The organism is Streptomyces sp. NPDC030143 (assembly GCF_055573695.1).
Genome location: NZ_JBVIAY010000002.1, coordinates 137,976 through 251,197 on the forward strand (window position 1 = coordinate 137,976; position 113,222 = coordinate 251,197).

The window sequence follows — 113,222 nt, forward strand, 5'->3', positions numbered from 1 at the left end:
GTCGGAGGGAAAGTGGAGGTCCTCACCCTTGGAAAAGCCGAGGGCGGGGGGGGAAGGGGGGGGGGGGGGGGGGGGGGGGCCCCCCCCCCCCCCCCGCCGCACGTCGTCCTCCCGGGGGAGAGGGACCGCCCGCCAGGGGGTGTTTCGAAAGTCCCGCACAGCACCCACGGCGCCCGGCACGCCCTCTCGCCGCACCGGCCGAAAACACGAGTACACCCAGTACGAGCGCTTTCGTCCGGCACGCCGAGAGCACGCACCGGACACCGCGGGCACCGCACAGGACTTTCGAAACACCCCCTAGGAAGCCGCCCGCTCCAGTGACGCCAGGACCCGCACGCCCCGGTCGGGCCGGGTGTCCAGGCCCGGCAGCAGACCGGGCACCGCGATGCTGGGCAGGATGTGCGACCACATCACCGACAGCCGCTCGCCGAGGTCCGCGCGGTCCGTCAGCGCCCGCGACATCAGCTGGATTCCGGTGAACGAGCCGACCAGCAGCTCCACCGTCTCCCGAGGCCGCACCGTCGGCAGCAACTCGCCCCGCTCCCGCGCCGCTTCCAGCAGTTCGTTCAGCGCCCGGGCCCACTGCCGGAACGGCTCTCCGTGGTCCACCCCGGACGGCGTCTCCTGATCCACCGCGAGCCGCACACTGCCCCGCAACAGGGCGTTGTCCAACAGCCGCTGCCCCACCACGAACGTCATGTCGACGATCTCCTGGAGCTTGCACGGCTGCGGCGGGACCGAGCCGAACGGCACCTGCTCGTCCAGCACCGCCTGCGCCAGCGACTCCTTGGACGCGAAGTGGAAGTACAGGGCGCCCTTGGTGACCTCGGCGCGCTCCAGGACCATGGCGATGGTCGTCGAGGTGTAGCCGTGCTCGTCGAAGACCGCGCCGGCCGCCTCCAGGATCGCCCTGCGCGTCCTGATGGCGCGCTCCTGTTTCGCCATATGAGCCCCTCCACGGCACCGAGTCCGGCCGACGCCCCGCGATCGTCCGCGAGGTCGGCCCGATCATAGGATGCCGCTGACCGATCTCATTGAAAACAAACCGGTCGCCTCGTACTCTGACGCTCACCGGAGCGGACGGTTCGCCGTCTGCCGTGGCCTTGGGGGACCGTGGGGAGAGACATGACTCGACCTCGGCAGCTTGCCGACGCTCCGTCCCTGACCGCAACCGTGCCGCGCCAGCTCGTCCACCGGGCCGCCGTCGCGGAGACCCTCCTCACCGGCTGGCGGCGCACGGGTGCCGACCGCTTCGCGGTGACCGCCCAGTGGCCCCGGGCACACGGGTTACACGTGTCTCCGGACTGGACGCACTACGACCCGCTGCTCGTCGTCGAGACGATCCGGCAGAGCGGCACCCTGATCACCCACACGGAGTACGACGTCCCCCTGGACCGGAAATTCGTTCTCCAGGAGATGCAAGTCAACACGGTGGACGGCACGTTGGCCGTCGGCCCGCTGCCGGCCGAACCGGAGGTCGAACTCGACTTCACCGACGTCCAGTACCGCGGACGCCACCCCGCCGCCGTCCGCTACACCGCGCACGTCCTGCGTGGCGGCGAGCGCGTGGCCCGCGCGGACGTCGCGTTCACCTGCGTCAGCGGCCCCGTCTACCGCAGACTGCGCGGCGGCCGCACCCCGGACGGCGTGAGCGCGGTGCCCGTCCCGCCCCCTGCGCCCGCCGCCGCCGTCGGCCGTGCCCTGACCTCGGACGTCGTCCTCGCCGTGCCCGACGCCGACCGGCCCGGCCGTCGACAGCTCAGAGTAGATACCGCACACCCCGTTTTCTTCGACCATCCCCTCGACCACGTCCCCGGCATGCTCCTGCTGGAGGCCGCCCGCCAGACCGCACTGCTGGAGACGGGCGGCAAAGGCTCCCCGGTGGCCTACCACGCCCGCTTCCACCGGTACGGCGAGCTGGACGAACCCATCTGGATAACGGCCGAACGGGATCACCCGGGGCAGGTCCGAGTCCGCGGGACGCAACGAGAGTCCGCCGTGTTCGAGTGTCTCGTCGGTACCGCCGTACGGTGAGCTATGGTGTACGGGGGGTAAGAAACAAACGGCACGACCCGTTCTTTACCGGCTCGGGAGCAGTCGATGGCGAGGCAGTTACGCGCGGAACAGACCCGCGCCACGATCATCACGGCCGCGGCCGACCTGTTCGACCGGCACGGCTACGAGTCGACGAGTCTCAGTGACATCGTCGAACACGCCCATGTCACCAAGGGCGCCCTGTACTTCCACTTCGCGGCCAAGGAGGACCTGGCCCACGCGATCATGGAATTGCAGTCGCAGGCCTCCCGGCGGGTCGCCGTCGAGATCGACGAGCGGGGCTATCCCGCCCTGGAGGCGCTGATGCGCCTGACGTTCGGCATGGCACGGCTGTCGGTCGAGGGTCCGATCGCCCGGGCGGGCCTGCGGCTCGCCACCGGAGGGGTCGCGGTCCGCGGGCCCGTGCCGCACCCGTTCGCCGAGTGGCTGGAGCTGATCTCGCGGCGGCTCGTCGGCGCGGTCAAGGAGTCCGACATCCACCCGGACGTCGACGTGGACGCCGTCGCCCACTCGCTGGTCTGCTTCTTCGTCGGCACCCGGGTCGTCGGCCGATCCCGTGAGCCCGCCGTCCGGCTCCCGCGCCGCATGGCCGAGATGTGGCACGTCCTCATCCGGGGCCTGGTACCGGTACCGCGCCGCCCGCGCTATCTCAGCCTCGCGGTCCGGCTGGAGCGGGAGATCCTCGCAGGGGTGTGAGGCGGCGCCCCGGCGGGCGGCACTCGGCGCGGATCCCCGGCGCCCGGCCCAGGGCTCGCACCGCCGCGGCGCGCACTCCGCGGCTCACAGCCCCGATGCGCGGACCTCGGCGGCTCGCAGGCCCCCGGCGCGCGGACCTCCGCGCGGGGCGCTGTGCCCGGTCCGCACCGCTCGGCGCGCGGCGCTGTGCCCGGTCCGCACCGCTCGGCGCACTGCCCGGGATCAGGACGTACGGCACAGGCGCGCGCCCGGGGCCACGCCACACCCGGGGCGCCCCGCCGCGCCCCCGCGATACGGTGACCGCATGGCCCCCGCCCCCGCCCCGCCCGTGATCGTCGGCGACGAGCCCGGCTCCTTCCCCCACTCCGTCCTGGCCGAACGGCACCCCGCGATCATCCGGCGGGTACGGGACGCCTTCCCGTACGACCCCGACGTCCACCATGCCCTGGACGTCCTCCTGGAGAGCTGCGCCGAGGGCGTGATCGAGGATCTGCCCGCCGACGCCCACGACCGGGACCGGTGGCGGGCCTGGGGGCTGGACGCGTACGCGGGACGGTCCTGGTTCGACGTGCCGTGGCTGTGGTCCGAGAGCTACTTCTACCGTCGTCTCCTCGACGCCGTCGGCTTCTTCGGCCCCGGCCCCTGGCAGGGCATCGACCAGTTCCGCCCCTTCAAGCTCGCCGAACTCGACGCACCCGAGACCGACGAGGAACTCGCCGCCCTGGACGACCTGGCCTCCCGCCCGGCCGAGGAACGGGCCCGCGCCCTGCTGCACGGATCGCTGTGGGGCAACCGCGCGGACCTCGGCTTCCGGCTGTCCGACGCCGGCGCCGAGGGCCGCGCCGCCGCGCCGGGCCTGGTCGCCGACGACGGCGAGGCCCTGTGGTCCCTGCTCCCGCCCGGCCGGCCCGGCACCGGCACACTGTGCCTGGTCGCCGACAACGCGGGCCGCGAACTGGTCCCCGACCTCCTCCTCGCCGCCCACCTCCTCGCCCACGAACACACCGACCGGATCGTCCTGCACGTCAAGCCGTACCCGTACTACGTCTCCGACGCCACCCCGGCGGACGTCGTCGACGCCCTGCGCAGACTGTCGTCCGCGCGGGGCGAGGCCGCCGTCCACGGCCGGCGCCTGTGGGCGGCGATGGCGGACGGCACCCTCACGGTACGCGCCCACCCCTTCGCCGCCGCCCCGCTGCCGTACGCGGGGATGCCGGACGACCTGCGCGCGGAGTTCGCCGCCGCGGCCCTCACCGTCGTCAAGGGCGACCTCAACTACCGTCGCCTCGTGGGCGACCGGCGCTGGCCGCCGACGACCCCCTTCGCGGACGTCACGACCCACTTCCCCGGCCCGGTGGCGGCCCTGCGCACCCTCAAGTCCGACGTGATCACCGGCCTGACCCCGGCCACGGAGGGCGCACTGGTCGCCGCCGAGGACCAGCGCTGGCGAACGAGTGGAGCGCACGCGCTGATCCAGCTGAGGAAGTGACCCGCACCCGACCCGCCCTCCGGGGGAAGTTCACGCGATGGTGTGATCATGTGCCGCCCCGTGGATGGCCGTCGGAGGGCGAGGGTAGGGCCCGGCCATGACCCAGCCGTTCGAACTCCCGCACTTCTACATGCCGTATCCCGCGCGGCTGAACCCGCACGTCGACGAGGCACGCGCCCACTCGACGCGGTGGGCGCGCGAGATGGGCATGCTGGAGGGGTCCGGGATCTGGGAGCAGGCCGACCTCGACGCGCACGACTACGGCCTGCTCTGCGCCTACACCCACCCCGACTGCGACGGGCCCGCCCTGTCGCTGATCACCGACTGGTACGTGTGGGTGTTCTTCTTCGACGACCACTTCCTCGACATGTTCAAGCGCACCCCCGACCGCTCCGCCGGCAAGGCGCATCTGGACCGGCTGCCGCTGTTCATGCCGCTGGACCTGTCGACTCCCGTGCCGGAGCCGCAGAACCCCGTCGAGGCGGGCCTCGCCGACCTGTGGGCCCGTACCGTGCCGGCGATGTCCGTCGACTGGCGCCGCCGGTTCGCCGTCGCCACCGAGCACCTGCTCAACGAGTCGATGTGGGAGCTGTCCAACATCGACGAGGGGCGGATCGCCAACCCCGTCGAGTACATCGAGATGCGCCGCAAGGTGGGCGGCGCCCCCTGGTCGGCCGGGCTCGTGGAGTACGCGACCGCCGAGGTCCCCGCCTCCGTCGCCGCGTCGAGGCCGCTGCGCGTGCTGATGGAGACGTTCTCCGACGCCGTCCACCTGCGCAACGACCTGTTCTCCTACCAGCGCGAGGTCGAGGACGAGGGCGAGAACAGCAACGGCGTGCTCGTCCTGGAGACCTTCTTCGGCTGCACCACCCAGCAGGCCGCCGACACCGTCAACGACATCCTCACCTCCCGTCTCCACCAGTTCGAGCACACCGCCCTGACCGAAGTGCCCGCGCTGGCCCTGGAGAAGGGCCTCACCCCGGGCGAGGTCGCCGCCGTCGCCGCCTACACCAAGGGACTCCAGGACTGGCAGTCCGGCGGTCACGAATGGCACATGCGCTCCAGCCGCTACATGAACAAGGGCGCCACCTCCGCCTCCCCGTGGCAGCGGCTCACCGGGCCCGGCACCTCCGCCGCCGACGTCGGCGCCCTGCTCGCCTCGGCCGCCGCGGAACGTCTGCGCGCCTACACGCACGTGCCGTACGAGAAGGTCGGCCCGTCCCTGCTGCCCGACTTCCACATGCCGTTCCGGGTGGAGCTGAGCCCGCACCTCGACCGGGCCCGGGACCACCTCCTCGAGTGGACCCGCCGCACGGGCATGCTGGCGGAGGGCGTGTGGGACGAGGACAAGCTCCTCTCGTGCGACCTCGCGCTGTGCTCCGCCGGCCTCGACCCCGACGCCACGCCCGAGGCCCTCGACCTCAGTGCCGCCTGGCTCGCCTTCGGCACCTACGGCGACGACTACTACCCGCTCGTCTACGGCCACCGCCGCGACCTGGCCGCCGCCCGGCTGACGACGGCCCGGCTGTCGGCGTGCATGCCCGTCGACGGCGAGGAGACCACCGTCGTCCCCGTCAACGCCATGGAACGCGCGCTGATCGACCTGTGGGCGCGCACCACCGCGCAGATGAGCGCCGAGCAGAAGCGCACCCTGCGGGCCGCCGTCGACGTGATGACCGAGAGCTGGGTGTGGGAGCTGTCCAACCAGCTCCAGAACCGCGTCCCCGACCCGGTCGACTACCTGGAGATGCGGCGCGCCACCTTCGGTTCCGACCTCACCCTCAGCCTGTGCCGCATGGGCCACGGCCCCGCCGTCCCGCCGGAGATCTACCGCAGCGGCCCGGTCCGCTCCCTGGAGAACGCGGCGATCGACTACGCCTGCCTCACCAACGACGTCTTCTCGTACCAGAAGGAGATCGAGTACGAGGGCGAGATCCACAACGCGATTCTCGTCGTGCAGAACTTCTTCGGCTGCGACTACCCGACCGCGCTGGGCGTCGTCCACGACCTGATGACCCAGCGCATGCAGCAGTTCGAGCACGTCGTCGCCCACGAACTGCCCGTGCTGTACGACGACTTCGACCTCTCGGCGGAGGGCCGCGCCGCCATGGACGGCTATGTGGCCGACCTGGAGAACTGGCTGGCGGGCATCCTGAACTGGCACCGCGCGGTCGACCGTTACAAGTCCGCCTACCTGGCCCGGCGTTCGCACGGCTTCCTCCCCGACCGCCCGCCGGCCGTCCCCGCGCTGCCGCTGGGCTGAGGTCCTCGCACGGTGCCCGCCCGGGCCGAGCGGCAAGGACCCCTGAGACGTCACACGGCCCGGGCCGCCGGGCGGCGTGCGGCGTGCTCGACCGCGGCCCGCGCCAGCCCCCGGACCATCGGGTGCGGGCGCGAGCCGTCGCCGGACAGCTCCGGCTGGAAGAGCGAGGTCAGGAAGAACGGGTGCCCGGGCAGTTCGGCCATCCGCACCTGACCGGCCGCGTCCCGCCCGCAGAAGCGCAGCCCGTGCGCGCGCAGCGCGTCCAGGTGGCGGGAGGGGCCGTAGTGGCAGGAGTAGCGCTCGACGGTGCGTTCGGCGCCGAACAGGGAGTGCGCGAGCGACCCCGGCTCCAGCAGCACCGTGTCCTCGTGACCGGCCAGGGAACAGGCCAGCGGTTCGATGAGGAAGTCGTCGGCGTCGGGGTCGTTCTCGGCGTGCGCCACCCCGGTCAGCCCGCAGACGCCCCGGGCGAACTCCAGCAGCGCGTGCTGGAAGCCGCCGCACGTGCCGAGGAAGGGGATGCCCTCCTCGCGGGCGGTGCGGATCGCGGACAGGACCCCCCGCTCGCTGCGGTAGGGACTCCCCGGCACCACCCACACGGCGTCGAAGCCGCGTACGGCGTCCTCGGCCTCGGCGTCGCCCGAGCCGATCCAGTAGGCGTCCAGCACCAGCCGGTCCCGGGCGGCGAGCGCCTCCAGCAGGAGCGGGATGCGGCTGTGCGAGACGACGGTGGGGGAGTGGTCGCCGACCAGGGCGACCTTGGCGATCTGAGCTGCGCTGTCGGTCATGGCACCATCCTCCAAGCGCCCCGCACTTCACGTCCAACGATGATTGCTGCACACCCGATAAGCAGAACTGATGGCACCGGTGCACGCTGTGCGCATGGATCCGCACCTCCTGCGCACCTACGTCACCGTGGCCCGCCTCGCCTCCTTCTCCGAGGCCGCCCGCACCCTCGGCTACACCCAGTCCGCCGTCTCCCAGCACATCGCGGCCCTGGAACAGGACCTCGGCGCGCCGCTGCTCACCCGCCGCCCCGTCGCGCCCACGGCGGCCGGCGAGCGGCTCCTGGAACACGCCGGACCGCTGCTGCTGCGCCTGGACGCGGCCCGCGCGGACGTCGCCCGGATCGCCGCCGCGCCCGCGCACGGCCTGACGCTGGCCACCGCACCGACCGCCCTCGTCCCCGCCGTCCTCACCGTGCTCCCGCCCGCCGGGGTGACCGTGCGCGTCCTGGCCCGCGACGCGGTGCCCGCCGCCGTCGCCACCGGCACGGCCGACCTCGGCCTCGTCGACGGTCTGGCCGCGCCCAGCGACCCGCTGCGCCTTCCCGACGTGGCGCCGCTGACCACCTACGGGGTCGGTGAGCAAGAGGTCTGCGTCCTGCTGCCCGCCGGCCACCCCCTCGCCCGGCGCCCCGGACTGCGTCTCGGCGACCTCGCCGACGCCCGCTGGCTGGACGCCCCCGACACCGGGCTGCCCCTGTCCCACCTGCGCGCCGCCCACGGGGGCCACGGCTTCCGCGCCTCCCTGCGCTACGACGGCACCGACGTCCACGTCCTGACCGCGCTGGCCGCCGCCGGGCACGGCCTGGCCCTGCTGCCCCGCACGGCCGCCGCGGGCGTCCCCGGCACGATCGCCGTGCCCGTCACGGCGCCCCGGGTCGTCCACCGCACCGAACTCGTCCACAGCGGCACCCCGGCGGGCGCGGCACGGTCGCTGCTGGAGGCGTTGTCCGCCGCACCCGCGTGAGCAGCCCCTCCGCCCGTGCGGCTACCGCCCTGCGGCCCGAGTCAGTCTCACTCGTTCGTGGCTCGTGGTGCGCCGGTGCGCCGGGTAGTGCACCAGCCGGAGGCGATCCATGGAACAGACCGCGTTGCGTCCCAAACCCCTGCCGGGTCAGCACCCCGGCGACGACGGCACCCCGGCCGCCCGGGCCCCGCGCCCGCACGCCGCACGCCGTCGCGGCCGACGGCTGGGCACCCTGCTGTTCGGCCTGTTCGTCGGCACGGTCCTGGTCCTCGCCGGCGTGGGCCTCGGCACCGTCGGGGCGACCGTGATCGGCATGAGCAGACTCGCCGAACTCCAACGGCAGACGGGCCGGGCCGGACCGCTCCCCCCGCAGGGCACGTCGACCCCGGCCCGCCCGAACCCGTCCCCCGAGACCCCCGCGCGGGCACCCGTCGACGCCACCCTGGGCGTGGAGGCGGTCGACGCGGAACGGGCGGGCGCCATGGTCGTCGCCGTCCACGTCCCGGGCCCCGGCTACGCGGCCGGGCTGGTCCGCGGGGACGTCGTGCTCCGGTTCGGCCGGACGCGGGTCGACTCGGCGACGGACCTCGCACGGGCGGTCGACACGGCACGCCCGGGCAAGGAGGTGACGCTGACGGTCCGACACCGCGACGGTGGCCTCCAGCGGCTGGTGGCGGTGCCGGGGGTCGTCGTCTGAGCAGGTCGACGGTCGGTGTTCGCGGGCGGGGTTCGCGGGGGTGCGGGGCGACGGTCGGGTCTGTCTTCGCGGGCGGGGTGCGGTCTGTGCGGGGCGACCGTCCGGGTCGCGCTGGGGGCGGCCGGCGTGGGACGGTCCGCGGGCCGCCGTCGGACCGGGACGGGGCCGGAGCGGCGGACGGACCCCCACGGGACGTGCGGCGTGCCGCGCGGGTGGGGAGGTCGGCGGAAAAGCCGTGCAAACCGGCTCGCGTCGCCCCCGCTGTCCGGGCAGGATGCTGCCCGTGACCCCGTCAGCACCCCGACCGTCGATCGCCGCTCCAGGGAGGCCCGGATGACCGGCAGCACGCCCGCGCCCTTCACCGCCGACGACTACCTGGCCCGAATGCGGCGGGCCGCGCGCGCGGCCGGCGACGCCGGGCTGGCCGGACTCCTGGTGGCACCCGGCCCCGACCTCGTCTGGCTCACCGGCTACACGCCCCCCGCGGTCACCGAACGGCTGACCCTGCTCGTCCTCGCCCCGGACCGCGACCCCGTCCTCGTCGTGCCGTCCCTGGAGGCACCCGACGCCGCGGAGGCGCCCGGCGCCCCCGCGCTGACCCTGCGGGACTGGACCGACGGCAAGGACCCCTACGCCGCCACCGCGGGGCTCCTCGACGCGGGCGGACGGTTCGGCGTCAGCGACAACGCCTGGGCACTGCACCTGCTGCGCCTGCAAAGGGCCCTGCCGGGCAGCTCCTACGCCTCCCTCACCGAGGCGCTGCCGATGCTGCGCGCCGTCAAGGACCCGGTCGAGCTGGAGCTGATGGCGGCCGCCGGAGCGGCAGCGGACGCCGCGTTCGAGGAGATCCGCACGGTGCCCTTCGCCGGCCGTCGCGAATCCGACGTCGGCGCCGACCTCGCCGACCTGCTGCGCCGCTTCGGGCACTCCCAGGTCGACTTCACCATCGTCGCCTCGGGACCCAACGGGGCCAACCCGCACCACGAGGTCGGCGACCGCGTCATCGAGGACGGCGACATGGTCGTCCTCGACTTCGGCGGTCTCAAGGACGGCTACGGCTCCGACACCTCCCGCACGGTCCACGTCGGCGAGCCCACCGAGGAGGAGCGCCGGGTCCACGACCTCGTGCGCGAGGCCCAGGAGGCGGGCTTCCGGGCGGTGCGGCCCGGCGTAGCCTGCCAGGAGGTCGACCGGGCGGCCCGCGCGGTCATCGCCGACGCCGGCTACGGCGAGTACTTCATCCACCGCACCGGCCACGGCATCGGCGTGACCACGCACGAGCCGCCGTACATGATCGAGGGTGAGGAGCAGCCGCTCGTGCCCGGCATGTGCTTCTCCGTGGAACCCGGCGTCTACCTGCCCGGCCGCTTCGGGGTCCGCATCGAGGACATCGTCACGGTCACACAGGACGGCGGACGCCGGCTGAACGACACCACCCGCGACCTGGTCATAGTGGGGTGAGCCGCCCCCACGAGTCCCCGGCACCCCACCGAAACGGCAACGGCGCGACCATGACCCAGCCACCCACCCCCACCACGGACACCGTCCGCCGACTCGTCCGTGCGCTCCTGAGGGAGGGCGAGGAGGGCGCCGCGGGCGGCAGCGCCGGTCCCGACGTGCGGCCCGTCGCCGAGGGGACCGGCCACTCCACCTGGTGGGTCGGCACCCGCCACGTGCTGCGCCTCGCCCCCGACCGCGATGCCTCCGCCCGCCAGCGCCGCGAACTGCGGCTGCGCGACCTGGTCCGCCCGCACGTCCCGGTCGCGGTGCCGACGAGCGTCGCCCACGGCGAATGGTCCCCGGGCCTGTCGTACACCCTGGACACCAAGGTGCCCGGCGGCACCGCGGAGGACCACGAGGTGTCGGCCGTCGGCGAGGCCGACCTGGCCGGGCTGCTCGGCGGCCTGCGCGAGGTGCCGGCCCGCCAGGCCGAGACCCTCGGCGTGGGGCGTGCCGTTCCGCGCTCCCTGGAGGCGCTGCGCCGCATGGCGGTGGCCGCCGCCGAACGCCTGGCCCGGGCCGACGAGTTCGACCCGGCTCGGCTGCACCAGCTCACCCGGCCGGGCGCCGTCCAGCTCGCCGCCCAGCCCGCCGGTGCCGTCCTCGTCCACCACGCCCTGCGCGGAGAGCACCTGGTCGTCAGCGCCGACGGCCGGGTGCGCGGCGTCCTCGACTGGACCGAGGCGGTGCTCGGCGACCCGGCCGAGGACATCGCGGGCCTCGCGCTCGCCGTCGGCTCGGGCGCCGCCGTCCGGGCCGCCACCCTCGCCGGCTACGGCGCCCGCCCCTGCCTGCGCGGCCTGTGGCTCGCCCGCTGCGACACCGTCGTCCGCCTCGCCGACCGCCTCGACGGCCAGGGCGCGGACCCGGTGTCCCTGCTCCACACCCAGCTGCGGCGCGCCTGGGAGGCGATCCTGCTGGAACGGGTCACGGAGTTCCGTGAGGACGACGAGACGTAGGCGATCGCATCACCGACGCCGGCCGTCGTCGCTCCAGCAACCCGCCCCCGTCCGGCTGCCGTTCCCTCCTCGTCCAGGTTCCGGCTCCCGTCCGGCTGCCGTTGCGCCTCGCCCAGCTCCCGGCTCCCGTTCGGCTGCCGTTGCGCCTGCTCCGGTGTCCCGCCGTTCGGCTGCCGCGGCTGACGGTTCGGGTGCCCGCCCCGTCCGGCTGTCGTCGCTCCGGCGTCCCGCCGTCCCGCCGACAGCCGCTCCTGCCTCCCGCACCCACCGCCCGGCCGCCGCTGATCCCGCTCCGGTGCCCCGCCCCGCCCTCCCCGCTACTCCTGCTCCAGGACCACGCACGACTCCCCGGGTACGTGCAGCAGCCCGTCCGGCCCGGGGGCCCGCACCGGTTCCCACGCCGCGAGCACGCGCGCGGGGCGCGGTCCCAGGGGGATCGCCGCGGGTGCCCCGCCGAGGTTCACCGCCACGCGCACGTCGCCGCGGCGGAAGGCCAGCCAGCGGGCCTGCGTGTCGTAGGCGACCTTGAGGTCGGCGAGGTCGGGGTCGGTGAGGTCGGCCCGGTCGTGCCGCAGGGCGATCAGACGCCGGTACCAGGCCAGCACGCGCGCGTGGGGCTCGCGCTGCGGCTCCGACCAGTCCAGGCAGGAGCGGTCGCGCGTCGCCGGGTCCTGCGGGTCGGGCACGTCCTCCTCCGCCCAGCCGTGCGCGGCGAACTCCCGGCGCCGGCCCCGCCGTACCGCCTCCGCGAGCTCGGGGTCGGTGTGGTCGGTGAAGAACTGCCAGGGCGTGCCCGCCGCCCACTCCTCGCCCATGAACAGCATCGGGGTGAAGGGCGCCGTGAGCGTCAGGGTGGCCGCGCAGGCCAGCAGCCCGGGAGAGAGGGACGCCGCGAGACGGTCGCCCTGGGCGCGGTTGCCGACCTGGTCGTGGGTCTGGGCGTAGCCGAGGAGCCGGTGCCCGGCCAGCCGGGCGCGGTCCAGCGGGCGCCCGTGGCGGCGGCCCCGGAAGCTCGAGTACGTGCCGTCGTGGAAGTACCCGCCCGTGAGGGTCCGGGCCAGCGCGGCGAACGGGTCGCGCGCGAAGTCGGCGTAGTAGCCCTGGGACTCGCCGGTCAGCGCGGTGTGCAGGGCATGGTGGAAGTCGTCGTTCCACTGCGCGTGCAGACCGAGCCCGCCCTCCCGGCGGGGCGTGATCAGCCGCGGGTCGTTCAGGTCGGACTCGGCGATCAGGAACAGCGGCCGGCCCGTCTCGGCGGCGAGCGCGTCCACGGACGCCGCCAGCTCCTCCAGGAACGGGTACGCGCGCGTGTCGGCCAGCGCGTGCACCGCGTCCAGCCGCAGCCCGTCCAGCCGGTAGTCGCGCAGCCACGCCAGCGCGCTGCCCAGCAGGTACGCGCGCACCTCGTCGGAGCCGGGCGCGTCCAGGTTGACCGCGGAACCCCACGGCGTGTGGTGCGTGTCCGTGAAGTACGGGCCGAACGCGGGCAGATGATTGCCCGAGGGGCCCAGGTGGTTGTGCACGACGTCCAGCACCACACCGAGCCCGCGTTCATGGGCCCGGTCGACGAACCGCTTCAGCGCCTCGGGCCCGCCGTACGGCTCGTGCACCGCCCACAGCGACACCCCCTCGTACCCCCAGCCGTGCCGGCCGGGGAAGGGACACAGCGGCATCAACTCCACATGGGTGACGCCGAGCTCGACGAGGTGGTCGAGGCGTTCCGCCGCCGCGTCCAGGGTGCCCTCGGGGGTGTAGGTGCCCACGTGCAGCTCGTACAGGACCGCCCCCGGCAGCGGCCGCCCCGGCCAGGGGGCGCGCCAGGCGTACCGGCCGTGGTCGACGACCGCGCTCGGTCCGTCCGGCCCGTCGGGCTGGCGGCGGGATCGGGGGTCCGGCAGCACCGGGCCGTCGTCCACCGCGAAGCCGTACCGCGTGCCGTCGACCGCATCCGCCTCACCGGTCCACCATCCCGCCCGTTCCCGATCGCGCTCCATCGCGCGCGTGACGCCGTCGCACTGGAGCGTCACCCGTTCGGCCTGCGGTGCCCACACCTCGAACTGCACGGACGGTTCCCCTTCGTCTGCCCACCGTGACGTAGCCGGTCCCATCGTGCTCCACACGCCATCGATCTGCCGGTGGAACACCCGGGGAGGTGCCCGGGACCACCGTTCCCCCGTTTTCTGGACACGACGGTTTCACTGACCGACAATCACGAACGTGACGTCGTCCTTCGAGTTCAACACGTACCCCGCTCGGCTCTCCGACTCGGAGCGCGACAAGGCGCTGAAGGTGCTCCGGGACGGCGTCGCCATGGGCCGCCTGTCGCACGACACCTTCGTGCGACGCATGGAGCTGGCCCTCGCCGCCCGCCGTTCGGACGAACTCGCCGTGCTCACCGCGGACCTGCCCCGGGAGAGTCGTCTCTCCCGCCTGGTGTTCGGCACGGTCGAGGCGGTCTCCGGGTTCACCTTCCGGCTGCGCCACGCCTGGCGGGCCGAGCGACTGCCCAAGCTGCTGCTGCCGCACCCCACCCAGCACGCGCTGCGCATCGGCCGGGACCCCGCGAACGGCCTGCGGCTGACCCACGAGTCCGTCTCGCGCGTGCACGCCGAACTCAGCCTCCAGGGCGGCCTGTGGGTGCTGCGCGACCTGGGTTCCACCAACGGCACCACCGTCAACGGCCGCCGGGTCGTGGGCGCGGCCGTCGTCCGCGAGGGCGACCAGGTCTCCTTCGGGCGGATGGCGTACCGCCTCTCCGCCAACTGACCGGATCAACTCCCCCGGCTCCGGCTGTGTTCACGTACCTTCCGCGTCATGACTCACTGTGCGTGCACCGGACCCGCCCGGTGAGCCGACGGCGCCGCATCGGGGAGGTGTGCCCTGCCGCCCCTCGAGCGCTACCCCACCGTGGACGACCTCGCGGCCCGGGCGGCCGCGCTCGCCGCCGCCCACCCCCGTGACACCCTGCTGAGCCGGGTCGGCGTCTCCCGCGCCGGCACGCCCCTGTGGCTGCTCTCCGTCGGCCACGGCCGCCGGCCCGCCCTCGTCGTCGCCGGACCGCACGGCGACGAGCCGGTGGGCGGCGCCACCGCCCTGCGGCCGGCCGAACACGTCCTCGCCGAGCCGCGGCTCACCGGGAGCGCCGACGCCACCTGGCACCTGCTGCTCTGCCTCGACCCCGACGGCTCGCGCCGCAACGAGGGCCGGCTGTCCGGTCCCCATCCCCTCGGCCCCCTGTACTGGCCCGCGCTGGGACCCGCCGTCTACCGGATCCCGCCGCCGCGCCCGCGCGACCTGGTCGCCGCCATCACCGCCGTCGAGTCGACCTGGTACCACCCGCACCGCCACGGCACGGTCACCGCCGTCGTCGAGGCGCCCATGTGGGGCGTGCGAGGCCTCGAGGACGCCTCCCCGCCCGTCGGCCGGGACGCGGTGCTGCGGGCCCGTGAGTCGGCGGCTGCGCCACGACAGCCGCCTCGTGGAACGCCTCCTGGCCCGGGTGCGGCCGGGGCTGGCCGGTGTCCCCGACGCGGCGCGCCTGCTCGCACCGGTCGACGACTACGTCCTGGTCCGCCCGGCCCTCGCCGACGCCTGGGACCCCGACGGCGGCGACCCAGGACACCCGCTGCCGCCGTTCAGCACCGCCCATCTGACCTCCCTGCGCATCGCCGGGCGGCGGATCGCGGTACGGACGGCGGGCCTGCTGTCCCAGCTCGTCACCCGTGCGGGGCACGATCCGGCCGGGGCGCTCGCGCAGCTGGACGCGCTCATCGACGCCCGGTGCGCCGACTTCCACGACGGCTGCGGGGCGCGCTGGATCCCGGTCGAGCGCCAGGTGGAGTACCAGGCGGGAGTGGTGCTCGACGCGTTCGAACTGGCCGCACGCCGTGCCGCCCGCGCACGATCGGGTGAGTCGGACTGGGGAACCGGGGCCGCCGTGCCGATGCACCGGGAATGACACACTTCCCCACCCCCCACCCGACGGCCCTCCGGCGCACCCCGCTGAGGACGGCCGTCCGGCGCACCCTCCCGGCCGTGGCCGGGCTCCTCCTCGCGGCCGCCGCGGCGGCCCCCGCCCAGGCCGTCACGTCCCCCGAGGACCTCCTGACCGGCAACTGGCTGGAGCTCACGATCAGCGAGGGCGAGTCCCGCTCCGGCGCCTCCCGCGGCACGCTCCTGCTGTGCGACCCGCCCCACGGGCACTCCCGCGCCGCCGAGGCCTGCGCGGAGCTGACGGCGGCCGGCGGCGACGTGGGCTCCATCCCGCCGCGCAAGGACACCATCTGCTCCCTCGTGTACGCGCCGGTCACCGTCCACGCGACCGGCCGGTGGAACGGCAGCCCCGTCGAGTACACGCGGACCTTCGCCAACGCCTGTGTGATGGGCGCGGAGACGGGCGCGGTGTTCGCCCTGGACGAGGACGAGGCCCCCGCCATGGCCGGGCTGCCGGGGATCTGACGCGGGCGCGGCTCCGGACACGCGCGCGTGGCCGTGTCCGGAGCCGGCCCGTCGGCACGGGGTCCGGGTCCGGTCTCGGCCGTCGGGGGAGCATCGGAACGGAATTCAGCGGTAGCGGCTGACACGGTGCCGCGTCAGCGCGCGGGTTCCGTTGTCGCCGTGCGCGGGCCGGGGAATTCGCCTGCCCGGAGGGCGGTGAAGTCGGCATGGGCCTGCTCGACGGCTTCTGGGTACGTCTCGCGTTCGGCGTGCTCGGCGAGCGCCCGACAGATGCCGGCGACGGAGGGGCTGCGGTCCTTGCGCGACCCGGACGCCGTCGACCTCGACGATGACGACGACGGCCAGGAGGAGCGAGCGCCGCATCCGTCGTCCGGGGCGGGTCGTTGCGCTCCGGGATCACCACCGCCGACCGGCGGCTACGGCTGGACCGCGGACGCCGCTGTCGGTGATTCCCCGGGTGAACACAGAGGTGCGGCTCGTCCGGTGCGGGACGCGCCGACGCAGGTTCGAGTCAGCCGATGGAGGAGATGCCGCCCTCGCGGGCGTCGAGCAGCTCGTCCCAGTGCTCGGACGCCCACCGGCACGTGGCGGCCAGCGGCTCCAGCGTGCTGCGGCCCAGCGGTGTCAGCGCGTACTCCACCCGCAGTTTCGGGTCGGCGTGCACCGTGCGTGACACGAACCCGTTCCGCTCCAAGCCGCGGAGCGACTGGGTGAGCGCCTTCGGGGTGACGCGGCCCAGTGGCACGCGGAGTTCGGAGTATCTGCGCGGGCCGTCCTCCAGGCAGCGGAGGACCAGGGATGCCCATTTGTCACCGAAGCGGAAAGGCAGCAGCGAGGACGGGCACAGCTCGTCGAACAAGTCGGGTGGAGTTCCTCACCTCTCTCGGCGCTGTTCCCCTCACCTACGGCCCCGGCCTCGCGCAGCGTCTCTCCGCTCTCGCTCCGCACGGCGTCGACATCGTGCTCGACACCGCGGCCTCCGGATCCCTGGACGACCTCGTCGCGATCACGGGCGACCCGACGCGCGTCGCGACGGTCGCCGACCACGCAGGCGGGCAGCGCCTGGGCACGCATGTGGTCAACGCGGAGAACGACTCCACCCTCCTGTCCGCGGCCACGAAACTGGGTCGGCAAGGCCGCTACACACCCCGTATCGAACAGACCTATCCCCTGGAGCGGATCGTCGACGCCCACGCACACGCCGAACGCGGACGCACACGCGGAAAGATTGTGATCTGCATCTGAAGCGGGGGCATGGGCTCGGTGGTCGGCGTCCCGCGACCCGCTCAGCCCCAGTGACACAGGCGGCCCGGGCCGGTGCGACAGCGGCGGTGTACACGGCCGCCCCCCTCACCGGACCGTTTACGAACGCCCGCACCGATGAACCCGGTCAGCCTCCAAGGCCACCTGCGTGAGATCGGCGTTCCTCCACAGCGCGGCAGGACCTCCGCGATCCGCAAGCTCGTCCTCCAGGCCCCGGCCCCCGTCATCGCGAAGGCACTCGGCTGTCACGACAGGACCACCACCCGCCCGGTCACCGAAGCCGGCGGCACCTGGAGCCGATACGCCACCGGCCACCACACACGGTGATTGACCGGCCGATCAGTCACCGTCGCGTGGGCCTTGCACGCTGGGTTAGGCGGTCGACGGTCAGACGACGGCCGGCTGAACCGTCAAGGTTCCTTCGGCGGTGTCCATCGTGGCCCGAGTGCCGAGCGGGATGGTCGGAGGATGCAGGCCGTGTCCGGCAGGGAGTCCACCGAGAACGGGAACACCCAGGCGCGTCAGCCGGTCGCGCAGGACGTCGGCGATGCCCCATCCCCCCAGGGTTGGATCATCGGCGTCCCGGTCGAAGCCGAGGAACTGGCCAAGTGCGACACCGCACAGCCCCTCCAGGGCCCCGGTACGGGTCAGCTGGGTCAGTGCGCGGTCGACCTCTCCCAGCCCTGTGCCTCTCTGGTGTTCGAGAAAGAGGATCGCCCCCTTGAGGCTCGGCAGACCGGCTCCGGCTTCGGTGCGGATCGCGTCAAGGTTGCCGCCGACCAGGACACCGGTCGCGGTGCCCTCGACGGTGACCGCCGCGCTGGCTTGGCTGGTGTCCCGGTGGATGATCACAGGGTCGGTGGTCATCAGCGCACGGCGAAGGGCTTCGGCTGACGCCGGCCCGGACCATGCGTCGCTCCAGTTGGCGAACGGGCCGTGCAGCGAGGCCAGACCGCATCGCGCCCATACGGCAAGGTGGAGGTGGGTGATGTCGCTGAAGCCGACCAAGGGTTTCGGGTCGCGCCGCAGGGCGTCGATGTCCAGGTCGCCGACGATGCGGTATGCGCCCTTGCCGCCCCGGGTGGCAAGCACCGCGCGGACGCCGGGGTCACCGAACGCGGAGTTCAGGTCGAAGACGCGATCCTCATCTCGGCCAGCCATATACCCCCACTGGTCGAAGACGTGCTCTCCCAACTCGACCCGCAGCCCCCATGACGTCAGTAGCTCGACGCCACGGGCGACTCCCTCGCGGCTGGGTGGACTGGCCGGAGAGACGATCCGCACTCGATCCCCGGGCCGCAACCGCGGCGACTGCACGGTCCGATGACTGTCGCAGGTGTCCATACCGGGATCTTCCTACACCCGCCGAGCCGATGGTGAGCCGTCTGCATCGATCACTCACCGTCAATGCAGCCAGGCTGCCGTCAGCCAATACGCGACACCTGGACATGCGGGCTCACCAGTCCCGAGTGCCGTCTCCTACGCCGCGCCCTCGCGCGCGTGCAGCGCCGCCGCGACGACCGTGCGGGACTGGTGCTCGACCTGGTGCTCCAGGGGCACCCAGCGGGCGCGGAAGCGTACGGCGAAGGAGTCGCTCCAGGCCCCGACGAGGTGTTCCAGCCGGGGCGCCGCCGGGTCGTCGTGCTCCTCGAGGACCCGGCGCAGCATCGCCGCCGCCCGCAGCGGCAGGCGGCGCGCGAAGGCGTCCACGCTGCCGACGTAGGCCATGGTCGTGTCCGCCGGGGGACCGTGCGTCCAGTCGGCGGCCAGGCCGGGCACCACGCCCAGCACCCAGCGGGCGGCCCGCAGCAGGGGCTCGTCGACGCCCTCCAGACGCGGCAGCGCGTCGTCGAGCACCCGCTCCACCTCCCGCGCGTCCCGCAGCAGCCGGACCGCCAGTCGCCGGGTCTCCGCGACCGGGTCGGGGTGCGGGGCGGGGTCGTCCACCATGTCGCTCGCCCACATCGGCACCTCGACGACCGCGGTGAGGCCGCCGTAGCGGTGGGCGTGGTACCAGGTGCTGTGCCGCGCGTCGTCCGGCATGCTCGGGTAGGCCGCGCCCGCCCCGGCCGCCGGCATCACGTGCACGCCCGGCCCGGACGCCGGCCAGCCCGCCGCGTCGGAGGCGCCCGTCTCGACCGGGATGTGCAACTGCGCCGCCGACTTGGCGAACGGCTCGGCCAGCCCCGGGATGTCCTTCGTCAGCTGCACCCAGCTGCCGCCCAGGTCGGTGCCGTGCAGTGTCACCTGGAGGTAGGGCCGCAGCTCGTCGATGACGCCGGTCAGCGCCCGCGTCTCGGGCGGCAGCCGGTCGGGCGGCAGCACGGCCGGGGACCACTCGGGCTGTTCCGGGCCCGCGGGCCGGAAGAACCCCAGGTGGTACTCGCGCAGGCTGCGCGGCGCCGGCGTCACGTGCAGGCTCGCCCCGTCGGGGTCCGCGCACAGCAGGAAGTGCCAGGACGTGCCGTCCCGCAACTCCCTCTCGGCCAGCACCCGTTCGACGAGCGCGAGGAGCGTCGAGCCGCCCGTCGGCTCGTTCGCGTGGGCCCCGGCGACCACCAGCACGGCCCGCCGGGCGTGCCCGACGGACAGCAGGTGCAGCGGCCGGCCCGCTCGGGAGAGCCCCACCTGCCGCAGCGCGCACAGACCGGGGTGGAGCGTGGCCAGTGCCTCGGCGGCGCAGGTCAGCTCGGTCACGGTGGGGTAGCGCAGCTCCGGCAGGAGACTCACCCCCGTCATGTCCGCCCGGCCTTCGCTTCCGCAGTACCCCACGGACTCCGTGCGCTGTCAAGGACGCGGCCGGAAGCCTTCCGGGGGCGCCCGGAAGCATCCATGCCGAAGCCCTTCCGCGGTACGCCCACGCCCGTGGGCCGGTCGTCGCCGGGGTGGCGGTGTGGGGCGGGTCACGGCCGTCCTGCCCGCACGGGGGCGGGTGTTCCGCGGCCGGTTCCTCGGGGCCGCAGGTGCGGTACGTGGCCGGCGTCCGGTCGTGGCCGGGGGCGCCCGGAAGCATCCGCGCCGAAGCCCTTCCGCGGTACGCCCACGCCCGTGGGCCGGTCGTCGCCGGGGTGGCGGTGCGGGGCGGGTCACGACCGTCCTGCCCGCACGGGTGCGGGTGTTCCGCCGGCGGCTCGGGGCCGGGGACACGGTCACCCGAACGACGTCCGGTCACCGCCGAAGGAGGCCCCGGTAGGCCCTCGTCGCGGGGCCGGGCTCAGCTCACGCGTTCCAGCAGGGTCACCGGCATCCGGGCGAACAGGTCCGTCAGGGGTGCGTGGCCGGTGAACGTCCGGCCCGGGGTGAGGACGTCGGTCCAGGTTCCCGGGGGGAGGGGCAGACGGGTGTCCCGCCAGCCGCCCGCCTCCGCCAGGCGCAGGGACAGCCGGGTCACGGCGGTGACGACCTCACCGGAGCGGGCGAAGGCCAGACAGTGCTCCGCCGCCGGCCCCTCGGCGGCCAGCGGCTCGTACGAGGCCGACGCCCCGAAGACGTCCGGCCGCCGCCGGCGCAGCCGCAGGGCCGCCGCCGTCACCTCGGCCTTGGGGCCGGGCCGCTCGGGCGGGAAGGGCACCGGACGCCGGTTGTCCGGGTCCACCAGCGCCCGGTACTCGTCCTCCGTGCCCTGGTAGACGTCCGGCACCCCCGGCATCGTCAGATGCACCAGCGCCGCGCCCAGCACGTTCGCCCCGATGTGCGGGGCCAGGGCGTCGCGCAGCGCGGCCACGCGCTCGCCGGGCACCCCGCACGGTCCCAGCGCCACGAACGCGGCCACCGCCTCCTCGTACGGCGGCTCCTGCTCCGTCCAGCTCGTGTACAGGCCGGCCTCGCGCACATGCTTCAGCAGCGCCTCCCGGACGCGCTCCGGGTCCGCCGGGCCGAGCCCGAACACCGTCTGCCAGGCCGCCCACGCCGCCTGCCCGTCCGGCACGCCCTCCTCGGCCCGCGTCACCTGCTCCAGGACGTCCGCCCAGCGCGCCGGGCACTCCGTCAGCACGGCCAGCGCCGCCCGCACGTCGGCGCTGCGCTTGGTGTCGTGCGTCGAGACGACCGTCCCGGTGAGCGGCCACTCGCGTTGCACGCGCGCGCAGTACGCGTGGAACGCGGCCGGGGACACGCCCTGGCGGCCCGGATCGCCGCCCACCTCGTTCGCCGACAGCAGCGGCACGTACCGGTAGAACGCCGTGTCCTCCACCGACTTCGCCCGCAGCGCGGACGCCGTCTGCGCGAACCGGGTCCGGAACTCCACCTCTGCCGGCCCCGCGTCCCGCCCCAGCAGCAGCCCGCGCACCACGTCCACCGCGCCCGCCTCCTCCGGCACGGTGAACGCCTGCCGCGCCTCCCGCGCGGCCTCCTCGGTGACGACGGCGGCCGCGTCACCCGAGGTGTACGGGCGGTAGACCTCCATCCGCACGAGCAGTTCCTCCAGCGCCGTGCGCAACGCCCAGGGCGCCCGGTCCCGCAGCGCCGGGTCCGGCGAGCCGGCGCACACCCGGACCGCCGCCCGGGTCAGCCGGTCCAGCTCGGTCGCCAGCTCGTGCGAGAGCACCGCGTACGCCGCCCGTCGCGCGGTGGCCGCCCAGTCCCCGCCCCGGTCCGTCTGCGGGGCCGCGAAGCGCCGGTACAGCGCGAGCAGCTCCCCGGCGCCCTCCGGGTCGGTGAACAGCCCGTCGATCCGGCGCAGGGCGTCGTACCCGGTGGTGCCGGCGACCGGCCAGGACGACGGCAGCCGCTCGCCGTCCGCGAGGATCTTCTCGACGACCGTCCAGCGGCCCCCGCTCGCCTCGTGCAGCCGTGTCAGATAGGCGTCGGGGTCGGCGAGTCCGTCCGGGTGGTCGACGCGCAGCCCGTCGACCACGCCCTCGTGCAGCAGCCGCAGGACCGTCGCGTGCGTGGCCTCGAAGACCTCCGGGTCCTCCACCCGCACCCCGATCAGCTCCGAGATGCTGAAGAACCGCCGGTAGTTCAGCTCGGTGCGGGCCAGCCGCCACCACACCGGCCGGTACCACTGGGCGTCCAGCAGGTGCGGCAGCGGCAGGTCCCCCGTGCCCTCGCGCAGCGGGAAGACGTGGTCGTGGTAGCGCAGCACGTCCCCGTCGACGCGCAGATCGTCCAGGACCTCGCCCAGCGGCCCGCCCAGCACCGGCAGCAGCACCTGCCCGTCCTGGGCCTCCCAGTCGATGTCGAACCAGCGCGCGTACCGCGACTTCGGCCCCTCCCGCAGCACCTCCCACAGCGCCCGGTTGTGCCGCGGCGCCATCGCCATGTGGTTCGGGACGATGTCCACCACCAGCCCGAGCCCGTTCTCCCGCGCGGTGCGCGCCAGCGCCCGCAGCCCCTCCTCGCCGCCGAGCTCCTCCCGCACGCGCGCGGGGTCCACCACGTCGTAGCCGTGCGACGAGCCGGGGACGGCCTCCAGGACGGGCGACAGGTGCAGGTGCGACACCCCGAGCGAGGCCAGGTACGGCACGGCGGCCGCGGCGGCCCCGAACGGGAAGCCGGGCTGGAGCTGGAGCCGGTAGGTGGCCGTGGGCACGACGGGGGCGGGACGCGTGGAGGTCATGGAGACCTACGTACCCGCCCTGCCCCCTTTCGTGTCATCACACCCTCCGGGTGGGCGCCCCCGAGGAGCCCGCCGTCAGGCCGGCCGCTGGAGCACCGTCATGCTCCGGTCCACCAGGGTCAGCCGGTCACCGGCCGCGACCTTCGCGCCCGTCCCCGGTTCGACCGCCACCGGGTCCGCCGTGTCGACGACGACCTGCCACTGCCGCCCGTGGTCGACCGGCACCACGAACTCCAGCGGCCGGGCGGAGGCGTTGAACATCAGCAGGAACGAGTCGTCGCTGATGCGCTCCCCGCGCGGCCCCGGCTCGGAGATCGCGTTGCCGTTGAGGAACACCGTCAGCGCCGAGGACGCCGAGTTCCAGTCGCGCTGGGTCATCTCCCGGCCCTCGGGCGTGAACCAGGCGATGTCCGACAGCTCGTCGTGGGTGCCCTCCACGGGACGTCCGTGGAAGAAGCGGCGCCGGCGGAAGACCGGGTGGTCCCGGCGCAGCCGCACGATGGCCCGCGTGAAGTCGAGCAGCTCGCGCCCGCTGCCCTCGGCGTCCGGCCACTCCACCCACGACAGTTCGCTGTCCTGGCAGTAGGCGTTGTTGTTGCCGCGCTGGGTGCGTGCCACCTCGTCGCCGTGACTGATCATCGGCACGCCCTGGGACAGCATCAACGTGGCGAGGAAGTTGCGCATCTGCCGGGCACGCAGCTCCAGCACCTGCGGGTCGTCGGTCTCGCCCTCCACGCCGCAGTTCCAGGACCGGTTGTGGCTCTCGCCGTCCCGGTTGTCCTCGCCGTTGGCCTCGTTGTGCTTGTCGTCGTAGGACACCAGGTCGTGCAGCGTGAACCCGTCGTGGCAGGTCACGAAGTTGATCGAGGCCAGCGGGCGGCGTCCGTCGTCCTGGTACAGGTCGGACGAGCCGGTCAGCCGGGAGGCGAACTCGGCGAGCGCGCGCGGCTCGCCCCGCCACACGTCCCGCACGGTGTCGCGGTACTTGCCGTTCCACTCGGTCCACAGCGGCGGGAAGTTGCCCACCTGGTAGCCGCCCTCGCCCACGTCCCACGGCTCGGCGATCAGCTTCACCTGGGAGACGACCGGATCCTGCTGCACCAGGTCGAAGAACGACGACAGCCGGTCCACCTCGTGGAACTGACGGGCCAGCGTCGCCGCGAGGTCGAAGCGGAACCCGTCGACGTGCATCTCGGTGACCCAGTACCGCAGCGAGTCCATGATCATCTGTAGGACGTGCGGCGACCGCATGAGCAGCGAGTTCCCGGTCCCCGTGGTGTCCATGTAGTAGCGCGGGTCGTCGGTCAGCCGGTAGTACTGCGGGTTGTCGATGCCCCGGAAGGACAGCGTCGGACCCAGGTGGTTGCCCTCGGCGGTGTGGTTGTAGACCACGTCGAGGATCACCTCGATCCCCGCCTCGTGCAGCGCCCGCACCGCCGACTTGAACTCCAGGACCTGCTGGCCGCGGTCGCCCCAGGAGGCGTACGCGTTGTGCGGGGCGAAGAAGCCGATCGTGTTGTAGCCCCAGTAGTTGTTCAGGCCCATGTCGACCAGACGGTGGTCGTTGACGAACTGGTGTACGGGCATCAGCTCCAGCGCCGTGACGCCCAGCTCGGTGAGGTGCTCGATGACCGCCGGGTGCGCGAGGCCCGCGTAGGTGCCGCGCAGCTCCTCCGGCAGCCCCGGATGGCGCATCGTCAGACCCTTCACGTGCGCCTCGTAGATCACCGTGTGGTGGTACTCGGTGCGCGGGCTGCGGTCGTCGCCCCAGTCGAAGTAGGGGTTGACCACGACCGACGTCATCGTGTGCGGCGCCGAGTCGAGGTCGTTGCGCCGCTCGGGTGAGCCGAAGTGGTAGCCGTACACCTCCTCGCCCCACCGGACGGAGCCGCTGACCGCCTTCGCGTACGGGTCGAGCAGCAGCTTCGCCGAGTTGCAGCGCAGACCGCGTTCCGGTGCGTAGGGGCCGTGCACGCGGAAGCCGTAGCGCTGCCCCGGCATGACGCCGGGCAGGTACGCGTGGCGCACGAACGCGTCGCTCTCCCGCAGTTCCACCGCCGTCTCCGAGCCGTCGTCGTGCAGCAGACACAGCTCTACTCGGTCCGCGGCCTCCGTGAAGACCGCGAAGTTCGTGCCGGCGCCGTCGTACGTGGCGCCGAGGGGATATGCCTCTCCAGGCCAGACCTGCATGGATACGACTCTTCCAGGTGTGCCGTCCCGGCGGGGACGCCTTGCCATCGCGTCTTGCGGAAAGTGAGGGAACCACGGGTCACTCACCTTCCTCTCAGGGGTCCTTGCACTGTGCCCGCCCGGGCCGCGTGGTCCGGCACCGCACCTCGTCGCGTCGCCGGAGAGCCCCGGTGGCTCCGCTACGAGGACTCTCCGGCGCCTTGCGGTGCACGGCACCGGACCACGCGGGCCGATCAGGCGCTCACCGTGCAAGGACCCCTTCCCCACCGACCCGGGCATACGCCCGCGCAGGGTGCACGCGCGCGCCGGCCGGGCGGCCACGCACCCCGGGACGGTACGAAAGGGCGCCGAACCCCGGCCGGACGCGGGCGACGGACCGGCCGCGCCCGCGCCGAGGCGGCCGGCACGACCACGGGCCGACGGGCTCCTCGCCGCCGTCGTCGCCCTCGACGGCGGCGAGGGCGTGGGCTTCCACCACGTGCGCGACGAGGAGAGGCGGCCCCGCCGGCCCACCGGCAGGGGTTCCGACCGCCCGCGAGGGACGTCACCGCTATGAATCCGCTCACTCCGCCGGCCCCGCCCGGCTGGAACGGCCGTGCACCCACCGACAGTTGAGAAACGACCTGCCCATCCGGCTGCACCGCCCGCCGCTCCCGGAGTACCCTTCCTTGATCGTTGGGACGGGGATGCTCGGGGGAGCGGAAGGCGGTGCGCGGGTGGGTTCGGGAGGGCTGGAACTGCCCCCTGGTGAAGACGGTCACGAGGGAGGCTCCTCCACGGACGTCCCGCCCGGCACGGTGTCCCTGGCCCGGCCGATGGAGGGTGCCATCGGGCCTGAGCTGGACTGGGGCGCCGACGCCTGGCGCGAGGTGCGCACCCGCGCCCAGCGCGCCGGCCGCGCCTACATCTGGCTGAACCTCGTCGAACAGCGGCTGCGCGCCGTGGTGGCCGCCGTGCTGCGGCCGATCTACGAACCCGTGCACGGCGACGACTGGGTGGTCGCAGCGGCCGGCCCCGCCGGACAGGAGTGGGTGCAGCGCGCGGTCGCCGTACGCGAAGTCAGCCGCCGCAAGGGCTACCTGCTCGACCCGGCCGACGACAACGTGATCTCGTTCCTCACGCTGCCCCAGCTGCGCGAGCTGATGGTGCAGCACTGGCCGTGCTTCGAGCCGTACCTCGACGACCGGCGCGACGTCGAACTCGCCCTGGACGAGCTGGAGGTGACGCGCAACGTCGTCTCCCGCAACCGTGCGCTGTCCGAAGCCGTCCTGAACCAGGCCGAACGCGCCTCCGCGCGGCTGCTGGAGATGCTCGGCACGGGCGGCGACGTGCCCTCCGCGCGCCGGCTGCCCGTCGACGCCGTCGAGGACCTCGTCGGCGACCGCTACGCCGACGTGGTCGCCGTCCACTCCGACCGGGTGCGGCTGCTGCGCCGGTTCCCCGCCGAGGACATGTTCGACGGCGCCCGCCGCCTCGACGCCATCGGCATCGGCCTCAACCTGCTCGTGCAGAACTTCTCCGGCCGCCGTCTGGTCCGCCTCGCCGAGGCGGGCGCCCGGGTGCGGCTGCTGTTCCTCAACCCGGCCTCCAGCGCCGTCAAGCGCCGCGAGCGCGAACTCGGCATGAAGCGCGGCGAGTTGAGCAGGTCCGTGGAGATGAACATCCTGCACATGCGCCGGGTCCGCTCCCGGCTGCGCGACCCCGGCGCCTTCCAGATCCAGGTGTACGACGAGACGCCCCGCTTCACCGCCTACCTCGTCGACGGAGACGGCACCGACGGCATCGCGGTCGTCCAGTCCTATCTGCGACGCATGCGCGGCATGGAGGCGCCGGTGCTGGTCCTGCGCAACGGCAGCCGGGTGGTCAAGTCGGGCGAGGTGGACGAAGGCGGGCTTTTCGCCGCCTACCGCGAGGAGTTCGAGCTGGCCTGGGCGGATTCGCGACCAGTGTCCTGAACTGTCCGGTCTTTCCTCGGGGTGGCCGCCGACAAGCGGAACGCGGTCCTCTGATTGTCAGTGGCGCATGCGAAGGTGGAGACCACTGGGGGAAGCACCACCAAGAAGGGGGGCCACCATGGCCTGGCACCGCGAGCTGCTCATCGGCTTCGACCTGGAGACGACCGGGACGGACCCGCGCGAGGCGCGCATCGTCACGGGCGCCGTGATCGAGGTCAGGGACGGGCAGGTGCGGGGGCGCCGGGAGTGGCTGGCGGACCCGGGCGTGGAGATACCGGCCGACGCGGTCGCGGTGCACGGGATCAGCAACGAGCGGGCGGCCGCCGAGGGCGCCCCCGCCGACCGCGTCGCGAACGCGATCGCCGACGTCCTCGTGGGCTACTGGAGGACGGGCGTCCCGGTCGTCGCCTACAACGCCTCCTTCGACCTCACCCTGCTCTCCGCCGAACTGCGCCGTTACGGCCTGCCCTCGCTGCGCGAGCGCCTCGGCGGCCTCGATCCGGCCCCGGTCGTCGACCCGTACACCATCGACCGCTGGGCCGACCGCTACCGCCGTGGCAAGCGCAACCTGGAAGCGGTCTGCGCCGAGTACGGCGTCGCCCTGGACGCGGCGCACGACGCCTCGGCCGACGCCCTCGCGGCGGCCCGCCTCGCCGGTGCGATAGCCGACCGCCACCCCAAGGTCGCCGGCCTCGGCCCGGCCGAGCTGCACCGCCGCCAGATCGAGTGGTACGCCGCCTGGGCGGCGGACTTCCAGGACTTCCTGCGCCGCAAGGGCGACGCGCAGGCGGTGGTCGACGGCACCTGGCCGCTGCGCGAACTGACGGAGAGCCGCCGGCCGTAGAGGGCCGGACGCGTCCGCCGGAGCGGGGGAGGACGCGCACTCCGGCTCAGAAGGGGTAAATGCTCCCTCGCCGCCACCATGACCACGCGAGCAGGCGGGCCCTGCTGACGGCCGTCCTCTCGGCCGCCGTACGCCTCCCCCGGCTCGCCGAAGTCGAGCACGCGCTCTTCGACGACCGGTTCCGGCGGGCGGAACCCGTTGTCACCCGAGCCGTCGAGCGCGGCGAACCACCCGCGGGCACGGACCCTGCCACACTCCTCAAGACTCTCGCCGCACCGATCCACTTCCGGCTCGTGTTCACCGGCGAGCCGGTCGACGAGGCGACCGCAGAGCGGGCGGTGCGGTCGCACTGGCCGCCGCGCGCGGGCGCGTCGTCAGCCGGGTGACCGCGGGCCCGGCACGGGGGGCCGACCCGCCATCGCTTCACCGACCGGCTGGGGGACAGCCTCGCGCCGCCCGTGGTGTCTGCCTCACCCCGCCCGGCCCCTGCCCTCAAGACCGGAGCCCCTCCTGAAGCCGAGCCGAGCCGAACGGGCGGCGGTGCGGACGGCCACGGCTCCGGGATCCCAACTCGTCGCCCCTCCGGCGCGGCTGCGGCACACCCCCTCAGAAGGGATACCAGCGCACCGTCTCGTCCCCGTCCCGCAGTGACGCCACCCGGCGCCGGAACTCGGTCAGCGCCTTCGGGTCGGCCGGGGCGTGCTGGGCGACCCAGGCGCAGCTCGCCGTCTCGCGGGCGCCGCGCAGGACCGGACAGCCCGCCCACCGCCGTACGTCCCAGCCGTACGCCTCGGTGAAGGAGTCGTAGGCCTCGGAGGGCAGCCCGTAGCGGTCGCGGGAGAGCGCCATCACGACCAGGTCGTGCTCGCGCAGATCGGCCGAGAACGTCTCCAGATCGACCAGGACCGGACCGTCCGGGCCGACGTGGACGTTGCGGGGCAGCGCGTCGCCGTGGATCGGGCCGGGCGCGAGGTGCGGGGTGAGCGCGGCGGCCGCCGCCGCGAAGCCGTCGCGCCGCTGCCGCAGATACGCCGCGTCCTCCGGGTCGATGGCGTCGCCCGCGAGGCGCAGCCAGCGCTCCACACCGGCCAGCAGGTCGCGCGGCGGCAGGGCGAAGGAAGGGGAGGGCAAGGCGTGCACGACGCGCAGCAGTTCGGCCAGATCCCGCGGCTCGGCCGGCCGCACCGCCTCGGGCAGCCGGTGCCACACCGTCACCGGATGCCCCTCCACCAGCAGCGCCTTCGGCTCGGCTGCCCGTACGGCGGGGACGCCCGCCTCGGCCAGCCATGCCGCGATGTCCAGCTCGCGCCGGGCCCGGTCGAGGAGTTCGGCGTCCCGCCCCACCTTCACCACCAGGTCCCCGGCGGCGAAGACGGCGTTCTCGCCCAGGGCGAGGAGCCGCGCGTCCGGCGCCGGTCCGGGCAGCACGCCTGCCGCGGCCAGTACGTCCCGCGCCCGTGCCTCGTCCATCGTCCGCCTCCGTGTCCTCGTCCGCCGGGTCCCCTCCGAGGGCGTCGGGATCCGGCCATCCGACGGCCAGTCTCGCATTCGCACAGGTCGGACCGTGTCGCGTGGTGCCTTGACGGCGTATCCCGGCTTCACGACCATGGCGGGGCCCGTCACCGCAGCGGGAAGGGGGATCGCTTCGTGTCCGTGCTGACCGAGGGGACAGGGACGGGCCGCCGCCCGGCCACCGGCAGCGGCCCGCCGTCGCGGCGGGCCGCCGGCCACGGAGCGTGGTTCCTCGTGCTGCCCGCGCTGCTGCCGATCCTGCTGCTGAGCGTCGGCCCGCTGCTGTACGGGATCCTGCTGGCGTTCACCGACGCCCAGTCCGGCCGGACCGAGCCCACGCAGTGGATCGGCGGCCTCAACTTCCAGGACCTGTGGCACGACACGCTGTTCTGGGAGTCGTTCCGCATCGGCCTGGTGTGGGCGGTCGGGGTGACCGTCCCGCAGTTCCTGCTCGCCCTCGGCCTGGCCCTGCTGCTCGACCAGGAGTTACGGCTGCGCTGGCTCGCCCGCGCACTCGCGATCGTCCCCTGGGCGATGCCCGAGGTGGTCGTCGGCATCATGTGGCGGCTGGTGTACGCCCCGGACGCCGGCGTCCTCAACGAGACCCTGCGCGACGTGGGCCTGGGTGACGGACGGGACTGGCTCGGCGGTCTCGCCACCGCGCTGCCCGCCGTGATCGTCGTCGGTGTGTGGGCGGGCATGCCGCAGACGACGGTCGCGCTGCTCGCCGGACTGCAGAACACGCCGCGCGAACTGCACGAGGCCGCCGCGGTCGACGGGGCGGGCGCCTGGCGCCGCTTCCGCACGGTGACCTGGCCCGCGCTGCGGCCCGTCGCCCTCGCGATCACCGCCCTCAACTTCATCTGGAACGTCAACAGTTTCGCCCTGGTCTACGTCCTGACCAGCGGCGGACCCGGCGGCCGCACCCGGCTGCCGATGCTCTTCGCCTACGAGGAGGCCTTCCGCTACGGGCAGTTCGGGTACGCGGCGGCGATGGGATGCGTGATGGTGGCGGTGGTCTCGGTGTTTCTCGCCCTGTTCCTGGTGGGCCGGCTCCGGGCGGGGGAGGAGACATGAGGACGTCCGCGGCGGGCCGCGCCGGCCAGTACCTCGCCCTGGTCGGCTATCTCGTCTTCCTCGCCTTCCCCTTCCTCTGGCTGGTCTCCACGGCCTTCAAGTCCCCACGCGAGCTGGGCGGTCTGCATCCCTCCTGGATCCCCGAGGACCCCACCCTCGACAACTTCCGGCAGGCCTTCGACGAGCAGCCGCTGCTGCGCGCCGCGGGCAACTCGCTGCTGGCCGCCGCCGGTGCCGCGCTGGTCGCCGTGCTGATCGCGACCCCGCTGGCCTACGTGCTCGCCCGGCACCGCGGTCCCCTCACCCGGGCGGCGAGCGGCTGGGTGGTGGTCAGCCAGGCCTTTCCGCTCGTGCTGGTGATCATCCCGCTGTTCCTGGTGCTGAAGAACCTGCGGCTGATCAACACCCTGGGCGGACTGGTCCTGGTCTACGTCGTGTGGGCGCTGCCGTTCGCGCTGTGGATGCTCGTCGGATACGTCCGGGCGGTGCCCGTGGAGTTGGAGGAGGCGGCGGCCGTGGACGGAGCCGGGCGGCTGAGGACGCTGGTGTCGGTGACCGCGCCGCTGCTCGCGCCGGGGCTGGTGGCGACGGGACTGTTCGCGTTCATCACCGCGTGGAACGAGTTCTTCTTCGCGCTGGTGCTGCTGAAGACGCCGGAGAAGCAGACCCTGCCGGTCGTCCTCACCCACTTCATCGGCGCGGAGGGCGTCGCCGACCTCGGTCCGCTGGCGGCCGCCGCCTTCCTCGCCACCCTTCCCTCCCTGGTCGTCTTCGCGGTCATCCAGCGCCGGATCACCAGCGGCATGCTCGCCGGGGCGGTGAAGAGCTGATGCGCACGCGCGGGAGCGTCCTCCTCGTCCTGGCCCTCCTCCTCGCCGGCTGCACGGGCGGCGGCGGCTCCGGCACCGGCCCGATCACCCTGCGCTTCCAGTCCCTGGCCTGGCAGGAGGAGTCCGTCGAGGTCAACAAGGAACTGGTGGCCGAGTGGAACGCGAGCCACCCCGACGTCCGCGTCGAGTACGTCCAGGGCAGCTGGGACAGCGTCCACGACCAGCTCCTGACGTCCTTCGAGGGCGGTGAGGCCCCCGACGTCATCCACGACGCCTCCGACGACCTCGCCGACTTCGCCCACGGCGGCTACCTCGCCGACCTGAGCGGCCTGCTGCCCGAACGGCTCACGGCGGACATCCCGCAGCGCAGCTGGGACGCGGTGACCTTCGGCGACGGTGTCTACGGTGTGCCCTTCCTCCAGGAGCCGCGCGTCCTGATCGCCAACGCCACCTGGCTGAGGACGTCGGGTGTCCGCGTGCCGACCCCCGAACGACCCTGGAGCTGGGAGGAGTTCCGGCGGATCACCCGGCAGCTCAGCGGTGGCGGGAAGTACGGCGTGGCCTGGCCGCTGAAGGACCCCGTCTCCGCCACCCTGAACCTCTCCCTGTCGGCCGGCGGACAGCTCTTCCACCGGGACGCGGACGGGAAGGTCACCGTCCGTTTCGAGGCGGGCGACGAGGTGGTGCCCCGCACGGTCCGCGACCAGGTCGGCGCGGACCGCAGCGCGCCGGGCTCACTGCTCGGCAGCGGCGGCTCGGACACCCTGCCCGGGTTCTTCGCCGGCCGCTACGCCATGGTCCCGCTCGGCTTCTCCTACCGTCAGCAGATCGCCCAGCAGGCCCCCGAGGGCTTCGACTGGCAGGTGCTGCCCGCCCCGGCCGGCGCCGACGGCCTCACCCAGGGCGTCAGCCCGCAGACGCTGTCCGTCGCCGCGGACAGCCCGCACCGCAAGGAGGCCGCCGCCTTCATCGACTTCCTGCTGCGGCCGCCCAACATGGTCCGGCTGGCGCGGGGCGACTGGATGCTGCCCACCGGCACGACCGCCCTCGCGGACCCCGCCCTGCGCACGACGGAGGACGACTGGGCCACCGGCACCGCACTGGCCGCCCACCTGCGCCCGGCGCCCGCCCAGTCGGTCCGCGGCTACCCCGAGTGGAAGGACAAGGTGGCGACCCCGGCGTTCCAGGAGTACTACAGCGGCGCGATCGACCTCGACGCGCTCCGCGACCGCCTGGAGAAGGACGGCAACCTGGTCCTGGCCCGCTACCAGCGCTGACGTGCCGCGCGCCCGGGCTGCGCGCGGCACAGCTCCGGCGCTCATCGTGCAGGGACCCCTCAACCAGTTGCACGAGACGTATCGTCTCGCCTACGGTCGGAGGCATGACCGCTCCCGCGCACATCGCCATGTTCTCCATCGCCGCCCACGGGCATGTGAACCCCAGCCTCGAGGTGATCCGCGAACTCGTCGCGCGCGGGCACCGGGTCACCTACGCCGTCCCGCCCGCCCTCGCCGACAAGGTCGCCGCGACCGGCGCCGAGGTCAAGCCGTGGAACTCCACGCTGCCCGGCCCCGACGCCGACCCCTCGGCGTGGGGCACCACCCTCCTCGACAACGTCGAGCCGTTCCTGGAGGACGCCATCCAGGCGCTGCCCCAGTTGACCGAGGCCTACGACGGCGACGAGCCCGACCTCGTCCTGCACGACATCGCCTCCTATCCGGCCCGCGTCCTCGCCCACCGCTGGGGCGTGCCCGCGGTCTCCCTCTCACCGAACCTCGTCGCCTGGGAGGGCTACGAGGAGGAGGTCGCCGAACCGATGTGGGCCGAGCCGAAGAAGACCGAACGCGGGCAGGCCTACTACGCCCGCTTCGAGGCCTGGCTCGCGGAGAACGGCATCACCGAGCACCCCGACCCGTTCGCCGGCCGGCCCGCCCGCTCCCTCGTCCTCATACCGAAGGCGCTCCAGCCGAACGCCGACCGGGTCGACGAGCGTGTGTACTCGTTCGTCGGCGCCTGCCAGGGCGACCGCACCGCCGAGGGCGACTGGACGCGCCCCGCCGACGCCGACAAGGTCGTCCTCGTCTCGCTCGGCTCGGCCTTCACCAAGCAGCCGGACTTCTACCGCGCCTGCGTCGAGGCCTTCGCCACCCTGCCCGGCTGGCACCTCGTGCTCCAGATCGGCGGGCACGTGGACCCGGCGGAGCTGGGCGAGGTCCCCGCCGGCGTGGAGGTGCGGACGTGGGTGCCCCAGCTGGCGATCCTGCGGCAGGCCGACCTGTTCGTCACCCACGCCGGCGCCGGCGGAAGTCAGGAGGGGCTGGCCACGGCCACCCCGATGATCGCCGTACCGCAGGCCGCGGACCAGTTCGGCAACGCGGACGTTCTCCAGTCGCTCGGCGTCGCCCGGCACGTCCCCACCGAGGAGGCCACCGCCGGGACACTGCGGGCCACCGCCCTGGCCCTGGTCGACGACCCGGAGGTCGCCCGCCGGCTGGGGGAGATCCAGGCCGCCATGGCCCACGAGGGCGGCACCCGGCGGGCGGCCGACCTCATCGAGGCGGAACTCTCCGCGCGCCGGGCCTGAGGGATCCTCGCACCATGCCCGCCCGGGCCACGCGGCCCGACCGGGCGGGCACAGTGCAAGGACCCCTGAAGGGGAACGCGACAGGGCCCGTCGGCCTCCCCCGAAGCCGACGGGCCCTCACCTCGCGCGGGTCAGACCTTCAAGGGCTCGCCCTCGTCGTCCCGCGTCGTCGTCGTGTACGCCTGCGGCGACTCGTCGTGGGTGAGGTCGGGCAGCCGGTGCAGCCACTTCGGCAGGTACCAGTTGCGCTCGCCGAGCAGCGCCATGACCGCCGGGAGCAGCACACCCCGGATGATCGTCGCGTCGATCAGCACCGCCGCCGCCAGGCCCACGCCCATCTGCTTCATGGACTGCATGGACAGCGTCCCGAAGATCGCGAACACGGCGACCATGATCACGGCGGCGCTGGTGACGACACCCGCCGTGGTGACCACGCCGTGTGTGATCGCGTCCTTCGTCGTCCGGCCCCGCATCCGTGCCTCGCGGATCCGGGAGACGACGAACACGTGGTAGTCCATCGACAGACCGAACAGGATCACGAAGAGGAACAGCGGCAGCCAGGTGATGATGGCGCCGACGCCCTCCGCACCCACCAGCGAGGCGCCCCAGCCGTGCTGGAAGACCCCCACGAGGATGCCGTACGCGGCGCCCACCGACAGCAGGTTGAGCACGATCGAGGTGATCGCGACCGTCAGCGAGCGGAACGACAGCAGCATCAGCACGAAGGCGAAGACGACGACGAAGGCGAAGACCGGGACGACCGCTCCGGCCAGCTGGTCGTTGAAGTCCTTCGACCCGGCGACCTGACCGGTGATCGGCGCCTCGACGCCGTCGACCTTGCCGAGCGTGGCGGGCCGCACCTCGTCGCGCAGCTTGTCCAGGCTCTCACCGGCCTTGTCCAGGTCGGAGCCGCCGACCAGCGGGACGTACACGTAGGCGAGGTTCTGCGTGTCGTGCAGCTTGATCTCGACCGGGCCGCGCGAGGCGCCCGAACTGATCGCCCGCTCACGGAATTCGGCGAGCGCGGACTTCACCTCGGGCGCGTTGATGTCCTTCGCCTTGACGACCACCTCGGCCGGGTCGGAGCCACCCGGGAAGGCCTCGTTGAGCCGGTTGTAGGTCTGGACGATGGGCAGCGAGTCACCGAACTCCTGGTCCAGGGTGAGGTTCTGCGTCTTCATGCCGAGCGCGGGCGCCGCGATGGCGAGCAGAGCGCCGGTCGCGACGACGACGGAGACGACGGGCTTGGCGAGGACGCCCTTCAGGACCGCCGACCAGAACCGGCTGCCGCTGTTGCCGGCGGTGCGGCGCTTCAGGAACGGGAGCCGGCCCTTCTCGACCCGCTCGCCGAGCAGCGAGAGCAGCGCGGGCAGCACGGTCACGGAGCCGACCATGGCCACGGCCACCACCATCAGCGAGGCCAGACCCATCGCCTCGAACTCGGCGAGCCCGGTGAACAGCATGCCCGCCATCGCCACGCACACCGTGACACCGGAGACGACGATCGCGCGGCCGCTGGTCGCGGCGGCGATCCTGAGGGCCGTCTGCGCGTCCCGGCCGGCCTCCCGCTCCTCGCGCTCGCGGCGCAGGTAGAACAGGCAGTAGTCGACGCCGACGGCCAGACCGACCAGCAGCATCACGGAGTTCGCGGCGTCCGTCATCGGCATCACATGGCTGACGACGCCCATCAGGCCCGTCGTCGCGATGATCGCGGTGATCGCCAGCAGTACCGGCAGCAGCGCCGCGACCAGCGCGCCGAAGGCGATGAGCAGAATGCCGAGGGCCACCGGCACCGCGGAGTACTCGGCCTTCTGGAAGTCGTCCCCGAACGCGTCGTCGAACGTCTTCATCATGCTGGCGCCGCCGATCTCCTCGATCCGCAGCGACCCGTGCTCCTTCTGCACCCCCTCGACGGCCTCGAGGACCGGCTCCACCCGTTCGCCCGCCGTGTCGGACTCGCCGCGCATGTCGAACTGCACCAGCGCGCTGCGGCCGTCCTCGGAGATGGTCTGCGTGTCGTACGGCGAGGCGACGTCCGTGACCTCGCCGGTGGCCTCGACGGCCGTGACGACCGCCTCGACGGCCTTGCGGAACTCGGCGTCCGTGGCCTTCAGCCCGCCGCCCTTCGCCTGGACGAGGACCGTCTCGCTCGCGGGCTCCTCGATCCCGGCGTCCTCGATGATCTTTGCGGCGGTGTGCGTCTCCCCCTTGAGCTGGTCGCTGTCCTTGACGTCGACGCGGCCCGCGGCCGAGCCGAGCCCCATGGCCAGGACGACGAACAGCACCCAGATGCCCACGGCCGCCCATCGGTGCCGGGCGCTCCAGCCGCCGGCCCGCGCGGCGATGCCCCGCACCCGTGAATCTTTCCCCATGACGGGCTTGCCCCCTTGAAGAGCGGTGGCGGCCCCCTGCCGTCACCTTCCACTTCGAAGGTAGGGGCCGGATAAAGCCGTCTCGTCGTGCTCCCCGGTGAAGTACCGGCCGCCCGGCTACTCCCCACGGACCCCGCCGACTCACCGCTGGGGAGGACAAGGGCCCCTTACATCTATCGGGGGGTCTCGGGGACGGTGATCAGGGTGCCCCGCCCGCACACCCCGCCCGCCGTAGGGTGGCCCGATGACGACGACGTATGCGGCACTGCTGCGCGGCATCAACGTGGGCGGCCGCAGGAAGGTCCCCATGGCCGCCCTGCGCACCCTGATGGAGGGCCTCGGACTCGCGGGCGTCCGCACCTACCTCCAGAGCGGCCAGGCCGTCTTCTCCAGCGACCACGGCGACGAGAGCGGCCTCGCCGAGGAACTGGCCCGGGCCGTCGAGAAGCAGTTCGGCTTCGCGGTCGACGTGATCGTGCGCGACCACGCCTATCTGAAGGCGGTCGCCGAGGCCTGCCCCTTCCCGGCCGCCGACCTGGAGGCCAGACAGCTCCACGTCACCTACTTCTCCGCGCCCGTCACGCCCGAACGCTTCGCCGGGATCGACCGGGCGGCCCACCGCCCCGAGGAGTTCCGCCTCGGCGACCGCGCGCTGTACCTGTACGCCCCCGAGGGCCTCGGCCGCTCCAAGCTCGCCGAACAGCTGTCGAAGCCGCGCGTCACCAGGGGCGTGATCGCGACGACCCGGAACTGGAACACCGTCGTCAAGCTGGTGGAGTTGACCGAGGACTGACCCGCCCCGCGGCGTCCAGCCGCTCCCGCTCCCGCTCCGACAGCCGTACGGCGGCGGCGTCCAGGTTCTCCTCCAGATGGGCCGGGGTGCCGGTGCCGGGCGTCGGGCACAGCACGGGGGAGCGGTGCAGCAGCCAGGCCAGGGCGATCTGCGCCGGGGTCGCGCCGTGCTCGGCGGCGACCGACGCGCACACCGGGTCGGCCGTGAGCGTCCCGTTGCCCAGCGGGAACCAGGGCAGGAAGGCGATCCGGCGGGCCTCGCACAGCTCCAGCAGCGGCTCGCCGGCCCGGTCGAGGACGTTGTAGCGGTTCTGGACGGACGCGATCCGCGTCAACTCCGTGGCCGCCGCGAGCTGTTCGGCGGTGACCGTGTCCAGGCCGATGTGCCGGATCTTGCCCTCGGCCCGCAATGCGTCGAGCGCCCCGAGCTGGTCGGCCAGCGGGACGGCCGGGTCGAGCCGGTGCAGCTGGTACAGGCCGATGGTGTCCAGGCGCAGCCGCCGCAGACTCGCCTCGCACATCGCGCGCAGCCGCTCCGGCCGGCCGTCGACGTGCCAGGCGCTGTCGCTGGTCCGCACGACCCCGCCCTTCGTGGCGATCAGCAGCTCCGGCGGATACGGGTGCAGGGCCTCGGCGAGGAGTTCCTCCGCGAGCGAGGGACCGTAGTTGTCGGCCGTGTCGATCAGGGTGACGCCGCGTTCCACCGCCCGCCGCAGCACCGCGACGGCGTCCCGGCGGTCGCCGCGCGGCCCCCAGTAGCCGGGCCCGGTGAGCTGGGCGGTGCCGAGACCGAGCCGGCGGACCGTGAACTCGCCGCCCACCGCGAAGGATTGTTCGACCATGAGACGGAGCGTACCGACAGCCCCTGTGCGAGGCTCGTCCCATGCGCTACATCATCATCGGAGCAGGGGCCGTCGGCGGCACGATCGGCGGGCGGCTGGCACAGGCGGGACGGGAGGTCGTCCTGGTCGCGCGCGGCGCCCACCACGCGGCGCTCACCGAGGGCGGGCTGCGGCTGCGGGTGCCCGAGGGCGAGCTGACCCACCGGCTGCCCGTCGTCGACGGACCGGACGCGCTCGGCACCCTGCGCGCCGACGACGTCCTCGTCCTCGCCGTCAAGACCCAGGACAGCGAGGCGGCCCTCCGGGCCTGGGGCGCCGCCCCCGTCGACGGCGGGGGAACGGCCGCCGAGCGGCTGCCGCTGGTGTGCGCACAGAACGGGGTGGAGAGCCAGCGCCTGGCCCTGCGCCGCTTCCGGCACGTCTACGGCGTCTGCGTCTGGCTGCCCTCCACCCACGTCGAACCCGGCGTCGTCGTCGCCGCCGGCGCCCCGCTGACCGGCATCCTGCACGTCGGCCGCCATCCGCACGGCACCGACGACACCGCCCGCCGTGTCGCCGCCGACCTGGAGCAGGCCCACTTCGAGGCGCCGGTCGTGCCGGACGTGGCGCGCTGGCAGTACGCCAAGCTGCTGTCCAACCTGGCCAACGCCCTGGAGGCACTGAGCGGACCGGTCGACTCCGACGCGGCCGTCGCGCTGAACGCCCGGGTGCGCGCCGAGGGGGAGAAGGTGCTGCGGGCCGCCGGCATCGCCTGGACCAGCACCGAGGAACAGCGGGCCGTCCGGGGCGACAAGGTCACCCTGGTGCCGCTCGACGGCACCGCGCTCGGCGGCGGCTCCTCCTGGCAGTCCCTCAGCCGCGGCGCCGGCAGCATCGAGGCGGACTACCTCAACGGGGAGATCGCCCTGCTCGGCCGCCTCCACGGCGTGCCGACCCCGCTCAACGACCTGCTGCAACGCCTCGCGAACACCTTCGCGCGTGAGCACCGGGCCCCCGGCTCGCTGCCGCTGCCGGAACTGATCCGCCTGGCCGACGAGGCTGTCGCGTTTGTTCAAGAGACCGGGGACGCCCGTCACTAGCGTGAGGGGCATGAAGCACGACGAGATCCACCGGCACATGTCCGCATGCGCCGCCGAGGCGGCGCGCGTGGCGCGCGGCGTCCCTGCGGCCCGGCTGGGCGAACCGACCCACTGCCCGGGATGGGACGTCCGCACCCTGGTCAACCACTGGGTCCTCTACACCTCCCACGGTCTGGAGCACCGCGCCCTGCGCCGGCCGCTCCCGGAGGACCTGACCGCCCGCGACTTCACCTCCGACCCCGACTGGCCCGACGCCTACGCGGCCCGGCTCGACCGCGCCGTCGCCGCCTGGGCGGACCCGGCCGTCTGGGAGGGCGAGATCGACCTCGGCTCCGTGGCCCTGCCCGCCGCCGATGTGGCCGCGATGATCGTCAAGGAGACGGCGGTGCACGGCTGGGACGTGGCCGTCGCCACCGGCCAGACCTTCCACGTCCCCGAGGACGCCGCCCGCTTCGTCCTCGACGTGGTCGAACGCCACGCCGAGCTCTACCGCCGCTACGACGGCTTCGCCGAACCGGTCCCGGTCCCGCCGGACGCCCCGGTGTTCGCGCGGGCCCTGGCGACGAGCGGAAGGAACCCCCACCTGGCCGCCCGGGCGGACCGTCGAACGAGTAGCCCCGGGGCGGGCCGCTGACAGAGCAGCCCGGGGCGGGCCGCTGATCGAGCAGTCCGCGGCCGGCCGCTGAACGAGCAGTCCGAGGCAGGCTGTTGGACGAGCAGCCCGGGGAGGCCGTCGAAGGACCAGCCCGGACGGGCCGCTGAACGAGCCGTGATCCGCCACGGGTGGCGCGGATCGGCGCCGGGCAGGCGTGCGTGCGGCCCGGCGGCGATCGCGTCGCCCGCCCCTGACCGGGCGGCGCCCCGGACGGCCTCCCCTCGCTCAGTCCTCCTCGCCCCGCCATGCGTCCCGCCCCGCCCGCCGCACCACCGGCCCCATCGCCAGCCCCGCCACCGCGAAGAGCACCCCGAGCACCGCCCAGCCCACCGTGCCGTGCCGGATCGCGGTGAGCGTGACCAGCGCCGGGCCCGCCATCATCCCCGCCGACATGCCCGCGCCGAAGACACCCTGGTAGACGCCGTGGGCGCGGGCGTCGGCGAGGGCGTAGCCGAGGGTCCAGCCGCCGGCCGCGGACAGCACCTCGGCGAGGACGTTCACGACGGCACCGGCGGTCAGGGCGAGGACCGCCCACACCGGGGACAGGCCCGCCGAGAGGGCGTACACCGCGCAAGCGACGGCGAGCAGCAGACCGGACAGCCTCATCGCCACTACGGCCTGGGGCACCTTGGAGAAGCGGCGGGCCACCGGCACCTGGAGCAGCGCGACCAGCGCGCAGTTCACGATCATCAGCAGGGCCGCCGTCCAGCGCGGCGCCTCGGTCCGCTCCACGATCCACAGCGGGAGACCCACCTCGGCGAGCGTGTACTGCACGACCAGCACGGCGTTCAGCACGGTCACCCCGAGGAACGGCAGGTCGCGCACCGCCCGCCACCGGTCGCCGGCCGGACCGCCGACGGCGAGCGGGTGGCGATCCACGGCGTGCCGGGCCAGGGGCAGGCCCGGGATCATCAGGGCGGGGCCCGCGAACGACAGCGCGTTCAGCACGATGACCGTCACGTACGCGCCCCGGGTGTCCAGTTGGAGGGCGATCGCCCCGAACGCCCCGCCCACGCCCATGCCGACGTTCGTCACCATCCGCAGATACGCCCGCGCCTCCACCCGGGTCGCCGCGGGCAGCACGTCCGCGTACAGCGCGCCCTGCACCCCGCGCGAGGCCATCTGCAGCCCCGTCGCGCACACCACCGCCACGAGGAACCCCGCGTACGACTGGACCAGCACGTACCCGGCCGTCGCGAACCCCGTGCCCGCCCACAACAGCGACGCCACGCGCCGCGCGCCCCACCGGTCCGCCGCCCGGCCCGCGGGCACCCCCGCCGCCACCCCGGCCAGCCCCGCCGCCGTCATCCCCAGCCCGACGGAGGTCGCGTCCAGGCCGACGATCCGGGTGAAGTACAGGACGCCGAGGGGGAAGTAGAGTCCGTTGCCGAAGGAGTTGAGAAGCGTCAGCAGCGACGCGCGGCGCAGCACGGGATCGGCGGGCAGCAGACCGGAGGCGCGCGTGACCGGCCCCGCCGTGGGTGTCGTGGTCATGCTGACAGCCAACCGGGGGCAGGAGCCCACGGGCATTGATTTAGCCTGGCACTGAATGATCGAGATCCGCTTCGCCGTCGGCGACCTCGCCACCACCTCCTTCGCGTACTCCCCGCTCCAGGAGGCGGTCTTCTCCCTGCGCTCCCTGCACGACCCCGCCCGCTACCCCCACCACCGCCCCTGGCTGCGGCGCATCCGCCCCCGCCTGGACGCCCTCGACCACGAGCTGCTCACCGCCCTGGTCACGCCCTGGCTGTGGGTCCCGGACTTCCTCACCCCGCGCCCCGACCGCGCCCGCCCCGCCTTCGCCGAGCAACTGGACCGGGTGCGCGCCACCCCGCTCGACGTGGTCGTCGCCGACTTCCGCGCCGCCTACCGGACCGAGAGCGCCCTGCCGCCCGTCGTGGCGCGGGGACTCGCCGACCCCGGCGCGTTCCTCGCGAGGATCGCGGACGGCGTCGACGCCTACTGGCACACCTGTCTGGCCGCGGACTGGTGGCCGCGGGCGCAGAGCATCCTGGAGGCCGACCTCGCCCACCGGGGACGTGTGCTGGCCGAGCAGGGCGCGGGCGCGCTGCTGCCCGGCCTCGACCGACGGCTCACCTGGACCGGCAGCCGCCTGCGGCTGTCCACCCGGGACTTCAACGTGCAGGCCCCCTGGGCCGACGTCAGCATCGCCGGCCGCGGCATGGTGCTGCTGCCGACCCTCTTCGCCCGGGGCGCCCAGCCCCTCATCGACCCCTCACGGCCGCCCGTGCTCATGTATCCGGCGCGCGGCCGGGCCACCCTCTCCGAGACACCGCCGCCGGTCACCGACGACGCCCTCGCCCGACTCCTCGGCCGCCCTCGCGCCCGGCTGCTGCTCCTGCTGGCGGAACCGGCCTCCACCACCGAACTCGCCCACCGTCTGCGCGTCACCCCGGGTGCCGTCAGCCAGCACCTGGCGGTCCTCTACGACGGCGGCCTGCTCACCCGCACCCGCAGCGGCCGGGTGGTCCGGTACGCCCGCACCGCGCTCGGCGACGCGTTGTGCCGATAGCCGGCGGGGGCCGGGCCGGGACGACGGTACCTACGCGCCCACGGCGGCGAGCACCGGTCTCCGCGCCCCGTCGTACCGCTCCAGCAGCACCCGGGCCACCTCCGGCGCCGGGCCGAGGACGTCGGCGAGGACGTCCGCCTCGGCGGCACCGCGGGCGATGCGGTCCGGGAGGAAGCCGGGGGCCAGGACGTACGGGGCGACCGCCACCGTCGCACAGCCCAGCGCGCGCAGCTCGCGCACCACGTCCTGCGTGCGCGCGAACCCCGCGGGAGAACCGGCGGAGGCGAACGCAGGCCGCACGGCGCACCAACCGGTGTGCCGCCACTCCCGCGCGGTATCAGCGATCACTGCGATCGCCTCCGGGTCGGTGGACCCCGCCGAGGCCAGGACGACCCCGGTCGAGGACCTGTCGGCGGGCGTCAGCCCCGCCTCGTACAGTCGGCGTTCCAGGGCCGACAGCAGCAGCGGGGACGGGCCCAGCACCTCCGCCTGACGGATCCGCAGCCGTCGGGGCGCGTTCCGCAGGACCGCCGGGATGTCCGCCTTCGCGTGGAACGCGCGGGTCAGCAGCAGCGGGAGCGCCACGACGTCCCGCACGCCCTCCGCCGCCAGCGACTCCAGCACCCCCTGCACGGAAGGGACGTTGAAGTCCAGGAAGCCCGTCTCCACGCGCAGCCCCGGCCGCAGCGACCGCACCCGCCGGACGAGGGCGTGAACGGTCGCGGCATGCCGCGGGTCACGGCTGCCGTGGGCGATGACGAGGAGGACGGGCTCGCTGTGCACCGGACGTCAGCTCTTCACCAGCAGACCGCGCCCGCGCAGCACACGCCGCTCCAGCGGGCTGAAGATCAGCAGATCGATGGCGATGCCGACGAACAGGATGAGGACGATCGCCTCGAACACCATGGACATGGAGCTGGCGTTGCGGCCGTTCTCCAGCAGCGCGCCCAGACCGATGCCCAGATCGGGCGAGGAGGCGATGATCTCCGCGGCCATCAGCGACCGCCAGGAGAACGCCCAGCCCTGCTTCAGACCCGCCAGGTATCCGGGCAGCGCGGCCGGCAGCACGATGTACCGGGCGCCCTTCAGACCCGTCGCGCCCATCGTGCGGCCCGCCCGCAGGAACAGCGGCGGCACCTGGTCGATGCCGGAGACCAGACCGTTGGCGATGGACGGGACGGCGCCCAGCAGGATCACCGCGTACATCATCGAGTTGTTCAGGCCCAGCCAGATCACCGCCGGCGGCACCCACGCCACCGACGGCAGCGACTGCAGACCGGACAGGATCGGGCCGATCGCCGCCCGCACGAACTTCACCCGGGCCACGATCAGACCCAGCGGGGTGCCGATGGCCAGCGCCATCAGGAAGCCCAGCAGACCGCGCGAGACGCTGGTCCAGATGTACTCGAGGAGCTTGCCCTCCAGCCAGGCCTGCCGGAACTCGTCCCCCACGTCGGACGGCGAGGGCAGCTTGGTCGGGTCGTCGACGACGCCGAAGGAGATCAGCGACTGCCAGACCACCAGGACCACCGCGATCGCCACGATCGGCGGGAAGATCTTCCGGGTGAAGGTCTGCCGGAAGGACGTCCCGGCCGTGACGGTCGTCTCGAGCGCGTCGAGACCGGCCTCGACACCCGCGAGCTCGTTCCTGCCCGACGAAGAGGCGTCCTGCGGCTTCGTGTCAATGCTGGCCATGACGGCGGATCTCCCCACGCAGGACTTCGGTGATCTCCAGGGACAGTTCGGCCACGGGCGCGTCCTCGATCCGACGCGGCTGCGGAATGCCGACCTCCCACTCACGGGCGATCCGGCCCGGCCGCGAGGACAGCAGGACGACGCGCTGCGCGAGCCGCACCGCCTCCCGCACGTTGTGCGTGACGAACAGGACCGACAGGCCGGTCTCCTCCCAGATCCGGGTCAGCTCGTCGTGCAGCACGTCCCGGGTGATGGCGTCGAGCGCCGCGAACGGCTCGTCCATCAGCAGCAGCCGGGCGTCCTGGGCGAGCGCCCGAGCCAGTGCCACACGCTGGCGCATACCGCCGGACAGCTCGTGCACCCGCTTGCCGTACGAGCCCTTCAGCCGTACCAGCTCGAGCAGCTCCTCGGCGCGCCCGCGCCGGTCGTTCTTCGCGACTCCCCCCAGTTTCAGGGCGAGTTCGATGTTCTTGCCCGCGGTCAGCCACGGGAACAGGGCGTGCTCCTGGAACATCAGAGCGGGACGCCCGTCGGTGGTGATGCTGCCCGCGGTGGGGTCGTCGAGCCCCGCCACCAGGTTCAGCAGCGTGGACTTGCCACAGCCCGAGGCCCCCAGGAGGGTGACGAACTCGCCCGGCGCGACATCGAGCGTGATGTCGTCCAGGACGAGCTGCTGCCCGGCGGGCCCGGGGAAGGTCTTCGAGACGTGCTCGATACGGGCGGCGTACTCGGCCGACGCGGTGGCGTCGTCGGCCTTGGCGAGGGCGGTTGCCATGGTCGTCACCTCCTGGGAACTCTCGGACTCGGGCTTACTTGACGCCGAGACCGGCGTCGTCGACGGTGGGTTCGCCCGCGGCCGCGAGCACCTTGTTCAGGAGCGTGAGGTCGTAGATGCCGGCGAGCTCCGGCTGCTTGAGCAGACCCGCCTTGACGGCGTGCCGGGCCTCGGCGTCGAGGGTGGAGGCCAGCGGGTCGTCGGTGAACCGGATGGACTTCCACGCCGGGTCCAGGATGTCCGCGGGCAGCGCCTTGCCGGTTTCCGCCTTCAGCTGCGCGTTGGCGGCCGCCTTCGCCGCGTCCGGGTTGGCGTTGATCCACTTGTTGGTGTCGACCGACGCCTTCAGCACGGCCTCGACGGCCTTCGGGTGCTCCGCGAGGAACTTCTGCGACACGATGATGTTCGTGATCACGAACTTCTTGTCGGGCCACAGGTCCGCCTCGTCCAGCAGCACCTTCGCGCCCTCGGCGACCAGCTTCGACGCGGTCGGCTCCGGCACCCAGGCGCCGTCGATGGAGCCGGACTTGTAGGCGTCCGGGGTCACCTTGTTGTCGGTGCGGACGACGGACACGTCGCCCTTGCCGCTCTCCGCGTCGACCTTCCAGCCCTGCTCGGAGATCCAGTTGAGCAGCGCCACGTCCTGCGTGTTGCCGAGCTGCGGGGTGGCGATCCGCTTGCCCTTGACGTCGGCCACGGTCTTGATCTTGTCCGGGTCGACGACGAACTTCACGCCGCCGGACGCCGAACCGCCGATGATCCGCAGGTTCTTGCCCGCGGACTTCGTGTAGCCGTTGATCGCCGGGGACGGGCCGATCCAGCCGATGTCGATGGACCCCGAGTTCAGCGCCTCGATCTCGGAGGGACCGGCGTTGAAGACCTGGTACGACGCCTCGGTCCCGCCGAGCGCCTTCTGGAAGAAGCCCTTGTTCACGCCGACGAGGGCGGTCCCGTGGGTCAGGTTGCCGAAGTAACCGATCTTGACGGAGTCGAGTCCGTCGATCTTCGCCGCTCCGGCGGCGACCTTCTGCGCGGACGGGGTGTCCTCGGCCTGGGAGCCGTATCCGCAGGCGGCGAGGGTGAGAAGGGGAAGAGCGGCTGCGGCGGCGATGCCGCGGCGAAGAACGGAGCTCTTGGCAGGCACGGGAGGTGTTCCTCTCGTTGGCCCGGCGGTCACGGTCTCTCAGGTCGTGGCCGGGAGTTCGGCAGGGGTCTTCGTCGCTTCCGGGACGTCGGGTGGGGGGTGAGGGCGCGCAGGCAGTGCGCGTACGTCACCGCGCACATCGCGCCACCCCGCCCTGCCCGCTGCCGAGGGCACCGCTGCCGACGCGGCCGCCCTCCTTGGCGAACATGGAGTAGAAGTCGGTGCTGTTCATGCTCAGAAGTCCCACCCGTCGTCCTCGGAGTGGTCCTTGACCGGCTCCGGGGCGGCGAACGACTCGCCGACCATGCCCGCGGTGAGCGTGGTGCCGTCACCCGGGTCGATCAGGATGAACGAGCCCGTGCGGCGCGAGTCGGCGTAGGAGTCGAGGGGGAGCGGCTCCGCGGTGCGGATCTTCACCCGGCCGATGTCGTTGGCGACGAGCCGCCCCGGGTGCGGGTGCAGGGACAGGTCGTCGAGCGTGAGACGGGACGGGATGTCCTTGACGATCGCCTTGACCGTGCGGGTGCCGTGCTTGAGCAGCACCCGGTGCCCGACCGTCAGCGGCTGGTCGGCGACGTGGCACACGGTGGCCTCGACGTCCTGCGTGGTGGCCGGGGCGTCCTTGCTCGGCACGATCAGGTCGCCGCGCGAGACGTCGAGGTCGTCGGCGAGCAGCACGGTCACCGACTGCGTCGTCCACGCCACGTCGACCGGCTCGCCCAGCAGGTCGATCCCGGCGATCGTCGTCGTCCGCCCGGACGGCAGGACGGTGACCGCCTCGCCGACGCGGAAGGTGCCGGCGGCGATCTGGCCCGCGTAGCCGCGGTAGTCGGGGTGCTCGGCGGTCTGCGGGCGGATCACGTACTGCACCGGCAGCCGCGCGTGGCAGTGCGCCAGGTCATGGCTGACCGGGACGGTCTCCAGGTGCTCCAGCACGGTCGGGCCGCCGTACCAGTCCATGGTGGCCGAGGGGTCCACGACGTTGTCCCCGGTGAGCGCCGAGATCGGGATGGCGGTGACGTCGGGGACGCCCAGCTCGGTCGCGTACGCCGTGAACTCCTCGGCGATCGCGGCGAACACGGACTCCCGGTAGTCGACCAGGTCCATCTTGTTCACGGCGAGCACGACGTGCGGCACGCGCAGCAGCGCGGCGATCGCGGCGTGCCGGCGGGTCTGCTCGACGACGCCGTTGCGGGCGTCGACCAGGATCACCGTCAGCTCGGCCGTGGAGGCACCGGTGACCATGTTCCGCGTGTACTGCACGTGTCCCGGGGTGTCGGCCAGGATGAACCGGCGCCGGGGCGTGGCGAAGTAGCGGTAGGCCACGTCGATGGTGATGCCCTGCTCGCGCTCGGCCCGCAGACCGTCCGTGAGCAGCGCGAGGTCCGGGCCCTCCGCGCCCCGGCCGGCCGAGGCGCGCTCCACGGCCTCCAACTGGTCGGTGAGGATCGACTTGGAGTCGTGCAGCAGCCGCCCGACGAGCGTGGACTTGCCGTCGTCGACGGAGCCGGCGGTGGCGAACCGCAGCAGGGTCGTGGCCGAGAGTTCCTCGGTCGTGGTCGTGCTCATGCCTAGAAGTATCCCTCGCGCTTGCGGTCTTCCATCGCGGCCTCGGAGAGCTTGTCGTCGGCGCGCGTGGCGCCGCGCTCGGTCAGCCGGGACGCGGCGATCTCGGCGATGACGGCGTCCAGGGTGGTCGCGTCGGAGTCGACGGCACCGGTGCAGGACATGTCACCGACGGTCCGGTAGCGCACGAGGCGCTTCTCGACGGTCTCGCCGTCCTTGGGCCCGCCCCACTCGCCGGCCGTCAGCCACATCCCGGCCCGCCGGAACACCTCGCGCTCGTGCGCGAAGTAGATCTGCGGCAGCTCGATGCCCTCCCGGGCGATGTACTGCCACACGTCCAGCTCGGTCCAGTTGGACAGCGGGAACACGCGGACGTGCTCACCGGGCGCGTGCCGGCCGTTGTACAGGTTCCACAGCTCGGGGCGCTGGCGGCGCGGGTCCCACTGCGAGAACTCGTCCCGCAGGGAGAACACCCGCTCCTTCGCGCGGGCCTTCTCCTCGTCGCGGCGTCCGCCGCCGAACACGGCGTCGAACCGCTCGCCCTGGATCTTCTCCGTCAGCGGCAGCGTCTGCAGCGGGTTGCGGGTGCCGTCCGGGCGCTCCTTGAGCACACCCCGGTCGATGTAATCCTGCACCGAGGCCACGTGCAGCCGCAGGTTGTGCCGCTCCACCGTACGGTCGCGGTAGTCGATCACCTCGGGGAAGTTGTGCCCGGTGTCCACGTGCAGCAGCGTGAACGGCACCGGCGCCGGCGTGAACGCCTTCAGCGCCAGGTGCAGCATGACGATCGAGTCCTTGCCGCCGGAGAACAGGATCACCGGGTTCTCGAACTCGCCCGCCACCTCGCGGAAGATGTGCACCGCCTCGGACTCGAGCGCGTCCAGGTGGCTCAGGGCGTACGGGGCCGCCGTGCCCTCCTCGGACCTGACGACGGTCGTCACACCAGTCCCCTTTCGCTGAGCAGCGCATGCAGCACCGCCGCGGACTCCTGCACGGTCTGGTTCTGCGACTCGATCCGCAGATCCGGTGACTCGGGCGCCTCGTAGGGGTCGTCGACCCCGGTGAGCCCGGTCAGCTCGCCCGCCGCCTGCTTGGCGTACAGGCCCTTCACGTCCCGCTCGCTGCACACCTCGACCGGGGTGGCCACATGCACCTCCAGGTACGCCGTCCCGTTCGTCTCGTGCCGCTTGCGCACGGCGTCACGGCTGTCGCCGTACGGCGCGATCACCGGCACCAGCGCCTTCACGCCGTTGCGGGCGAGGAGCTCGGCGACGAAGCCGATGCGCTGGACGTTGGTGTGCCGGTCCTCGCGGCTGAAGCCGAGGCCCGCCGAGATGAACTCGCGGATCTCGTCGCCGTCGAGCACCTCGACGAGGTGGCCCTCCTCGCGCAGCCGGCCGGCCAGCTCGTACGCGATGGTGGTCTTGCCGGCACTCGGCAGACCCGTGAGCCAGACGGTGGCTCCGGTCGTCACGTGGTTCTCCTGCTTCTGTGGGGAGGTGGTCATCCGTGCAGCCCGCACTCGGTCTTCGCGCGGCCGGCCCAGCGGCCGGCGCGCGCGTCCTCGCCCTCCAGGACGCGGCGGGTGCAGGGGGCGCAGCCGACGGAGGCGTAACCGTCCATCAGCAGCGGGTTGGTCAGGACGCCGTGCTCGGCGACGTAGGCGTCCACGTCGTCCTGCGTCCAGCGGGCGATGGGGGAGATCTTGACCTTACGCCGCTTGTCGTCCCAGCCGACGACGGGGGTGTTCGCCCGGGTGGGGGACTCGTCGCGGCGCAGTCCGGTCGCCCACGCCCGGTAGCCCTTCAGACCCTCCTCCAGGGGCTGCACCTTGCGGAGCCTGCAGCACAGGTCGGGGTCGCGGTCGTGCAGCTTCGGCCCGTACCGGGCGTCCTGCTCGGCGACCGTCTGCCGCGGGGTGAGCGTGATGACGTTGACGTCCATCACGGCCTCGACCGCGTCCCGGGTGCCGATGGTCTCCGGGAAGTGGTAGCCGGTGTCGAGGAACACCACGTCCACGCCCTTGAGCACGCGGGACGCCAGATGGGCGACCACCGCGTCCTCCATGGAGGAGGTGACGCAGAACCCCGCGCCGAAGGTGTCGACCGCCCACTGGAGGGTCTCCAGCGCGGAGGAGTCCTCCAGGTCACGGCCCGCCTGCTCGGCGAGTGCCTTCAGTTCCTCGTCCGTACGCTCCTGGGCCGTCGTCATATCAGGTCCCCTCCGTTGTCGGCTCGCTGAACACCCCGGGCGAGCAGCCCGAGGAACTTCAGCTGGAATGCGCGGTTGCACGCCGCGCATTCCCAGGCGCCGTGGCCCTGCTCGTGGGGACGCAGGTCCTCGTCGCCGCAGTAGGGGCAGTAGAAGGGGGCGGCCCGCTCGCTCATGACAGGGCCTCCTCGCCGGCACGGGCCGCCCAGGTGGCGAACCGCTCGCCGTCCTCGCGTTCGGCCTGGAACCGCTTCAGGACCCGCTCGACGTAGTCGGGCAGCTCCGCGGCCGTGACCTTCAGGCCGCGCACCTTGCGGCCGAAGCCGGCGTCCAGTCCGAGCGCGCCGCCCAGGTGCACCTGGTAGCCCTCGACCTGCTCGCCCCGGTCGTCGAGGACCAGCTGGCCCTTGAGACCGATGTCCGCGACCTGGATACGGGCGCAGGCGTTCGGGCAGCCGTTGATGTTGATGGTGATCGGCTCGTCGAAGTCGGGGATGCGGCGCTCGAGTTCGTCGATGAGGGAGATGCCGCGCTGCTTGGTCTCGACGATGGCGAGCTTGCAGTACTCGATGCCGGTGCAGGCCATCGTGCCGCGCCGGAAGGGGGAGGGCTCGGCGGTCAGGTCCAGCGCCTCCAGCGCCTCGACCAGCGACGTGACCTGCGCCTCCTCGACGTCGAGCACGATCATCTTCTGCTCGACGGTGGTGCGGACCCGGCCGGAGCCGTGTGCCTCGGCCAGGTCGGCGATCTTCGACAGGGTGGCGCCGTCGACGCGGCCGACGCGCGGGGCGAAACCGACGTAGAAACGGCCGTCCTTCTGCCGGTGCACGCCGACGTGGTCGCGCCAGCGGGCGACCGGCTGCTCCGGGGCCGGGCCGTCGACCAGCTCGCGCCGCAGGTACTCGTCCTCCAGGACCTTCCGGAACTTCTCCGCGCCCCAGTCGGCGACCAGGAACTTCAGCCGGGCGCGGGTGCGCAGCCGGCGGTAGCCGTAGTCGCGGAAGATCGAGATGACGCCCTCGAAGACCTCGGGGACCTCGTCCAGCGGGACCCAGGCGCCGAGCCGGACGCCGATCTTGGGGTTGGTGGACAGACCGCCGCCGACCCACAGGTCGAAGCCGGGGCCGTGCTCGGGGTGGTTCACGCCGACGAAGGCGACGTCGTTGATCTCGTGCGCCACGTCCAGCAGCGGCGAGCCGGAGATCGCGGACTTGAACTTGCGGGGCAGGTTGGAGAACTCCTTGTTGCCGATGATCCGGCGCTGGATCTCCTCGATGGCGGGGGAGCCGTCGATGATCTCGTCCTCGGCGATGCCGGCCACCGGCGATCCGATGATCACACGGGGCGTGTCGCCGCAGGCCTCGGTGGTGGACAGGCCGACCGCCTCCAGGCGGTTCCAGATCTCGGGCACGTCCTCGATGCGGATCCAGTGGTACTGGACGTTCTGCCGGTCGGTGATGTCCGCGGTGCCGCGGGCGAACTCCTGCGAGATCTCACCGATCACCCGCAGCTGCTGCGTGGTGAGACGGCCGCCGTCGATGCGTACCCGCAGCATGAAGTACTCGTCGTCCAGCTCCTCCGGCTCCAGGACCGCGGTCTTGCCGCCGTCGATCCCGGGCTTGCGCTGGGTGTACAGGCCCCACCAGCGCATCCGGCCGCGCAGGTCGTTGGGGTCGATCGAGTCGAAGCCACGCTTCGCGTAGATCGTCTCAATGCGTGTCCGCACATTGAGACCGTCGTCGTCCTTCTTGAACTGTTCGTTGCCGTTGAGCGGGGTGAAGTGACCCGCGGCCCACTGACCCTCACCGCGGTGACGGCTCACCTTGCGGCGGGGCGCGGAGGCGGCAGGGTTCTGCGGGGTGGCGGCCATGGTGAATACGTCCTTCGGGACAGGCGGAAAGCGTCACTGACCTGCGCGTGTGGGCGCATGGAGGCAGGCGTGCGCGTCCTTGCGCAGGCGGGGAGATCTGGAGCGGGCTGTCGGCGGTGCTGCGGCTCGTCAGCTCGCCGGACAGATGGCGCTGGACATGCGGCCGAGGTCGACGTGCCGCCGACTCACCAAGGCAATCCCAGTTCCAGACATGACGGAAGCGTGGCACGGCGATCTGGACACAGTCCAGCTTCGTCCGCGATGCGGACACCCTTGTCCCGAGATGCGAGACGAGGGTGTTGTCGGTCACATGGTGCGCGAACCCTCTTGTCGGTGCAGGTCAGACCGGCTATGCGCCCGGCCAGGGGCCCGGGGCGGTCACCTTGGGCCTCTCCTCGACCTTGGTGTCGAACAGCTTGAAGCCCCGGCGCTGGTAGTTGTCCATCGCGTGCTCGCCGTCCAGGCTGCATGTGTGCAGCCACACCCGCTTCGTCCGCGCCAGCCCCGGCCAGCGGTCCGCGAGGTCCCAGGCGCGGGCGGTGCCGTGCGACAGCAGATGCCCGCCGATGCGCCGGCCGCGGAAGGCAGGGATCAGCCCGAAGTAGGCGATCTCCACGACGCCGTCGTCCTGCGGCTCGAACTCCACGTACCCCGCCGGGGTGCCCCGGTCGTAGGCGACCCACGTCTCCACGCCCGGCCGGGCCAGGTACTCCCTCCACCGCGCGTACGACCAGCCCAGCCGGTCGATCCAGCGGATGTCCCCGCCGACCGACGCGTACAGGAAGCGGCTGAACTCGGGCGAGGGCACCTCGGAGCGGGCGATGCGGACGTCGCCCTCGGGGGCGGCGGCCGGCAGGAGGTCACTCGGCGCGGTCTGCTCCAGGGACCAGGTGGTCACGGGGATGTTGGTCATGCCCGTCAGGGAATCATCTACTCCGTCGATCTGTCGACGGAGGCCAGCGGCAGCGCGAAGAGCATCCGGCCCGACTGGGTCCACAGCTCGCCGGTCGCCTCCCAGTAGGACAGGGACTCCGTGCGTCCGCTCCAGCAGGCGTGCGCGTCGTCCGCCCCGCACACCGAAGGCCGGGCCCCCTGCGCGTCCTGGCGCCACAGCGTCCCGTGCCCGCTGTGCCGGTCCGCGGCCCGCGTCAGGTACCAGCCGCCCCGGTACGCCAGCACCCCGCGCACCCCGGTCGCCTTCGTCGTGAACGCCTCCGTCGGCGCCACCGGCCCGCTGCCGCCGCCCGCGAGCAGACCGGCCCGGCCGGTGCCGGTGTCGAAGGCGTACCGCCACAGACGGGCGCCGCGCCCGCCGTCGTCGAGGGTCCACTCCGCGGCGACCAGGCTGTCCGGCGCGGTGCTGCGATCGAGGGAGAGGGCGGTGGGACGCGGGCCGTCCGCGCCGTCGGCGAGCCGGTAGGCGGCGACGGCCGGCAGGACGTACCGGTTGCCGTTCGCCGACCAGCCGCCGGGCACCCGGCCGACCGCCTCCCCGGCGACGGTGGCGCGCTGGATCCGGTTCACGTCGTACACGTACAGCGCGGTCCGGTCTCCGTCGCCCGCGGTGACCAGCAGCTTGTCCTGGTACCAGACCATGCCGGAGACGCGGGAGACCAGCCCGCGGTAATCCCGTCCGCCGTCGACCGGGACGGCGAGCAGCGCCCAGGTGTAGGCGGGCCGGCCGGCCTCGCCCGCGTCGACGAAGGCGATCCGGGCGAGGCCCCGGTCGGCGGCCGGGCCGCCGCTGCGGGACCAGGCGGACAGGATCACCCGGTGCCGGCCCCACAGCCCGTCGTCGTCCGCGTCGCCGGAGGTGGTGACCGCGCCTGGCTGCCAGCCCGCGGTGTCGTCGGCGTTCCAGCAGTAGGCGGCGGCGGCCGCGGGGGAGACGGGCAGCGCCGCACGCTCCGTGGCGGAGCAGTCGCTCGCGTCGCGCAGGGTGCGCCCGGCTCCGTCGAGCACCTCGCCGACGCCGACCGGCGCGCCCATCGTGGCCGCGAGCCGGTCCAGGGCGGACTGCGCCACGGGCTCCTCCGTCAGCCGCATCCCGTCCCCGGCGGCGGAGGCGAGCGGCTTCAGCGGCCCGGGGCTGTCCGGGACGGTCGCCTGGGAGGCGCTGATCATGGTGGCGGCGGCGGTGAGCGCGAGGGCCGTTCCGGTCAGGAACCCCCGCAGAGCCCTGCCCCGTCTGCGTCGGCGATGTCGGCCACGTTGCTTCATTCGTCCTCCCGAGGCGGGCCAACTGCGCCTGATGATCCGTACGTTGATCGAGGAGCAGGTGGGGTGACCCGTAGGGGGATGCTACGGCAGTCCACCCCTGTTGCGGACGAAGACCCCGCACTTGGACGGAAGACGCCCCGGCGTAAGGCGATGTGCGGTAGAACTCCCCAGGACCCCTACCGGGCCTGTCGTGCGGAATCCGACGTGCGCGCGGTGGCCACCGCGGGGGCGGTGGAGTGCGGCAGGAGGTCCCTCGGGTCGTCCGGGAGGAGCACCTCCACCTCCGCGGCCTCGCAGAAACGATACGGCCGGTGTTCCAGGAGTCCCCCGAGATACCGCCGCACCCGGGACATCTCAGCCCGTACCGTCACCGTCCGCGCCGGATCACCGAACACGTCCTCCGCGAGCCCCGCCGCGCTGCGACCACCCCGCCGCACCGCCAGCAGATACAGCAACTCCGCGTGCCGCGGACTCAGTTCGTGCGACCACGTGCCCGCCGCCCCGACGACCGTCACCGACCAGCGGCGCGGCCGGGCCAGATCCAGCACGATCCGCGTCGCACCGGACGGCAGCGGCTCCACGGCCCCGTCGACGGACCGCAGCAACCAGCCACCGGCCAGCGGCTCCAACGAGCACAGCCCGAACCCCGGCATCCACCGACGCCCCGGCGCGGGCGACTTGGGCAGCGCGATCCGGTTCGCGTACGGCATCCCACTCACCGCCGCCGTCCACCCGTCCCCGTCCACCACCGCCGCCCGGCCGCCCAGCCGGGCCAGCACCGGCGCCGCCACCGCCCGCAGCCGCTCCAGCGACCCCAGGTGCATCTCCCGCAGCCGCGCCTCCGCCAGCTTCGCCACCGAGTCGACCCAGGCGAGGGTCGCCGGGTGCATCGTCTCCAGCGGCCCGCTCACGTCCACCACACCCAGCAGCCGCCCGTTGCGCGGATCGGTGATCGGGGCGCCCGCACACGTCCAGGCCGCGTGCGAGCGCACGAAATGCTCCGCGGCGAACACCTGCACCGGCCGGCGCACCACCGCCGGGGTGCCCACCCCGTTGGTACCGACGACGTCCTCCCGCCAGTCCGCGCCCAGTTCGAAACCCAGCCCGTCGGCCTTGCGCAGCACCGGCGAACAGCCCTCCCGCCACAGCACCCGGCCCTCCTCGTCGGCGACCACCATGATGTGGTGGGCGACGTCCGCGACCGACAGCAGCCCCTCGCGCAGCACCGGCAGCACGTCCCGCAGCGGCGACTCCTCCCGCCGCCGCCGCACCTCCTCCTCCGGCAGCACGCCCGCCCGGAAGTCGTGCTCCGGATCGACCCCGCTGCGCAGCATCCGCTCCCACGACTGCTCGATCACCGGCCGCGGCGCCACCCGCGCCCGCCGGCCCGCGAGCCGGGCCTCACGCACCTCGCTGAGCACCCGCGCCGCCCGCGCGGCGTCGACAGCCGCCAGCCGCTCCACGTTCATCGGCGACTTCGCCACAGGGGCCTCCCGGTGAGCACACAGGCAAAGGACCGGATGTCAAGTGGCTGCGCCGACTGTTTCCGGTCTTACTGGAGGTCCCCATCTTGCCGTCCGACCGTGACGGAGGGACACAGTCCGGTCACCCGGACCCACCACGTTGCAACCCCTTGCAACCCTGGTCAACATCCACGGCCTGTCCGAGACTTGTGGCACGCCGTCCCGAGCGGCGTTTCCTGGCCTCGCAGGGCCAACCCCGCGGGGGTGGTGCCGTGTCGGCGCAGCACCACCCCCGCACCTGTTCCCGCAGGTCAGGCCAGGGGACGGGCCCGCTCGACCAGCGTCCCCAGGGCCAGGGTGTGCGGCAGCGTCCCGAAGGCCGCGCCACTGTCGCCGCCCAGCCGCGACGCACAGAACGCGTCCGCCACCTCCGGCGGCGCGAACCGCACGAGCAGTGCACCCTGGAGCACCAGTGCGAACCGCTCCGCCAGCCGCCGCGCCCGGGCCTCGGCACCGTCCAGGTCGGCCAGGTCGGTCAACAGGTCCTTGATCGCCGCGTCCAGCCGGTGATCGGCACCCCGCGCCCGCCCCACCTCCCGCAGATAGGCGTCCAGCGCCTGCGGCTCCCTCCGCAACGCCCTCAGCACATCCAGCGCCTGGACGTTTCCCGCGCCCTCCCACACCGAGTTCAGCGGCGACTCGCGCACCAGCCGGGGCATCCCCGACTCCTCCACGTACCCGTTGCCGCCCAGGCACTCCGCCGCCTCCACCGTCACCGGCGCACAGCGCTTGGTCACCCAGTACTTCGCGGCCGGCACCGCGATCCGCAGCAGCGCCCGCTCCTGCTCGCCGCCGTCGTCGTAGGCCGCCGCGAGCCGCAGTCCCAGCGTCGTCGCCGCCTCCGACTCCAGCGCCAGATCGGCCAGGACATTGCGCATCAACGGCTTGTCGAGGAGCTTCCCGCCGAACGCCTCCCGGTGGGCGCAGTGGTGAACCGCCTGCGCGACGGCCGCCCGCATCAGCCCCGCCGACCCCAGCACACAGTCAAGCCGGGTCGCCGCGACCATGCCGATGATGGTGCGCACCCCGCGCCCCTCCTCCCCGACCCGGCGCGCCCACGTCCCGTCGAACTCCACCTCGGCCGAGGCGTTCGACCGGTTGCCCAGTTTGTCCTTCAGCCGCTGGAGCCGGAAGACGTTGCGCGTGCCGTCCTCCAGCACCCGCGGCACCAGGAAGCAGGTCGGCCCCTCCCCGGTGCGCGCCAGCACCAGGAAGCCGTCCGACATCGGCGCCGAGCAGAACCACTTGTGCCCGGTCAGCTCGTACGCCCCGTCCTCGGCGAGCGGCCGCGCCCACGTCGTGTTCGACCGGACGTCGCTGCCGCCCTGCTTCTCCGTCATCGCCATCCCGAACAGCGCCCCCGCCTTCTCCCGGGCGGGCCGCAGCTCCCGTTCGTAGATCGTCGACGTCAGCCGGGGCTCCCACTCGGCCGCCAGCGCCGGATCCGTGCGCAGGGCGGGCACCGCCGCGTGCGTCATCGACAGCGGACAGCAGTTGCCCGCCTCGACCTGCGTCCACACCACGAACCCCGCCGCCCGCCGCACATGCCCGCCCGGCCGCGCCCAGGCCGCCGTCAGGTTGGCCCCCACCCCCTTGCCCAGCAGCCGGTGCCAGGCCGGATGGAAGTCCACCTCGTCGATCCGGTGCCCGTAGCGGTCGTGGGTGCGCAGCCGCGGCGGGTTCTCGTCGGCCTGGATCGCCCACTCCTGGAGCTGCGCCGACCCCGCGGCCCTGCCCAGTGCGGACAGCTCACCGCGCGCCTCGTCGAGCAGTCCCGGATCGAGGTGGCGTTCCACGGCCGCCACGAGCGCCCGGTCCGCGCCGTAGACGTCGTACCCGAGGAGGGGCGGGGGCTGGTTGGTCACGGTGTGCGTGCTGCCTGCCATACCGCGAACGTACCCCCGGGTACCGCGGACATGACCGATCCGGCCGCACGTGGCGCTCACCGAGCGTGCGACGCCGTCCCACCGGAGGTGAGTGCAGCCCCGAACGGCGGATACCTTTAGGGCGTGCAGCCAGCAAGTCAGTCCCCCGAGCACCCCGAGGCCCTCACCGGGCGTCTCCACCGCGCGCGTGCCCTCTACCGGAACGTCTCCAAGCGCAGGACGGCCTGGCTGCTGCTCAAGGACACCGTCAACTCCTGCATCGAGTACCGCATCCTCGGCCTGGCCGCCGAGGCCGCCTTCTTCACCCTGCTGTCCGTGCCGCCGCTGCTGCTCAGCCTCATCGGCCTGCTCGGCTATGTCGACGACTGGACGGGCACCGACACCATCTCCAGCCTGGAGGCCAACCTCCTCGACGCCTCCCGCACCGTCCTGTCCGACAAGGGCGTCGCCCAGATCGCCCAGCCGATCCTGGACGACGTCATGCAGGGCGGCCGCCCCGACGTCATCTCGATAGGTTTCCTGTTCGCCCTGTGGTCCGGCTCGCGCGCGGTGAACGTCTTCATCGACACCATCACCGTCATGTACGGCCTCGACGGCGTCCGGGGCATCGTCAAGACCCGGCTGGTGGCGTTCCTGCTGTTCATCGCGGCGCTGCTGATCGGTTCGGTCGCACTGCCGCTGATGGTGGCCGGGCCGGACGCCGTCGTGCGGATCGTGCCCTGGTCGGCGACCGTCGTGCAGGTCCTGTACTGGCCGGTCGTGATCGTCCTGTCGATCGCCTTCCTCACCACCCTCTACCACGTGTCCGTGCCCGTGCGCTCCCCGTGGATCGAGGACGTGCCCGGCGCGCTCGTCGCCCTCGCGATGTGGGTGCTCGGCAGCTTCCTGCTGCGCATCTACCTCCAGAGCACCATCGAGGGCGCCACCATCTACGGCTCCCTCGCCGCCGCCGTCGCGGTGCTGCTGTGGATCGGCGTGTCCGCGTTCGCCGTCCTCGTCGGCGCCGCCGTGAACGCCGCGATCGACCGGGTCTGGCCGGCCGCCGCGACCGCCGCCGCCCGCGCCGCCAACGAACGGCTGCGCGAGGAGGAAGCCGCCGAGTACGTGGCCCGCATGGCCGCCGCCCGCGTCCACGAGGACCCCGACGACCCCGACATGCCCTCCGAGTTCCCCGAACGCTGGTCGCGGTTCCTCCCCCCGGAGGACGTCACGGGCCGCCTGCGCACCCATGCGAAGGCCTCCCCGAAGGGCGGCGGGCCGGGGGAGGAGCCGTCGGACCCCGAGAAGTAGCGGCGGGCCGGCTCCCACCGGGGGGAGGAGATCTCGGCGGGTGCCCGTCTGGGGGCTCTCGGGTGAAGGGGCCGGCCGAGGCCGGGCCGGTCCGGCGGGCGGCCCGGGACGGAGGACCTCCGGGGCGGAGTGCCTCCGGAGCGGCCGGGCTCGGCCGGGGCCCGGGGTGAAGCCCCTGCGTGGCGACCGGGCGCGGCCGGGGGCATGGGCGAAGCCCCTGCGTGGCGGCCGGGCGTCGGCCCGTGGGCCCTCCGACCGGCCGGAGCGCCTGGGTTGCCGGTCAGACCGTCAGCCCGATGTGCCCGCCGCCGCGGCCTCCTTCGCGAACGCGGCGAAGCCGCGCGGGTCCCGGCCCAGGACCTCCCGCACACCGTCCGTGAGCCGCGCGTCACGGCCTGTTCGAGGAGCTCCTTACGCCGCGTCCGCACCGCGCAGCGCCCCCGCCCACGACTGCTGCTCCCCCCAGGCGAAGCCCGTCCCCCGCGACGCCGCCCGCACGGTGAGCCCGGCCGCCCGCGCGGCGAGCGCCACGCGCCCGCCCGTACGACCGGCCGCGCCGGTCACCACCACCGTCATGTTCCGCGCCGTGTTCGGTGTCATGCCCTCAGTCAACTGCCGCACGCGGCACGGGCCCGTCGCTGAACGGCTCATTCCCTTGAGGGGTCCTTGCACGGTGCCCGCCTGGGCCGCGCGGCCCGGCACCGCACCTCGCCGCGTCGCCGGAAAGCCCTGGTAGCTCCGTTGCAAAGACTCTCCGGCGCCTTGCGGTGCACGGCACCGGACCACGCGGCCTGATCAGGCGCTCACCGTGCAAGGACCCCTCAGCGCGCGTCTACGCTGACGGCATGGACGCTCTCGCAGGCCTGCCGGAGGGCCCACGCGCACGTGGCGCCCTCATGATCCGTGCGTGCTTCGACCCGCCGTGGGCGGTGCGGGTGGAGGACCGCACGCCGCTGACGGTGATGCCGATGGTGCGCGGCGAGGGGTGGGTCGTCCCCGACGAGGGCGAACGGATCCGGCTCGCGGCGGGCGACCTCGCCATCGCCCGCGGCCCCGGCGCCTACACCTGCGCCGACGACCCCGCCACACCCCCGCAGGCCCTGATCCTGCCGGGCGGCCGGTGCGCCTGCCCCGACGGCCGCTCCCTCAACGGCTCCATGGACCCGGGCGTGCGCGCCTGGGGCGACCGCCTCGACGGCTCCACCGTCGTCCTGATCGGGACGTACCTGATGGAGGGCGGGATCAGCGGCCGGCTGCTGGACGCCCTGCCCCCGCTGCTGACGCTCACCGCCGACGTGTGGCAGTGCCCGCTCACCCCGCTGTCCATGGAGGAGGTCGCCCGCGACGAACCCGGCCAGGAGGCCGCCCTGGACCGCCTGCTGGACCTGCTGGTCATCGCCGCCCTGCGGGCCTGGTTCTCCCGCCCCGGCGCCGAGGCCCCCGCCTGGTACCGGGCGCTCGCCGACCTGGTCGTGGGCCGCGTCCTGCGCCTCGTGCAGGACGACCCGGCGCATCCCTGGACCGTGGCCTCCCTCGCCGCCAAGGCGGGCGTCTCCCGGGCCGGCCTCGCCCGCCGCTTCACCGACCTCGTCGGCGAGCCCCCGATGACCTACCTCACCGGCCGGCGCCTCGCCCTCGCCGCCGACCTGCTGCGCACCACCGACGACACCCTCGACGCCATCGCCCGCCAGGTCGGCTGCGGCAGCCCCTTCGCCCCGGCCAACGCCTTCAAACGGGTGTACGGCGTCAGCCCCCAGGAACACCGGACACGGGCGGTGTGACATGTACCGGGAACGGCCCTCCCGACTGGCCGGCGCCGTGGTGTGGACCGCCACCCCCTCGGGCGGCGGCGTACGGCCCGTGCTGCCCGACGGCTGCATGGACCTGCTGTGGAACGAGGGCCGCCTCCTGGTCGCCGGACCCGACACCCACGCCCACCTCCCCGACGGCCGGCCCGCGCCCTGGGCGGGCATCCGCCTCTATCCCGGCACCGCGCCCGCCCTCCTCGGCGTCCCGGCTCACGAACTGCGTGACCGGCGCGTGGAGTTGAGCGACCTGTGGCCGGCCTCGGAGGTGCGGCGGCTGTGCGCCCGCGTCGAGGCCGCGCCCGACCCGGCGGCCGGGCTGGAAGACCTGGCCCTGCACCGGGCGGCCCCACCCGACCCCGCACTGCGCCGACTGGTCGCCGCCCTCGCCGAGGGCCGCCCCGTCGCCACCACCGCCGACGAACTGGGCCTCGGAGCACGCCAGTTGCACCGCCGCTCGCTCACCGCCTTCGGCTACGGCCCCAAGACCCTCGCCCGCATCCTGCGCCTGCGGCGCGCCCTCGCGCTGGCCCGGACGGGCGTCCCGTACGCCGCGACGGCAGCCCGCGCGGGCTATGCCGACCAGGCCCATCTCGCGCGGGAGGTCAGGGACTTCACCGGGCGGACGCTCACCGAACTACTGCGCCAGTGGCGCGTACAGGTCGACCCCGTTGCCGTCCGGGTCGAGCACGACGGCGTACCGCTGCCCCCAGAAGGCGTCCCAGGGCTTGAGCTCGCCCCGGCAGCCGGCGCTGACCAGATCCTCGAACACCGCGTCCACCTCGGCGGGGTTCGCGCAGCGCAGGGCGAGTGAGGACCGGCCGCCGCCGGTGGGCGGCTGCCAGCCCGGGTGGAACGACCGCACGGATTCCTCGGTGTCCAGCAACAGCCGCAACCCGCCCGGGAGTCCGGCCTCGGCGTGCGGCCCCCGCTCCGCTCCCTCGGGGAACGCGAAGCCGAGCCGGCGGTAGAAGACGACGGAGGCGGCCATGTCGGAGACGACCAGACCGATGGCATCGAAACGTGGACTCATGTGGCCACCGTAGGCGGCAGCCGGATGGCCGGTCTTGAAGGAAACGGACACGGAAACGGAAGGAAACGCCGGGAAGGGCAACGCCGGCAGAGGAAACGGTCCCCGGAAGGGAACGCCACGAAAGGGAACGGGAAGGGGAGGGGAGGGGAACGCGCGCGGAAAACCGTTCCCCGGAGGGCGTGGGCCCGTGCCAGGGTGGTCCGATGCGTTCCCCCACCGACCGTGGCCGCCGTGAGCTGCTGCGTCTCCAGACCGACGTGACCTGGGCGCTCTTCGAGTACCACCTGGAGCGGCTGCGCCCGGAGGACTTCCTCTGGGAGCCCGCCACCCGTTGCTGGACCCTCCATCCCGACGGCGCGGGCGGATGGCGGCCCGACTGGGCGGACAACGAACCCGAGCCCGTTCCCGTCCCCACCCTCGGCTGGGTGAGCTGGCACCTCGGCTGGTGGCTCGGCGTCGCCACCGACCACCTGCACGGCCGCACGCCCCGCGAGCGGGCCGACGTCCGCTGGCCCGGGCCGGGGGAGCCGGCCGTCGCCTGGCTGCGCGAGGTGCGCGAGCAGTGGACGGCGGCCGTGGACGTGCTCACCGATGCCGATCTCGACCGACCGGCCGCCTTCCCCTGGCCGCCCGACGCCGGTCGCACCGTCGCCGACCTGCTCGCGTGGGCCAACGCCGAGCTGATGAAGAACGTGGCCGAGATGGGACAGCTGCGGCTGCTGAGGGCAGCCGGACCCCCGCCCGGCGTCAGCTGAAGGTCACCGGCCCGTTCGGCGTGTCCAGCGTGAACGAGAAACCCGCCGGCCCCTTCGCGAGCGGCAGGTCCGTACCGAGGACCGTCAGCACCGGCCGGAGCTCCTCGGGGTCGGGCACGGTCGCCGTCAGCTCCAGCAGAGGCGTCACGGGCAGGCCCGAGGCGGACGGGTGGACCGTACCGCTCCAGTCGATGAGGAAGGGCACCAGGCCGGAGGGGTGAGGGTCGCCGCCGTCGGTCAGCCGCCACTCCAGCAGCGTCCCGTCGGGGCGGCGCCGGCTCATCTCCCGCACGTCGCCGGGGTCGTAGCCGTGGGCCCGGGCGTCCGCCACCACCGCGTCCAGATCGGACCGGCCGATCGCCCAGGTGATGGTCCGCGGCGCGTCCAGGCCGTCGACGCCGAAGGGGCGCGGGCCCGTCGGAGCGGGCTGCTCCGGATCCGGGCCGATGATCTCCAGGTAGGCGCCGCCGCCCAGTCCGACCAGGTGGTTGCGGGTGCCGAGGCCGACATGCACCCCGCCCGGAGCGGGGGCCACTCCCGTGCGCCGGGTGAACTCGGCGACCGTCGCCGCCAGATCGGGCGTCGCCAGGACGAGGTGGTCGAGCCGTGCGGGAATGGTGTTCATCCCGCCAGAGACTACGCGCCTCACCGCCGGAAAGCCGCCGCCTCGCGAACACTTGTGCGGCAGGATGACGGCATGATCCGTGCCCCACGCACCCTGCCTGTGCTGTTGTCTGCCCTCGCGCTCCTCGCCGGATGCGGCACCGAGGAGGCGGGCGCCGACGCCGCCGCCGACCCGGCCGACATCACCTCCCGGGCCCGCGCGGCAGGCATCGCGCCCGAAGCGGTGTACGCCGTCGACGCTCCCGGCTACACCCTCGCCCAGCAGTCGGTCGGCGTGTACGGCGGCGACGGCTTCTCCGCCACCTACGTCTCCCGCGAGAACGGCACCCAACTGCGCCTCACCGTCGACCGGGCGGCGAACACGGCCGACAGGTGCCCGGCCCCGCCGACCGCCGGATCCAGCTCCGGTTCGGGCGCGGCCTCCGGTTCGGGAACCGCCTCCGGTTCAGGAACCGGCTCCGATACGCCCTTCAGTTCGGCAACCGGTTCCGAGACCGCCTCCGGTTCGGCAACCGGTTCCGATACGCCCTTCAGTTCGGCAACCGGTTCCGAGACTGCTTCCGGTTCGGCAACCGGTTCCGTCTCCGGCGCTGACACGGTCTCGAGTTCGGGAACCGGTTCCGCCTCCGGCGCGGACTCCGGTGCTGACACGGCCTCCGGCTTCGCCACCGCCACCGCCACCGCCACGGAGTCCGGCTCCGGCGGTGTCTGCACCCGCGACGGCGACCTCTGGTACCGCGCGACGGGTCAGGACGGCGAGTACAGCGTGCCCGCAGCGGACTTCGTCGTCCAGGTCGGCGGCACGGGCGTCCCCCGCGACGTCCTGCGCGAGGCCGCCCGCACCGTCCACCGCCCCTCCGCGGACGAACTCGACGCCCTCCTGCCCGCCACCGGCGCAGGCGGCGGTCCGGTGCAGCGCGGCGACCTGCCGACCACGGGCGACGGGGCGCCGCTCGACGGTCCCGGCACGGGTGGCTGACCCGGGCCGAGGAGGGACCGGCCCGCCGAAACCTTCGCCCTGATCGGCTCCCTGGGGCGCACGGCGCGGCGCGCATAGGGTCGCCGCCATGACCGCTCGTCTGCTCGTGTACACCCGCACCACCGCCTACCGTCACGACTCGATCCCCGCCGGTGTCGCCGCCCTGCGGACCCTCGGCGACTACGACGTCGACCACACCGAGGACCCCGCCGCGCTGGAACGCGACCTGGACGCGTACGCGGCCGTCCTCTTCCTCTCCACCAGCGGCGAGGTGCTCACCCCGGCCGGCCGGGAACTGCTCGCGGAGTACGTCGAGGCGGGCGGCGGTTTCGTGGGCGTCCACGCGGCGGCCTGCACCGAGTACGACTGGCCGCACTACGGCGACCTGCTCGGCGCCCGCTTCGACCGGCACCCCGAGTACCAGCCCGGCAAGGCCCTCGTCGAGGACCGCGACCACCCGGCCACCCGGCATCTGCCCGCCGTCTGGGAGTTCACCGACGAGTGGTACGACTTCCGGAGCAACCCGCGCGGCACGGTCCGGGTGCTCGCCACCGCCGACGAGTCGTCGTACTCCGGGGGCGGCATGGGCGACGACCACCCCGTCGTCTGGTGTCGCGCCCAGGGCGCCGGACGTGTTTTCTACACCGCACTCGGTCATGACGCCGGCGCCTACGACGACCCCGACTTCCGTGCCCATCTGCGCGGCGGCATCGACTGGGCGGCCGCGACCGCCGCACGGCACCTCCCGGGGGACGCGTGACGTTTCTGCGGTGAAACGCTTGCGCCGACGGAGTGAGTGACCCCCGCGCACCTGAGACGCCCCCGTCCACCGCGACGATCCTCTTGTCCCGTCGAAAAGGCCTGGCAGGAGGAGCCGGACGTTGACTTACGGGACGACACTGCGCGAGCGGATCGCCGCACCGGGCACGACCCCCTGATCGGCGTGTACGACATGTACTCGGCGTCGATCGCGGCACAGCACTACGACGGGCTGTTCGTCTCCGGGTTCGGGTTCGCGGCCTCGTACTACGGCCTGCCGGACATCGGTTTCATCGCCTGGCCGGACATGCTGGCCTTCGCGCAGCGACTGCGGGACGCGTTCCCGGGCCACCGTCTGCTGGTCGACATCGACGACGGCTATGTCGATCCCGAGGTCGCCTGCCATGTGGTGGAGGGACTGGAGCGGGCCGGGGCGTCCGGGGTCATCCTCGAGGACCAGAAACGGCCCCGCAGGTGCGGCCACGCCGACGGCAAGCAGGTGCTGCCGCTGCCCGAGTACCTGGCGAAACTGGAGGCGGTCCTCGCCACCCGCCGCGACCTGCTCGTCGTGGCCCGCACCGACGCCACCGACGAGAGCGACATCCTGCACCGGGCCGAGGCCCTCGCGGCGACCGACGCGGACGTCGTGCTGGTCGACGGGGTGCGCACTGTCGAGTGGATCCGCCGCATCCGCCGCCTGGTCGGCGACAAGCCGCTGCTGTTCAACCAGATCGCCGGCGGCAGGTCGCCGCGCCTGTCCCTGAGCGAGCTCACCGACCTCGGCGTGGACGTCGCCATCTACAGCACCCCCTGCCTGTTCGCCGCCCACGCGGCCATGCACTCCGCCCTCACCGAACTGGCCCGGACGGACGGCCGGCTGCCCGAGGCGGACGACACGACGGGCGTCGGCGTCCGTCCTGCTCGGGATCACGAAAAGTTTCTTGTGGTCAAGGGTGGTGATCGCCCTACGGTTGCTCCCCGTGACCATTGAGATGCCCTACCAGCCACTTCCGATCGACCAGTCGGACGTGCGCTACGTCCACGGACCCGATTCCGCTCCACAGCCGGGCGTGCCCGCCGGTGAGACCGTCGAGTTCGAGTGGAGGAGCAGCGAGGTCTACCCGGGGACCTTCCGGAGGTTCTGGGTGCACGTGCCCGCACAGTACGACCCGGCGGAACCGGCGTCCTTGATTGTGTTCCAGGACGGATGGTGGTACCTGGATCCCGAAGGAGAGGTACGCGGCGCGATCGTCCTGGACAACCTCATTCACCGCGGCGACATCCCCGTCACCATCGGCGTGTTCGTCGATCCCGGCGTCTTCCCCGACGCGGAGAACCCGAAGAACCGCAACAACGAGTACGACGCTTTCGATGACCAGTACGTCACCTTCCTCCTCACCGAGATCATCCCGCAGGTCACAGAGCGCTATGCCATCGCCCGGTCGCCCGAAAGGTGGGGCATCTGCGGCGGGAGCAGTGGCGGCAACTGCGCCTTTACCGCCGCGTGGCTGCGCCCGGACAAGTTCCGCCGCGTCATCGGATACCTGTCCAGCTTCGCGCAGATGCCGGAAGGCAATCCCTACCCAGATCTCATCTCCCACGCCCCCCGCAAGCCGCTGCGCATTTTTATGCAAGGCGGCCATCGCGATCTGCACTGGAATGAGTCACGGTGGAACTGGCTCGCCGAAAACTTGCGTGTGGCAGCCGCTCTCGCTGAAGCGGGTTACGACTTCCGCCTTGTCCTGGGAGACGGCGGACACAGCCCCAACCACGGCGGCGTCCTGCTTCCGGACGCTCTGCGCTGGCTGTGGCGGCCCAACGCGGGTTGATCGAGACGCATCATGCAATCGACGCTGGAGCGGGAGGCGGCCTCGCCGGGGAGGGTTGCACGGGGCGGTCGGGTGAACGAGGGCGCGCGGTCAGGTGGTGAACGTCATCAACTGGTCGCTTCAGCCGGGCAGCTCCAGTCCGCGTGCTTCAGGCGGTGCACGTCAGCCGGAAGTCACGGAAGTCGGCGGTGAACGAGGCGTCGACCAGGTCCCGGGCGTGGACACCGACCAGGGTCCCGGTGAAGCGCAGCCGGCCGCCGTGGTCGTCGGAGAGCCGACCGCAGTCCAACGGCGGCCCGACCGGCGCGCGCACACCGTCCCGGACGTACCAGAACCGCGCCTCCACCCCCTCGACCGTGACCCCCAACGTCAGGGGAACGCCCGCGTCGACCTCCACGACCGCCGCCTCCCGCGCCCCCTTCTCGTCGCGCTCCACGAGGCTGAGCACCGTCCGCCCCTCCCCGCGCCACTGCTGGCCGCGCTGCGCTTCTCCCTCGGGCTCCGCCCAGGTCAGGTCGAGCGAGAGGTACGCCTCCGCGTCGTAGCGCAGGATCAGCCCGGCGGCCTGCGTGAACGTGGACGGCCGTGCCTCCAGCGTCACTTCGGCCGTCGCCCGGTGCTCGGTGAGGCGCTGCGCGAGCAGGCTCTGAGCCCACCGCGACTCCGGCCCGTGCCGGCCCCGCAACCGTATCCAGCCCGGACGGACTCCGGTGTCCGCCCAGGAGGGGTGCGGGGGTTCGCGCAGGGTGCTCCAGGGCCAGGTCAGGGAGGTGGGGCGGGTATCGCCGGTGGGGGAGGGAGAGGTGACGGCGGCGGAGGAACCGGAGGCCTTCGGGGACGTCAGGACCGTCGCTGCCGTCGCTGGTGCTGGTGCTGGTGCTGGTGCTGGTGCTGGTGCCGTCGCCGTTCTCACGTGTGTCGCCGGTACCCTCGGTACCTCCACCTCGACGTCCGGGTGCCAGCCTCCTTGCCGCAGGCGCGGGTTGCCGTCCGCGTCCCAGGTGACCGCCTGGATCGCCGTCTCACGGCCCAGGGTGCACCGGGGGCCGTCCGGGGTGCCGAGCGGGCGGGCGGTGAGGTGGCTGAGGAACCACTCGCCGTCGGGGGTCTCCACCAGCTCGGCGTGCCCCGCCTTCTGCAACGGTCGTGCCGGGTCGTCCCGCGAGGTGAGCAGCGGACGGTCGTCGAGGGTGTAGGGGCCGGTCAGGTGCCGGCTGCGGGCCGTGCGGACACCGTGCTCGAACCCGGTTCCCCCCTCGGCCAGGACGAGGTGGTACCAGCCCGCGCGGCGCAGCACCTTCGGTCCCTCGATGAGCTTGTCGTGCTGGAGGAGGAGGTGTGTGCCGCCGCGCGGGGCGAGCGTGTCGCGGTCCAATTCGCTCAGCACGATCCCCGCGAAACGGCGCCCCTCGGGCCGGTGGTCGTTCTGCAGGTTCAGCAGCCACAACCTGCCGTCCTCGTGGTACAGGGCGGGGTCGAACCCGTGACCGGCGACACGGCGCGGCGCCGTCCAGGGACCAGTGACGTCGTGCGCCGTGCTGACGTAGGTGTCCAGGTCGAAGTACGGCGTGCCGACCGAGCGCACCACCGCGTAGACCACCCAGAAGAGCTCGCCGTCCCAGCTCAGCGACGGCGCCCAGACGCCGCCCGAGTCGGGCACCCCGGCCAGGGAGTCGCCCGGGGCGGCGCCCTGGACGTGGCCCGCGTACTCCCAGTGCGCCAGGTCCCGCGAGCGGTGGATCGGGATCGTCGGGAACCACTCGAAGGAACTGGTCGCGACGTAGTACCAGTCGCGGGCCCGGACCAGGGAGGGATCGGGGGCGAAGCCCCGGATGACGGGATTGCGCACCACGGTCACTTCAGGGCCCCCAGGGTGACGCCCGTCTTCCAGTAACGACGCATCGCGACCATCATGATCGCCATCGGCACGATGGACAGCAGCGCGCCGGTCAGGACGAGGCTCGTGACGTCCACACCGGACTCCAGGCGCTTGCCGGTCCAGTTGTACAGGCCGATGTTGAGCGTCCAGTTCTCCTCGCCGCGCAGCACGGTCAGCGGCAGGAAGAAGGCGTTCCAGGTGTTGACGAAGGCCAGCAGGAACACCGTCGCGCCGCCCGTCGTCATCATCCGCAGCACGATGCTGACGAAGATGCGCAGTTCGCCGGCGCCGTCCAGGCGGGCCGCCTCCAGCAGCTCGAAGGGGATCGTGGACTCGGTGTACACCTTGGCGAGATACACGCTGAACGGGTTGATCAGACAGGGGACCAGCATCGCCCACGGTGTGTCGACCAGGCCGATCTCCGAGAACAGCAGGTACAGCGGGAGCGTCAGCAGGGCGATCGGGATCAGGAACGAGCCGACGACGCACGCGAACACCACACCGCGGCCGGGAAACTCGAACCGTGCCAGGCCGTAGCCCGTGGCCAGGGCGATCAGGGTGCCGCCGAGCGAGCCGACGCCCGCGTACAGCAGGGAGTTGGCCGTCCAGCGCAGGAAGATGCCGTCCTCGTAGGTGAACAGCTGATGCAGGTTGTCCCAGAGGTGCATGCCGGAGAACCACAGGCCGTTGCTCTGGTAGAGCCCGGTGCGGTCCTTGGTGGCGGCGACGATCAGCCACCACACCGGGAACAGACTGTATGCGGTGGCCAGGACGAGGCCGACCAGTACAAAACGCTGCCCGCCACGGGAACGGGAGGCGGGATCCGGGACCGTGCGACGGCGGACCGCGCCGGCCGGGGACATCGCCGTACGGTCTTCGGTGAGCGTCATCCGTTCGCCTCCCTCGAGGTGAGCCGGTAGAAGAGGAAAGAGGCGACGCCGAGGAACAGCGCGAGCAGGACCGACAGGGCGGCGGCGTAGTGGTAGTTGCCGGCGTTGAACGCCTGGTTGTAGATGATCATGATCGGGGTGAAGCTGTCGTTCACCGTCTGCGGGGTGACGTTCCTGAACAGCGCGGGCTCGTTGAAGATCTGCAGCATCTGGATGATTGAGAGCAGTCCGGTCAGGACCAGCGCCCCGCGGACGTAGGGGACCTTGACGCTGCGGGCGATGCGGATCTCGGAGGCGCCGTCCAGGCGCGCGGCCTCGAACAGCTCGCGCGGCACGGCCTGGAGTGCCGAGTAGATGATCACCATGTTGTAGCCGATGCCGTGCCAGGTCAGCAGGTTGCCGATGGACGGCCAGACCATGGAGGGCGCGAAGAAGTTCCAGTGGAACCCGAACACCTCGCCCAGCGGCGTCAACGGGCCCACGTCGGGGCTGTAGACGTTGATCCACACGATCGCGGCCACCACCCCGGGGATCATGTACGGCACCAGCAGCAGGATCCGGAACCTGCTCGCCAGACGTGCGCCGAGCGCGTCCAGGAACAGCGCCAGCACCAGGCTGACGATGAGCATGACCGGGATCTGCACACAGGCGAACAGCACCACGCGCAGAATGGACTCGACGAACGCCGCGTCGGTCAAACCCTGCTGGTAGTTGTGCAGACCGGAGAACTCCTCCGTCGCACCGCCCAGGCCGAGACCGGACTGCCGGGTGCGGAACAGGGACTGGTAGACGGCGTAACCGATCGGGACCAGGTACAGGAAGACGAAGCCGAGCTGGAAGGGCACCGTGAAGGCGGCGCCCTTCCAGCGCAGGGAGCCAATCATGATCTGCCTCAGCCCTTGACGCTGATGCCGCGGGACTTCAGGTCGTCGACGGTCCACTTCTGCATGTGCGCGAGCAGGTCGGTCACCTTCTGCTGCTTGCTGACGACCTGGCCCCAGCCGGCCTGGAGCTCGGTGAACATCGCGGTCCAGTTCGGGCCGAAGGTCCAGTCCGTGGTGACGGTCTTCAGGCTGTCCCTGACCACCTGCTGACCCGGCTGGTAGTTCGCGCCGAGCAGCTTGTCGGAGATCGCCTCGCCGATGTACGCGTCGCTGTCGGCCAGCGCCGGCATCACGCCGTTGCCGGTGGTGGGGTTCGCCATCGTCCTGACCGCGTCGGTGTTCGTCGACATCCACAGCGCCGCCTCGGCGGCCTGCTGCTGGTGCTTGCACTGTTCGGGGACGAGGGTCACCCCGCCGCTCTGGTTGGTGCCGGCCGGGGTCTTGGGCGCCTCACCCGCGAACGTCGGCCACGGCGTGAGCGCCCACCGGCCGAAGGACTTGGTGAAGTTCTGCACCATTCCAGCCATCTGCCAGGTGGAGATCTGCCGGGTGGCGGTGCCGCCGTTGTCGTAGTTGCGCTGCACGGCCGCGTAGTCGGCGAAGGACAGCTTGGAGTTGAGGTCGTTGTCGATGATGTCCTGGATCACCTTGGCGGCCTTGAGGGTGCCGGCGTCCTGGAAGTCCACCTTCCAGGCGTTGCCGTCGATGGCGTACCAGTGGGCGCCGGCCTGCATGGCGAGCACCTCCAGCGTGCTGGGGTCCTCACCGGCGTAGTTGGTGATCTTGACGCCGTGCTTCTTCAGCTCCTTGCCCGCTGCGATGAAGTCGTCCCAGGTCGCGGGCGCCTTCAGACCGTACTTCCGGAAAATGTCGGTGCGGTAGATCGTGAAGGCGGGCGCCGAGCTGGTGGGGACGCCGTAGGTTTTGCCCTGCACCTGGCCGGCGGCCCACGAGCCGGCGTTGAACCTGTCCTTGCTGGGGGCCACGTACTTCGAGATGTCGGCCAGCGCGCCCTGTGACACCCAGCTCGTCACGTACTCGGCGGTGTTCTGCACCAGACAGGGCGCGTTGCCGGCCTTGACCGCGTTGGTGAGCTGCTTCTGCATGGTCAGCTGGTCGGTGACCTTGGTGTACTTGAGCTGGACGTCCTTGTGCGAGGCGTTGAACGCCTCGACGACCAGCTCCTGGCCGTTGGCCCAGCCCCAGAAGGGGAGGGTGACCGGGCCGGAGGCGCCCGAGGACGCGTCGTCCCCGGAGCCGGAACCGCCACAGGCGGAGAGCAGACCTGTCAGCGCGATACCCGCCACGGCGGCGCGGGCGAACCTTCTCCGGGGGTTGGTGAAGTTCATCTGACCGTGATCCTTCGGAAAGTAGGCGTCTCGGAAGAAGAGAACGGCGGCTCGGTACTGGCCGGGAACAGCGGCCGGAAGACGTCGGCTGCGACATCGGCTCGCGGTGCGGGGGGTCGGCCGAAGCGGAAAGTATAGAAACCGGTTGCTGTGAAGGTAGGCCGAGGGGTACGGCTATATCAAGAGGTGTGCGCGAAAAAGTTGGAGACGGGCAGGTCAGGGCGCAGGTCAGCGGATGGGTAACCGGTTACGAGAACGATTCGCGCCGCACCGGTCGGCAGGTCGATTCGCAGGCCGATCGCAGGTCGATCGCAGGCCGACGGAGCGCCGTCGGTCCGGCACGCCTCTCGACCGGGCCGCTTGCGGCGGGACGCGTCTCGACCGGGGCGCCCGGCTCACGGCAACCGCACCGCTCGGGCGAGGCGGCTCAGACGCGCCGCCGCGGCGGCGCCACCGAGTCCCGGACGACGACATGAGTGCCCAGCACCAGATGCTCGCCGTCCCCGCCGCCCTTGCGCCGGCCCTCCGAGCCGGCCCCCTGTCGCCGGTCGGCCACCGCGCGCAGGGCGACCCGCCCCATCTCCTCGTACGGCACGTGCACCGTGGTCAGCTGCGGTGTGAGCTGCGAGGCCAGCGGGATGTCGTCGTAGCCGACGATCGACACGTCGTCCGGCACCCTCAGACCCGCCGCCCGCAACGCCTGCAACGCGCCCGCCGCCACCACGTCCGTGCCCGCGAGCACCGCCGTGAAGCCGGGCGTCTCGTGCAGGGCCTGCTCCACCGCGGCGTAGCCGTGCTCGTAGGCGTAGGAGCCGTGCCGCACGAGGCCCCGGTCGAACGGCACCCCGTAGGCCTCGAACGCCCGTCGCGCCCCGTTCAGCCGGCCCTGCGCGGTGGTGAGCTCCCCGTGCCCCGGCAGCACGAGGATGCGGCGGTGCCCGGCCGACAGCAGGTGGCTGGCCATGGCGTAGGCACCGCTCTCGTTGTCGTAGTCGACGGTCGTGGCCGGGACGTCGCCCTCCAGGGGAGGCCTGCCGACCAGGACGAGGTGCGAACCCGCCGCGTCCAGGGACCGCGCGAAGCGCGCCATGCGCAGCTGGTACTCCTCGAAGTCGTAGGCGCCGCCGAGCAGCACGACCGCCGCGACCCCCTGCTGCCGCATCAGGTTGACCAGGGCCAGCTCGCGCTCCGGGTCGTCGCCGGTGGTGCCGACCAGCGACAGCCAGCCGCGCAGCGTGGCCGCGCCCTCGACGCCCTTCGCCACGTGCGCGAACGCCGCGCCGGTGATGTCGTTGATCAGGATCGCCACCGTCGGCGTGCCGCCCCCGGCCAGGGAGCGGGCGTGCGCGTTGGTGACGTAGTCCAGGTCGCGCACCACCTTCATCACCCGGCGCCGCAGCTCATCCGAGACGGGGTAGTTGCCCGACAGCACGCGCGAGACGCTCGCCACCGAGACGCCGGCGCGCTCCGCCACGTCCCGGATGGTCGCCCGGCCGGCGTCGGTCGTCGTCCTGCGCTGGCTCACCCCTGCGGCTCCTTCACCCTCGTACTCCGCTCACCGGGCGGTCCGGAGCCCGGCGCCGCGTCGGTGCAAAAAACCGTATCCCATCGTTCCGCCAGGTGACGGGGCCTGTGGACAACCGCGGGAGGGAGGCGACGGGGGCCCGCATCAGGCCACTCGGGCCAGGTCCGCGTGGCGCACTTGGTGGGCCAGGGGCGCACCGGCGGCCACCCGTTCCAGCTCTTCGACGACGATCCGGCCGAGACGCTCCAGCTCGTTGCCGAGGGAGCCGGCGATGTGCGGGGTGAGGAAGACGTTCGGCAGCCGGTACAGCGGGGAGTCCGCGGGCAGCGGCTCGGGCTCGGTGACGTCCAGGACGGCGTGCAGCCGGCCGGAGACCAGTTCCTCGGTGAGCGCCTCGTGGTCCACCAGGGCACCGCGCGAGGTGTTGATCAGCACGCCGCCGTCCCGGAGGAGGGCGAGCCGGGCGCGGTCGAGCATGTGGTGGGTCTCGGGGATGTCGGGCGCGTGCAGGCTGACGATGTCGCTGTAGCGCAGCAGGTCCTCCAGGGAGAGGAGTCGGGCGCCCAGCCCTGCGGCCTCGGCGGCGTCCACGTAGGGATCGTGCAGCAGGACCTCGAAGTCGTACGGCCGCAGCAGCTCCAGCAGACGGCGGCCCACGCGCGAGGCGCCGATGACGCCCACGCGCCGGCCGAGGTTACCGGTGGCCGCGGTCTCGGCGTGGGTGGGCTGGGCGTGACTGTGGCGGAAACGCTCGCGGTGGGTGAAGGCGTCCTTGCCGGCGAGCAGGATCATCGCCAGCGTGTACTCGGCGACGGGGACGGCGTTGCCGGTGACCGCGCTGGAGACGGCGACCCCGCGGTCCCACACGGCGTCGCCGACCAACGACCGCACGGACCCCGCGGCGTGCAGCACGGTGCGCAGCCGGGGTGCGGCGGCGAGTGCGTCCGCGCCGAGGTGCGGACAGCCCCACCCGGTGATCAGGACGTCGGCGCCGGCCAGCGCGGGCGCGGCGGCCGGGTCGGCGAAGTCCCGTACGACGAGCGCCGGGTCGAGGTCGGCCGTCTGCCGCAGCCGGGCCAGGAGCGGCGCGGGAAACAGCAGGGGCAGGTGCACCGGATCCATGGCGAACACGGCCCTGGGGGGCTGGGCGCTGGGCATGACTCTCCTGAGTGCGTCGGAAACGTTTTCTGAAAGCGCCTTCTACCGTAGGTCTGCCGCGGAGGCCTGGTCAATCGGTCGGCGGGATCACCGGGAAGGGAAGTCCTTCGGCGGAGGAGGGGTGTAAAGGGCCACTTCAGCACGGTGATGGGGCGTGTGGTGGAGGGAGCCGGCCGGCGGTGGACGGCTGCGAAAGGACTTTCCCGGGGGAGGAGTGGAGTGTCCGGTGCGACGGGTGAGTCACAAGCGGTTGCTGAGTGGAGGCCGCCGCGCGCCACTCGGGCGTCCCGGACGGAGCTGATCCGAACCGGCCGACCGCCTTGGTCGCGTGAAGGGCGGCTGGGAGAGCAAAACCACAGGTCAGGCGGCTGAGTGTGGGCGCCGTGGAGGCTTCCGCGAGTGTGTCGGAGCCTCGCCCGGCCTCCGCGCAGAGTTTTCGAAAATGTGCGAAGACCCTTGACGCGCCCCGTCGAGCGCAAGAAGCTCTGCCCACTCGGCCATAGCAACCGGTTGCTATCGGTTATCGCGACGGCGCCCCCAGCGCCCCCCGAACCAGAAGGTGAGACCCCCATGCGCTCTCACGCCGGTGCGCCTCCCAGCCGCCGCCGATTCCTGGGCCGGTCGGCCGGCGCCACCGTCGTCGCCGCCGGACTCACCCACCTGACGGCCACGGTGGCCCGGGCGGACGACGCCACCGACGCGCCGCAGCTCGTGACGTACGACGTGCCGACCGGAGCCCCGGTCAACACCGCCGGCTACACCGTCAAGGTCCGTACCCCCGGCGGCACCTGGCAGAAGCTCGGCGTCTGGCGGCCCACGCTCGCCGAGATCAATCCGACCACGGGCAGCAAGAGGCAGTTCAACTCCTCCCTGGCCTACTTCGACTTCTCCGGGCAGGTCGAGGTCGAGGTGACGTACATCAAGGGCGGGGTGCAGAAGGTCCGGGTGCGTCCGGACTCGTACGGCATCACGCCGGAAGTCCTCGCCGACACCCTCCGGTTCACACTGGACAGACCGCGCAACATCGTCGTCCAGGTCAACGACGACCTCTTCGACTGTCTTCACCTGTTCGCCCGCGAGACAGAGAAGAGCCGCCCGACGGCGGACGACCCCGACGTCCTCTACTTCGGGCCGGGCGTGCACACCACCGCCGACGGCTTCCTGAACGTCCCCTCCGGCAAGAGCGTGTACGTGCACGGCGGTGCCCTGCTCAAGGCGACGGTCGTCTTCAGAGACGTACGGGACGCCCGCCTCACCGGGCGGGGCGTGCTCGCCGGCACGAAGGCGGGCGGTGTCCTCGTCGAGGGGTCGACGGACATCTCCGTCGGCGCCCTCACCATGCTCAACCCGAACGGCTACGCCTGCCAGATCGGCGAGTCCACCGACGTCTCCGTCAAGGGCATGTGCTCCTTCAGCTCCAAGGGCTGGGGCGACGGCATCGACGTCTTCTCCAGCACCGACGTCACCGTCGACGGCGTCTTCATGCGCAACTCCGACGACTGCATCGCCCTCTACACCCACCGCTGGGAGTACCACGGCGACACCAGGAACATCACCGTCCGCAACTCCACCCTCTGGGCGGACGTCGCCCACCCGATCAACATCGGCACCCACGGGAACACCGACGCTCCCGAGGTCCTGGAGAACCTCGTCTTCGAGAACCTCGTCTTCGAGAACCTCGACATCTGCGACCACCGCGAGCCCCAGATGGGCTACCAGGGCTGCATCGCCCTCAACCCCGGCGACAGCAACCTGATCAGCGGAGTCCGGATCGACGCGTACGCGTGGAGGACTTCCGCTGGGGCCAGCTCATCCACATGCGGATCGCGTACAACACGAAGTACAACACCTCGGTCGGCCGAGGCATAGAAAACGTCTACGTCAAGGGCCTCTCCTACACCGGCAAGCCGCTCGACACCTGCATGATGCTCGGCTACGACGCCGACCACGGCATCAAGAACGTCACCTTCGAGAACCTCGTCCTCAACGGTTCGGTGATCGCCGACTCCATGCGGAAGCCGGGCTGGTACCTGACCACCGACTTCGTCCCCATGCACGCCAACGAGCACGTGACCGGCCTGAGGTTCCTCACCACCGCCGAAGCCGCATCGGCCGCCGCGTCATGAGCACCGAACCCATGAGAGCCACATCCATGAGAGCCACACCCATGAGCACGACTGGCGCACCGAGCCGCCGGGGCTTCCTCGGCGGCGCGGCCGCCCTGCTGCTGGTGTCCGGAGCGAGCGGACTGCTCACCCCGGTGCTCTCCCGGGCAGCCGCCCGGGAGAGCACCGGCACACGCGCCTTCACCCACCCCGGACTGCTGCACAGCGCCGACGACCTGGCCCGGATGAAGGCCGCGGTCGCCGCCCGGGAATCCCCGATCCACGACGGCTACCTCGCGCTCGAAGGCCACGTACACCGCGCAGAACACCGGTCAGATCACCTCCTGGGGCCGCGGCCCCGCCAACTTCCAGAACCAGGCCGTCGCCGACTCGGCCGCCGCCTACCAGACCGCGCTGATGTGGTGCATCACGGGCGACCGCGCGTACGCCGACAAGTCCCGGGACATCCTCAACGCCTGGTCGGCGTCCCTCACGGCCGTCACCGGGGCCGACGGGCCGCTCGGCGCCGGGCTCCAGGTCTTCAAGTTCGCCAACGCGGCCGAGCTGCTGCGGCACAGCGGCTACGACGGCTGGGCGAAGGAGGACATCGCGCGCTGCGAGGAATCCTTCCTGCGCGTGTGGTACCCGGCCATCTCCGGCTACATGCTGTACGCCAACGGCAACTGGGACCTCACCTCGGTCCAGTCGATCCTGGCCATCGGCGTCTTCTGCGAGGAGCCCACCCTCTTCGAGGACGCCCTGCGCTTCGCCGCCGCCGGCGCGGGCAACGGCAGCATCCCGCACCGCATCGTCACCGACGCGGGCCAGGGCCAGGAGTCCGGCCGCGACCAGGGCCACGAGCAGCTCGCCGTCGGCCTGCTCGCGGACGCCGCGCAGGTCGCCTGGAACCAGGGCGTCGACCTGTACGGCTTCGACGACAACAGGCTGCTGAAGAACGTCGAGTACGCCGCCCGCTACAACCTCGGCGGCGACGTCCCGTTCGTCCCCGACCTCGACCGCACCGGCAAGTACGTCAAGAAGACCGTCTCGGCCGTCGGCCGCGGCAACCTCCCGCCGATCTACGAGATGGTGTACGCGCACTACGCCGGCGTCCGCGGCCTCGACACCCCCTACACCGAGGCGGCCGTCTTCCGCGGTCCCGGCGCCGCCCGTGTCGTCGAGGGCGGCAACGACGACCTGCCCAGCTGGGGCACACTCACCTTCGCCGACACCAAGGCCCCCGCCCCGGCCGTGCCCACGGCTCCGGCCGGCGTCACGGCGACGGGCGACGACACCTCCGTCACCGTCGCCTGGCTGCCGTCGGCCGGGGCCGAGTCGTACACGGTCCTGCGGGCCGCCAGCCCCGACGGACCGTACGAGGAGATCGCCACCGGTCTCGGCGAGCCGTCGTACACCGACCGCGGCGCCCGCCCGGGCAAACCCTCCTCCTACACGGTCACCGCGACCAACTCGCAGGGCAGCAGCGCCCGTTCACCCTGGGCGGCGGCATTCCCCGGGCTGCCCGGACCCTGGGCGACACGGGACGTCGGCAACGTGCGCATCCCCGGCTCGGCCGTCTTCGACGGCGAACGGTTCGTGCTGGAGGCCTCCGGAACCGCCGACACCCACCGCCTGGCCTACCTGCCCCTTCCCGGCGACGGCACCGTCACCGCGCGGATCGTGTGGCCGCTCAGCTCCCAGTACTCCAAGATCGGCGTCACCGTACGGGCCGGTCTGGAGCAGGACGCGGCACACGCCTCCCTGCTGATCCAGGGACTGCCACTGCACACCTGGAGCGGTGTGTGGACCGTACGCCCCACGGCGGGGGCGGGCATCTCGGCCACCGGCAGCACCCCCGTACCGCCTTCCCAGCAGCAGGCGATCACCACGAACGCCGCGTTCCCCCTCTCCGGCATCGGCACGCTGCCCGAGTCGGCGACCCCCCTCGAGGCCCCCTACGTCGAGGGCGCCGGCGACGGTTACCGCATGCGCATGCCGTACTGGGTGCGGGTGACCCGCCGGGGCGACCGCTGCACCGGCGCCATGTCCCCCGACGGCATACGGTGGACGGAAGTCGGCACGAGCAAGGTCGACGGTATGCGGTACATCGCATACGTCGGCCTGACCCTCACCTCCTGTCTCGGTGTCGACGAGGACTACGCCGAGACCGGCACCGGCGCCTTCGACAACGTCACCGTCACCTCCCGCACCCGCGGCGAGGTCTGGTCCGTGCCGCGCCCGACCCGCACCACCACCGACCTGCGCGCCACCACCGGCGCCGACGCGGTGGAACTGGCCTGGACCGACCCCGACCTCGCCGCCTCCTACACGGTCCTGCGCGCCACCGACGCCGACGGCCCCTACGCGACGATCGCCACGCGTGTCGGCCCGGTCGGCTTCGGCACCCGCATCCGGTACGCGGACGCCACCGGCACGCCCGGCACGACGTACCACTACGCCGTCGCGAAGACCAACCGCGCCGGCCGCGGCCCCCTGTCGGACCCCGTCACCGCGACCGCGCCGACACCGTCGCTCCCCCGGCTCACCTCCTCCACCACGGCGTTCGCCAACCAGGACGTGCCCTTCGCGCACCTCCTGCGCGCCACGCACGAGCCCGCACGGTTCACGGCGCAGGGCCTGCCCGACGGCCTGCGCCTCGACGGACGCACGGGCCTCATCCGCGGAACCCCCACCCGCACCGGCACCTTCACCGTCACCACCACCGCGGGCAACGCGGCGGGTGACACCACGGGCACCCTCACCCTCACGGTCGGCACCGCGCCGCCCGCCCCGTGGACGTACGGCGACCTCGGCGACGTCGTCCTCGACGACCGCGCCCACGGCACCCTCGGCGTGGTCGCCCTCCAGACCCCCGGCAGCACCGCCCACGAGAACGGGACCTTCGTGGTACGGGGCGCCGGGGCCGACCTCAACGTCAACAACCAGGCGATGACGGGCCAGTTCGTACGACGGCCCGTCACCGGCGACTGCGAGGTCACCGCCCGCCTCGTCTCCCGCACCGGAGCCGTCACCGACCGGGTCGGCCTGCTCATGGCCAAGTCCCTGTCGCCGTTCGACCAGGCGGCCGGGACGATCGTCACCGCCGGCACCGGCGCACAGCTCATGCTGCGCACCACCGTCGCCGGAAGGTCCACCTTCACGGGCAGCGCGGCGGTCACCGCCCCCTGCCTGCTGCGGCTGAAGCGCACCGGGACGCACTTCACCGCATCCACCTCGTCCGACGGCGGCGCCACCTGGACCCCCCTCGCCGAGGGAGACATCCCCGGCTTCGGTGACGCCCCCTACCACGTGGGCCTCGTGGTCTGCTCCCGCACCCCCCTGGCCCACAGCACCACCGAGTTCGACGAGGTGAGCATCACACCCGTGTAAGTCTTCTGATCGGAGCACCCCGCATGAGCCGCACGTCCCCCCACACCCAGCACGGGGAGGTGAGCCGCCGCGGTCTGCTGAAGACCGCCGGCGGGCTCACCGCCGCCCTCGCCCTCGGCGCCGCCGCCTCCACCGCCGACGCGGCGCCCGCCTCCTTCACCCACCCCGGAATGCTGCACAACCGGGGCGACATCAACCGCGCCAAGGTCAGGGTCGCCGCGGGTGACGACCCCTGGCTGTCGGGCTGGAAGAGGCTGACCGCCAACTCGCACGCCCAGTCCACCTGGACACCCCACCCCCAGGCCACCGTCGTCCGCGGCGGCACGGGCGATAACTACGGCCTCCTCTACGACGACATCGCCGCCGCCTACCAGAACGCCCTGCGCTGGCAGATCGGCGGCACCGAGGCCCACGCGCGGTGCGCGGCCCGCATCCTCAACGCCTGGTCGTCGACGCTCACCTCGGTCACCGGCAACGCCGACCGCTTCCTGGCCGCCGGCATCTACGGCTGGCAGTTCGCAAACGCCGCCGAACTCATGCGCGGCTACGGCCGGTTCGACCTCGCGGCCTTCCAGAACATGATGGTCAGGGTCTTCTACCCGCTCAACAACCAGTTCCTCACCGGCCACAACGACGCCTGCGTCACCAACTACTGGGCGAACTGGGACCTGTGCAACATGGCCTCGATCCTCGCCATCGGGATCCTCACCGACAACGCCGCCAAGTACGACCAGGCCGTCACCTACTTCAAGTCCGGTGCCGGCAACGGCTCGATCGCCCACGCCGTGCCCTACCCCCACACCGACTCCGCCGGCTACGCGCTCGGCCAGGGGCAGGAGTCCGGCCGCGACCAGGGGCACACCGTCATGGGCATGGGCCAGATGGGCGCGATCTGCGAGATGGCCTGGAACCAGGGAGACGACCTCTACTCCTACGACGGCCGCCGGTTCATGAAAGCCGCCCAGTACGCCGCCAAGTACAACCTCGGCTCCAACGTCCCCTTCACCACCTACACCTGGGGCACCGGCCAGAGCTGCGCCCAGCAGTCGCAGACCGACGTCTCCGCCACCTCCCGCGGCCAGGCCCGCCCGGTGTGGGCGATGCTCCACTACCACTACAACCGACGGCTCGGCCTGGACGACAGGTACATCCCCCGGATGTCCTCCTCCGTCGCCCCCGAGGGAGGAGGGGGTGACTACGGCTCCACCAGCGGCGGCTACGACCAACTGGGATTCGGCACCCTGATGTACGCCACATAGCCCCGCGAGAAGCCTCGTGCACCGGAATACCTCGCGCCCCTGTGGTGCTCTGGGGTTACCGGTGCACGAGCGCGGCGAAGGGCTGGTGGGCAGATGACGGCAGGCCGGACGAACCCCGACACCGGAACCGGCCGCGATCCCGTGGCCCGGACGCCGTACGGGGCCGTGCGCGGCCGGTACGAGCACGGCGTGGCCGTCTTCCGCGGCATCCCCTACGCCGCCCCGCCCTTCGGGCCCCGCCGGTTCGCGCCGCCCGAGCCGCCCGAGCCCTGGGACGGGGTGCGCGACGCGGGCGCCTTCGGGCCGACGGCGCCGAAACCGCCGTACTCCGAGGCCTTCGCCGACTACCTGTCCGACCCGGTCGTGCCGGGCGACGACTGCCTGAACCTCAACGTGTGGACCCCCGACCCCGCCCCGGGCATCCGGCTCCCCGTCCTGGTGTGGCTGCACGGCGGCGCGCTGACCAGGGGATCCTCGGCGGTGCCGGTGTACGACGGACGGCATTTCGCCCGGGACGGGATCGTGTTCGTGTCGATCAACTACCGTCTCGGGGTGGAGGGCTACGGCCTCTTCCCGGACGCCCCCGCCAACCCCGGACTGCGCGACCAGCTCGCCGCGCTGCGCTGGGTGCACGACGCCATCGAGGCCTTCGGCGGTGACCCCGCGCAGGTCACCCTGGCCGGGCAGTCCGCCGGGGCGATCAGCGTCGGCGCCCTGGCGGCCGCCCCGCCGGCCCAGGGCCTGTTCCGGCGGGCCGTCCTGCAGAGCGGGGCGCCGGAGGCCTTCGAACGTGACAAGGTGCGCCGCATGGTCCGCCGCATGGCACACCGGCTGAAGATCCCCGCCACCGCGCAGGCGTTCGCCGCCGTCGACCGCGAGCTGCTGCTGCACACCCAGACCGAGGTGGGCCGGCTCAGCAGCCCCGTCCTGGGCGGGCCGGCCTTCGGCATCGTCATCGACGGCGACCTCGTCCCGCGCGATCCGCTGACGGCCCTCGTCGACGGCGACGCGGCCCCCGGTGCCGACCTGCTCCTCGGCTGGACCAGCGACGAGTACCGGCTGTGGCTGATCCCCGGAGGGCTGCTGGAGCGCGTCGACCGTCTCGGCGCCGTCGCCCTCGCCGGCGCCATGGCCCGCTGCCGCTGCGGTCACGAGGTGCCGCGCGGCTACCGGGTCCTGCATCCCGACGCCGGCACGGCCGAGACCGTCGGCCAGATGGTCACCGACCACCTGCTGCGGCTGCCGCTCCGACGTCTGGCCGACGCCCGCCCCGGCTCGTCGTACGTCTACGAGTTCGCCTGGCCGTCCCTGCGCACCGGACTTGGCGCCTGCCACGCCCTGGAGCTGGGCTTCGTCTTCGACACCGGGGACGTGCCCGAGTCCGCGAAGCTCGCCGGAGCGGGTGCCCCGCAGGAACTCGCGGACGCGATGCACGGGGCGTGGGTGCGGTTCGTCGCGACCGGGGATCCGGGATGGGAGGCCTGGGACACCGCACATCCCGTGCGGGTTTTCGGCGACGGTCGACCGCATACAGTATGCGGTCTGCGGGATGGGGAACTCGCCCTGTGGTCGACCGCGGACGACGCGACGACGACCGTCCCCAACAGAGGGACCGCCCTTCCCGTCACCCCGGACCCGATCATCTCCGGCCGCCCCCTCCGCGCCACCGAACTGCGCTCCGCGGTGCGCCGGCTGCGGCGGGTCGGAGGAGAGCGGCGGCACTGAGAGGATTCCCGCGGGGAGTTCCGGCGGGGGTTCAACGCACCGCCCGCGACCCCCTCCCCACTCCCGCCACCGAGTCCCGCACCACCACATGCGTCCCCAGCAGCAGGTGCTCGCCCCTCGCGTCCGGCGCCCGGCCGAGGACCGTGCGGACGGCGAGGCGGCCCAGCTCCTCGTACGGGACGTGGACGGTGGTCAGGGCCGGGTACAGGTCACGGGCGAAGGGGATGTCGTCGTAGCCGGCCAGCGACACGTCGCCCGGCACGTCCAGGCCCGCCTCGTGCAGCGCGGTCAGGGCGCCGGCGGCGACCATGTCGGTGGCGGCGACCACGGCCGTGAAGTCCAGCCGGTCGTCGAGGGCCCGCCGCATCAGGCGGTGTCCGGAGTCGCGGGTGAAGTCGCCGTGCAGGATCAGCTCCGGATCCGGTGCCAGCCCGCGGGCCCTGAGGGCGCCGGCGTAACCGCGTTCGCGGCCGAGCGCGGTGGTGTGGTCCGGCTTGCCCCCGAGGAACAGCACACGCTGGTGCCCCTGGGCGAGGACGTGCGCGACCAGGGCGTGGGCGCCGCCCTCGTTGTCGTACTCGACGACCGTCACCGGCGCGCCGGGGCCCAGCGGTGGGCGCCCGCACAGCACGAGCCGGGAGCCGGCCGAAGCCAGCGAGTCGGCGATGCGACGGGTGCGCTCGCGGTACTCGGGCGTGTCGGCGGCGCCGCCGACCAGCAGCACGGCGGCGGCCCGCTGGGCGCGCATCATCTCCACGAACTCCAGCTCGTGCCGCACGTCGCCCTCGGTGCTGCACACGAGGCACAGATGCCCGAGCCGGGTCGCCTCGCGCTCGACACCGTGCGCCATGTGGGCGAACGACGGCCCGGTGATGTCCTCCAGCACGAAGGCCAACGTGGGTGTCCCGGCCCCCGCGACCGCCTTCGCCCGGGCGTCGGCCACGTAGTCCAGGTCGCGCACCGCCTGCAACACCCGGGTCCGGGTCTCCCCGCTCACCGGGTACACCCCGCCGAGCACCCTCGACACGGTCGCCGCGGACACCCCCGCGCGGGCCGCCACGTCCCGGATGGTGCTGCGTGCGGCGTCCCCGCTCTTCCTCGTCATCCCCGCCCTCCCCTCGGAAACCCGGCGGCAACCGGTTTCCCCAGCGGAGGCTAGCAGCGCGGGCCGTATGACGCGGGGGCTACCTCCGAGGTTTCCCCTCGACGGGGGACGCGGGGCGGCGAGTCACGCCGACGTCAGCGTCCGTGCGATCGACGCGATCGCCCGCGGCCCCACGCGGCAGCACCCGCCGATCAGACGGGCACCGGACTCCCGCCAGCCCAGGACCTGTTCGGGGGCGAAGGTGGAGCGGCCGCTCCAGGCGCGGGCCTCGGCGTCCCAGGCCTCACCGCTGTTCGGATAGACCACGACGGGCTTGCCCGTCACCCGCGCCGCGATCGCGATCGCGCCGTCGACGTCCTCGGGGGCACAGCAGTTCACGCCGACGGCGATCACCTCGTCCGCGTCCGCGGCGAGGGCGAACGCCTCCTCCAACGGCTGCCCGGCGCGCGTGCGTCCGCCCGCGACGCTGTACGACAGCCAGGCCGGCACCCCGAGCCCGCGCACCGCCCGCAGCAACGCCTCGGCCTCGTCGGCGTCGGGCACGGTCTCCAGCGCCAGCACGTCCGGCCCGGCGGCGGCCAGTACCTCGAGCCGCGGCCGGTGGAAGCGTTCCAGCTCCGCCACCGTGAGCCCGTAACGGCCCCGGTACTCGGAGCCGTCGGCGAGCATCGCGCCGTACGGCCCCACCGACGCCGCCACCCACAGCGGGTGCGCGAGCCCCTTGTCACGGGCCCGGCGGGCCGCCTCGCGGGCGAGCTCCACGCTCAGCGCGAGCAGCCGCACTCCCTCGGCGCGGTCGATGCCGCGCCGGGCGAACCCATCGAAGGTGGCCTGGTAGCTGGAGGTGATCGCCACGTTCGCGCCCGCCTCGAAGTAGGCGAGGTGTGCCTCGGTGACGGCCTCGGGCCGCTCGGCGAGCAGCCGCGCCGACCACAGCTCGTCGCTGAGGTCGTGCCCGGCCGACTCGAGCTGGTTGGACATGCCGCCGTCCAGGACGACGGCCCCCGAGGCGAGCGCCTCGGCGAGCGTGAGGGCGTGCGGGGTAGGGGTGTCGCTGGTCATGACCCGACGCTAGTCGAAGCGGCCGGGGACGGCCCCACCTGTCCGGCCAGTGAACGCGATGCCCGCGATGCGGGACGGCGACCGCGTGACGGTGAGGCGCCGTCGGCCCCCTGCTCCGGAACCGTGAGGTGCCGCCACCGCCCGCACGGCCCGGCACCCCCCCGGCACGATCCGGCTCCCCCGGCGCTGTCCGGGGTCGCCGCATCGGTGGTGGCCTCCGCTGCGGCGGTGACCCGGCCCGGGCCGGCGGCGACCTCGCGCTATGCGGCGTGCCGCCCGCCCCCGCCGCGCCGAATCCTCCGCCGCCGTCGGGTCGCGGGCATGATGAGGCCGACCAGCATGCCGACGGCGAGGACGTAGGGCCACCAGCCGAAGCCGCCGCTGTCCTCCGTTCCGGCGCTGTGGGCGTCCGTCGTCTGCGGGCCCGAGCCGCGCTGGGCGCGCACCGCCGCCTCGCGGCTCGTGGCCGCCCTGAGGACGACGTCGTTGCCGTCGCCACCTCGGTAACTGATCCGGTAAACGGTGTCGGCGAGTTTCACCTCGCCGCCTTCCTCCAGCCCCTCGAAGGTGCCGGTGACGGGCGTGGGCCCGGTGTGGTCGAGCACGGTGATCTCCCGTGCCGGGGCGGTGCCGACCGCGGAGAGGTCGAGGCCGCCGGACAGCCGTACCCTGCCGTCCACCTTCAGGGGGGCTTCCCGCACGACCAGGTCGCCGAGTTCGGACTGGGTGTAGTCGCCGGTGACGGTGAGCCCGCCCGTGACGACACCCTCGTTGAGGACGCCGCCGGTCACCGTGCCCCCGCCGTCGAGCGTGCCGGCCACGCGCAGCGGCGTGCCGCCCGTGTCCAGGCGCGCCCCGGGCGAGGAGATGTGCACGGCGCGGCTGTTGACGAGCGTGGCACCGTCCCGCAGGGCCAGGGTCCCCCGTTGCACGGTCGTTGTCCCGGTGTACGTCACGCCGCTCCCGGTGAGTGTCGTGGTCGCGGCCCCGGACTGCACGAACGAGCCGCTGCCGCCGACCCGGGACAGGGAGATCGCCGTCTTCGTGTTGCGGACGACGAGCGTCCCGTCGTTCACGATGCGCCGCTGCAGCGTGCCGGTGAGCAGGGAGCCGTCGCCGCCCGCCGCGCCCGAGCCCAGACGCAGCACCGCGCCCTTCTCGACGGTGGTCGACCCGTCGTAGTGCTGGGCGGCGGCGAAGGTGACGTCGTTGCCCTCGGTGCCGGCGATGACGATGTCGCCGGCACCGGGTGCGGACAGGGTGTCGTGGAAGCGGCCGCCGCCGATGGGGGCGCCGAGGGTCACCGGGCCGTTGTAGTCGAAGGTGAGCTTCGAACGGGAGCGGGCCGCGAGCAGGTTGATGTACACGGTTTCCGCGGTGCCCGGCATGAAGATCTTGCTCGTGGTGCCGTTGCCCCACCGGACGTCGGCGCCCTTGATGTTGGTGCCGCGCTTGTTGACGTTCTTGCGTGCGGGCGTCCAGTTGAGGGCCGGGTCGCTGAGGGAGGGGTCGGTGTCGCCGCCCCGGTCCGACCAGCTGTACTGACCGGTGAGGACGACCCTGCCCCCGGGCCGGGACTGGACGTTGATGTCACTGCCGTACTCGCGCTGGTAGAAGTCCATGCCGAGGGTGACGGTCTGGCCGAGCGGGGTGTCCACGGTGAAGGTGCCCTGGTTGAGCACCTTGCGCACGCGGGGCAGCGACGTGGCGTATTCGGGCCGTCCGGCGTTCATCTGGGTGCCGTTGTCGATCACGCCGGAGAAGGAGTGGGTGCCCGACAGGTCCCAGGTGCCCCAGAGGAACCTCGGCTGGGTGATCAGTCCCGAGCCGCTGAGGGTGCCGAGGTTGTAGGCGCTGGTCAGGGACAGCCGCAGGGTGCCGTCGACCCGGATGTTGTCCTGGTTGAGCCGGAACGCCGGGGTGCCGTACGGGAAATGGCCGATCAGGCCGGTGGTTCCGCCGTTGCCGTACTGCAGCGTCGCGCCGCGCTCGACGGTGACGGCGGGCGGGTCGGGCCGGGTCACGGTGACGTACGGGTGGTTGCCGCCGAGGATCCGTACGGTCTGCCGTCGCCGTGACTCCGGCAGGGTGAAGTCGCTGTCCCGGGTGAGGACGAGGGTCCCGGTGCCGCGCACGGTGAGTGTGCCGGCGCCGCTGAACACCCCGTCGTACGTGGTCGTCCCGGCCGGCACGGTCACGACCGTGTCGCCGTCGAGTGTGACGTCCCGGTCCGCCAACACGTCGGCGGTCACGTCACGCGGGCCGGCGGCGAACGAGGGCGGGGCACCGAGCAGGAGGGCGGTGACGGCCAGTGCTCCGACGGCCGCCGCGGTCTTTTGGGTATGGCTGCGCACATCATCGGAGACGGATCGCCCACCCGGCGGATAACAGAAATCTCGCGGGCAGCGGGTTTGGTTTTGTCACCTCGGGTTCTTCTCGCGCGACCCGTTGACCTGCCCGTAACACGCGCTTACCTTTTCGGCGTTCGGAATGAAAGATCTTGTGCGAGATGGCGAACGTTTCTGTTCCGTTTTGTGTTCCCCCCACGTGCGGTGCCTGCGCCCAGCACGCGCAGAGCCCGCAGGAAGGCAGACCGCATGAGCCGCGACAACGCCCCGGCCGACCCCACCGGCCGCAGGCTGCTGCTGAAGGGCGCCCTGGCCTCGGGCGCCCTCACCGCGATGCCCACCGCCGTCGCCCACGCGGCGGGCCCGGCGGGCGCTGCGGCGGGCCCCCGCTCGACCGCCCCCTACGTCAACCCGCTCGTCCGCAACCGAGCCGACCCCCACATCCACCGCCACGCCGACGGCTTCTACTACTTCACGGCCACCGCCCCCGAGTACGACCGGGTCATCCTGCGCAGGTCCCGCACCCTGCGGGGGCTCGGGACGGCCGCCGAGTCCGTCATCTGGCGCAAGCACGCAAGCGGTGTCATGGGCGCGCACATCTGGGCGCCCGAGATCCACCACATCGACGGCTCTTGGTACATCTACTTCGCCTCCGCACCCGCCGAGGACATCTGGGCCATCCGGATCTGGGTCCTGGAGAACAGTCACCGCGACCCTTTCCAGGGCACCTGGGTCGAACGGGGGCAGCTGAAGACCGCCTGGGAGACCTTCTCCCTCGACGCCACCACCTTCACCCACCGGGGCACGCGCTACCTCGCCTGGGCGCAGCACGAGCCCGGCATGGACAACAACACCGCCGTCTGGCTGTCCGAGATGGCCGACCCGGTCACCCTGACGGGCCCTCAAGTGCGGCTCACCACACCGGAGTACGACTGGGAGCGCGTCGGCTTCAAAGTCAACGAAGGTCCCTCGGTGATCCGGCGCAACGGCCGACTGTTCATGTCGTACTCGGCCAGCGCCACCGACGCGAACTACTGCATGGGGCTGCTGACGGTCGGCGCGGACGCGGACCTCATGGACCCGGCGAACTGGTCCAAGTCCCCGGTCCCGGTGTTCACCAGCAACGACACCACCCGGCAGTACGGTCCGGGGCACAACAGCTTCACCGTCGCCGAGGACGGCCGCACCGACGTCCTCGTCTACCACGCCCGCCAGTACAAGGAGATCGTCGGCGATCCGCTGAACGACCCCAACCGCCACACCCGTGTCCAGCGCCTGCGCTGGAAGCCCGACGGCACCCCCGACTTCGGCGTCCCCGTCGCCGACACCGTGAAGTGAAGGAAGGTGTGTGAGATGAGACGCGCGTACGCGACCCTGCTCGCCCTCTGCCTGGCGCTGGCCGGCGCCCTCGCCACCGCGGGCCCGGCCCAGGCCGCACCCCAGACGATCACCAACGGCACCCAGTTCACCGACACGTCCGGCAACCCCGTGCACGCGCACGGCGGCGGTGTCCTCAAGGTCGGGAACTACTACTACTGGTTCGGCGAGCACCGCAACGCCGACAACACCTTCCGGTACGTGGACGCCTACCGTTCCACCGACCTGAAGAACTGGGAGTTCCGCAACCACGTTCTGACGCAGGCGAGCGCACCCGAGCTGGCCACCGCCAACATCGAGCGCCCGAAGGTCATGTACAACGCCGCCACCGGCAAGTTCGTGATGTGGATGCACAAGGAGAACGGCGTCGACTACAGCGAGGCGCGGGCCGCCGTCGCGGTCTCCGACACCGTGGACGGCGCCTACACCTGGAAGAGCAGCTTCCGTCCGCTCGGCCAGCACATGTCCCGCGACATCACCGTGTTCTCCGACACCGACGGAACCGGTTACATGATCTCCGCCGCCCGGGACAACTACGACCTGCACATCTATCGGCTCACGGCCGACTACACCGGCGTCGCGAGCCTGGTCGCCGACCCCTGGCACGGCGGGCACCGCGAGGCCCCCGCGCTGTTCAAGCGCAACGGCGTGTACTTCATGCTCACCTCGGGCGCCACGAGCTGGAACCCCAACCAGCAGCAGTACGCGACGGCGACCAGCATCGCCGGCCCGTGGACCGCGATGGCGAACGTCGGCGACTCCACGGCGTACGGCTCGCAGACCGCGTACGTCCTCCCCGTGCAGGGAAGCGGCGGCACCTCGTACCTGTACATGGGCGACCGCTGGGGCAACTCCTTCGGCGGCACCGTCAACGACTCGCGGTACGTGTGGCTGCCGCTGGCGTTCCCGACCTCGACCACGATGTCCATGTCCTGGTCGCCGGAGGTCACCGTCGACACCGCCGCCGGGACCGTCACCGGCACGAGCGCCGCGTACAACACGCTGATCGCCCGGCACAGCGGCCGGTGCGCCGATGTGACGAGCCAGTCGCTGTGGCAGGGTGCCCAGATCAAGCAGTACGACTGCAACGGCGGCACCAACCAGAAGTACTGGTTCAAGTCGGTCGGAAGCGGTTACTACCAGTTGGTGGTCAGGAACAGCTCCCTGTGTGTGCAGGAGAACGCGAACACGGTCACCCAGGAGAACTGCAACGCCTCGGCCACCGCCCAGCAGTGGTCGCTCACCACGACCGGGAGCTACGTCAACGTCAGATCCCGTGCGAGCGGTGAGTGCCTCGACGTGAACGGTGCTTCCACCGCCAACGGTGCCGCCGTCATCACGTACACGTGCAACGGCGGCACCAACCAGCAGTGGACACGAGGCACCTGATGAACGGTCGGCTCGTCAGGGCAGCAGGTCGATCGCGTCGATCGCGGTCCCGGCGCTGAGGAAGCCGGTCGACCCCGACCCGCTCACCACGTCGATCCTCAGCACGTTGTACTGGCTGGTGTCGGTGCGCCAGGCACCGGCCGGCACGCTGTAGGTGAACGTGTGGTTGTTCCCCCGGTAGGAGCCGTCGGTCAACGACCGGGTGTTCGGCTGGGTGGGCGGGGAGGGGACGGCCGAGGTCCAGGTGTCGTCGACGGTGACCTGCGGCCCGCCGTTGGCGTAGGCCGTCGCCACGCCGATGCGCAGGGTGTGCGCGGCGGCTGCCTGCGCCGCGGTCAGCCTGAGAGAGATGAGCAGGCCGCTGTTGACGTCCTTCCAGAGGTGGCAGAGGAAGGCGGAGGCCTCGCCGCCGCTGCCCATCACGGTTGCCGGTCCAGACGGCGGCCCGGACGTCCGACGGATGCGCGTACGTCATCTGGTCGGCGTTCTTGAAACCGCTTGGCGTGCCGGTCCAGTCGTTGATCCGCCAGATCGCGCTCGCCTTGCTCGCGTCGTTGGAGGAGGGGACCGCGAAAGGGCTTTCACGCGCGGGAGGTCGGTAGTCGTGTGAGATGAGCCCAAGGTCTAGAAAGCGCTTGCGGGAGGCGGTACGGTCCAGCCGCCAGGCCCTGATGCCGTGATGGAGGAGCCGTAGTGAGACGTTTCACCACAGCCGTACTGGCGGCGCTGACCTTGACCACCGCCCTGACGGCCGTGCCCGCCGCCCAGGCCCACACCGGCCGCCCGGCGCTCGGTGCCGACCACTGCACGGAGACCGCGTGCCACTTCGACGTCCCGCCCGGCACGTACGACGTGACGGTCCTGCTCGGCGGCGAGGCGGCGTCCAGCACCGCGATCAGTGGTGAGGCCCGGCGCTCGCTGCTCCCGGAGACGGCCGTCCCGGCCGGTGAGCGCGTCGCGCGCAGCTTCACCGTGAACGTCCGCACTCCCGAGGGCGAACCGACCGGCCCCGCGGGGACTCCCGGCCTGGACCTGGCGATCGGCGGCACGACCCCGGCGCTCGACGACATCCGCGTCACCCGCGCGCGCCACGCCCGCCAGATCTTCCTGGTCGGCGACTCCACCGTCTGCGACCAGCCCGGCGACCCCTACTCCGGCTGGGGCCAGCAGCTCCCGCGGTACCTGCGCAAGGGGGTCTCCGTCGCCAACTACGCGGACTCCGGGGAGAGTACGGTCACCTACCTGGGGAACCCGCAGCTGTGGGCCACGGTGCGGCCGCAGATCCGCCGGGGCGACCTGGTGCTGATCCAGCTGGCTCACAACGACAAGACGACCGACGAGGCGACCTACCGGGCGAACCTCGAGGCCCTTGTGGCGGGCGTCCGCGACAAGGGTGGCGAGCCGGTTCTGGTCACCCCGATCGTGCGCCGCTGGTTCAACGCCGACGGCACCCTGAACAACGGCACCGCCCTGCTGGTCAACGGCCTCGGCGTCGACCATCCGGCCGTGATCCGCTCGGTCGCCGCCGCACGGGGCGTCCCGCTGATCGACCTCACCGCGAGGACCAGGGCGCTGGTGGAGTCCCTCGGCGTCGAAGGCTCCAAGGCGCTGTACCTCTACAACGAGAAACGGGACAACACCCACACCTCTGTGCGAGGCGCCACGGAATACGCGCAAGTCGTCCGCGACGAACTCGTCGCCCTGCACCTGGTGCCCAAGGGTGCGGTGCGGGCGGGATGAACCCCTGGGGGCGGCCCGACCGGAACCGGACCGCCTCCAGGTCCTGACCCGGGGCGGCTCGGACGACGGGCCCCGACCTGCTCGGACGGGACCGCGTTCCGCAGGTGGGCGCCGCCCCTCGTGGGCGCGCCTGCCGCTCGTGGTCGTCCCCGTCGCCGCCGGCCGTACCGACCCTCCCTCGCCGCCCGGCCGGCCGGGACCGGGGACGTCTGCCCCCACCGCCCCGGTGAACCCCGCCCGACCCCGTCGCCGCACCCGCTCCGCCCCCGGCCCCACGGAAAGACACCGCCGATGCACCTCCCGCCGCCCGACCGGACCCTCAGCCCGTACACCGGCTACACCCGCGCCCACTGGGAAGCGGCCGCCGACGCCCTGATCGCCGCCGTGGAGCCTTACGCCACCGAGGATCGCGCCCTCTACCACTTCCCCGGCGACCGCACCGGCTCGGCCGGGCGGCTCTCCGACGGCCTGGAGGGATACGCCCGCACCCTGCTGCTCGCCGCCTTCCGGCGCGACGAGACGGCGCTCGGCCGCTACGCCGAGGGCCTCGCGGCCGGCGTCGGGGGGCGCTGGCCGCGCATCGAGGACCGGGGGCAGCCCCTGGTCGAGGCTGCCTCGATCGCGCTCGCCCTGCGGCTGACCCGGCCACTGCTGTGGGACCGGCTCGACGACGGCGTACGGCAGCGGACCGCCGCCTGGCTCGCGGACGCGCTCACGGCGGAACCCTGGCCGTGCAACTGGGAACTGTTCCCGGTGACCGTCGGCAGTTTTCTGTATGCAGTCGACTGTGAATCGGATCTCGCCCACAAGGCCGTCGACCGCGGCCTTGACCGCATCGAGCAGTGGTACCTCGGCGATGGCTGGTACACCGACGGCGCCGTCCACGCCCACGACTACTACAACGGCTGGGCGATGCACCTCTACCCGGTGCTGCACGCCTGGCTCGCCGACGACCCCCGGCTGCTGGACCTGTACGGCGGCCGGCTCTCCCGGCACCTCGTCGACTACGCCCGTCTGTTCGGCGGTGACGGCGCGCCGATGCACCAGGGCCGCTCGCTCACCTACCGCTTCGCCACCACCGCCCCCCTGTGGCTGGGCGCCCTGACCGGCCGCACCCCGCTGTCACCCGGCGAGACGCGTCGCCTCGCCTCCGGTGCGCTGAAGTACTTCCTGGAGCGGGGCGCCGTCGACGAACGCGGTCTGCTGACCCTCGGCTGGCATGGACCCGACCCGTCCGTCCTCCAGGCCTACTCGGGCCCGGCCTCCCCCTACTGGGCGAGCAAGGGCTTCCTCGGGCTGCTGCTCCCTGCGGACCACGAAGTGTGGACGGCACGCGAGGAGCCGGGCCCGACGGAGCGGGCGGACGCGGTGACGCCCGTCCACGCCCCCAACTGGCTTCTGCAGTCGACCCGTTCGGACGGTCTGGTCCGCCTCCACAACCACGGCAGCGAGGACGTCCGCTACGACCCGTACTACACACGGCTGGCGTACTCGACGGTGACGCGGCCGTCGGAGACGTACGACAACAGTGTGTTCGTCGGCGGTGACCCCGGCCGCACCGGGATCGAACCGCTCGGCGCAGGGGACGGCTGGGTGGCGTCGCGGCACACGGCGGGGGCCGACGGGACAGCCCGGGTGACCAGCGTGGTGCTCGCCCACGGGGCGGCCGAGGTGCGGGCCCATCTGGTGACGGGTGCGCCGCCCGGGACGCCGGTGCGGGTGACCGGATGGGCGGCGCGTGGCGGGGCGCGGGCCGACCTGCTGCCCGTCGCCGGACTGACCGGCTCCCTCACGGGCACCACCGCCGACGGCCCCACCCTCTTCGTCGCACTCGCCCGCCTCACCGCCGAACCGGAACCCGTCCCGCTGGAGGAGACCGTTTCCGTGCACGTGGAGTGCGCGGAGTCGGTGGAGTCGGCGGACGACGGGAAGAGCGAGGGTGTGTACGACATGCGCGTCCACTGGAGCGGAGGCCCGGAGGTGCTGGTGCGGCTGGCAGGCACGGCGGCCGACGCCCGGGACGCCGTACGGGTCAGCACAACGGGGTGACCGTGCTACCCCGGCCGACCGCGAGTCGGCCCGCCCGTGCCCCGGCCGACCGTGCTTCGGCCGGCCGAGGGGCGGCATCATCGGGGGCGCACGGATCGGCTTTATCTCCGTTGCCGGGCAGGTGGGCGTGCAGAAGAATCCCTCGCATGACTTCCAGGATCCGTCATGTGACGATCGACAGCGCCGACGCCCACGCCCTCGCGAGCTTCTGGTCCAGGGTTCTCGGCCAGCCCCTCCACGAGGACGACGAACCGGGTGACGAGGAGGCGCTGATCGAGGCGGCGGGGCTGCTCTTCGTCACCGTTCCGGAGAGGAAGACGGTCAAGAACCGCGTCCACCTCGACCTCCAGCCGCAGGACCGCACCCGTGACGAGGAGGTCGACCGGCTGCTCGCCCTCGGCGCCACCCTCGTCGACGACCGCCGCAACCCGGACGGCACCGGGTGGGCGGTGCTCGCGGACCCGGAGGGCAACGAGTTCTGCGTGGAGCGCAGCGCCGAGGAACTGGCGGCGGGCTGAGCCGGGACGCGGGGCCCGCGGACAGGCCGGCCCCGCGTCCCGCCTCAGCGCGCCTGGTCCGCGCGCGGCCAGTGTGTGAGCGCCACGTGCAGGGCGTCGACCGCCTTGTCCCACGACCGCTGTACGTCCCGGGGCGCACCGAAGGCACCTCCGGCCTCCAGGGCGCAGTAGCCGTGGAAGGTGCTGCGCAGGAGGCGGACGGCGTCGGTGAGGTCGGGTTCGTCGAGGCCGTACGCGCGGAGCATGCCGTAGGTGATCTCGGCGGTGCGGCGCAGGGCGGGGGAGTCGGCGACCAGGACCTGGTCGACGGGGATCTGGGTGGCCGCGTACCGTCCCGGATGCTGCAACGCGTAGGCGCGGTAGGCGCCGGCGAAGGCGGCGAGCGCGTCCTGGCCGGCCCGCCCGGCGACGGCGTCGGCGATCCGGTCGATCATCTCGCCCCCGGCGAACAGCGCGAGGCGGGTGCGCAGGTCCCGGAGGTTCCTGACGTGGGAGTACAGGCTCGCGTCCTTGACCCCGAAGCGGCGGGCCAGCGCGGAGACGGTGACGTTCTCGAACCCGACCTCGTCGGCGAGGTCGGCGGCGGCTGCGACCAGGCGGTCGGAGGTGATGCCGGCTCGGGGCATGGGCGCGCCTTGCTTCTGGATCGGGCCTCGGCGGAGGTGGCGGACGTGCGGAACTGCGGGACGGCGGGTTGTGCTGGCGGGTTCCGGGCTGTGGGACGACGGGTTGTGATGGTGGTTCCGGACTGCGGGACGGCGGGTTGTTCTGACGGGGTTTCCGGACTGCTGGGCCGCGGGCTGTGCTGATGGTTCCGGACTGCTGGGCGCGACGGACCCGGGAGGATCTTAAGGGGTGCGGATGCGCGGGTCCCCGCCGTCCGGCGTGCGGCCGCACCCGGGGACCCGCGGCACGGTCGGCTCAGCCGACGGGCGCGTACACCACTCCCAGTTTGTCGATCTCGGTGCCCGACCGGCCCGTGAAGCCGACGATCTGCCAGCCGGACGGGGCCGTGAAGGTGCGTGTGTCCGAGGTCGCCGTGCCGCAGGAGAGGGTGCGGCCCCTGTCCGTGGTGAAGGCCGCGGAGAAGATCCGCGTCCGGCCGTCCTTCCGGCCCTGCGTCAGTTTCACCGAGGTGAGGTGCTCGCCGGGCGCCAGCGTCAGTGACGTCGCCGTGCCGCCCGCGCCTCCGTGGGCGAGGGTCGTGCCGCCGTCGTGGGTCAGGGACACGGCGTCCAGGCGGGACGCGCCGCGCAGGGTCAGCGTGCGCGGGGAGGGGGAGGACGGCAGGTCGTCCGCGTCGTTGAACGCCGTGCCGTGCGGACCGCCGAAGAAGTCGCTCGCCCGCAGGGACGGGTTCAGGGTGTACGAGAAGCCGACCGTGTGCGGGTAGTGGTCGGAGAGGTGCTTGCCGTCGGGGCGCAGGAAGCTCGCCCAGTCGTTGTGGTAGCGGGTGGCGTCGAGGGACACGAGGTCGCCGCCGCGGTAGAGGACCTTGTCGACCACCTCGCAGTCGTCGGTCGGCGCCGCAGCGTCACACACCAGGGCTTCACTGCCCTGCGCCGGTGCCCTACCGCCCTTGACCAGCTTCACCCAGGCGTCGGTGAGGCCGTTCTCGGTCAGGAGCGTGCGGATGTTGTCGCCGGTCCGCGTGTACCGCGTGTTGGTGTCGCCCATGACGATCACCGCGTTGCCCGACGAGTTCGCCTGGATGAAGTCCGACAGCTGCTCGATGTTGGCTCGGCGGGCGGCCAGGGCGGCGTCGGTGGTGTCGGCGTTGGTGTGCACGTTGTACACGTCCACGAAGGCGCCCTCGGCGAGGCGGACCCGGGCCAGGGTGAAGCCCTTCGGGGTCAGGCAGTCCGCGTTGGTGCAGTCGGTCCAGTCGACCCGCTGGAAGTCCTCGAAGGCGTGGTCAGACAGGGTGTTGAGGCCGTCGCCGAAGCCGGCCCCGCCGCTGGTGGCCGTGCGGTGGGGGTGGGTGTCGTGGGCGTAGAGGGCGGCGTGGTAGTTGAAGTCCTCCTGGACGTTCACGATGTCGTACGCGCCCAGGCGCTGTCCGATCAGCGGGGTGTTGGTCTCCGGGTCGCTGTCGCCGAGGCCGAGGGGAAGGCCCGCGATGTTGTAGGTGAGGACGTCGAACGATCCGGTCGTGGCCGCCGCCGCGGGCGTCGAGCCGGTGGTGGCGAGGCCGGTGACGGCCAGGGCGGCGGCCGCCAGGGTGCCGATCAGTCTTCTCATGGTGGGGGAGTCTCCGGTCGCAGGAGGCGCGGGCCCGGGCGCGGGGATGCACGTGCACGGGCCTCGCCGAACATGAACGAGGTTCAGCTTTGGGGGCAACCAGTGTGACGGACAAGCCCACTTGGGGAAACAGTGAGTGCCGATACGTTTCCCTTCGCCGCTTCGCCGCTTCGCCGCTTCGCCGCTTCGCCGCTTCGCCGCTTCGCCGCTTCGCCGCTTGGCCGCTTGGCCGCTTGGCCGCTTGGCCGCCTGGCCGCCTCGCTGTCTGGCCACCTGGCCGCCTCGCCTGCTCGCCGCCCCGATGGTGCGATGCGTGGCCGCGCGGCCGCCCCCGGGGGCTCACCGCTGCCTGCGGCCTCCCCGGCGGGGCCGGTGCAAGGTGTCCAGCGCGCCGATCGCCGCGCGGACGTGCGCCGGGTCCCGGGGACCGCGTCCGCCCGCGCACCACCACACCGGACGGTCGCCCTCCTCATGCACGTGCATCCCCACGCGGTGTTCCGCACACACGGGCCAGACCTGCCACAGGCACTCCGTCACGGTGTCCTGTGCGGCCTCGGCGACGGCGGCGAGGGCGACGGGCAGGGCGGTGCCGGTGCCGTGCGGGAGGTCGGAGCCGTGCCATCGGCCGTCGGGCAGGGCGACGTACACGTGCTCGCGCGTCGGCTCACCCGCCGTGCGGAGATCCGCCGAGCCGAAGCCACCGCCCTCCTGGTCCCGGGGCGGCAGTGCCAGCAGGCGCAGCGGGCCCCGGTCGGGCAGGAGCGCGGCCAGGTCGCGGTTGACCAGGGCAAGCGCCTCGTCCCACACCGGGTGCTCACCGGGCCGGACCTCGCGGGGGCGGAACGTGTCGAAGGGGTCGTGCATGGGCTCATCGTGGACCAGCCTCCGCGCAGGGGCACCCACGTTTCTGAGAGTTGACCCTCACAGTTCGCGGGAGCACACTCTCGCGTCATGGATTCGGGACATCGCTTCGGTGACGTGGAGGTCACCGACCCCAGGACCATGCGCGCCCTGGCGCATCCGGTACGGCTCGCCGTCCTCGAACGGCTCCGGCGGTACGGACCCGCCACTGCCTCCCAGCTCTCCCCGCACGTCGGTGCCACCCCGTCCGTGACCAGCTGGCACCTGCGCCACCTGGCCGGGTTCGGGCTGGTGCGCGACGCCGAGGGCGGCGGGGACCGGCGGGAGCGACGCTGGGAGGCGGTCGCGCGGGGCATCCGCGCCGAAGTGCCGGCCGTCGTCGACGACGGCGGGGGGCGGGCGGCGGTGACGCTGGACACGCGGATCGTCGTGACCGCCGAGGAACTGGCCGGACTCCGGCACGCCGTCGAGGAACTGCTCGCCCCGTACCTGACCCGGGAGGCCGAACGGCGCCCCGAGGGGGCACGCGGGGCGCGAATGGTGCTGTACGCCCTGCCGGAGGGGGTGGCGGAGCCGGAGGGCGCCGCCGAGCCGGACGGTGGGGCGACGCCGGACGGCGTGGCCGAGCCGGAGGGCGCGGAGCCGAGGGGCTTGGTGGAGCCGAACGGCGTGTCGGAGCCGGAGGGTTCGGTGCAGCCGAACGGCGTGGCCGACTGAGCGCCCGCCGGCGGGAGTGGGCGGCGCCTGCGACACCGCCCGTTCCCCCCGGGGGGCGAGTGTTCGGGCCGAGGTCAGCCCCCGCCCCCGGCCGTCACCCCGGCCGCCGCCCCGGCAGTCGCGTCGCCGGCAGCAGGGCCAGTGCCAGCAGGGCGGCGGCGACCAGGTAGGACGTACGGAAGCCGGACGGGTTCGGGCCCGCCGAGCCCAGGACGACCGAGACGAGCGCGGTGCCGACCGACGCGCACACCTGCGAGTTGATGCTCAGCGCGGTGCCCGCCGCGGCCATGCGGTCCCTCGGCAGGTCGCGGCTGGTGGCCGTGGTCGTCGGCATCAGCACCATCCCGGAGCCGATGCCCATCAGCACGGACGCGGCCACCGGCTGCCAGGCGGGTACCTCCGCCACCCCGGTCAGCAGTCCCGTTGCGGCCATGCCGAGCGCACCCACCGCGATGCCGGCCAGGATCAACCGGCGCGGGGACACCCGGTCGACGCGCCGGGCGGCGATCTGCATCGTCGTCCCGACGGCGAGCCCGACGGGTACTCCGAGCAGTCCCGTCGCGGTGGCGCTCCAGCCCCGCGCCTGCTGCCAGTACACCGGGCCGAGCAGCATCGACCCGAAGTAGCCGCAGGTGAACAGGGCGAGCGTGCCGATGCCGACGGCGAACGTCCGGTCGCCCAACAGCCGTAGTTCCAGCAGTGGGTGACGTATCGTCAGCGAACGGCGGACGAATCCGGCGACCAGCGCCGCCCCGGCGAGCGTCGGCAGCAGCACCCCCGGTGTCCCGAACTCGCCGTGTTCACCGCCCCGGGCCAGCCCGTACAGCAGCAGGGCGAGGCCCGGGGACAGCATCAGCAGGCCGGGGACGTCCAGCCTGGGCGGCGGTGTCGTCCCCCGGGGCGCGTCGGGACGAAGCAGCTTCGCGGCGAGCACGAGCGCCACCGCCCCGACGGGCAGGTTGACCAGGAAGATCCACTGCCAGGAGAGGGTGTCGAGCAGCCGTCCGCCGAGGACCGGGCCGGCCACCGGGCCGACCAGGACGGGCAGTCCGAGCAGTGCCATCGTGCGGCCGAACCGGTCCCGGTCGGCGACCGCCATCGTCATGCCCATCCCGACGGGCATCAGCAGCCCGCCGCCGAGTCCCTGCACGACCCGGAACGCGATCAGGCTGGGCGCGTCCCAGGCGCACGCCGCGAGCAGCGAGCCCAGCGTGAACAGCGTCAGTGCCGTCAGATAGGCGCGCTTGGCGCCGATGCGGGCCATCGTCCACGCGGCGGTGGGGACGACGGCGGCGAGTGCCAGCGTGTAGGCGGTGGCCGTCCACTGGATGGTCTCCAGCGGGGCGTCGAACGCCTCGGACAGGTCGCCCAGCGCGATGTTGACGATGGTCATGTCGAGCACCGACATCAGTGAGCCGGTGATCACCACGAGCAGCGTGCGGTTCAGGACGCTCGCGGAGGTGCCGGGCGGGCCGGAGGTGCCGGGCGGGTCCGGCGGTGCCTGAACGTTCCCGTCGGCGGCCCCGGTCGCGGTCATGTCCCCCGCCCCCTCAGCCCTGGTACGGGCGGGCCGTCCGGGCCTCGCGCAACGCCCGCCCCCACCAGGTGAGTTGGCCGAGCATGCCCTTGGCGGCACCCTCGCAGACGGCCGCGTCCCGGGGGGCGCCGTCCTCACCGAGGCCCGACCACGGCCCGTGCAGGCTGACGGCGTCGCGTACGGTCGTGGCGTGCAACTCGGCGAACACCTGCCGCAGTTGCTCCACCGCCCGCGTCCCGCCGGCCAGGCCGCCGTAGGAGACGAAGCCGACCGGCTTGGCGTGCCACTCGGTGTGGTGCCAGTCGAGGAAGTTCTTCAGCGCGGCCGGGAAGCTGTGGTTGTACTCGGGTGTGACCACGACGAACGCGTCGGCGGCGGCCAGTCGCGGGGAGACCTCCGCGAGCGCGGCCGCGGCCCGCGGGTCGGGTGAGCCGCCGAAAGCGGGCATCGCCAGCGGCAGGTCGACGTCGGCGAGGTCGACGACGTCCAGTTCCAGGTCGGTGTGGGCGGCGGCGGTGTCCAGGAACCAGTCGGTGACGGCGCGGCCCTGACGGCCCTCGCGGACACTGCCGACGATCACGGCGACGCGCAGCGGCGCATCGGCTCCGGTCGCGGCTCCGGTCATGGCTGCGGACATGGGGGTCCCCCTCGTTCTCGTTCTTCCTCGGGCCCGCCGGGGGCGGGAGGGCCGCGTTCTGCGGCCTGACGACCCTCAAGGTACAACGGTCGTTGTAGAAAGTACAATGGTCGTTGTAATCGGATGCGGGGCAGCGTGAGGAGACGGGTGTGACCGGCAGCAACGAGGCGTGGATGCAACAGGCGCTGCGCGACTTCCCGCCCCGCAAGGTGGAGAAGCGGGTCGCCATCGCGGGCGCGGCCTGCACGGTCTTCGGGCGGGAGGGTTATGCGCGCGCCTCGGTCGACGCGCTCGCCGCCGAGGCCGGGGTGTCGACGCGCACGCTCTACAACCACTTCCCCGGCGGCAAGGCCCAGCTCTTCAGCACCGTCGTCACCTGGACCTCGGCCGAGGTGAGGGACGCCCAACTGGCGCGCCTGGGGGCGGTGTTGGACCCCGGGCGGCCGCCCCGGCCGGAGGACCTGGAACGCGATCTCGTCGCTCTCGCCCGCAGCTTCGTCGCCCTCATGGCCGACTACCCGAACCACTTCGCGCTGGTCCGCCACATCCACGCCGAGGCCGACCACGTCCCCGCCGAGGTCCTGCGGGCATGGCGGGAGGCGGGGCCGCAGCCGGTCGGCCGGGCCCTCGCCGAGGCACTGGACGGCCTCGGCGCCGCCGGCCTGCTCGACCTGCACGGCGACCCGGCCCTGGCGGCCACGCACTTCGGCGCGCTGGTCTCCGACCTGATCACGCACCGGTCCCACTACGGCGTCCTGCCCCTGCCGAAGGAGCAGGTCGAGCACCTGATCACGGCGGGGGTGGCGACGTTCCTACGGGCCTACCGGAAGGCATGAGGGGCGGAGCGGACGGCGCCTCCCCGATGCGCGGGCCGGGGGTCGCGATCCCGGCCCCCGCCCCCTCGTCCCCGAGCCCCGCCCCCCTCGTCCCCGAGCCCCGCCCGCCGCGTCCCCCCTCACCTGCATGCGGCGGCCGGGAAACGCGGCGAGGCGCAGGCCGCCACCGCGCCCGGGGCCGCCTCCAGCAGCGTCCCGCCGGTGATCACGACGACCGGACACGTGATCCGGCGCCCGCCGTCCGGCCGAGGCCGCTGCGGCCGAGCGCGCCCGCCGTCAGACCCCGCCGCCATCCCCGGGTCGCCGATCGCGCTCGTCGGGAGACAGCCGAGCTGCACCTGCCGGTGCACCGGCATCGGACGACCCGGCAGGAGGCGCCCACATGACCCGGACGGCGTTCACGACGTCAGCCCCTCCCCGGACGAGACGGGGGAGTGGGCGCACGGCCGTGGCCGGCCGGGAGCAGTCCCGGCCGGCCACGGTGGTGCTCAGTGCGGTCGCGCTCAGACACCCTCCGAGAACACGAAGGAGAACTTCGCCGGCGCGACGTTCAGGAAGTACTGCGGCAGCGGACCCGGACCGCACGACTGCGAGCCGATGCCGTGCTGGCCGTGGTCGAGGTTGACCCACACCGTGCCGCCCGGCAGCAGATCGGTGCGGTGCCGCGCCGCGTCCAGCTGCTCGTTCGTCCAGCGCCGGGCGCTGAACCAGAACTGCGGGTCGCCCTCGATCCGCAGCCCGCCGATCTCCGCCCAGCGGACGTCGGCGCGGGCCCCGTTCTCCTGGGGACGGACGTACGGCGTCTGCAGATCGTCGACGGTCGACTGCCACCGGCCGACCGACGACGCCGCCCGGGTGTCCGGATACGCCTCGCCCGGACCGCCACCGAACCAGCGCACCGCGTGCGCCTCGGACAGCCCGAAGCGGATGCCGAGCCGGGGCAGCGGCACCGTCCAGTCACCCTCGGGCGTCACCGACACCGTCAGCTTCAACCGGTCGCCGTCAGACGTCCAGCGGTAGACCGTGGCCAGGCCGACCTCCGCGGCGGCGGGGGCCACCCGGGTGCGTACCGTCAGCGCGTCGTCGCCGACCTCCACCGCATCCAGCCGGTGCTGAACCCGGTGCAGACCGAGCTTGCGCCACAGCTCGCCGTGGCGGATGTCCGACTGCCAGGGCGCGCCCTCGTCGTTGTCGGTGAGCGCGCGCCACACGTCCAGGCGCAGCCCGCTCACGCCCACCGCGCCGATGGCGCGCAGCGCGCCCGTGCGGGCGTCGAAGGAGGCCGGGCCGAGGGTGACGGTCCGCTCGCCGACGGACGGCCGGCCGGTCGCGGCGACGGCCGGCACCGCCCGCGCGGAGACGGGCACCTGACCCCAGGCGACCACATGGTCCCGGGGAGCCCACGCGCTCTCCGCGGCCCGGACTGCCCGGACCGTCCATCCGGTCTCCAGCCCCTCCGGCGCGTCGAGCGGCGGCTCCGGCAGCTTCACGTCCGCCGACGCGCCCGGGGCGAGCGCCGGAACCGCCAGCGGCCCCGACGCCACCGTCTCGCCCTCCACCTGGAACGCCCAGGTGAAGGTCAGCGCCGACAGGTCGGCGAAGTCGTGCCTGTTGGTCACGCGGACGGTGCCGTCCCCGCCGTCGCCGGTGATCGCGACGGGCTCGATCACCTTCTTGAACTCGACGAGCCCGGGGGAGGGGGTGCGGTCCGGCATGAGCAGCCCGTCGCAGACGAAGTTCCCGTCGTGCAGCTCCTCGCCGAAGTCACCGCCGTAGGCGTAGCCGTAGCGGTCGTCCTTGATGCCGTGGTCGATCCACTCCCAGACGAAGCCGCCCTGGAGCCGCTCGTGCGCCTCGAACAGCCGCTGATAGTCGGCGAGCCCGCCCGGGCCGTTGCCCATGGCGTGGGCGTACTCGCAGAGGATGAAGGGGAGCCGGCGCCTGCGGTGGGTGCCGCCGTCGAGTCGGCGGCCGATCCGTTCGACCTCCTCGTGGGAGGCGTACATGCGGGAGTAAAGGTCCGTGTCACGGCAGTCGATGTCGCCCTCGTAGTGCACGAGGCGGGAGCTGTCGCGGGCGTGGATCCACTCGGCCATGGCGGTGAGGCCACGGCCGGTGCCGGCCTCGTTGCCCAGCGACCAGATCACCACCGACGGGTGGTTCTTGTCGCGCTCGACCATGCGGGCGGCGCGGTCCAGCAGGGCCGGCGTCCAGCGGTCGTCGTCGACGGGGTTGTCCCGCCAGCCCTGCTCGACGAAGCCGTGGGTCTCCAGGTCGCACTCGTCGATCACCCACAGCCCGTACTCGTCGCACAGGTCGAGGAAGGCGGGGTGCGGCGGGTAGTGGGAGGTGCGCACGGCGTTGACGTTGTGCCGCTTCATCAGCAGCACGTCCTCGCGCATCGTCTCCAGGTCGAGCGCACGGCCCTTCTCATGGTGCCACTCGTGCCGGTTGACGCCCTTGAAGAGGATCGCCTTCCCGTTGACCTTGAGCAGGCCGTCCTCGAGGGTCACCGTGCGGAAACCGATGCGCAGCGGCACCCGCTCGCCCTCGGTGGTGAGGAACCCGTCGTACAGCGTGGGGGTCTCCGCCGTCCAGGGCAGCACCGCGACCGTCACCGGCTCGCCCGTGGCGACATCGATGTCCAGGTCGGGCACGGTCACCCGTCCGTCGACGTCGGAGTCGACGCGCAGCGTGCCCTCGCCCGTGACGTGGTCGTAGGAGGCGTGCACGAAATGGTCGAGGACGCTGCCCGCCGGGCGGTGCAGCAGTGTCACGTCACGGAAGATGCCGGGCAGCCACCACTGGTCCTGGTCCTCCAGGTAGGAGCCGGCGGACCACTGGTGGACGCGCACCGCCAGGACGTTGCCCGCGGCCTTCAGCAGGTGGCCGACCGCGAACTCGTGCGGCAGCCGAGAGCCCTTGAACTCGCCGAGTTCCGTGCCGTTCAGCCAGACCCGGGCGCAGGACTCCACGCCGTCGAAGCGGAGCACGGCGCCGCCCTCGGCCGGGGCGGGCCAGTCCTCCGGCAGGTCGAAGAAGCGCAGATGGTCGCCGGTCGGGTTCTCGGTGGGGACGCGGGGCGGGTCGACGGGGAAGGGGTAGAGGTGGTTGGTGTAGACGGGGGAACCGTGCCCCTGGAGCACCCAGTGGCCGGGGACGGTGATCTCCGCCCAGTCCCCGCAGTCGTGGCCGGGCGTGGCGAACGCGTCGTCCCGGGCGTCGGCCGTCGCCGACAGCCGGAAGCGCCACCTGCCGTTCAGCGACAGGGACGGGGCGTCCGAGGACGCGTACCAGGCACGGGGCGCAAGGGCCCCGCGGCCCGGTGAGACGTCCTCGACGTAATCGACGACAGGGGGCGTGGAGGTGGTGTCGGCGGTGCGGAAAGACATCTGTCTCCAGGTCCTGAGAGGAAGGCGTCAGCCCTTGATGCCGGTCTGCGCGATCCCCTGCACCAGCCAGCGCTGGAGGAAGAGGAACACGAACACCAGGGGCAGGATGGAAATGGCGGTCGCCATGAAGATCTGGTGGAACACGACCGTCTGGCCGGTGGTGTAGGAGGAGAGCGCGACCTGGACGGTCCACGCGCTCGGGTCCTGGCCGATGACCAGCGGCCACAGGAAGGCGTTCCACCCCTGGATGAAGGTGATGGTCGCGATCGCGGCGAAGAAGTTCAGCGAGTTCGGCACCACGACACGCCAGTACGCGCCCCAGTACCCCAGTCCGTCCACGCGCGCCGCCTCCTCCAGCTCCTTGGGGAACCCCAGGAAGTACTGCCGGAAGAGGAAACAGGTGAAACCACTGAACAGCCCCGGAATGATCAGACCGCGGTAGGTGTCCACCCACCCCAGGGACGAGACCAGGACGAAACTGGGCACGAAGGTCACGGCGGTCGGGACCATCAGGGTGCCCAGGACGACGTAGAACACCTTGTTGGCGTGCTGGTAGGGGATGCGGGCCAGACCGTAGCCCGCGAGGGAGCACACCAACAGGACGCCGACGGTGTGCAGGACGGCGACGACGGTGGAGTTCCACAGCGACTGGGCGAACGGCACCGACGTGTTGTCGAACAGGTCGCCGACGTTGCCCCACTGAAGGTCCGTCGGGAAGAACTTCCAGTTCTCGCCGGTGATCTCGGCGTCCGTGGAGAGGGCGTTGCGGACGATCAGGTAGAACGGGACCAGGAACAGGAACGCGGCGACACCGGTGGCGATGTAGAGGCCGGTGGAGCTCATCACGCCGCCGCCGCGTCTCACGCGGCGGGGCCCGCGCCGTGACGGCGCGGTCTTGTCCAGGTCGGGCACGGTGGTGGTCACTTGGACTCCTCCCCCCTTCCGAAGCCCATGAGCTTGCCCTGGAACAGGGTCACGAGACAGATCAGCACGGTCAGGATCACCGCGCCCGCGCTGCCGGCGCCGTAGTCCTGGTTCTCGCCCAGGGCGGTGTAGTACAGCTCGACCAGGGGCGGACGGCCCCAGGTCGTCTTGGACAGCAGGTTGTAGAACTCGTCGAACGCCTGGTACGCGGCGATGAGCAGCAGCAGGATCACCGCGGTCGAGGTGGCCCGCAGCTGCGGCAGCGTGATGTTCCGGAAGGTCTGCCAGCCCGGCTTGGCGCCGTCGATGGCGGCGGCCTCGTACAGCTCGCCCGGGATGTTCTGCAAGGCGGCCAGGAAGAGGATCATGTAGAAGCCGGACTGGAGCCACAGTCGCGCGGTGACGATGACCAGCCAGTACCAGGGCGGGCTGGGGTCGGCCAGCCAGGCGATGTTGTCGATCCCGAACCAGCCGAGAACGGTGTTCATGAGACCGAAGCGGACGCCGCTGAAGATGGACATCTTCCACACCAGCGCGGCGGCGACGTAGCTGACCGCGGTCGGCAGGAAGAAGACCGAGCGGAAGAACGCCCGCATGAACCGCAGCCGGTTCACCAGCAGGGCGAGACCCAGCGACAGCGCCCAGGTGGTGGGCACGATGAACGCGGCGAAGACGGTGAAGGTGGCGAGCGAGCCGACGAAGTCGTCGTTCGTCAGCATGTGCGTGTAGTTGCCGAGGCCGATGAACTTCTCGGGTGTGACCGTGAACCGGGCCTCGAAGAAACTGAGGTAGATGCTCCAGCCGATGGGGACGTAGATGAAGAAGAGCAGACCGATCAGGAACGGGCCTGTGAAGAGCCAGAAGTTGAACGTGCCGCTGCCCCGTACACCCCGCCGCGGCCTGGCCGGTGAGGCCTGGGCCGGGGCGGGGCTCGCGAGGTCGAGCTCGGTGGTCGTCGACATGTCGTGGTCCGTCCGCCGGCCTAACCGAACAGCTTCTTGAGCTCGCGGTTGACGGCCTGGTCCGCCTTGTCGAGGGAGGCCTCCGGGTCGCCGCCCTTGCGGACGGAGTTGGCGAAGACGTCCTCCAGGGCGGTGCGCATGGCCTGGGTCCAGCCGATGTTGTCGAAGTGGCCGAACTCGTTGAACAGCTTCACGCCCTCGGCCGCGTTGCCCGACTTGAGCTTGGTGGCGGTCTGCGCGAGCGAGGTGCGCGGCGGGATGTGGAAGCCGTAGGAGGTGGCCCAGTCCTCCTGGTACTGCTTCTGGTCGATCCACAGCCACTTCACGTACTCCTTGGCCGCCTCGACGTTCTTGCCCTTGGCGTTGACGAACATCGACCAGCCGCCGTTGTACACGGACTGCTTGCCGGAGTCGGTGACCTTCGGGAAGGGGAAGACGCCCCAGTCGTCGCCGAGCGCTTCCTGCACCTGCGGCATCGCCCACATGCCGCACCACTGGATGGCGCACAGGCCCTGGTTGAACGAGGAGGGGTCCCAGGACTCGGTCGGGGCGCCGAGGAGGAGGTGGCCGCTGGTGAACAGCGTGCGCATCTTCTTGATGCCCTCGATGACACCGGGCGTGTGGTAGGCGATCTCGTTCTTCTCGTTGAGGTGCTCGGCGCCCGCCGACCAGATCAGGGGGTCGACGGCGTTGTGGAGGTCGTTGCCGAGGTACAGGCCCTTGACCTTGCCGGTGGTGAGCTTGGCGGCGGCCTCGATCAGCTCGTCGAGGGTGGTCGGTATCTTGACGCCTGCCTTGGCCAGCATCGACTTGCGGTAGTAGAAGAACTGCGGGTCGTCGATCATCCGGACGCCGTAGATCTTCCCGTCGACCGTGTGCGACTTGATGTCGGCCGGGTTGAAGTCGTCCTTGACCGGGTCGATGATGTCGGTCAGGTCCGCCACCTGACCGCTCTTGACCATCTGGATCTGCGGGTGGAACTCGAACAGGTCGGGCGCGTTGTCGGTGAGCAGCGTCGCGAAGAGCTTGTTCTCGAAGTCCGCGGCGGTGATCCACTGGGTGGTCACGTTGGCCTTGTCGTAGGCCTTCGCGTACTTCTTGATGGCCTGCTCGGTGCCCTGCTCGCCGTACGCGTGGAAGTACTGGTTCAGCTTGACGCCCGAACTTCCTCCGCCGCTACGGCCGTTGTTGCTGCCGCAGGCGGCCAGGGTGCCGGCGGCGGCCATGCCCGCGGCGGCCCGGAAGAGTGACCGGCGGGACCAGTTGCTGTTGCTCATTGCCGACATGTTGACGTCCTTGTCTCGAGTACGGCTGCGGCTCACACGGCTTCAGCTTCAGTGGCTGGAACGGCGTTGCGGACCGGGACGTTAACCTTCGGCTAAGGCTTCGGCAAGGGGTTGGACGAAGTCTGCGCGAAGCGTTGTGCAACGTTCGGGATACCGGACGTGAGGAGGGGGGAGAGGGCCGGGAGGGGACCCGAGGGCCGGCGGCGGGGCGGTGACGGGTGATCAGCCGGCGGCGGAACGGGGCCTGCCGTGCACGCGTCTGCGCTGCCCCACCGCCTGCAGCGCCCCCTCGAGGGCGAACGTCGCCGCACCGAGGCACACCGGATCGGTGGGGATCGGGGACAGGACGATCCGGGTCGAGGCCAGCGGGCGGGCGAGTGCGTGCCGGGCGACGGCCGCGAGGACCTCGTCCAGCAGGGGCTCGCCGAGCCGGGCGGCGACCCAGCTGCTCAGCACCACGATCTCGGGATTGAGCAGGTTGACCAGGTCGGCGATGCCCGCGGCCAGATAGCGGGCGGTGGCCCGGACCGCCTCCACGGCCACCGGGTCCGCCACGGCGAGGGCGCGGGCCAGGGCGTCGACCGTGGCGGTCTGGTCCTCCGCGTGCAACAGCGGGCTGTCCGCGCTGACTTCGCGCAGGTTCTGCATGATCCCGGGCGCGCCGACGTACGTCTCCACACAGCCGTGGTTGCCGCAGTGGCAGGGCCGTCCGTCCAGTACGAGCGTGGTGTGCCCCCACTCGCCGGCGCTGTTGCTGACCCCGCGGTGCAGCCCACCGCCCAGCACCAGCCCCGCGCCGACGCCGGTGCCGAGGTTGACGACCACCGCGTCCCCGTGCCCGCGCGCCGCCCCGAACCACAGCTCGGCCACCGCGCAGGCGCGCAGCGGGTTGTCCAGGTGCAGCGGGTAGGCGATGTGCTCGGAGAGCAGGTCGAGCAACGGCACGTCGTGCCAGTCCCAGTTGGGCGCGTACTCGGCGATGCCGGTGTCCCGGTCGACCTGCCCCGGCACGCTCACCCCGACACCGAGCACCCGGGCCGCCTCGACGCCGGCCTGGGCGACCACCGAGCCGGCGGCCGCCGCGACATGGCTGACGACCTGCTCCGGGCGGCTCTCGGCGGGGCGCATGTCCTCCTCGGCGCGGGCCAGCACGTTCAGCGCCAGGTCGAACAGCTCGACGTGGACGTACGTCTCCGCGATGTCCACGCCGATCAACGCGCCCCCCGACGCGTTGACGGCGACCAGGCCCCGGGGGCGGCCGCCCGCCGAGTCCTCGAACCCGACCTCGGTGATCATGTGCAGGTCGAGCAGCTCGCCGACGAGCGTGGCGACGGTGGCGAGGCTGAGGCCGGTGGCGGCGGCCAGCTCCTGCCGCGAGGTGGGGGAGCGGGCGATGATCTGGCGCAGCACCTCGTAGCGGTTCGCGGTGCGGATGTCGCGTGACGTGCGCTTCACCGTCTGGAGCCCCCCATCCCTTTCCGTACCGGGCAGACCGGGACTGGCGCACCGGCGCGGCGTCAGGCTATGGCGTGCGGAAGAGTTCGACAAGGGGTTAGGAAAGGGGGTTTATAAAGTCGCCCACACCCGGTCGGACCCGGCCGGGATCAGTCACCGAACAGGTCCCGCACGAACGCGTTCGTGAACGTCCCGGACGGGTCCACGTCCCGCGCCAGCGATCGCAGGTCGCCGAGACGCGGATAGCGCCCGCGGAGCGCGGCGGCCGGGACGGTGAAGACCTTCCCCCAGTGCGGCCGCGGCGCGAACGGCTCCAGTACGGCCTCCAGCTCCCGTACCACGGGCAGCACGGCCGCCGCGTCCGCGACCCACGTGAAATGCAGTGCGACGGAGTCCCGGCCGTGCGCCGGGCTCAGCCACTGCTCGTCGGCGGCGACGGTCCGCACCTCGCAGGTCTGCAGGACACCGGCGACCGCATCCCGTATCCCGTCGATCGCATACAGCGCCTCGACGGCGTGCTCACGCCCGAGCAGGTACTCGCTCTGCAACTCGTTCCCGCTGCTCGGGGTGAACTCCGCCCGGAAGTGCGGCAACCGCTCGTGCCACGGCCCCGGCACCCCGAACTGCTCCGTGCAGTTCACCGCGGGCATCCCCGGCACCGGGTGCAGCGCCTCGGTGGCCGGCGTGGCCCACGGGACGTCGGGCAGCGGCTGGTCGGTGCGCCGTTTCAGCCACACCTGCCGGAAGCCGGGCGCCCGCCAGTCGGTGAACAGGCTGACGCTGTACGCCGCTCCCGCGACCGTCTCGAAGTCCAGTCCGTCCAGGGGGAGTTCGGTGAAGACGTGCTGCTCGACGTCGTAGGCGGGCTCCAGGTCCAGGGTGAGCGAGGTGACGACTCCCAGCGCGCCGAGCGAGGTGACGGCCCCGCCGAACCGCGTGTCCCCGCGCCCGATGGTGACGGTCGACCCGTCGGCGACGACGATCTCGACCTCCCGTACGGGAGCGGCGAGCGGCCCGTTGCCCACCCCCGACCCGTGCGTCCCCGTCGCCACCGAACCGGCCACCGAGATGTGCGGCAGCGACGCCATGTTCGGCAGGGCGAGCCCGTGCGCGTGGACCCGTCGGGCCAGCTCGGCGTACCGCACCCCGCCGCCCACCCGCACCGTGCGCGCCGCCGCGTCGACGTCGATCCCCGCTGGCAGGGCGGCCAGCGACAACAGCACCCCCTCGGGGCCCGGCTCGGCCACGCGGTTGAAGGAGTGCCCGCTGCCCAGCACCCGCACCCGCGCGCTGCGCGCCACGAGCGCGCGCAGCGCGTCGAGCGAGGACGGCCGGTGCACCTCCTTCGCAGCGAAGGTGATGTTGCCCGCCCAGTTCGTCACGGTCTCCACCATGCGGTCGCCCCTCCCGAGGAGAACGAGAACCCGGAATTCCCTGGTCAAACCTACCGTGCCGACAACACGAGGCCCCCACCCCCGCCTCCTCGTGCGCGGGGGCATACCGTGAGGAGTCGTACGCGTGAGCCGGGAGGAGCAAGGGATGGGCAGCCGTACCGCGCTGGTCGAGGATCTGATGGAGCGGTTTCCGCACGTGCCGCGGGAGGCCGTCTTCAAGGAGGACCTGCTGCGCGGGGGTGTGGCCTTCGACCCGTCCGCGCTCAGCGACAACGAGGGCGGCGAGGTGAAGCCGAAGTCGTACTTCATCTTCTCCTTCGACCACGGCACCCTCCCCGAGCTGGGCGAGGCCGCGCTCAGGCGTCCGCCGGAGGAGATCATCCTCACCGGCGGGCCGTACGACCTGCGGCGCACGGTCGTGTCGGTCCGGGTGAACCCCTCCTCGCCGTACCGGGTGGCGGCCGACGACGAGGGGCTCCTCGGGCTCTACCTCGACGGCGCGCGCGTCGCCGACGTCGGGGTGCCGCCCATGCCCGAGTACTACCGGCACAAGCTCTCCAACGGGAAGTCCGTCATGGAGGTGGCCCCGACCATCCAGTGGGGCTACCTGATCTACCTGACCGTCTTCCGGGTGTGCCAGTACTTCGGGGCCAAGGAGGAGTGCCAGTACTGCGACATCAACCACAACTGGCGGCAGCACAAGGCCGCCGGCCGGCCGTACACCGGCGTCAAGGACGTCGAGGAGGTCCTCGAGGCCCTGGAGATCATCGACCGGTACGACACCCAGAAGGCGTCCACCGCCTACACCCTCACCGGCGGCGCCGTCACCAGGACGGTCGCGGGGCGTGACGAGGCCGACTTCTACGGCCACTACGCCAAGGCGATCGAGGAGCGCTTCCCGGGCCGCTGGATCGGCAAGGTCGTCGCCCAGGCCCTGCCGCGCGACGACGTGCAGCGCTTCAAGGACTACGGCGTGCAGATCTACCACCCCAACTACGAGGTGTGGGACCGCCGGCTGTTCGAGCTGTACTGCCCGGGCAAGGAGCGCTACGTCGGCCGTGACGAGTGGCACCGGCGCATCCTGGACTCGGCGGAGGTCTTCGGCGCGCGCAACGTGATCCCGAACTTCGTCGCGGGCGTGGAGATGGCCGAGCCGTTCGGCTTCACCACGGTCGACGAGGCGATCGCCTCCACCACCGAGGGCCTGCGCTTCTTCATGTCGCACGGCATCACCCCGCGCTTCACCACCTGGTGTCCGGAGCCGACGACCCCGCTCGGCAAGGCCAACCCGCAGGGCGCGCCGCTGGAGTACCACATCCGGCTGCTGGAGGCCTACCGGGCCACGATGGACGAGTTCGGCCTCTCCTCGCCCCCCGGCTACGGTCCGCCCGGCCCCGGCCGGGCCGTCTTCTCCGTCAGCTCCTTCATGGACAGCCTCCCGGCGCAGGAGGCGTCCGCCGTTCGATAACGCTTTGATGACGACATTCAGCAGGGCGGCACGGCATTGAGTCGCCGGGCGGGCCGCGTCCGTACGGCTGGGGGTGAAGACCTCGGCCGACAGGGGCGCGGCTGCTCTGTCCTGACATCTGAACAGGGCGCTTGTCAGTTGTGTCGGTGACGTGAAAAGCTCTGGCCCTGCCGCGAGGTTCCCCCCAACTCCATTGCCGTCATGGTGAGTTGACTCGCTTGTGGATGCAGGAGACTCATGCCCGACCTGCCGACCCCGAAGGACGCCGCCGAGGCCGCGCTGTTCTCGGAGTGCTGGGACGCCGTTCTGTCGTACGCCGATCTGTGCACCTCCGGCTCGATGGCGGCCAACCAACTGGCCCGCGAGGCGTTCGCGCTGGGCATACGCGAGGCCCGGGCCGCCGAGGACGGCTCCCGGCGCGGCGCCGGCCGCCGTGCCTCCCGGCTGCCCCGGATCCCCCTGCTGCTGACCGCCGTACGCACCACGGCGGCCGAGTGGGAGGCCCGGGGCCAGGGCCACAAGCTCGACCCCGACCTGCGTCTGTGGCTGAACTCCGACAAGGCCGCACGCTACACCGGACCGCCCCTGCGCCGTCCCATCGCCCTGCGCGGGCTGCGCGACATGCAGGAGCCCGACGCCGCCCTGCTGTGGCTGGCGGAGGTGGAGGCGCTGCCGCTGCGGGCCGTGGCCCGTCGTCAGGGCCTGGACCCGGCCGCGTCGATGGAGGAGCTGAACGAGGTCCGCGGCCTGTTCCGGGACCGCTGCCACCGCAACCACCTCGACACGCCGATCGACGCCGAGTGCCGCAGTTACGTCCGGCTCCTCGACGCCGTCACCCGTTCGCCCGCCGCCGACACCCCCGACGACCTCTCCCGGCACCTCGCCACCTGTGTGGAGTGCGCGGAGGCCGCGGCCTGTCTGCGGCTGCACGGCGGCGGGCTGCCCGCGGCGCTCGCCCAGGGCGTGATCGGCTGGGGCGGCCTGGCCTACCTGGAGCGCCGCCGGCGCGCCGCCGAGGTGCGGCTCGGCGCCGGACGGCCCGACGCGCCGGACGCGGACGGCGAACCGCCGGCCGCCGCCGGCAGGGCGCGGGCCCTGCGCAACGGGCTGCTCGTCGCGGCGGTCCTCGTCTCGGCGCTGGCCCTCGCGGTGTCGCTGATGCCGTTCGGCGACGACGGCACCGACGCCGCCGCGCCCGTCACCCCCGGCGACAGCACTCCGGTGGCCGGTCCCGGCAGCCCGGTCCTGCCGTCCACCGCGCCCGCCACCTCGCCGTCGTCCCCTGCCGACGCCCGCTCCCCGAAGCCGTCCGACAGCGGCACCGCCTCGGCCACGCGGCGCCCCGACCCGGAGCCCCAGGGCACCTCCTCCTCCACCGCCGCCACCGGCGGGAGCGGGACGGCGCCGGCCTGCACGGTCGCCTACGACCTCGTCAACCAGTGGCCGGACGGCTTCCAGGCCACCGTCACCGTCACCACGGCCGCCGCCCTCGACGCCTGGCGCGTGGCCTGGTCCTTCGGCGACGGCCAGAAGGTCGACCAGATGTGGGACGCGAGCGTCGCCCAGAACGGCTCCCGGGTCACCGCCACCGCCGCCGACTACAACCGGTCCGTCCCGGCGAACGGCACCCTCTCCTTCGGCTTCCTCGCCTCCTGGCAGGACAGGAACTCCGCGCCGCAGGGCTTCAGCCTCAACGGCCGGCCCTGCGCGGGCTCCTGAGGGTCCGTGCACCGTGCCCGCCGGGGCCGGGGGGGGGGGGGGGGGGGGGGGGGGGGGGGGGGGGGGGGGGGGGGGGGGAGGGGGGGGGAAAGGGGGGGGGGGAGGAGGGGGGAAGAGGAG

Annotated in this window: 87 protein-coding genes and 9 pseudogenes; 45 read left to right on the forward strand and 51 right to left on the reverse strand. The window is 72.6% G+C overall.

The features are described 5' to 3' along the window. Window positions 1-297 precede the first annotated feature (297 nt). Entirely contained in the window at window positions 298-945 is a 648-nt protein-coding gene (locus ACZ4YY_RS03765) for a ScbR family autoregulator-binding transcription factor (protein WP_468283493.1), read from the reverse strand. Window positions 946-1,125: 180 nt separating this feature from the next. Between ACZ4YY_RS03765 and ACZ4YY_RS03770 the strand changes: the two genes are divergently transcribed. From ACZ4YY_RS03770 to cyc2, 4 genes are all read left to right on the forward strand, one after another. Further along, on the forward strand, window positions 1,126-2,034 hold the full coding sequence (locus tag ACZ4YY_RS03770; protein ID WP_468283495.1) for a ScbA/BarX family gamma-butyrolactone biosynthesis protein: 909 nt from the start codon (window positions 1,126-1,128) through the stop codon (window positions 2,032-2,034). 66 nt (window positions 2,035-2,100) lie between these two features. Next, window positions 2,101-2,751 carry a ScbR family autoregulator-binding transcription factor gene (locus ACZ4YY_RS03775; protein WP_468283497.1) on the forward strand — a complete coding sequence of 217 codons (651 nt, stop codon included), beginning with the start codon at window positions 2,101-2,103 and terminating at the stop codon, window positions 2,749-2,751. Between the two features lie 304 nt (window positions 2,752-3,055). Beyond that, entirely contained in the window at window positions 3,056-4,240 is a 1,185-nt protein-coding gene (locus ACZ4YY_RS03780) for a damage-control phosphatase ARMT1 family protein (protein ID WP_468283499.1), read from the forward strand. Between the two features lie 97 nt (window positions 4,241-4,337). Continuing rightward, window positions 4,338-6,503 (forward strand): germacradienol/geosmin synthase Cyc2, encoded by a 2,166-nt coding sequence (gene cyc2 / locus ACZ4YY_RS03785; protein WP_468283501.1) that lies wholly within the window; start codon window positions 4,338-4,340, stop codon window positions 6,501-6,503. A gap of 50 nt (window positions 6,504-6,553) precedes the next feature. Here the strand turns inward: cyc2 and ACZ4YY_RS03790 are convergent, their stop codons facing one another. After that, a complete protein-coding gene (locus ACZ4YY_RS03790) occupies window positions 6,554-7,291 on the reverse strand; it encodes a CTP synthase C-terminal region-related (seleno)protein (protein WP_468283503.1) in 738 nt (245 codons plus the stop codon). A gap of 94 nt (window positions 7,292-7,385) precedes the next feature. Here ACZ4YY_RS03790 and ACZ4YY_RS03795 point away from each other — a divergent pair, with 94 nt between their 5' ends. From ACZ4YY_RS03795 to ACZ4YY_RS03810, 4 genes are all read left to right on the forward strand, one after another. Further along, window positions 7,386-8,255, forward strand: coding sequence for a LysR family transcriptional regulator (locus ACZ4YY_RS03795; protein ID WP_468283505.1), 870 nt, complete (start codon window positions 7,386-7,388; stop codon window positions 8,253-8,255). Window positions 8,256-8,364: 109 nt separating this feature from the next. Continuing rightward, the gene (locus ACZ4YY_RS03800) at window positions 8,365-8,952 is read left to right on the forward strand and encodes a PDZ domain-containing protein (protein WP_468283506.1); all 588 of its coding nucleotides are present in this window, start codon (window positions 8,365-8,367) and stop codon (window positions 8,950-8,952) included. 333 nt (window positions 8,953-9,285) lie between these two features. After that, window positions 9,286-10,413 (forward strand): aminopeptidase P family protein, encoded by a 1,128-nt coding sequence (locus ACZ4YY_RS03805; protein ID WP_468283508.1) that lies wholly within the window; start codon window positions 9,286-9,288, stop codon window positions 10,411-10,413. A gap of 50 nt (window positions 10,414-10,463) precedes the next feature. Then, window positions 10,464-11,411, forward strand: coding sequence for an aminoglycoside phosphotransferase family protein (locus ACZ4YY_RS03810; RefSeq protein WP_468283510.1), 948 nt, complete (start codon window positions 10,464-10,466; stop codon window positions 11,409-11,411). 317 nt (window positions 11,412-11,728) lie between these two features. Here ACZ4YY_RS03810 and treZ read toward each other — a convergent pair whose 3' ends face one another. Continuing rightward, window positions 11,729-13,474, reverse strand: a complete 1,746-nt coding sequence (treZ, locus tag ACZ4YY_RS03815) for a malto-oligosyltrehalose trehalohydrolase (protein WP_468283512.1) — start codon at window positions 13,472-13,474, stop codon at window positions 11,729-11,731. A 154-nt stretch (window positions 13,475-13,628) separates the two neighbouring features. Here treZ and ACZ4YY_RS03820 point away from each other — a divergent pair, with 154 nt between their 5' ends. The 3 genes and pseudogenes from ACZ4YY_RS03820 (at window position 13,629) to ACZ4YY_RS03830 (ending at window position 15,869) form a co-directional block, all read left to right on the forward strand. Continuing rightward, a complete protein-coding gene (locus ACZ4YY_RS03820) occupies window positions 13,629-14,177 on the forward strand; it encodes a DUF1707 and FHA domain-containing protein (RefSeq protein WP_468283514.1) in 549 nt (182 codons plus the stop codon). Window positions 14,178-14,318: 141 nt separating this feature from the next. Further along, window positions 14,319-15,369 (forward strand): annotated as a pseudogene (locus ACZ4YY_RS03825) (M14 family zinc carboxypeptidase). After that, window positions 15,366-15,869 (forward strand): SSI family serine proteinase inhibitor, encoded by a 504-nt coding sequence (locus ACZ4YY_RS03830; protein ID WP_468283516.1) that lies wholly within the window; start codon window positions 15,366-15,368, stop codon window positions 15,867-15,869. The pseudogene ACZ4YY_RS03825 and the gene ACZ4YY_RS03830 overlap by 4 nt, the downstream one beginning before the upstream one ends. 511 nt (window positions 15,870-16,380) lie before the next feature. On the opposite strand, the gene ACZ4YY_RS03835 is transcribed toward ACZ4YY_RS03830, so the two are convergent. Further along, window positions 16,381-16,728: a winged helix-turn-helix transcriptional regulator gene (locus ACZ4YY_RS03835; RefSeq protein ID WP_468283518.1), complete on the reverse strand. Its 348-nt coding sequence runs from the start codon at window positions 16,726-16,728 to the stop codon at window positions 16,381-16,383. Between the two features lie 8 nt (window positions 16,729-16,736). On the opposite strand from ACZ4YY_RS03835, the pseudogene ACZ4YY_RS03840 reads away from it, so the two are divergent. Then, window positions 16,737-17,114 (forward strand): annotated as a pseudogene (locus ACZ4YY_RS03840) (zinc-binding dehydrogenase); the annotation flags it as partial. A gap of 135 nt (window positions 17,115-17,249) precedes the next feature. Continuing rightward, entirely contained in the window at window positions 17,250-17,459 is a 210-nt protein-coding gene (locus ACZ4YY_RS03845; protein WP_468283520.1) for a hypothetical protein, read from the forward strand. Between the two features lie 60 nt (window positions 17,460-17,519). On the opposite strand, the gene ACZ4YY_RS03850 is transcribed toward ACZ4YY_RS03845, so the two are convergent. From ACZ4YY_RS03850 to glgX, 4 genes are all read right to left on the reverse strand, one after another. After that, window positions 17,520-18,476 (reverse strand): S66 peptidase family protein, encoded by a 957-nt coding sequence (locus tag ACZ4YY_RS03850; protein ID WP_468283522.1) that lies wholly within the window; start codon window positions 18,474-18,476, stop codon window positions 17,520-17,522. A gap of 135 nt (window positions 18,477-18,611) precedes the next feature. Further along, entirely contained in the window at window positions 18,612-19,862 is a 1,251-nt protein-coding gene (locus tag ACZ4YY_RS03855) for a M14 family zinc carboxypeptidase (protein ID WP_468284336.1), read from the reverse strand. Between the two features lie 484 nt (window positions 19,863-20,346). After that, window positions 20,347-22,692, reverse strand: a complete 2,346-nt coding sequence (gene treY, locus ACZ4YY_RS03860; protein WP_468283524.1) for a malto-oligosyltrehalose synthase — start codon at window positions 22,690-22,692, stop codon at window positions 20,347-20,349. A gap of 75 nt (window positions 22,693-22,767) precedes the next feature. Beyond that, window positions 22,768-24,882: a glycogen debranching protein GlgX gene (gene glgX / locus ACZ4YY_RS03865; RefSeq protein WP_468283526.1), complete on the reverse strand. Its 2,115-nt coding sequence runs from the start codon at window positions 24,880-24,882 to the stop codon at window positions 22,768-22,770. Between the two features lie 686 nt (window positions 24,883-25,568). Between glgX and ACZ4YY_RS03870 the strand changes: the two genes are divergently transcribed. The 3 genes from ACZ4YY_RS03870 to ACZ4YY_RS03880 all read left to right on the forward strand — a co-directional run bounded on the left by ACZ4YY_RS03870 (window position 25,569) and on the right by ACZ4YY_RS03880 (window position 28,067). Continuing rightward, window positions 25,569-26,837: an SAV2148 family HEPN domain-containing protein gene (locus ACZ4YY_RS03870; protein ID WP_468284338.1), complete on the forward strand. Its 1,269-nt coding sequence runs from the start codon at window positions 25,569-25,571 to the stop codon at window positions 26,835-26,837. 118 nt (window positions 26,838-26,955) lie between these two features. Continuing rightward, a complete protein-coding gene (locus ACZ4YY_RS03875; RefSeq protein ID WP_468283527.1) occupies window positions 26,956-27,681 on the forward strand; it encodes an exonuclease domain-containing protein in 726 nt (241 codons plus the stop codon). A gap of 59 nt (window positions 27,682-27,740) precedes the next feature. Continuing rightward, window positions 27,741-28,067, forward strand: a complete 327-nt coding sequence (locus tag ACZ4YY_RS03880; RefSeq protein WP_468283529.1) for a TetR-like C-terminal domain-containing protein — start codon at window positions 27,741-27,743, stop codon at window positions 28,065-28,067. 220 nt (window positions 28,068-28,287) lie between these two features. Here the strand turns inward: ACZ4YY_RS03880 and ACZ4YY_RS03885 are convergent, their stop codons facing one another. Further along, window positions 28,288-29,151, reverse strand: a complete 864-nt coding sequence (locus ACZ4YY_RS03885) for a phosphotransferase enzyme family protein (protein WP_468283531.1) — start codon at window positions 29,149-29,151, stop codon at window positions 28,288-28,290. 186 nt (window positions 29,152-29,337) lie between these two features. Here ACZ4YY_RS03885 and ACZ4YY_RS03890 point away from each other — a divergent pair, with 186 nt between their 5' ends. From ACZ4YY_RS03890 to mgt, 4 genes and pseudogenes are all read left to right on the forward strand, one after another. Continuing rightward, window positions 29,338-30,270, forward strand: a complete 933-nt coding sequence (locus ACZ4YY_RS03890) for a carbohydrate ABC transporter permease (protein WP_468284340.1) — start codon at window positions 29,338-29,340, stop codon at window positions 30,268-30,270. Next, on the forward strand, window positions 30,267-31,100 hold the full coding sequence (locus tag ACZ4YY_RS03895) for a carbohydrate ABC transporter permease (RefSeq protein ID WP_468283533.1): 834 nt from the start codon (window positions 30,267-30,269) through the stop codon (window positions 31,098-31,100). The genes ACZ4YY_RS03890 and ACZ4YY_RS03895 overlap by 4 nt, the downstream gene beginning before the upstream one ends. Next, the gene (locus ACZ4YY_RS03900) at window positions 31,100-32,377 is read left to right on the forward strand and encodes an ABC transporter substrate-binding protein (protein WP_468283535.1); all 1,278 of its coding nucleotides are present in this window, start codon (window positions 31,100-31,102) and stop codon (window positions 32,375-32,377) included. Before ACZ4YY_RS03895 ends, ACZ4YY_RS03900 begins: the two co-directional genes overlap by 1 nt. 46 nt (window positions 32,378-32,423) lie before the next feature. Further along, window positions 32,424-33,684 (forward strand): annotated as a pseudogene (gene mgt, locus ACZ4YY_RS03905) (macrolide-inactivating glycosyltransferase). A 131-nt stretch (window positions 33,685-33,815) separates the two neighbouring features. On the opposite strand, the gene ACZ4YY_RS03910 reads toward mgt, so the two are convergent. Further along, window positions 33,816-36,056: an MMPL family transporter gene (locus ACZ4YY_RS03910; RefSeq protein WP_468283537.1), complete on the reverse strand. Its 2,241-nt coding sequence runs from the start codon at window positions 36,054-36,056 to the stop codon at window positions 33,816-33,818. Between the two features lie 244 nt (window positions 36,057-36,300). Between ACZ4YY_RS03910 and ACZ4YY_RS03915 the strand changes: the two genes are divergently transcribed. After that, window positions 36,301-36,849 carry a DUF1697 domain-containing protein gene (locus ACZ4YY_RS03915; RefSeq protein ID WP_468283539.1) on the forward strand — a complete coding sequence of 183 codons (549 nt, stop codon included), beginning with the start codon at window positions 36,301-36,303 and terminating at the stop codon, window positions 36,847-36,849. Here ACZ4YY_RS03915 and ACZ4YY_RS03920 read toward each other — a convergent pair. Beyond that, window positions 36,821-37,690: an aldo/keto reductase gene (locus tag ACZ4YY_RS03920; protein ID WP_468283541.1), complete on the reverse strand. Its 870-nt coding sequence runs from the start codon at window positions 37,688-37,690 to the stop codon at window positions 36,821-36,823. The two genes, ACZ4YY_RS03915 and ACZ4YY_RS03920, sit on opposite strands and share 29 nt — an antisense overlap. 41 nt (window positions 37,691-37,731) lie before the next feature. On the opposite strand from ACZ4YY_RS03920, the gene ACZ4YY_RS03925 reads away from it, so the two are divergent. Both ACZ4YY_RS03925 and ACZ4YY_RS03930 read left to right on the forward strand, forming a co-directional pair. Continuing rightward, on the forward strand, window positions 37,732-38,769 hold the full coding sequence (locus tag ACZ4YY_RS03925) for a ketopantoate reductase family protein (RefSeq protein WP_468283543.1): 1,038 nt from the start codon (window positions 37,732-37,734) through the stop codon (window positions 38,767-38,769). 10 nt (window positions 38,770-38,779) lie between these two features. After that, window positions 38,780-39,403, forward strand: a complete 624-nt coding sequence (locus tag ACZ4YY_RS03930; protein WP_468283545.1) for a TIGR03086 family metal-binding protein — start codon at window positions 38,780-38,782, stop codon at window positions 39,401-39,403. Window positions 39,404-39,649: 246 nt separating this feature from the next. Here ACZ4YY_RS03930 and ACZ4YY_RS03935 read toward each other — a convergent pair whose 3' ends face one another. Beyond that, window positions 39,650-40,918 carry an MFS transporter gene (locus ACZ4YY_RS03935; RefSeq protein WP_468283547.1) on the reverse strand — a complete coding sequence of 423 codons (1,269 nt, stop codon included), beginning with the start codon at window positions 40,916-40,918 and terminating at the stop codon, window positions 39,650-39,652. A 55-nt stretch (window positions 40,919-40,973) separates the two neighbouring features. Here ACZ4YY_RS03935 and ACZ4YY_RS03940 point away from each other — a divergent pair, with 55 nt between their 5' ends. Continuing rightward, window positions 40,974-41,957: a helix-turn-helix domain-containing protein gene (locus ACZ4YY_RS03940; protein ID WP_468283549.1), complete on the forward strand. Its 984-nt coding sequence runs from the start codon at window positions 40,974-40,976 to the stop codon at window positions 41,955-41,957. Window positions 41,958-41,987: 30 nt separating this feature from the next. Here ACZ4YY_RS03940 and ACZ4YY_RS03945 read toward each other — a convergent pair whose 3' ends face one another. The 15 genes from ACZ4YY_RS03945 to ACZ4YY_RS04015 form a co-directional block, all read right to left on the reverse strand. Then, window positions 41,988-42,740 carry a sirohydrochlorin chelatase gene (locus tag ACZ4YY_RS03945; RefSeq protein WP_468283551.1) on the reverse strand — a complete coding sequence of 251 codons (753 nt, stop codon included), beginning with the start codon at window positions 42,738-42,740 and terminating at the stop codon, window positions 41,988-41,990. Window positions 42,741-42,746: 6 nt separating this feature from the next. Then, the gene (locus ACZ4YY_RS03950; RefSeq protein WP_468283553.1) at window positions 42,747-43,652 is read right to left on the reverse strand and encodes an ABC transporter permease; all 906 of its coding nucleotides are present in this window, start codon (window positions 43,650-43,652) and stop codon (window positions 42,747-42,749) included. Then, window positions 43,639-44,427, reverse strand: a complete 789-nt coding sequence (locus tag ACZ4YY_RS03955; protein ID WP_468283555.1) for an ABC transporter ATP-binding protein — start codon at window positions 44,425-44,427, stop codon at window positions 43,639-43,641. Before ACZ4YY_RS03955 ends, ACZ4YY_RS03950 begins: the two co-directional genes overlap by 14 nt. 34 nt (window positions 44,428-44,461) lie before the next feature. Then, window positions 44,462-45,571 carry an ABC transporter substrate-binding protein gene (locus ACZ4YY_RS03960; protein ID WP_468283557.1) on the reverse strand — a complete coding sequence of 370 codons (1,110 nt, stop codon included), beginning with the start codon at window positions 45,569-45,571 and terminating at the stop codon, window positions 44,462-44,464. 234 nt (window positions 45,572-45,805) lie between these two features. Then, complete coding sequence (locus ACZ4YY_RS03965; RefSeq protein WP_468283559.1) at window positions 45,806-47,140, reverse strand: sulfate adenylyltransferase subunit 1; 1,335 nt, start codon at window positions 47,138-47,140, stop codon at window positions 45,806-45,808. Window positions 47,141-47,142: 2 nt separating this feature from the next. Continuing rightward, on the reverse strand, window positions 47,143-48,078 hold the full coding sequence (gene cysD / locus ACZ4YY_RS03970) for a sulfate adenylyltransferase subunit CysD (protein ID WP_468283561.1): 936 nt from the start codon (window positions 48,076-48,078) through the stop codon (window positions 47,143-47,145). Further along, entirely contained in the window at window positions 48,075-48,644 is a 570-nt protein-coding gene (cysC, locus tag ACZ4YY_RS03975) for an adenylyl-sulfate kinase (RefSeq protein ID WP_468283563.1), read from the reverse strand. The genes cysD and cysC overlap by 4 nt, the downstream gene beginning before the upstream one ends. Then, on the reverse strand, window positions 48,641-49,348 hold the full coding sequence (locus ACZ4YY_RS03980) for a phosphoadenylyl-sulfate reductase (RefSeq protein ID WP_468283565.1): 708 nt from the start codon (window positions 49,346-49,348) through the stop codon (window positions 48,641-48,643). Before ACZ4YY_RS03980 ends, cysC begins: the two co-directional genes overlap by 4 nt. Then, on the reverse strand, window positions 49,345-49,524 hold the full coding sequence (locus ACZ4YY_RS03985; RefSeq protein ID WP_468283567.1) for a hypothetical protein: 180 nt from the start codon (window positions 49,522-49,524) through the stop codon (window positions 49,345-49,347). The genes ACZ4YY_RS03980 and ACZ4YY_RS03985 overlap by 4 nt, the downstream gene beginning before the upstream one ends. Beyond that, on the reverse strand, window positions 49,521-51,218 hold the full coding sequence (locus ACZ4YY_RS03990; RefSeq protein WP_468283569.1) for a nitrite/sulfite reductase: 1,698 nt from the start codon (window positions 51,216-51,218) through the stop codon (window positions 49,521-49,523). The genes ACZ4YY_RS03985 and ACZ4YY_RS03990 overlap by 4 nt, the downstream gene beginning before the upstream one ends. 129 nt (window positions 51,219-51,347) lie before the next feature. Next, entirely contained in the window at window positions 51,348-51,431 is an 84-nt protein-coding gene (locus ACZ4YY_RS03995; protein WP_309486338.1) for a putative leader peptide, read from the reverse strand. A 136-nt stretch (window positions 51,432-51,567) separates the two neighbouring features. Further along, window positions 51,568-52,131, reverse strand: a complete 564-nt coding sequence (locus ACZ4YY_RS04000; protein WP_468283571.1) for a GNAT family N-acetyltransferase — start codon at window positions 52,129-52,131, stop codon at window positions 51,568-51,570. A 17-nt stretch (window positions 52,132-52,148) separates the two neighbouring features. Continuing rightward, a complete protein-coding gene (locus ACZ4YY_RS04005; RefSeq protein WP_468283573.1) occupies window positions 52,149-53,438 on the reverse strand; it encodes a hypothetical protein in 1,290 nt (429 codons plus the stop codon). 176 nt (window positions 53,439-53,614) lie between these two features. After that, window positions 53,615-54,922: a GAF domain-containing protein gene (locus ACZ4YY_RS04010; protein WP_468283575.1), complete on the reverse strand. Its 1,308-nt coding sequence runs from the start codon at window positions 54,920-54,922 to the stop codon at window positions 53,615-53,617. 290 nt (window positions 54,923-55,212) lie between these two features. Beyond that, window positions 55,213-56,847, reverse strand: a complete 1,635-nt coding sequence (locus tag ACZ4YY_RS04015) for an acyl-CoA dehydrogenase family protein (RefSeq protein ID WP_468283577.1) — start codon at window positions 56,845-56,847, stop codon at window positions 55,213-55,215. A 123-nt stretch (window positions 56,848-56,970) separates the two neighbouring features. Here ACZ4YY_RS04015 and ACZ4YY_RS04020 point away from each other — a divergent pair, with 123 nt between their 5' ends. Continuing rightward, a complete protein-coding gene (locus tag ACZ4YY_RS04020; RefSeq protein WP_468283579.1) occupies window positions 56,971-58,137 on the forward strand; it encodes a YihY/virulence factor BrkB family protein in 1,167 nt (388 codons plus the stop codon). Window positions 58,138-58,551: 414 nt separating this feature from the next. Here the strand turns inward: ACZ4YY_RS04020 and ACZ4YY_RS04025 are convergent. Continuing rightward, window positions 58,552-58,737 (reverse strand): annotated as a pseudogene (locus ACZ4YY_RS04025) (NmrA family transcriptional regulator); the annotation flags it as partial. A gap of 245 nt (window positions 58,738-58,982) precedes the next feature. Here ACZ4YY_RS04025 and ACZ4YY_RS04030 point away from each other — a divergent pair. Further along, a complete protein-coding gene (locus tag ACZ4YY_RS04030) occupies window positions 58,983-59,918 on the forward strand; it encodes an AraC family transcriptional regulator (RefSeq protein WP_468283581.1) in 936 nt (311 codons plus the stop codon). 1 nt (window position 59,919) lies between these two features. Further along, a pseudogene (locus ACZ4YY_RS04035) lies at window positions 59,920-60,585 on the forward strand (helix-turn-helix domain-containing protein); the annotation flags it as partial. Here ACZ4YY_RS04035 and ACZ4YY_RS04040 read toward each other — a convergent pair. Beyond that, window positions 60,580-60,975 carry a VOC family protein gene (locus ACZ4YY_RS04040; RefSeq protein WP_468283583.1) on the reverse strand — a complete coding sequence of 132 codons (396 nt, stop codon included), beginning with the start codon at window positions 60,973-60,975 and terminating at the stop codon, window positions 60,580-60,582. The pseudogene ACZ4YY_RS04035 and the gene ACZ4YY_RS04040 overlap by 6 nt on opposite strands. A gap of 203 nt (window positions 60,976-61,178) precedes the next feature. Here ACZ4YY_RS04040 and ACZ4YY_RS04045 point away from each other — a divergent pair, with 203 nt between their 5' ends. Further along, complete coding sequence (locus tag ACZ4YY_RS04045) at window positions 61,179-61,730, forward strand: DinB family protein (RefSeq protein ID WP_468283585.1); 552 nt, start codon at window positions 61,179-61,181, stop codon at window positions 61,728-61,730. On the opposite strand, the gene ACZ4YY_RS04050 is transcribed toward ACZ4YY_RS04045, so the two are convergent. Then, entirely contained in the window at window positions 61,723-62,355 is a 633-nt protein-coding gene (locus ACZ4YY_RS04050) for a VOC family protein (protein WP_468283587.1), read from the reverse strand. The two genes, ACZ4YY_RS04045 and ACZ4YY_RS04050, sit on opposite strands and share 8 nt — an antisense overlap. A gap of 72 nt (window positions 62,356-62,427) precedes the next feature. Between ACZ4YY_RS04050 and ACZ4YY_RS04055 the strand changes: the two genes are divergently transcribed. The 4 genes and pseudogenes from ACZ4YY_RS04055 to ACZ4YY_RS04070 all read left to right on the forward strand — a co-directional run bounded on the left by ACZ4YY_RS04055 (window position 62,428) and on the right by ACZ4YY_RS04070 (window position 65,921). Continuing rightward, entirely contained in the window at window positions 62,428-63,333 is a 906-nt protein-coding gene (locus tag ACZ4YY_RS04055; RefSeq protein WP_468283589.1) for a hypothetical protein, read from the forward strand. 88 nt (window positions 63,334-63,421) lie between these two features. Then, window positions 63,422-64,093 carry a ThuA domain-containing protein gene (locus ACZ4YY_RS04060; RefSeq protein WP_468283591.1) on the forward strand — a complete coding sequence of 224 codons (672 nt, stop codon included), beginning with the start codon at window positions 63,422-63,424 and terminating at the stop codon, window positions 64,091-64,093. A gap of 121 nt (window positions 64,094-64,214) precedes the next feature. Beyond that, window positions 64,215-65,083, forward strand: a pseudogene (locus ACZ4YY_RS04065) (isocitrate lyase/PEP mutase family protein). Further along, the gene (locus ACZ4YY_RS04070) at window positions 65,073-65,921 is read left to right on the forward strand and encodes an alpha/beta hydrolase (RefSeq protein WP_468283593.1); all 849 of its coding nucleotides are present in this window, start codon (window positions 65,073-65,075) and stop codon (window positions 65,919-65,921) included. Before ACZ4YY_RS04065 ends, ACZ4YY_RS04070 begins: the two are co-directional and overlap by 11 nt. Window positions 65,922-66,069: 148 nt before the next feature. On the opposite strand, the gene ACZ4YY_RS04075 is transcribed toward ACZ4YY_RS04070, so the two are convergent. The 6 genes from ACZ4YY_RS04075 to ACZ4YY_RS04100 form a co-directional block, all read right to left on the reverse strand. Beyond that, window positions 66,070-67,779: a glycoside hydrolase family 43 protein gene (locus ACZ4YY_RS04075; RefSeq protein ID WP_468283595.1), complete on the reverse strand. Its 1,710-nt coding sequence runs from the start codon at window positions 67,777-67,779 to the stop codon at window positions 66,070-66,072. Then, window positions 67,776-68,690, reverse strand: coding sequence for a carbohydrate ABC transporter permease (locus tag ACZ4YY_RS04080; RefSeq protein ID WP_468283597.1), 915 nt, complete (start codon window positions 68,688-68,690; stop codon window positions 67,776-67,778). Before ACZ4YY_RS04080 ends, ACZ4YY_RS04075 begins: the two co-directional genes overlap by 4 nt. Next, on the reverse strand, window positions 68,687-69,574 hold the full coding sequence (locus ACZ4YY_RS04085) for a carbohydrate ABC transporter permease (RefSeq protein ID WP_468283599.1): 888 nt from the start codon (window positions 69,572-69,574) through the stop codon (window positions 68,687-68,689). Before ACZ4YY_RS04085 ends, ACZ4YY_RS04080 begins: the two co-directional genes overlap by 4 nt. 8 nt (window positions 69,575-69,582) lie before the next feature. After that, window positions 69,583-70,923 (reverse strand): ABC transporter substrate-binding protein, encoded by a 1,341-nt coding sequence (locus ACZ4YY_RS04090; protein WP_468283601.1) that lies wholly within the window; start codon window positions 70,921-70,923, stop codon window positions 69,583-69,585. Between the two features lie 427 nt (window positions 70,924-71,350). Then, window positions 71,351-72,448, reverse strand: a complete 1,098-nt coding sequence (locus ACZ4YY_RS04095) for a LacI family DNA-binding transcriptional regulator (protein ID WP_468283603.1) — start codon at window positions 72,446-72,448, stop codon at window positions 71,351-71,353. Window positions 72,449-72,592: 144 nt separating this feature from the next. Further along, window positions 72,593-73,606 (reverse strand): hydroxyacid dehydrogenase, encoded by a 1,014-nt coding sequence (locus ACZ4YY_RS04100; protein WP_468283605.1) that lies wholly within the window; start codon window positions 73,604-73,606, stop codon window positions 72,593-72,595. Window positions 73,607-74,176: 570 nt separating this feature from the next. On the opposite strand from ACZ4YY_RS04100, the pseudogene ACZ4YY_RS04105 reads away from it, so the two are divergent. The 4 genes and pseudogenes from ACZ4YY_RS04105 (at window position 74,177) to ACZ4YY_RS04120 (ending at window position 82,085) form a co-directional block, all read left to right on the forward strand. After that, a pseudogene (locus ACZ4YY_RS04105) lies at window positions 74,177-75,732 on the forward strand (glycosyl hydrolase family 28 protein). A gap of 41 nt (window positions 75,733-75,773) precedes the next feature. Then, a pseudogene (locus ACZ4YY_RS04110) lies at window positions 75,774-79,101 on the forward strand (alginate lyase family protein). A gap of 23 nt (window positions 79,102-79,124) precedes the next feature. Continuing rightward, a complete protein-coding gene (locus tag ACZ4YY_RS04115; RefSeq protein ID WP_468283607.1) occupies window positions 79,125-80,360 on the forward strand; it encodes an alginate lyase family protein in 1,236 nt (411 codons plus the stop codon). Between the two features lie 93 nt (window positions 80,361-80,453). Continuing rightward, window positions 80,454-82,085, forward strand: a complete 1,632-nt coding sequence (locus ACZ4YY_RS04120) for a carboxylesterase/lipase family protein (RefSeq protein ID WP_468283609.1) — start codon at window positions 80,454-80,456, stop codon at window positions 82,083-82,085. A 31-nt stretch (window positions 82,086-82,116) separates the two neighbouring features. Here ACZ4YY_RS04120 and ACZ4YY_RS04125 read toward each other — a convergent pair whose 3' ends face one another. The 3 genes from ACZ4YY_RS04125 to ACZ4YY_RS04135 all read right to left on the reverse strand — a co-directional run bounded on the left by ACZ4YY_RS04125 (window position 82,117) and on the right by ACZ4YY_RS04135 (window position 86,606). Next, window positions 82,117-83,190 carry a LacI family DNA-binding transcriptional regulator gene (locus ACZ4YY_RS04125; protein ID WP_468283611.1) on the reverse strand — a complete coding sequence of 358 codons (1,074 nt, stop codon included), beginning with the start codon at window positions 83,188-83,190 and terminating at the stop codon, window positions 82,117-82,119. A gap of 123 nt (window positions 83,191-83,313) precedes the next feature. Then, complete coding sequence (mmuM, locus tag ACZ4YY_RS04130) at window positions 83,314-84,252, reverse strand: homocysteine S-methyltransferase (protein ID WP_468283613.1); 939 nt, start codon at window positions 84,250-84,252, stop codon at window positions 83,314-83,316. A 260-nt stretch (window positions 84,253-84,512) separates the two neighbouring features. Beyond that, on the reverse strand, window positions 84,513-86,606 hold the full coding sequence (locus tag ACZ4YY_RS04135) for an autotransporter (protein ID WP_468283615.1): 2,094 nt from the start codon (window positions 86,604-86,606) through the stop codon (window positions 84,513-84,515). A 243-nt stretch (window positions 86,607-86,849) separates the two neighbouring features. On the opposite strand from ACZ4YY_RS04135, the gene ACZ4YY_RS04140 reads away from it, so the two are divergent. Continuing rightward, window positions 86,850-87,938 (forward strand): glycoside hydrolase family 43 protein, encoded by a 1,089-nt coding sequence (locus ACZ4YY_RS04140; protein ID WP_468283617.1) that lies wholly within the window; start codon window positions 86,850-86,852, stop codon window positions 87,936-87,938. A 15-nt stretch (window positions 87,939-87,953) separates the two neighbouring features. Further along, complete coding sequence (locus tag ACZ4YY_RS04145; protein ID WP_468283619.1) at window positions 87,954-89,366, forward strand: RICIN domain-containing protein; 1,413 nt, start codon at window positions 87,954-87,956, stop codon at window positions 89,364-89,366. A 15-nt stretch (window positions 89,367-89,381) separates the two neighbouring features. Here ACZ4YY_RS04145 and ACZ4YY_RS04150 read toward each other — a convergent pair. Continuing rightward, a pseudogene (locus tag ACZ4YY_RS04150) lies at window positions 89,382-89,937 on the reverse strand (polysaccharide lyase family protein); the annotation flags it as partial. Between the two features lie 122 nt (window positions 89,938-90,059). Here ACZ4YY_RS04150 and ACZ4YY_RS04155 point away from each other — a divergent pair. From ACZ4YY_RS04155 to ACZ4YY_RS04165, 3 genes are all read left to right on the forward strand, one after another. Beyond that, window positions 90,060-91,106, forward strand: a complete 1,047-nt coding sequence (locus ACZ4YY_RS04155) for a rhamnogalacturonan acetylesterase (protein WP_468283621.1) — start codon at window positions 90,060-90,062, stop codon at window positions 91,104-91,106. A gap of 291 nt (window positions 91,107-91,397) precedes the next feature. Next, window positions 91,398-93,155: a DUF2264 domain-containing protein gene (locus ACZ4YY_RS04160; RefSeq protein WP_468283623.1), complete on the forward strand. Its 1,758-nt coding sequence runs from the start codon at window positions 91,398-91,400 to the stop codon at window positions 93,153-93,155. Window positions 93,156-93,301: 146 nt separating this feature from the next. Next, window positions 93,302-93,673, forward strand: coding sequence for a VOC family protein (locus tag ACZ4YY_RS04165; RefSeq protein ID WP_468283625.1), 372 nt, complete (start codon window positions 93,302-93,304; stop codon window positions 93,671-93,673). 44 nt (window positions 93,674-93,717) lie between these two features. Here ACZ4YY_RS04165 and ACZ4YY_RS04170 read toward each other — a convergent pair whose 3' ends face one another. The 3 genes from ACZ4YY_RS04170 to ACZ4YY_RS04180 form a co-directional block, all read right to left on the reverse strand. Then, window positions 93,718-94,299 carry a TetR-like C-terminal domain-containing protein gene (locus ACZ4YY_RS04170; protein WP_468283627.1) on the reverse strand — a complete coding sequence of 194 codons (582 nt, stop codon included), beginning with the start codon at window positions 94,297-94,299 and terminating at the stop codon, window positions 93,718-93,720. Between the two features lie 295 nt (window positions 94,300-94,594). Then, window positions 94,595-95,914 carry a jacalin-like lectin gene (locus ACZ4YY_RS04175; protein ID WP_468283629.1) on the reverse strand — a complete coding sequence of 440 codons (1,320 nt, stop codon included), beginning with the start codon at window positions 95,912-95,914 and terminating at the stop codon, window positions 94,595-94,597. A gap of 339 nt (window positions 95,915-96,253) precedes the next feature. Beyond that, window positions 96,254-96,778, reverse strand: coding sequence for a hypothetical protein (locus ACZ4YY_RS04180; RefSeq protein WP_468283631.1), 525 nt, complete (start codon window positions 96,776-96,778; stop codon window positions 96,254-96,256). 87 nt (window positions 96,779-96,865) lie between these two features. On the opposite strand from ACZ4YY_RS04180, the gene ACZ4YY_RS04185 reads away from it, so the two are divergent. Continuing rightward, window positions 96,866-97,492 (forward strand): ArsR/SmtB family transcription factor, encoded by a 627-nt coding sequence (locus ACZ4YY_RS04185; protein ID WP_468283633.1) that lies wholly within the window; start codon window positions 96,866-96,868, stop codon window positions 97,490-97,492. Window positions 97,493-97,586: 94 nt separating this feature from the next. Here ACZ4YY_RS04185 and ACZ4YY_RS04190 read toward each other — a convergent pair whose 3' ends face one another. Continuing rightward, on the reverse strand, window positions 97,587-99,029 hold the full coding sequence (locus ACZ4YY_RS04190) for a DHA2 family efflux MFS transporter permease subunit (RefSeq protein ID WP_468283635.1): 1,443 nt from the start codon (window positions 99,027-99,029) through the stop codon (window positions 97,587-97,589). 13 nt (window positions 99,030-99,042) lie between these two features. After that, window positions 99,043-99,666, reverse strand: coding sequence for an NADPH-dependent FMN reductase (locus ACZ4YY_RS04195; protein WP_468283637.1), 624 nt, complete (start codon window positions 99,664-99,666; stop codon window positions 99,043-99,045). 149 nt (window positions 99,667-99,815) lie between these two features. Here ACZ4YY_RS04195 and ACZ4YY_RS04200 point away from each other — a divergent pair, with 149 nt between their 5' ends. Then, entirely contained in the window at window positions 99,816-100,502 is a 687-nt protein-coding gene (locus ACZ4YY_RS04200; RefSeq protein WP_468283639.1) for a TetR/AcrR family transcriptional regulator, read from the forward strand. A gap of 503 nt (window positions 100,503-101,005) precedes the next feature. On the opposite strand, the gene ACZ4YY_RS04205 is transcribed toward ACZ4YY_RS04200, so the two are convergent. The 6 genes from ACZ4YY_RS04205 to ACZ4YY_RS04230 form a co-directional block, all read right to left on the reverse strand. Continuing rightward, window positions 101,006-103,894: a glycoside hydrolase family 2 TIM barrel-domain containing protein gene (locus ACZ4YY_RS04205; RefSeq protein WP_468283641.1), complete on the reverse strand. Its 2,889-nt coding sequence runs from the start codon at window positions 103,892-103,894 to the stop codon at window positions 101,006-101,008. A 27-nt stretch (window positions 103,895-103,921) separates the two neighbouring features. After that, window positions 103,922-104,818 carry a carbohydrate ABC transporter permease gene (locus ACZ4YY_RS04210; RefSeq protein WP_468283643.1) on the reverse strand — a complete coding sequence of 299 codons (897 nt, stop codon included), beginning with the start codon at window positions 104,816-104,818 and terminating at the stop codon, window positions 103,922-103,924. Next, window positions 104,815-105,780, reverse strand: coding sequence for a carbohydrate ABC transporter permease (locus tag ACZ4YY_RS04215; RefSeq protein ID WP_468283645.1), 966 nt, complete (start codon window positions 105,778-105,780; stop codon window positions 104,815-104,817). The genes ACZ4YY_RS04210 and ACZ4YY_RS04215 overlap by 4 nt, the downstream gene beginning before the upstream one ends. 20 nt (window positions 105,781-105,800) lie before the next feature. After that, window positions 105,801-107,066 (reverse strand): ABC transporter substrate-binding protein, encoded by a 1,266-nt coding sequence (locus ACZ4YY_RS04220; RefSeq protein ID WP_468283647.1) that lies wholly within the window; start codon window positions 107,064-107,066, stop codon window positions 105,801-105,803. A gap of 222 nt (window positions 107,067-107,288) precedes the next feature. Then, window positions 107,289-108,521 carry an ROK family transcriptional regulator gene (locus tag ACZ4YY_RS04225; protein ID WP_468283649.1) on the reverse strand — a complete coding sequence of 411 codons (1,233 nt, stop codon included), beginning with the start codon at window positions 108,519-108,521 and terminating at the stop codon, window positions 107,289-107,291. Window positions 108,522-108,670: 149 nt separating this feature from the next. Continuing rightward, the gene (locus ACZ4YY_RS04230; protein WP_468283651.1) at window positions 108,671-109,915 is read right to left on the reverse strand and encodes an FAD-binding protein; all 1,245 of its coding nucleotides are present in this window, start codon (window positions 109,913-109,915) and stop codon (window positions 108,671-108,673) included. Window positions 109,916-110,060: 145 nt separating this feature from the next. On the opposite strand from ACZ4YY_RS04230, the gene ACZ4YY_RS04235 reads away from it, so the two are divergent. Both ACZ4YY_RS04235 and ACZ4YY_RS04240 read left to right on the forward strand, forming a co-directional pair. After that, window positions 110,061-111,383 (forward strand): radical SAM protein, encoded by a 1,323-nt coding sequence (locus ACZ4YY_RS04235; RefSeq protein WP_468283653.1) that lies wholly within the window; start codon window positions 110,061-110,063, stop codon window positions 111,381-111,383. 237 nt (window positions 111,384-111,620) lie between these two features. Then, the gene (locus ACZ4YY_RS04240; protein ID WP_468283655.1) at window positions 111,621-113,102 is read left to right on the forward strand and encodes a cellulose binding domain-containing protein; all 1,482 of its coding nucleotides are present in this window, start codon (window positions 111,621-111,623) and stop codon (window positions 113,100-113,102) included. Window positions 113,103-113,222: the final 120 nt, after the last annotated feature.

Bases quoted from the DNA above. Each gene is read 5' to 3' on its own strand.
- ACZ4YY_RS03765 (WP_468283493.1), bottom strand. From the start codon at position 945: ATGGCGAAACAGGAGCGCGCCATCAGGACGCGCAGGGCGATCCTGGAG.
- ACZ4YY_RS03770 (WP_468283495.1), top strand. From the start codon at position 1,126: ATGACTCGACCTCGGCAGCTTGCCGACGCTCCGTCCCTGACCGCAACC.
- ACZ4YY_RS03775 (WP_468283497.1), top strand. From the start codon at position 2,101: ATGGCGAGGCAGTTACGCGCGGAACAGACCCGCGCCACGATCATCACG.
- ACZ4YY_RS03780 (WP_468283499.1), top strand. From the start codon at position 3,056: ATGGCCCCCGCCCCCGCCCCGCCCGTGATCGTCGGCGACGAGCCCGGC.
- cyc2 (WP_468283501.1), top strand. From the start codon at position 4,338: ATGACCCAGCCGTTCGAACTCCCGCACTTCTACATGCCGTATCCCGCG.
- ACZ4YY_RS03790 (WP_468283503.1), bottom strand. From the start codon at position 7,291: ATGACCGACAGCGCAGCTCAGATCGCCAAGGTCGCCCTGGTCGGCGAC.
- ACZ4YY_RS03795 (WP_468283505.1), top strand. From the start codon at position 7,386: ATGGATCCGCACCTCCTGCGCACCTACGTCACCGTGGCCCGCCTCGCC.
- ACZ4YY_RS03800 (WP_468283506.1), top strand. From the start codon at position 8,365: ATGGAACAGACCGCGTTGCGTCCCAAACCCCTGCCGGGTCAGCACCCC.
- ACZ4YY_RS03805 (WP_468283508.1), top strand. From the start codon at position 9,286: ATGACCGGCAGCACGCCCGCGCCCTTCACCGCCGACGACTACCTGGCC.
- ACZ4YY_RS03810 (WP_468283510.1), top strand. From the start codon at position 10,464: ATGACCCAGCCACCCACCCCCACCACGGACACCGTCCGCCGACTCGTC.
- ACZ4YY_RS03830 (WP_468283516.1), top strand. From the start codon at position 15,366: ATGACACACTTCCCCACCCCCCACCCGACGGCCCTCCGGCGCACCCCG.
- ACZ4YY_RS03845 (WP_468283520.1), top strand. From the start codon at position 17,250: ATGAACCCGGTCAGCCTCCAAGGCCACCTGCGTGAGATCGGCGTTCCT.
- ACZ4YY_RS03850 (WP_468283522.1), bottom strand. From the start codon at position 18,476: ATGGACACCTGCGACAGTCATCGGACCGTGCAGTCGCCGCGGTTGCGG.
- treY (WP_468283524.1), bottom strand. From the start codon at position 22,692: ATGACCTCCACGCGTCCCGCCCCCGTCGTGCCCACGGCCACCTACCGG.
- glgX (WP_468283526.1), bottom strand. From the start codon at position 24,882: ATGCAGGTCTGGCCTGGAGAGGCATATCCCCTCGGCGCCACGTACGAC.
- ACZ4YY_RS03870 (WP_468284338.1), top strand. From the start codon at position 25,569: ATGCTCGGGGGAGCGGAAGGCGGTGCGCGGGTGGGTTCGGGAGGGCTG.
- ACZ4YY_RS03875 (WP_468283527.1), top strand. From the start codon at position 26,956: ATGGCCTGGCACCGCGAGCTGCTCATCGGCTTCGACCTGGAGACGACC.
- ACZ4YY_RS03880 (WP_468283529.1), top strand. From the start codon at position 27,741: ATGCTCCCTCGCCGCCACCATGACCACGCGAGCAGGCGGGCCCTGCTG.
- ACZ4YY_RS03885 (WP_468283531.1), bottom strand. From the start codon at position 29,151: ATGGACGAGGCACGGGCGCGGGACGTACTGGCCGCGGCAGGCGTGCTG.
- ACZ4YY_RS03895 (WP_468283533.1), top strand. From the start codon at position 30,267: ATGAGGACGTCCGCGGCGGGCCGCGCCGGCCAGTACCTCGCCCTGGTC.
- ACZ4YY_RS03900 (WP_468283535.1), top strand. From the start codon at position 31,100: ATGCGCACGCGCGGGAGCGTCCTCCTCGTCCTGGCCCTCCTCCTCGCC.
- ACZ4YY_RS03910 (WP_468283537.1), bottom strand. From the start codon at position 36,056: ATGGGGAAAGATTCACGGGTGCGGGGCATCGCCGCGCGGGCCGGCGGC.
- ACZ4YY_RS03915 (WP_468283539.1), top strand. From the start codon at position 36,301: ATGACGACGACGTATGCGGCACTGCTGCGCGGCATCAACGTGGGCGGC.
- ACZ4YY_RS03920 (WP_468283541.1), bottom strand. From the start codon at position 37,690: ATGGTCGAACAATCCTTCGCGGTGGGCGGCGAGTTCACGGTCCGCCGG.
- ACZ4YY_RS03925 (WP_468283543.1), top strand. From the start codon at position 37,732: ATGCGCTACATCATCATCGGAGCAGGGGCCGTCGGCGGCACGATCGGC.
- ACZ4YY_RS03930 (WP_468283545.1), top strand. From the start codon at position 38,780: ATGAAGCACGACGAGATCCACCGGCACATGTCCGCATGCGCCGCCGAG.
- ACZ4YY_RS03935 (WP_468283547.1), bottom strand. From the start codon at position 40,918: ATGACCACGACACCCACGGCGGGGCCGGTCACGCGCGCCTCCGGTCTG.
- ACZ4YY_RS03940 (WP_468283549.1), top strand. From the start codon at position 40,974: ATGATCGAGATCCGCTTCGCCGTCGGCGACCTCGCCACCACCTCCTTC.
- ACZ4YY_RS03950 (WP_468283553.1), bottom strand. From the start codon at position 43,652: ATGGCCAGCATTGACACGAAGCCGCAGGACGCCTCTTCGTCGGGCAGG.
- ACZ4YY_RS03955 (WP_468283555.1), bottom strand. From the start codon at position 44,427: ATGGCAACCGCCCTCGCCAAGGCCGACGACGCCACCGCGTCGGCCGAG.
- ACZ4YY_RS03965 (WP_468283559.1), bottom strand. From the start codon at position 47,140: ATGAGCACGACCACGACCGAGGAACTCTCGGCCACGACCCTGCTGCGG.
- cysC (WP_468283563.1), bottom strand. From the start codon at position 48,644: ATGACCACCTCCCCACAGAAGCAGGAGAACCACGTGACGACCGGAGCC.
- ACZ4YY_RS03980 (WP_468283565.1), bottom strand. From the start codon at position 49,348: ATGACGACGGCCCAGGAGCGTACGGACGAGGAACTGAAGGCACTCGCC.
- ACZ4YY_RS03985 (WP_468283567.1), bottom strand. From the start codon at position 49,524: ATGAGCGAGCGGGCCGCCCCCTTCTACTGCCCCTACTGCGGCGACGAG.
- ACZ4YY_RS03990 (WP_468283569.1), bottom strand. From the start codon at position 51,218: ATGGCCGCCACCCCGCAGAACCCTGCCGCCTCCGCGCCCCGCCGCAAG.
- ACZ4YY_RS03995 (WP_309486338.1), bottom strand. From the start codon at position 51,431: ATGTCTGGAACTGGGATTGCCTTGGTGAGTCGGCGGCACGTCGACCTC.
- ACZ4YY_RS04000 (WP_468283571.1), bottom strand. From the start codon at position 52,131: ATGACCAACATCCCCGTGACCACCTGGTCCCTGGAGCAGACCGCGCCG.
- ACZ4YY_RS04005 (WP_468283573.1), bottom strand. From the start codon at position 53,438: ATGAAGCAACGTGGCCGACATCGCCGACGCAGACGGGGCAGGGCTCTG.
- ACZ4YY_RS04015 (WP_468283577.1), bottom strand. From the start codon at position 56,847: ATGGCAGGCAGCACGCACACCGTGACCAACCAGCCCCCGCCCCTCCTC.
- ACZ4YY_RS04030 (WP_468283581.1), top strand. From the start codon at position 58,983: ATGGACGCTCTCGCAGGCCTGCCGGAGGGCCCACGCGCACGTGGCGCC.
- ACZ4YY_RS04040 (WP_468283583.1), bottom strand. From the start codon at position 60,975: ATGAGTCCACGTTTCGATGCCATCGGTCTGGTCGTCTCCGACATGGCC.
- ACZ4YY_RS04045 (WP_468283585.1), top strand. From the start codon at position 61,179: ATGCGTTCCCCCACCGACCGTGGCCGCCGTGAGCTGCTGCGTCTCCAG.
- ACZ4YY_RS04050 (WP_468283587.1), bottom strand. From the start codon at position 62,355: ATGAACACCATTCCCGCACGGCTCGACCACCTCGTCCTGGCGACGCCC.
- ACZ4YY_RS04055 (WP_468283589.1), top strand. From the start codon at position 62,428: ATGATCCGTGCCCCACGCACCCTGCCTGTGCTGTTGTCTGCCCTCGCG.
- ACZ4YY_RS04060 (WP_468283591.1), top strand. From the start codon at position 63,422: ATGACCGCTCGTCTGCTCGTGTACACCCGCACCACCGCCTACCGTCAC.
- ACZ4YY_RS04080 (WP_468283597.1), bottom strand. From the start codon at position 68,690: ATGACGCTCACCGAAGACCGTACGGCGATGTCCCCGGCCGGCGCGGTC.
- ACZ4YY_RS04085 (WP_468283599.1), bottom strand. From the start codon at position 69,574: ATGATTGGCTCCCTGCGCTGGAAGGGCGCCGCCTTCACGGTGCCCTTC.
- ACZ4YY_RS04090 (WP_468283601.1), bottom strand. From the start codon at position 70,923: ATGAACTTCACCAACCCCCGGAGAAGGTTCGCCCGCGCCGCCGTGGCG.
- ACZ4YY_RS04100 (WP_468283605.1), bottom strand. From the start codon at position 73,606: ATGCCCAGCGCCCAGCCCCCCAGGGCCGTGTTCGCCATGGATCCGGTG.
- ACZ4YY_RS04115 (WP_468283607.1), top strand. From the start codon at position 79,125: ATGAGCCGCACGTCCCCCCACACCCAGCACGGGGAGGTGAGCCGCCGC.
- ACZ4YY_RS04120 (WP_468283609.1), top strand. From the start codon at position 80,454: ATGACGGCAGGCCGGACGAACCCCGACACCGGAACCGGCCGCGATCCC.
- ACZ4YY_RS04125 (WP_468283611.1), bottom strand. From the start codon at position 83,190: ATGACGAGGAAGAGCGGGGACGCCGCACGCAGCACCATCCGGGACGTG.
- mmuM (WP_468283613.1), bottom strand. From the start codon at position 84,252: ATGACCAGCGACACCCCTACCCCGCACGCCCTCACGCTCGCCGAGGCG.
- ACZ4YY_RS04140 (WP_468283617.1), top strand. From the start codon at position 86,850: ATGAGCCGCGACAACGCCCCGGCCGACCCCACCGGCCGCAGGCTGCTG.
- ACZ4YY_RS04145 (WP_468283619.1), top strand. From the start codon at position 87,954: ATGAGACGCGCGTACGCGACCCTGCTCGCCCTCTGCCTGGCGCTGGCC.
- ACZ4YY_RS04160 (WP_468283623.1), top strand. From the start codon at position 91,398: ATGCACCTCCCGCCGCCCGACCGGACCCTCAGCCCGTACACCGGCTAC.
- ACZ4YY_RS04165 (WP_468283625.1), top strand. From the start codon at position 93,302: ATGACTTCCAGGATCCGTCATGTGACGATCGACAGCGCCGACGCCCAC.
- ACZ4YY_RS04170 (WP_468283627.1), bottom strand. From the start codon at position 94,299: ATGCCCCGAGCCGGCATCACCTCCGACCGCCTGGTCGCAGCCGCCGCC.
- ACZ4YY_RS04175 (WP_468283629.1), bottom strand. From the start codon at position 95,914: ATGAGAAGACTGATCGGCACCCTGGCGGCCGCCGCCCTGGCCGTCACC.
- ACZ4YY_RS04180 (WP_468283631.1), bottom strand. From the start codon at position 96,778: ATGCACGACCCCTTCGACACGTTCCGCCCCCGCGAGGTCCGGCCCGGT.
- ACZ4YY_RS04185 (WP_468283633.1), top strand. From the start codon at position 96,866: ATGGATTCGGGACATCGCTTCGGTGACGTGGAGGTCACCGACCCCAGG.
- ACZ4YY_RS04190 (WP_468283635.1), bottom strand. From the start codon at position 99,029: ATGACCGCGACCGGGGCCGCCGACGGGAACGTTCAGGCACCGCCGGAC.
- ACZ4YY_RS04195 (WP_468283637.1), bottom strand. From the start codon at position 99,666: ATGTCCGCAGCCATGACCGGAGCCGCGACCGGAGCCGATGCGCCGCTG.
- ACZ4YY_RS04205 (WP_468283641.1), bottom strand. From the start codon at position 103,894: ATGTCTTTCCGCACCGCCGACACCACCTCCACGCCCCCTGTCGTCGAT.
- ACZ4YY_RS04215 (WP_468283645.1), bottom strand. From the start codon at position 105,780: ATGTCGACGACCACCGAGCTCGACCTCGCGAGCCCCGCCCCGGCCCAG.
- ACZ4YY_RS04220 (WP_468283647.1), bottom strand. From the start codon at position 107,066: ATGTCGGCAATGAGCAACAGCAACTGGTCCCGCCGGTCACTCTTCCGG.
- ACZ4YY_RS04230 (WP_468283651.1), bottom strand. From the start codon at position 109,915: ATGGTGGAGACCGTGACGAACTGGGCGGGCAACATCACCTTCGCTGCG.
- ACZ4YY_RS04235 (WP_468283653.1), top strand. From the start codon at position 110,061: ATGGGCAGCCGTACCGCGCTGGTCGAGGATCTGATGGAGCGGTTTCCG.
- ACZ4YY_RS04240 (WP_468283655.1), top strand. From the start codon at position 111,621: ATGCCCGACCTGCCGACCCCGAAGGACGCCGCCGAGGCCGCGCTGTTC.